Annotated in this window: 96 protein-coding genes (1 of these 96 running past the window's edge); 41 read left to right on the plus strand and 55 right to left on the minus strand. The window is 56.6% G+C overall.

The genetic code is table 11. The annotated features are described in order from the left end of the window. Positions 1 to 141: 141 nt before the first annotated feature. Positions 142 to 351, plus strand: coding sequence for a DUF5818 domain-containing protein (locus tag ACN0WW_RS13635; protein ID WP_145955434.1), 210 nt, complete (start codon positions 142 to 144; stop codon positions 349 to 351). Between the two features lies 1 nt (position 352). Here ACN0WW_RS13635 and ACN0WW_RS13640 read toward each other — a convergent pair whose 3' ends face one another. The 11 genes from ACN0WW_RS13640 to ACN0WW_RS13690 all read right to left on the minus strand — a co-directional run bounded on the left by ACN0WW_RS13640 (position 353) and on the right by ACN0WW_RS13690 (position 15819). Further along, complete coding sequence (locus tag ACN0WW_RS13640; protein ID WP_089132013.1) at positions 353 to 1552, minus strand: tyrosine-type recombinase/integrase; 1200 nt, start codon at positions 1550 to 1552, stop codon at positions 353 to 355. A 950-nt stretch (positions 1553 to 2502) separates the two neighbouring features. Then, on the minus strand, positions 2503 to 3999 hold the full coding sequence (locus ACN0WW_RS13645; protein ID WP_417613416.1) for an alpha/beta hydrolase domain-containing protein: 1497 nt from the start codon (positions 3997 to 3999) through the stop codon (positions 2503 to 2505). A 1-nt stretch (position 4000) separates the two neighbouring features. Then, the gene (locus ACN0WW_RS13650; protein ID WP_417613417.1) at positions 4001 to 4777 is read right to left on the minus strand and encodes a hypothetical protein; all 777 of its coding nucleotides are present in this window, start codon (positions 4775 to 4777) and stop codon (positions 4001 to 4003) included. Positions 4778 to 4798: 21 nt separating this feature from the next. Continuing rightward, positions 4799 to 5176 carry a DUF6152 family protein gene (locus tag ACN0WW_RS13655; protein ID WP_417613418.1) on the minus strand — a complete coding sequence of 126 codons (378 nt, stop codon included), beginning with the start codon at positions 5174 to 5176 and terminating at the stop codon, positions 4799 to 4801. Between the two features lie 30 nt (positions 5177 to 5206). Beyond that, positions 5207 to 7825 carry a TonB-dependent receptor domain-containing protein gene (locus tag ACN0WW_RS13660; RefSeq protein ID WP_417613419.1) on the minus strand — a complete coding sequence of 873 codons (2619 nt, stop codon included), beginning with the start codon at positions 7823 to 7825 and terminating at the stop codon, positions 5207 to 5209. A gap of 69 nt (positions 7826 to 7894) precedes the next feature. Beyond that, positions 7895 to 8938, minus strand: coding sequence for a FecR family protein (locus ACN0WW_RS13665; protein ID WP_417613420.1), 1044 nt, complete (start codon positions 8936 to 8938; stop codon positions 7895 to 7897). Then, on the minus strand, positions 8935 to 9450 hold the full coding sequence (locus ACN0WW_RS13670) for an RNA polymerase sigma factor (RefSeq protein WP_417613421.1): 516 nt from the start codon (positions 9448 to 9450) through the stop codon (positions 8935 to 8937). The genes ACN0WW_RS13665 and ACN0WW_RS13670 overlap by 4 nt, the downstream gene beginning before the upstream one ends. Positions 9451 to 10578: 1128 nt before the next feature. Further along, a complete protein-coding gene (locus tag ACN0WW_RS13675) occupies positions 10579 to 11355 on the minus strand; it encodes an SDR family oxidoreductase (protein ID WP_417613422.1) in 777 nt (258 codons plus the stop codon). Between the two features lie 128 nt (positions 11356 to 11483). Beyond that, positions 11484 to 12554: a phosphotransferase family protein gene (locus tag ACN0WW_RS13680; protein WP_417613423.1), complete on the minus strand. Its 1071-nt coding sequence runs from the start codon at positions 12552 to 12554 to the stop codon at positions 11484 to 11486. 84 nt (positions 12555 to 12638) lie between these two features. Then, the gene (locus ACN0WW_RS13685) at positions 12639 to 14873 is read right to left on the minus strand and encodes a TonB-dependent receptor (protein WP_417613424.1); all 2235 of its coding nucleotides are present in this window, start codon (positions 14871 to 14873) and stop codon (positions 12639 to 12641) included. Positions 14874 to 15243: 370 nt separating this feature from the next. Further along, positions 15244 to 15819 (minus strand): TetR/AcrR family transcriptional regulator, encoded by a 576-nt coding sequence (locus ACN0WW_RS13690; protein WP_417613425.1) that lies wholly within the window; start codon positions 15817 to 15819, stop codon positions 15244 to 15246. 366 nt (positions 15820 to 16185) lie between these two features. Here ACN0WW_RS13690 and ACN0WW_RS13695 point away from each other — a divergent pair, with 366 nt between their 5' ends. From ACN0WW_RS13695 to ACN0WW_RS13710, 4 genes are read left to right on the plus strand one after another with little or no spacing between them, the layout of a single operon-like run. Further along, positions 16186 to 17178, plus strand: a complete 993-nt coding sequence (locus ACN0WW_RS13695; RefSeq protein WP_417613426.1) for a hypothetical protein — start codon at positions 16186 to 16188, stop codon at positions 17176 to 17178. Between the two features lie 43 nt (positions 17179 to 17221). Continuing rightward, positions 17222 to 18958 (plus strand): N-acyl-D-amino-acid deacylase family protein, encoded by a 1737-nt coding sequence (locus ACN0WW_RS13700; protein ID WP_417613427.1) that lies wholly within the window; start codon positions 17222 to 17224, stop codon positions 18956 to 18958. A 51-nt stretch (positions 18959 to 19009) separates the two neighbouring features. Beyond that, complete coding sequence (locus ACN0WW_RS13705; protein WP_417613428.1) at positions 19010 to 20257, plus strand: cytochrome P450; 1248 nt, start codon at positions 19010 to 19012, stop codon at positions 20255 to 20257. Beyond that, entirely contained in the window at positions 20254 to 21366 is a 1113-nt protein-coding gene (locus tag ACN0WW_RS13710) for an NAD(P)-dependent alcohol dehydrogenase (protein WP_417613429.1), read from the plus strand. The genes ACN0WW_RS13705 and ACN0WW_RS13710 overlap by 4 nt, the downstream gene beginning before the upstream one ends. 111 nt (positions 21367 to 21477) lie before the next feature. Here ACN0WW_RS13710 and ACN0WW_RS13715 read toward each other — a convergent pair whose 3' ends face one another. Next, positions 21478 to 22203: an EcsC family protein gene (locus ACN0WW_RS13715; protein WP_417613430.1), complete on the minus strand. Its 726-nt coding sequence runs from the start codon at positions 22201 to 22203 to the stop codon at positions 21478 to 21480. 201 nt (positions 22204 to 22404) lie between these two features. Further along, positions 22405 to 23643, minus strand: coding sequence for a dicarboxylate/amino acid:cation symporter (locus ACN0WW_RS13720; RefSeq protein ID WP_417613431.1), 1239 nt, complete (start codon positions 23641 to 23643; stop codon positions 22405 to 22407). A 295-nt stretch (positions 23644 to 23938) separates the two neighbouring features. Between ACN0WW_RS13720 and ACN0WW_RS13725 the strand changes: the two genes are divergently transcribed. Continuing rightward, a complete protein-coding gene (locus ACN0WW_RS13725; protein ID WP_417613432.1) occupies positions 23939 to 24820 on the plus strand; it encodes a LysR family transcriptional regulator in 882 nt (293 codons plus the stop codon). Positions 24821 to 24875: 55 nt separating this feature from the next. Here ACN0WW_RS13725 and ACN0WW_RS13730 read toward each other — a convergent pair whose 3' ends face one another. The 4 genes from ACN0WW_RS13730 to dgcN form a co-directional block, all read right to left on the minus strand. Continuing rightward, positions 24876 to 27710, minus strand: coding sequence for a TonB-dependent receptor domain-containing protein (locus tag ACN0WW_RS13730; protein WP_417613433.1), 2835 nt, complete (start codon positions 27708 to 27710; stop codon positions 24876 to 24878). A 113-nt stretch (positions 27711 to 27823) separates the two neighbouring features. Next, on the minus strand, positions 27824 to 29422 hold the full coding sequence (locus ACN0WW_RS13735) for an N-acyl-D-amino-acid deacylase family protein (RefSeq protein ID WP_417613434.1): 1599 nt from the start codon (positions 29420 to 29422) through the stop codon (positions 27824 to 27826). Between the two features lie 97 nt (positions 29423 to 29519). After that, the gene (gene dgcA, locus ACN0WW_RS13740; RefSeq protein WP_417613435.1) at positions 29520 to 30503 is read right to left on the minus strand and encodes an N-acetyl-D-Glu racemase DgcA; all 984 of its coding nucleotides are present in this window, start codon (positions 30501 to 30503) and stop codon (positions 29520 to 29522) included. Then, positions 30461 to 31498 carry an N-acetyltransferase DgcN gene (dgcN, locus tag ACN0WW_RS13745; protein ID WP_417613436.1) on the minus strand — a complete coding sequence of 346 codons (1038 nt, stop codon included), beginning with the start codon at positions 31496 to 31498 and terminating at the stop codon, positions 30461 to 30463. The genes dgcA and dgcN overlap by 43 nt, the downstream gene beginning before the upstream one ends. Positions 31499 to 31767: 269 nt before the next feature. Between dgcN and ACN0WW_RS13750 the strand changes: the two genes are divergently transcribed. The 5 genes from ACN0WW_RS13750 (at position 31768) to ACN0WW_RS13770 (ending at position 40122) form a co-directional block, all read left to right on the plus strand. Next, a complete protein-coding gene (locus ACN0WW_RS13750) occupies positions 31768 to 35313 on the plus strand; it encodes a FecR domain-containing protein (RefSeq protein WP_417613437.1) in 3546 nt (1181 codons plus the stop codon). Then, positions 35314 to 37110 (plus strand): CHASE2 domain-containing protein, encoded by a 1797-nt coding sequence (locus ACN0WW_RS13755; RefSeq protein ID WP_417613438.1) that lies wholly within the window; start codon positions 35314 to 35316, stop codon positions 37108 to 37110. It abuts the gene before it with no gap. 51 nt (positions 37111 to 37161) lie between these two features. Continuing rightward, a complete protein-coding gene (locus ACN0WW_RS13760) occupies positions 37162 to 38139 on the plus strand; it encodes an NAD(P)H-binding protein (RefSeq protein ID WP_417613439.1) in 978 nt (325 codons plus the stop codon). Positions 38140 to 38212: 73 nt separating this feature from the next. After that, positions 38213 to 39493, plus strand: a complete 1281-nt coding sequence (locus ACN0WW_RS13765) for a DUF3422 family protein (protein ID WP_417613440.1) — start codon at positions 38213 to 38215, stop codon at positions 39491 to 39493. 101 nt (positions 39494 to 39594) lie between these two features. Next, on the plus strand, positions 39595 to 40122 hold the full coding sequence (locus tag ACN0WW_RS13770) for a c-type cytochrome (RefSeq protein ID WP_417613441.1): 528 nt from the start codon (positions 39595 to 39597) through the stop codon (positions 40120 to 40122). 72 nt (positions 40123 to 40194) lie between these two features. On the opposite strand, the gene hemA is transcribed toward ACN0WW_RS13770, so the two are convergent. The 14 genes from hemA to bchF are packed head-to-tail and all read right to left on the minus strand — an operon-like array spanning position 40195 to position 55462. Then, on the minus strand, positions 40195 to 41415 hold the full coding sequence (gene hemA / locus ACN0WW_RS13775) for a 5-aminolevulinate synthase (RefSeq protein ID WP_417613442.1): 1221 nt from the start codon (positions 41413 to 41415) through the stop codon (positions 40195 to 40197). A 15-nt stretch (positions 41416 to 41430) separates the two neighbouring features. After that, on the minus strand, positions 41431 to 42213 hold the full coding sequence (gene puhE, locus ACN0WW_RS13780) for a putative photosynthetic complex assembly protein PuhE (RefSeq protein ID WP_417613443.1): 783 nt from the start codon (positions 42211 to 42213) through the stop codon (positions 41431 to 41433). After that, positions 42207 to 43253, minus strand: coding sequence for a magnesium-protoporphyrin IX monomethyl ester (oxidative) cyclase (gene acsF / locus ACN0WW_RS13785; RefSeq protein WP_417613577.1), 1047 nt, complete (start codon positions 43251 to 43253; stop codon positions 42207 to 42209). The genes puhE and acsF overlap by 7 nt, the downstream gene beginning before the upstream one ends. 59 nt (positions 43254 to 43312) lie before the next feature. Beyond that, positions 43313 to 43609, minus strand: a complete 297-nt coding sequence (locus ACN0WW_RS13790; RefSeq protein WP_417613444.1) for a hypothetical protein — start codon at positions 43607 to 43609, stop codon at positions 43313 to 43315. After that, positions 43606 to 44082, minus strand: a complete 477-nt coding sequence (gene puhC, locus ACN0WW_RS13795; protein ID WP_417613445.1) for a photosynthetic complex assembly protein PuhC — start codon at positions 44080 to 44082, stop codon at positions 43606 to 43608. Before puhC ends, ACN0WW_RS13790 begins: the two co-directional genes overlap by 4 nt. Next, a complete protein-coding gene (gene puhB, locus ACN0WW_RS13800) occupies positions 44079 to 44699 on the minus strand; it encodes a photosynthetic complex putative assembly protein PuhB (protein ID WP_417613446.1) in 621 nt (206 codons plus the stop codon). Before puhB ends, puhC begins: the two co-directional genes overlap by 4 nt. Continuing rightward, positions 44696 to 45466: a photosynthetic reaction center subunit H gene (puhA, locus tag ACN0WW_RS13805; protein WP_417613447.1), complete on the minus strand. Its 771-nt coding sequence runs from the start codon at positions 45464 to 45466 to the stop codon at positions 44696 to 44698. Before puhA ends, puhB begins: the two co-directional genes overlap by 4 nt. Before the next feature lie 31 nt (positions 45467 to 45497). Next, positions 45498 to 46868: a BCD family MFS transporter gene (locus tag ACN0WW_RS13810; RefSeq protein ID WP_417613448.1), complete on the minus strand. Its 1371-nt coding sequence runs from the start codon at positions 46866 to 46868 to the stop codon at positions 45498 to 45500. Between the two features lie 50 nt (positions 46869 to 46918). Next, positions 46919 to 47602, minus strand: coding sequence for a magnesium protoporphyrin IX methyltransferase (gene bchM / locus ACN0WW_RS13815; protein ID WP_417613449.1), 684 nt, complete (start codon positions 47600 to 47602; stop codon positions 46919 to 46921). A gap of 11 nt (positions 47603 to 47613) precedes the next feature. Further along, a complete protein-coding gene (gene bchL / locus ACN0WW_RS13820; RefSeq protein ID WP_417613450.1) occupies positions 47614 to 48504 on the minus strand; it encodes a ferredoxin:protochlorophyllide reductase (ATP-dependent) iron-sulfur ATP-binding protein in 891 nt (296 codons plus the stop codon). Positions 48505 to 48520: 16 nt separating this feature from the next. Beyond that, positions 48521 to 52111: a magnesium chelatase subunit H gene (locus tag ACN0WW_RS13825; protein ID WP_417613451.1), complete on the minus strand. Its 3591-nt coding sequence runs from the start codon at positions 52109 to 52111 to the stop codon at positions 48521 to 48523. Further along, a complete protein-coding gene (gene bchB / locus ACN0WW_RS13830; protein WP_417613452.1) occupies positions 52101 to 53642 on the minus strand; it encodes a ferredoxin:protochlorophyllide reductase (ATP-dependent) subunit B in 1542 nt (513 codons plus the stop codon). Before bchB ends, ACN0WW_RS13825 begins: the two co-directional genes overlap by 11 nt. A 3-nt stretch (positions 53643 to 53645) precedes the next feature. Beyond that, complete coding sequence (locus tag ACN0WW_RS13835; protein ID WP_417613453.1) at positions 53646 to 54929, minus strand: ferredoxin:protochlorophyllide reductase (ATP-dependent) subunit N; 1284 nt, start codon at positions 54927 to 54929, stop codon at positions 53646 to 53648. Then, on the minus strand, positions 54926 to 55462 hold the full coding sequence (bchF, locus tag ACN0WW_RS13840; RefSeq protein WP_417613454.1) for a 2-vinyl bacteriochlorophyllide hydratase: 537 nt from the start codon (positions 55460 to 55462) through the stop codon (positions 54926 to 54928). Before bchF ends, ACN0WW_RS13835 begins: the two co-directional genes overlap by 4 nt. A 208-nt stretch (positions 55463 to 55670) precedes the next feature. On the opposite strand from bchF, the gene ACN0WW_RS13845 reads away from it, so the two are divergent. From ACN0WW_RS13845 to ACN0WW_RS13875, 7 genes are all read left to right on the plus strand, one after another. Further along, positions 55671 to 56621, plus strand: a complete 951-nt coding sequence (locus ACN0WW_RS13845; RefSeq protein ID WP_417613455.1) for a cobalamin B12-binding domain-containing protein — start codon at positions 55671 to 55673, stop codon at positions 56619 to 56621. Between the two features lie 16 nt (positions 56622 to 56637). After that, positions 56638 to 58062, plus strand: a complete 1425-nt coding sequence (gene ppsR / locus ACN0WW_RS13850; protein WP_417613456.1) for a transcriptional regulator PpsR — start codon at positions 56638 to 56640, stop codon at positions 58060 to 58062. Between the two features lie 94 nt (positions 58063 to 58156). Next, positions 58157 to 59059 (plus strand): chlorophyll synthase ChlG, encoded by a 903-nt coding sequence (gene chlG, locus ACN0WW_RS13855; protein ID WP_417613457.1) that lies wholly within the window; start codon positions 58157 to 58159, stop codon positions 59057 to 59059. Continuing rightward, complete coding sequence (locus ACN0WW_RS13860) at positions 59059 to 60384, plus strand: BCD family MFS transporter (RefSeq protein ID WP_417613458.1); 1326 nt, start codon at positions 59059 to 59061, stop codon at positions 60382 to 60384. Before chlG ends, ACN0WW_RS13860 begins: the two co-directional genes overlap by 1 nt. Further along, entirely contained in the window at positions 60381 to 61577 is a 1197-nt protein-coding gene (locus ACN0WW_RS13865) for a geranylgeranyl diphosphate reductase (RefSeq protein ID WP_417613459.1), read from the plus strand. The genes ACN0WW_RS13860 and ACN0WW_RS13865 overlap by 4 nt, the downstream gene beginning before the upstream one ends. Next, entirely contained in the window at positions 61574 to 62056 is a 483-nt protein-coding gene (locus tag ACN0WW_RS13870; protein WP_417613460.1) for a TspO/MBR family protein, read from the plus strand. The genes ACN0WW_RS13865 and ACN0WW_RS13870 overlap by 4 nt, the downstream gene beginning before the upstream one ends. Before the next feature lie 9 nt (positions 62057 to 62065). Then, the gene (locus ACN0WW_RS13875) at positions 62066 to 62323 is read left to right on the plus strand and encodes a hypothetical protein (protein WP_417613461.1); all 258 of its coding nucleotides are present in this window, start codon (positions 62066 to 62068) and stop codon (positions 62321 to 62323) included. A 99-nt stretch (positions 62324 to 62422) separates the two neighbouring features. On the opposite strand, the gene pufM is transcribed toward ACN0WW_RS13875, so the two are convergent. From pufM to ACN0WW_RS13920, 9 genes are all read right to left on the minus strand, one after another. Then, positions 62423 to 63352 (minus strand): photosynthetic reaction center subunit M, encoded by a 930-nt coding sequence (gene pufM, locus ACN0WW_RS13880; protein ID WP_417613462.1) that lies wholly within the window; start codon positions 63350 to 63352, stop codon positions 62423 to 62425. A gap of 16 nt (positions 63353 to 63368) precedes the next feature. Beyond that, positions 63369 to 64193, minus strand: coding sequence for a photosynthetic reaction center subunit L (gene pufL, locus ACN0WW_RS13885; protein WP_417613463.1), 825 nt, complete (start codon positions 64191 to 64193; stop codon positions 63369 to 63371). Positions 64194 to 64299: 106 nt separating this feature from the next. Next, entirely contained in the window at positions 64300 to 64485 is a 186-nt protein-coding gene (gene pufA, locus ACN0WW_RS13890) for a light-harvesting antenna LH1, alpha subunit (protein WP_207989776.1), read from the minus strand. Positions 64486 to 64497: 12 nt separating this feature from the next. Continuing rightward, a complete protein-coding gene (pufB, locus tag ACN0WW_RS13895) occupies positions 64498 to 64731 on the minus strand; it encodes a light-harvesting antenna LH1, beta subunit (protein ID WP_417613464.1) in 234 nt (77 codons plus the stop codon). 136 nt (positions 64732 to 64867) lie between these two features. After that, the gene (gene bchZ / locus ACN0WW_RS13900) at positions 64868 to 66313 is read right to left on the minus strand and encodes a chlorophyllide a reductase subunit Z (protein WP_417613465.1); all 1446 of its coding nucleotides are present in this window, start codon (positions 66311 to 66313) and stop codon (positions 64868 to 64870) included. Positions 66314 to 66428: 115 nt separating this feature from the next. Beyond that, on the minus strand, positions 66429 to 67961 hold the full coding sequence (bchY, locus tag ACN0WW_RS13905) for a chlorophyllide a reductase subunit Y (protein ID WP_417613466.1): 1533 nt from the start codon (positions 67959 to 67961) through the stop codon (positions 66429 to 66431). Positions 67962 to 67966: 5 nt separating this feature from the next. Further along, positions 67967 to 68950, minus strand: a complete 984-nt coding sequence (locus ACN0WW_RS13910) for a chlorophyllide a reductase iron protein subunit X (RefSeq protein WP_417613467.1) — start codon at positions 68948 to 68950, stop codon at positions 67967 to 67969. Next, on the minus strand, positions 68947 to 69882 hold the full coding sequence (gene bchC, locus ACN0WW_RS13915) for a chlorophyll synthesis pathway protein BchC (RefSeq protein ID WP_417613468.1): 936 nt from the start codon (positions 69880 to 69882) through the stop codon (positions 68947 to 68949). Before bchC ends, ACN0WW_RS13910 begins: the two co-directional genes overlap by 4 nt. A 103-nt stretch (positions 69883 to 69985) precedes the next feature. Next, positions 69986 to 71122: a methyltransferase gene (locus ACN0WW_RS13920; protein ID WP_417613469.1), complete on the minus strand. Its 1137-nt coding sequence runs from the start codon at positions 71120 to 71122 to the stop codon at positions 69986 to 69988. 75 nt (positions 71123 to 71197) lie between these two features. On the opposite strand from ACN0WW_RS13920, the gene crtD reads away from it, so the two are divergent. Beyond that, on the plus strand, positions 71198 to 72745 hold the full coding sequence (gene crtD, locus ACN0WW_RS13925; RefSeq protein ID WP_417613470.1) for a 1-hydroxycarotenoid 3,4-desaturase CrtD: 1548 nt from the start codon (positions 71198 to 71200) through the stop codon (positions 72743 to 72745). Between the two features lie 59 nt (positions 72746 to 72804). Then, entirely contained in the window at positions 72805 to 73635 is an 831-nt protein-coding gene (locus ACN0WW_RS13930) for a hydroxyneurosporene dehydrogenase (RefSeq protein ID WP_417613578.1), read from the plus strand. A 45-nt stretch (positions 73636 to 73680) separates the two neighbouring features. Here ACN0WW_RS13930 and ACN0WW_RS13935 read toward each other — a convergent pair whose 3' ends face one another. From ACN0WW_RS13935 to ACN0WW_RS13970, 8 genes are all read right to left on the minus strand, one after another. Then, positions 73681 to 73848: a hypothetical protein gene (locus tag ACN0WW_RS13935; RefSeq protein WP_417613471.1), complete on the minus strand. Its 168-nt coding sequence runs from the start codon at positions 73846 to 73848 to the stop codon at positions 73681 to 73683. A 24-nt stretch (positions 73849 to 73872) separates the two neighbouring features. Then, positions 73873 to 74769 (minus strand): alpha/beta fold hydrolase BchO, encoded by an 897-nt coding sequence (bchO, locus tag ACN0WW_RS13940; RefSeq protein WP_417613472.1) that lies wholly within the window; start codon positions 74767 to 74769, stop codon positions 73873 to 73875. After that, positions 74766 to 76490, minus strand: coding sequence for a magnesium chelatase subunit D (locus tag ACN0WW_RS13945; protein WP_417613473.1), 1725 nt, complete (start codon positions 76488 to 76490; stop codon positions 74766 to 74768). The genes bchO and ACN0WW_RS13945 overlap by 4 nt, the downstream gene beginning before the upstream one ends. Continuing rightward, entirely contained in the window at positions 76487 to 77488 is a 1002-nt protein-coding gene (bchI, locus tag ACN0WW_RS13950) for a magnesium chelatase ATPase subunit I (protein WP_417613474.1), read from the minus strand. The genes ACN0WW_RS13945 and bchI overlap by 4 nt, the downstream gene beginning before the upstream one ends. Before the next feature lie 560 nt (positions 77489 to 78048). Next, a complete protein-coding gene (locus tag ACN0WW_RS13955; protein WP_417613475.1) occupies positions 78049 to 78549 on the minus strand; it encodes a PAS domain-containing protein in 501 nt (166 codons plus the stop codon). 478 nt (positions 78550 to 79027) lie between these two features. Then, positions 79028 to 79963: a PilZ domain-containing protein gene (locus ACN0WW_RS13960; protein WP_417613476.1), complete on the minus strand. Its 936-nt coding sequence runs from the start codon at positions 79961 to 79963 to the stop codon at positions 79028 to 79030. Further along, positions 79964 to 80125 carry a hypothetical protein gene (locus tag ACN0WW_RS13965; RefSeq protein ID WP_417613477.1) on the minus strand — a complete coding sequence of 54 codons (162 nt, stop codon included), beginning with the start codon at positions 80123 to 80125 and terminating at the stop codon, positions 79964 to 79966. Positions 80126 to 80999: 874 nt separating this feature from the next. Beyond that, positions 81000 to 82400, minus strand: coding sequence for a Mur ligase family protein (locus ACN0WW_RS13970; protein ID WP_417613478.1), 1401 nt, complete (start codon positions 82398 to 82400; stop codon positions 81000 to 81002). Positions 82401 to 82434: 34 nt separating this feature from the next. On the opposite strand from ACN0WW_RS13970, the gene ACN0WW_RS13975 reads away from it, so the two are divergent. The 6 genes from ACN0WW_RS13975 (at position 82435) to wecC (ending at position 89682) form a co-directional block, all read left to right on the plus strand. Beyond that, complete coding sequence (locus ACN0WW_RS13975) at positions 82435 to 83292, plus strand: LD-carboxypeptidase (protein ID WP_417613579.1); 858 nt, start codon at positions 82435 to 82437, stop codon at positions 83290 to 83292. A 347-nt stretch (positions 83293 to 83639) separates the two neighbouring features. Beyond that, positions 83640 to 84947 carry a UDP-glucose dehydrogenase family protein gene (locus ACN0WW_RS13980; protein ID WP_417613479.1) on the plus strand — a complete coding sequence of 436 codons (1308 nt, stop codon included), beginning with the start codon at positions 83640 to 83642 and terminating at the stop codon, positions 84945 to 84947. Positions 84948 to 84962: 15 nt separating this feature from the next. Further along, positions 84963 to 85769 carry a class I mannose-6-phosphate isomerase gene (locus ACN0WW_RS13985; RefSeq protein ID WP_417613480.1) on the plus strand — a complete coding sequence of 269 codons (807 nt, stop codon included), beginning with the start codon at positions 84963 to 84965 and terminating at the stop codon, positions 85767 to 85769. A 4-nt stretch (positions 85770 to 85773) separates the two neighbouring features. After that, positions 85774 to 86844 (plus strand): mannose-1-phosphate guanylyltransferase/mannose-6-phosphate isomerase, encoded by a 1071-nt coding sequence (locus ACN0WW_RS13990; RefSeq protein ID WP_417613481.1) that lies wholly within the window; start codon positions 85774 to 85776, stop codon positions 86842 to 86844. A gap of 289 nt (positions 86845 to 87133) precedes the next feature. Next, positions 87134 to 88279: a non-hydrolyzing UDP-N-acetylglucosamine 2-epimerase gene (gene wecB, locus ACN0WW_RS13995; protein ID WP_417613482.1), complete on the plus strand. Its 1146-nt coding sequence runs from the start codon at positions 87134 to 87136 to the stop codon at positions 88277 to 88279. A gap of 104 nt (positions 88280 to 88383) precedes the next feature. Next, a complete protein-coding gene (wecC, locus tag ACN0WW_RS14000; protein ID WP_417613483.1) occupies positions 88384 to 89682 on the plus strand; it encodes a UDP-N-acetyl-D-mannosamine dehydrogenase in 1299 nt (432 codons plus the stop codon). A gap of 81 nt (positions 89683 to 89763) precedes the next feature. On the opposite strand, the gene ACN0WW_RS14005 is transcribed toward wecC, so the two are convergent. Continuing rightward, a complete protein-coding gene (locus ACN0WW_RS14005; protein WP_417613484.1) occupies positions 89764 to 91056 on the minus strand; it encodes an O-antigen ligase family protein in 1293 nt (430 codons plus the stop codon). Positions 91057 to 91295: 239 nt separating this feature from the next. Here ACN0WW_RS14005 and ACN0WW_RS14010 point away from each other — a divergent pair, with 239 nt between their 5' ends. The 3 genes from ACN0WW_RS14010 to ACN0WW_RS14020 all read left to right on the plus strand — a co-directional run bounded on the left by ACN0WW_RS14010 (position 91296) and on the right by ACN0WW_RS14020 (position 94909). Continuing rightward, the gene (locus tag ACN0WW_RS14010; protein ID WP_417613485.1) at positions 91296 to 92174 is read left to right on the plus strand and encodes an HpcH/HpaI aldolase/citrate lyase family protein; all 879 of its coding nucleotides are present in this window, start codon (positions 91296 to 91298) and stop codon (positions 92172 to 92174) included. Positions 92175 to 92272: 98 nt separating this feature from the next. Next, a complete protein-coding gene (locus tag ACN0WW_RS14015; protein ID WP_417613486.1) occupies positions 92273 to 93727 on the plus strand; it encodes a coniferyl aldehyde dehydrogenase in 1455 nt (484 codons plus the stop codon). 12 nt (positions 93728 to 93739) lie between these two features. Further along, a complete protein-coding gene (locus ACN0WW_RS14020) occupies positions 93740 to 94909 on the plus strand; it encodes a CaiB/BaiF CoA transferase family protein (protein WP_417613487.1) in 1170 nt (389 codons plus the stop codon). 1 nt (position 94910) lies between these two features. Here the strand turns inward: ACN0WW_RS14020 and ACN0WW_RS14025 are convergent, their stop codons facing one another. Then, positions 94911 to 96278, minus strand: coding sequence for a DEAD/DEAH box helicase (locus ACN0WW_RS14025; RefSeq protein ID WP_417613488.1), 1368 nt, complete (start codon positions 96276 to 96278; stop codon positions 94911 to 94913). Positions 96279 to 96596: 318 nt separating this feature from the next. Beyond that, positions 96597 to 100085, minus strand: coding sequence for a tetratricopeptide repeat protein (locus ACN0WW_RS14030; RefSeq protein ID WP_417613489.1), 3489 nt, complete (start codon positions 100083 to 100085; stop codon positions 96597 to 96599). Positions 100086 to 100570: 485 nt separating this feature from the next. On the opposite strand from ACN0WW_RS14030, the gene ggt reads away from it, so the two are divergent. The 12 genes from ggt (at position 100571) to ACN0WW_RS14090 (ending at position 111683) form a co-directional block, all read left to right on the plus strand. Then, the gene (gene ggt / locus ACN0WW_RS14035) at positions 100571 to 102361 is read left to right on the plus strand and encodes a gamma-glutamyltransferase (RefSeq protein ID WP_417613490.1); all 1791 of its coding nucleotides are present in this window, start codon (positions 100571 to 100573) and stop codon (positions 102359 to 102361) included. Between the two features lie 39 nt (positions 102362 to 102400). After that, positions 102401 to 102952 carry a DsrE family protein gene (locus ACN0WW_RS14040; protein ID WP_417613491.1) on the plus strand — a complete coding sequence of 184 codons (552 nt, stop codon included), beginning with the start codon at positions 102401 to 102403 and terminating at the stop codon, positions 102950 to 102952. An 18-nt stretch (positions 102953 to 102970) separates the two neighbouring features. Continuing rightward, the gene (locus ACN0WW_RS14045; RefSeq protein WP_417613492.1) at positions 102971 to 103666 is read left to right on the plus strand and encodes an endonuclease/exonuclease/phosphatase family protein; all 696 of its coding nucleotides are present in this window, start codon (positions 102971 to 102973) and stop codon (positions 103664 to 103666) included. A 99-nt stretch (positions 103667 to 103765) separates the two neighbouring features. Next, entirely contained in the window at positions 103766 to 105424 is a 1659-nt protein-coding gene (ccoN, locus tag ACN0WW_RS14050; protein ID WP_417613493.1) for a cytochrome-c oxidase, cbb3-type subunit I, read from the plus strand. A gap of 13 nt (positions 105425 to 105437) precedes the next feature. Continuing rightward, the gene (gene ccoO / locus ACN0WW_RS14055; protein ID WP_417613494.1) at positions 105438 to 106172 is read left to right on the plus strand and encodes a cytochrome-c oxidase, cbb3-type subunit II; all 735 of its coding nucleotides are present in this window, start codon (positions 105438 to 105440) and stop codon (positions 106170 to 106172) included. Further along, positions 106169 to 106330 carry a cbb3-type cytochrome c oxidase subunit 3 gene (locus ACN0WW_RS14060; RefSeq protein WP_417613495.1) on the plus strand — a complete coding sequence of 54 codons (162 nt, stop codon included), beginning with the start codon at positions 106169 to 106171 and terminating at the stop codon, positions 106328 to 106330. The genes ccoO and ACN0WW_RS14060 overlap by 4 nt, the downstream gene beginning before the upstream one ends. Continuing rightward, a complete protein-coding gene (gene ccoP, locus ACN0WW_RS14065) occupies positions 106323 to 107261 on the plus strand; it encodes a cytochrome-c oxidase, cbb3-type subunit III (protein ID WP_417613496.1) in 939 nt (312 codons plus the stop codon). The genes ACN0WW_RS14060 and ccoP overlap by 8 nt, the downstream gene beginning before the upstream one ends. After that, positions 107248 to 108705 (plus strand): cytochrome c oxidase accessory protein CcoG, encoded by a 1458-nt coding sequence (ccoG, locus tag ACN0WW_RS14070; protein ID WP_417613497.1) that lies wholly within the window; start codon positions 107248 to 107250, stop codon positions 108703 to 108705. Before ccoP ends, ccoG begins: the two co-directional genes overlap by 14 nt. Next, positions 108702 to 109175 carry a FixH family protein gene (locus ACN0WW_RS14075; protein WP_417613498.1) on the plus strand — a complete coding sequence of 158 codons (474 nt, stop codon included), beginning with the start codon at positions 108702 to 108704 and terminating at the stop codon, positions 109173 to 109175. The genes ccoG and ACN0WW_RS14075 overlap by 4 nt, the downstream gene beginning before the upstream one ends. Next, complete coding sequence (locus ACN0WW_RS14080; protein ID WP_417613499.1) at positions 109172 to 111295, plus strand: heavy metal translocating P-type ATPase; 2124 nt, start codon at positions 109172 to 109174, stop codon at positions 111293 to 111295. The genes ACN0WW_RS14075 and ACN0WW_RS14080 overlap by 4 nt, the downstream gene beginning before the upstream one ends. Then, positions 111292 to 111444 (plus strand): cbb3-type cytochrome oxidase assembly protein CcoS, encoded by a 153-nt coding sequence (gene ccoS, locus ACN0WW_RS14085; RefSeq protein WP_417613500.1) that lies wholly within the window; start codon positions 111292 to 111294, stop codon positions 111442 to 111444. Before ACN0WW_RS14080 ends, ccoS begins: the two co-directional genes overlap by 4 nt. Then, on the plus strand, positions 111441 to 111683 hold the full coding sequence (locus tag ACN0WW_RS14090) for a hypothetical protein (RefSeq protein ID WP_417613501.1): 243 nt from the start codon (positions 111441 to 111443) through the stop codon (positions 111681 to 111683). Before ccoS ends, ACN0WW_RS14090 begins: the two co-directional genes overlap by 4 nt. A 5-nt stretch (positions 111684 to 111688) precedes the next feature. On the opposite strand, the gene ACN0WW_RS14095 is transcribed toward ACN0WW_RS14090, so the two are convergent. The 4 genes from ACN0WW_RS14095 to ACN0WW_RS14110 form a co-directional block, all read right to left on the minus strand. Further along, positions 111689 to 112315 carry a response regulator transcription factor gene (locus ACN0WW_RS14095; protein ID WP_417613502.1) on the minus strand — a complete coding sequence of 209 codons (627 nt, stop codon included), beginning with the start codon at positions 112313 to 112315 and terminating at the stop codon, positions 111689 to 111691. Next, positions 112305 to 113837: a PAS domain S-box protein gene (locus ACN0WW_RS14100; RefSeq protein WP_417613503.1), complete on the minus strand. Its 1533-nt coding sequence runs from the start codon at positions 113835 to 113837 to the stop codon at positions 112305 to 112307. Before ACN0WW_RS14100 ends, ACN0WW_RS14095 begins: the two co-directional genes overlap by 11 nt. Before the next feature lie 116 nt (positions 113838 to 113953). Continuing rightward, positions 113954 to 114766, minus strand: coding sequence for a universal stress protein (locus ACN0WW_RS14105; RefSeq protein ID WP_417613504.1), 813 nt, complete (start codon positions 114764 to 114766; stop codon positions 113954 to 113956). 226 nt (positions 114767 to 114992) lie between these two features. Then, on the minus strand, positions 114993 to 115343 hold the 3' portion of the coding sequence (locus ACN0WW_RS14110; protein WP_417613505.1) for a hypothetical protein. Its footprint extends 276 nt past the window's final position; 351 of the gene's 627 nt are visible here — the last part of the coding sequence; its start codon lies off the right edge, out of view; it ends in the stop codon at positions 114993 to 114995.

The following is a 115343-nucleotide window of genomic DNA, read 5'->3' on the forward strand; positions in this document are numbered from 1 at the left end:
GACGGCGCGGTCCCTAAAGATCGCGCCGTCACCTTTGAGGATGTTGCCTGCGGGCTACGCCCGCAGGCAACATCCTCAAAGGTGAGTTCTTATCCTGATTGACGGCGCTTTTTCACCTAGATTGTCGCGCGACACTTGATCATGAACCATTCAAACTCAAACCGCCTTCGGCTGACTGGCAAACTCATCAAAGGGGACCGCCGATATGTCCTGCAATGTGATGATAAAAGCGTTTGGAAACTGGATTTTCAAGACAATGAAGTTCCCGAAGATAATCACATGGTATTGGTTGAGGGTGTGAAAACTGGAGTTGACTCCATTGCGGTTGATTGGGTTGGTGAAACAAAATAACCTATTGTCGGCTGCAGTCACAGATACGAACAAGATCATCAGACCAAAGTTGCAACGCCTCGCGTTTTTCATTCATCCAGTTATATCGTTGGTAAACTTTGACGATACCAGCCTGAGAACCGCTAACGTGATTGAGAATTGCCTCAGTCACTTCCAACCTTACTCCCAGCCGCTGCAGGTTTGTAGCAACAGTCCGCCGGATGTCATGTAATGTCCAATGCAGAACGGGACGTTGCAAGTCAGATTGAACGTCGGCCCTCAACCGTCGCAACAATTTGGATATACCTGATGCACTAGTTTTTGGATTTGTCGCAGAAGGAAACAGCTTGCTGCTACCATCAGTAACCAGGCAACCTGAAACGACACGGCAAGCTTCTTCGGAAAGTGGAATGATAACAGCGTTGTTATTTTTTGCGCTCGACGCAGGTAAGTTCCAGACTTTTTCTTCTAAATCAAACTCCGCACGTTCAGCTCCAAATACTTCGCTTCGCCGTGCAGCGGTGAACAGCATGAGTTTCAAACTATGCTGCCAAGGAAACGGCTGATTTTCAACAGCCTTCCAAAGGCTTTTCAATTCTTCATTCGACAAAACCCTATCACGAGGTTTCGGTGCTGGTGGTCTGCTTGCTGCTGTTACTGGGTTGTACGCTAGAGTTTCTACTCGTGGTAAAACCCAATTGAAAAACACTGACATTTGCGCAGCAACAAGCCGGGCCATTACCGGCGCAGAACGCTCGCCATAAGCGATGCCATCAATTAACCGAGTAACATCCGTGCGCGTTATGGCGTCCACCGGACGACCGCCAAGCTCCGGTAAAACGTACTTTTTGAATATGCGCCGTATTTCTTTTGCAGATCGCTTGTTCTCAACGCGCTGCTGATCGTAAGTACTCCACAGTGCGGAAACCGTTTTGTTCGATCGTTTATCAGGCTTCGCCAGCTTCCGGCCGCTCTCAATGTCAGCACAAGCCTGGAGCGCTTTCTGCCTAGCCTTAGCCAGACCAATCCCGGGATAGTCTCCCAGAGTGATCTTTCTGAACTTTCCAGCAACCCGTTTTCGAACAATCCAACGACATTTACCTGTCGATCCTTTTACAAATCTCAACCCAACACAATCACTATCTGCGAGCTCCACTCGTCCTCGCAATGGTGTTTTCACCGCTTTTAATTTAGCATCAGTAAGCTTTATTTGATTTGGCATTTTGGCCTCTTAAAAACGTGCTACCCGGGTAGCGTTTCGAGAGGATACTATGGGATTGGCTGGAACATATCAAGAACATTATTTTTCTATTATCTAATTATTTCAGACGTTTAGGGAATATGTGGGATATCAAAATATCGGCTTAAAAAAACTTTTAATCAGTAGGTCGCTGGTTCGAACCCAGCAGGGCTCACCATTATTTCAATGAGTTATGGATGGTGCGTAAAGCGCGAAATGCGTTGGGGTATCGGATAAAACTTTAGACTGCTAAGTACTGTCCTAAACAAATTACGTAGCGTCAGGCAATTGATCTATCCATTCATGCTCTTTTGAACGATGGCGTCGCAAGATTGAAATCATATCGCCACTATAGGGAGCACTGCGTTTGATTTTTCGAATAATCTTCTTTGCACGTTTGTCAAATTCAGGACTCCACCGTCCATCGGGCGATACCTGAGGCCATAGGTCTTTTGGCTCTTGAATTAGCTCTGACAACTCAATGGCAAATTGATGCCTACTCGTTCATGACGCTTTTGTATCGACATGATAAATTTCAATCGAAGCGTTCACACGTCTCAATGAATCATCGCTGTCATTCATAGCACAGGGCTTGGCATTCTCCGGCCTACAGCCAAGCAATTTCCAATCATTAATTCGATAAGGATTATACAATAGCCGCCAATTCTCGACTGGCCCTGGTCAGTTCGCATTTGGGCGGCGCTTTCCAAAGCGATTACGTCAACAAATGGGCCGGTTTCGGACTGTCGGCTCGTAGGCGACCCGATGGCGGACGTTTGGCGCAACCACTGCTTCCCGCGCCATTTTTAAGCCGCGAGTGATTTTAAGGAAATCATCTGCTTCCCGGTGGGAATCAATCTGGCCGATGCTGTGTGGGTCCGCATTGTAGCGATGCTCGATTAGCCGTCCCTTCATTTCATTCACGATTGGCGCTAAAAATCCTCTGGCTCGGCAACGGGGTGCAGCCGTGCGGCATCCTCCGAGAGCAGATACCCCTGGTTGACGGTCTCCGCTTTCGCGGCCTCATACTTCTTGCGGTAGTTCGCGTAGCTGCCGTAGATTTTGCGGAGCCGCTCGGCCGAATAGGGCATCTTGGTGTCGTACGCCAACCCGCAGTTCGTTTCCTCCTCGACCATATAGATGGCGGAAGGTGCCTCGATCCAGGGAAGACGCACACCACCGATTGCGTTGCCTGTTGCCGCGTCGCGCGCAATATCATTCCCGTTACGCTTGACGCGCGGCGATTTCGGCATCGGCGTCCCGTTACGCACCCATTTATCCATCCCGTCCAGCAGGGCAGAGGCAACGACTTCGACCGGCTCGTCGTAGAGCGTGTTACACCGTGGATCGTCTTGCTTGCCGACATCGGCTGGCATGGGTTCGATCTCGCCGGTACCGACATCCTCCGGGCGCAGATGCGGCGTCCCGGGTACTTCATAATAACGCAGCGGAGGGTGATCGGTATCGGGGGGCACCGGAATTGCATTGACGGCATTATATCTAAGTTCCGACTGCGTGAAGATTGTCACGAATGGCGCGTCATCGGGCATATGGCGCGGTACCCGGATCACCTCTCCTCCAACTTCGCCATAGGACATGCGGCCAGTCATGTAGGCATCAATCAACGCGCTGCCGTCCTGCATTCGCCATTGCTGGTGGCGCCCCTGGTCGAGATAGTCCATCCATACTTGCGCGGTCACCGCCCAGCTGTTCACATAGACGCGATCAACATCCAGACCGGCCATCGGGCCGTCAGCGTCATTCGACTTGAGCAGCATGGCCAGCTGCGCACCGACGCCCTGGGACTGCGGCACGAAGGGATCGACGACATCGCCGCGCTTGAAGCGTTCAGGGTCGAAATAGAAACCAAGCGGAGCATAGCGCGCATAATCGAAGTCGCGCATGAATTCGAAGTTCACGATTGGCGCATAACGCGCGATATCTTTTGGCAAGTCGGTCGGCAGGAACTTCGGATCCTGTTCCGGCTTGTTGATGTTCAGCGTGTAACCGACATAGGCATAGCCTTGGCGCACAAGATAATCCCGGGTCAGTATCCAGCCCGCGCCGCGTTCGCCGAACCACGTAAACGGCTCGATGATGACCGTCCCGTTGAAGCGGGCCGGATCCTTCGGCTTTCGCACCAGAACGCGCGTGATGTAAGGCGCGTCGAAGAGCGTTTCGCCCTTGGCGGTAATTGCAGGCGCGATACCGGAGAGATAATATTCTTCTTCCAGATATCCCGCCTTGGTTAGGTCGATATATTCCGTCCCTTCACGATCAGCCGAAGAGAGCGGAGCCTTCCCCGAAGACGGGACGGGCAGGACATTCGGTTTCGCCGGCACCTCGGCCACCGCGCTGCCGGACAAGCACAGGGCAGACACCGTAATTGCAATCGCCAGACTGCCCTGCCGTATTCCTCTTTTCGTCATCTTAATCTCCCGTTGGCCCCAGATTAAGATGCGAGCCGCCCTCTTCGTCGACTTCTATCTGGTTGTTTTCACATATATATTCGCTGATCCGATAATCCGATTTCTTATAGGTCAGAGTGAAGGAATAGGGTTCCGCGAATATCGTCGGATCATCGATCGTCACATGATCTTCGAGCGTGTCGGAGTCCGTCTTTCGAATGCGCTCGGTCAGTCGGAGGTCAGGCGTGTGGGGAATGCCGTAATAGGTGACGTCCGGTTGGATGCCTACGGTTTCGACCACCAGCGTGTCGTCTACCCACTGCCCCACCGAGTGACCGTAATAGGATGGCGAAATCTCATCGGCGGGCGGCATGCTGTCGTCCAGCCAGATACGCCGCGTCTGGGTCAGAAACTCCGCGAGCACGATAACCTGACCCTCGGTCTGCACGATCTGGATCGGATAGATTGCCTCCATGATCGTCGGCATGCCTTCCGGCAAGCAGCGCGTGCTGGCATTGGCAAGCGGGGTGCCGGCAAGATTGGCCGCAGCTTTGCGTTTCTGCAGGTCGTCATACGCCTTTGCATAGGGTTCATTCAGCTTGAACGGGCCATTGGGGGGGATCGGATTATCGGGATCGGGTCCCGCCCAATCCTCGGGGTAACGCTCCCAGGTGCCGCTGATGTCCGGCTTCGCGACCGCCTCTTCGGCTTGCACAGCGGACGTCGCCTGAACGACGCAGAGTAAAGCCAGCAATCCGCTGACCCCCCAGTTTCGACGCAATGATCGGCTTTCCTTCATGGTTCAGTCCTTTTCGATCGCCTATCCCTTGAGTACGGTTCCATCGGCGCGCACGAGCTTGACGAGCAACCCGCCCGGGCGACCATCCTTGAGGGGGTTGAACACCACGGTTACCTTGTCGCCGCTCTTGACGGCACCGACCTTCCAGCCCTCTCGCATCAGAATGTTAATGCTGGCGCTCTCGATCCGGTAATGCTTGGACTTGCCTCGCTTATCCTGCACTTTCACGTCAATCATGACATGTGGGTTTGTCCAGGCGAACTTACCGACCACCCCGGTGACGGTTCTCTCCTTGTTTCTGTTGAACATGGCAAAAGAGTGGTGGGCAAGGGCAGGTGCCGCCGCTGCGATGATCGCCAGGGCAAAGGCTGGCTTCCAGATTTTGGACAGTTTCAGCAATGAAGGTCTCCTTACATTCATGGTGGGGAGTCAAAAAGTTAGCCGATACTGGAGGCCGATCTGGCGGGGACGGCTGACGGCGCCGCGTGGCAGGCGCTGCACGCCGCCGCCCGCGGCCATTTCCGTACGTTCGAACCCATTGGCGTAGATGTCACCAAAGTTCAGACGCTTATCCAAAAGGTTCTTGCCGTAGATCAGCAATTCGGAGTTATCGAAACCCAATCCGATATTCGCGTTCACGATGTTGAACGGTTGACGAGTGAGGAAGCCGCCTTCGTTATTCGCCACTTTGACGGAGCCTGTATAGGAATAGTCCGCGGCGGCGAACAGATTGATATTTTCGCTGACCGGCGTACGATAATATGCGGAGACGGTTCCGGTGAACCGTGGTACCTGCGCGAGCCGCGAGTTCGGCGCTTGCGGCAGGAAACCCGGGTCGACCAGTTTGCCATTTGTATAGCCCAGGCCCAACTGCACTGTCAGCGGAACATCTGCCAACGGTCGACCGGACACCTCCAGCTCTCCACCGCGAATGCGTGCCTTGCCAGCATTGGTGACGAAGCCAGTACTACATTCAGGCAGGAAAACCGACTGCTGCATGCTGGACCAGTCGATCTGGAATATCGCGCCAGAGACATTGACCCGACCATCTGCCACCCGGCTCTTGGCGCCCAGCTCATAACTCCACAAACTATCGGGCTGGTAGGAGCCGATGTCCCCTCTTGTCAGGCCCAGCGCGGCCAGTTCTGGATCGCAGAAGTCATCCGTGAACGCTGGCTGGGTGCCACCTACACGAAAGCCCTTCGAGACCGATGCGTATATATTGCCTGCGTCTCCAATCTCATAGGATGCGACGAACTTGGGGACCAGACCTGACTGGCTGTTGCTCGATGCCGGAGTAAAATCACCGTCAGGGCCACTGAAAAAGCCTGTTCCCGGGAACGCGTCGGCCTTCTGCTTGATCCAGTACTGCCGTAGGCCAGCCGTGAGGATCAGCTTGGGCACGATTTCATAGTAGAGTTCGCCGAAAACGGCCGTGTTGTTCTCATGCTGCGGAAAGGTGAAATCCGCGAGATAGGAGGGATCGAAACCCTCTGCCGCGAGCTCGGGAACGTCAAGGCCGTCCATAATGAAGGTCAGGTCGTCTTCCTGGTGGAATACCCCGAATATGCCGGACAGGTTCGGAACGAGCTTTCCCTCATCGAAGGACAGCCGTGTTTCGTGAGTGAAGCGTTTATCCTTGACGACTACGTGCATGGGAAAGGCAGCATTGTTCAGATCGAGATCGAAGAAGTCGATCAGGAACCGGTTAGTGCCTTCGGTGGTGTCTTCCAGTTCATCGACGCGCCGTGAAAAATAGCTGGTCGACGATACGATAGAATAGCCCCCGCCATCGTAATCGATCACGACCGAGCCCAGACCCCAACGGTCGTTTGAATGTTCCTGAATATCACGATCGCGATCCAGAATGTAGGACTTCGGTTCGTAGCCGGGCAGCGGCACATAGGCTGCAGGGTAGCCGTTGAGCTTGCCCGATTGCCCCACCGCATTCAATGTAACTTCAAGGCTGTCGCTGAGACGAGTGCGGAGCGCAAGCGACCCGGCGAAGGTTTCGTTTCGTCCTTCATCATCCTTGGTGATGAACGCACCAGCAGTCGAAGGATCGGGGAACCGGCGCTTCAAGAATCCCGACTCGCGCGTGTAGCCAAGAGAGACATCCAGAGCCATCACATCCGGGATCAGCACAAGCCCGCCAAGGGCATTGACACCGTAATCCGTGCCGGCCGATTTGGTTTTGCCGATCTGCATCTCGGTCGTGAAGCTGTTATTGGTCAGAGAAGGCTTGCGCGTGATGAAACGCAGGTTACCGCCCATCGAGCTTGCCCCGAACAATGTGCCTTGCGGCCCTTTCAGCACCTCGATCCGGTCAAGCCCGAGCGTTTGCGGACTGACTGAGGCCGGGATCGGCGTATCGTTCAGGTAATAGGCCGTCGTATTCGCGCCGGCGACACCGCGGATCGTGGTGATTCTGCCACCACTGAAACCAGCTGCGGAAAAATCGGAGCCCTGCCCGTACTGGAACGTCACATTGGGTAACTTGGTCGCATAGTCAGCGAAACTCCGGATGTTCTGGGTTTCCAGAAATTCCGACGAGTAGGCGGTGATTGATGCTGGTACGCTCGTCAGCAACTCATCCTTGCGCCGAGCCGTGACCACGATTTCCGCGCGCGGCTCGGCGTTGCTGACAGGTGAGGTCTGTCGAGTTTGTCCAGTCTGCCCGGCGCTTCTATCGGCAGCCGACGGCTGTGCAGCCACATTGCGAGCACTAAAACCTGCCACCTTTCGCCTGACAATATACACCCCCGAGTTTCCCGGCGAAGCCTCCAGACCGGAATTGGCTAGCAGAGTGGAAATAGCATCGATCACGGTATATCTGCCGCGCAGCGCAGGGCTGGTACGCCCTCTGACGACGTTCATGTCGAAAACAATCTGCTGCCGGGTCGTCTGGGCGAATGCCCGCAAAGCGCTGTCCAGCGACTGCGAAGGAATGTCTAGTTGATAGGTCTGCGCTTGTGCGCTGGCTGCCAGCGGCGAAGCAATTGCAGCGATCGCCGTCCCTATCATGAATAAATTGCGTGCGCCTGTCATATCATCTCCCCCTTTTTGTTATCAGTCACCGAGGTGACGTTAACTAAGACGCAGGAAATGCGGCAACCCTCACTTCAAACTTAAAGTATTTTTTGTCTCGATCATCACGCGGCCGGAATCAGAGGTGATTTTCAAAGCGTAAGCCTCAGTAATTGCATCAAGAAATGCACGGCTATCGCCGGCGTTAAAAACTCCGCTAACCTTGACCTCAGATGCTCGAGCATCGCCGGTCTCGATTTTTGTCCGGCTGTAACGATTGACCTGCACCAAGGCCGATGCCAGCGGCTCGTCGATGAAGACCAACTGACCAGTTTCCCATGCTTGCGCGCCCGCAATGTCTGCTTGTTCGATTCTTGGAACGGCCGAAGGGGAAATGTTGGTGACCAGTTTCTCTCCCGGGCCGAGCGTGAAGGATTGGCGAGATGAAGGACTGCCAGCCCTGGAAACCTTCACCTGGCCTTCGAAGAGCACGACTTGCAGGTCTCTCCTGAGCAGTTCGACACTGAATGACGTTCCGGTCGCCACCGTCGTGCGTCCGCCTGCAGTTACAGAAAAAGGACGTTTCGCGTTCTTTGCTACGTCGAATTTTGCCCGCCCCTTTTGCAGCGTCAACACACGCTGGTCGTCCTCATACAGGACGGTCACCTTTGTTGCTGCATCCAGCGTCAAGCGGGAGCCGTCGGTAAGGGTGATCATCTGCTGTTCACCGACATTGGTCGCAAATACCTCTGGCTCCGCGTCGGGACTCATCGGGAAGTTTGTCCACAGGAATACGGTGAAGGCCGCCATCACAACACTCGCCGCGAGCGCCGCAGCGAGTTGCCAATTTATTCGAATCTTGTGCGTCCATCGTCTGCGATTGGCACGGCGCAATGCCTCCAGCGCATCCGCACGCTGGGCTATGATCTCGGGGCTATCTGCAATGGCCGACAATCCCCTCCAGGCGATTTGAGCCCGGTCGAATATTTCGCCATGCGCGTCGTGCGCCGATATCCATTCATCGAATTCCGCCTGTTCGGCAGGCGCCAAGTGACCGGAAGCCAAGCGGGTGCACCAGATACTGGCCTGCTCCTCTATAGTCGCCTTGTGATCTAGGGCCTGGACCAATTTCACACTTCGTCTCCTAGCGCTTTGATAAGATTTGCCATTGCGCGATGAACGTGTTTCTCCACCGCACTCACGCTGATTCCAAAACTTTCGGCAATCGTGCGCTGGTCGATCTGTTCATACCGAAACAGCATGAAGATCTGCCGCGTCCGATCCGGTAGCTCCGCCAGAGCCGATGTCAGCAACGCTAGTGATTGCCGCCCCGCAGTGATCCGATGCGGATCGAGCGGGTCTATACCGAATTCATCTGACAGGCGAAGACGCGCTGCGTAGTCTGTGCGCACCTGCGCCCGCCTGCTGCGATCTCGCAACAGGTTGGCGGCGACCTGAAATATGTAAGCGTCAGTTTGTCGCATGGCAGCATGATCTTTGCTGGCAATGCGGACAAACACTTCCTGCGCGAGATCTTCGGCTTCGGCATAGTTGCATGTGCGGCGCAGAAAAAATGCAATCAAAGCCGGCCGGTAATCCCGGTGAAAATTCACCCACTTTTCCTCATCCTTTGATAACATGGGCATGCAACCGCTTCATTGCTGACAACCATAAGACGCATGAACTTGCATGATCCACAAGCTTTTACCTTGTTTCAATCAAAAGGATGTCTCTGCGACCTGGTGACAGGACCACCTCCGGCTGACATTGGGACGCGTGGCGGCCATTCCGGTGCGCCTGAATGAACGGCAGCTTCCAGGTCGCAAAACCGCCGTTCAGCCGATATAGCTCTGCGACTCGGGCCATTTCACCTTGTGCGATCGGCGGGTTACCGGGCTGGTCATTCGACAATAGACAAATCGCGCTGTCCCAAAACCGCCGTGCCCGCTCTGTCAAAATCTTGTCTGCTTTTGAGCCGCGGAAGAAAAGTCTACAATGACCGAAATTGCGCGCAATGCTGACGCTTCCAATTACGTGATCAAGGGTCTCGAGATGTATATGACCCGCCGGTTGTTGGAACCGGAAGGCACGCTACAGTCATGCTTCAAGTGCGCCGATCCAGAATCTAGATTTTTGGGCCTCACGTATCTTAATCAATCCAAATGTGGGTCCCAGCTGGGTCCCAGAAACATGCGCTCAACTGCTTCGGAATGCGTTGGCCTGTACCGATCTGCATAGCTGTGGATCGCGGGATCCTGCGACCCATGCAACGACTTGCGCCAAATTGCTTCAGCTTGCTCAAATACTTAGACCAACTTTTAATCAGTAGGTCGCTGGTTCGAACCCAGCAGGGCTCACCACCTTTTAGTGGGTTATTTCGGTAGCGCCGTTTTGAAATAACCGTTGGAACGGTGTTCTAGAACGGTCGACTTCATTGATCGATCAACGCGGTTAAGCCCTTTCTATCGAAATAGCTTACCAGACAGCAATTCGCCTGGACTGCGCGCATCAAGTTTGACTGCGGCGCTTGATCCAACGCCTCAGCGTTACCCTCCGGTCAGCATTCAACAAACCGAAGCCGGTTATATAACATCCGATTGTTTTACGATCATCGGCGTGACCGGGGGTACGAAGATGCGGTCAAAACAGAGAAATTGCGAATCCCGTGCAGAACGCGCAGCCAAGGATGTTCAAACGAGCGCTATGCCCTCTAGCAGGGATCATTTTATTGCCGTTGAAGCCTCAGGTTTTGCATAGCGAGCAGCCGCTCCACCTCAAGGGAGGCAATTGGCGCTCGCATCGCCGAGATCATTGCCTCCATCCACATTGAGGATGGTTCCTGTCACGTAATGCGCGTCCTCGCTGGCAAGATATAGTGCCGCCTTCGCAACATCATCCTTGGTCCCATAGTCCCGCAAAGCGAGCTTGTTTTTCAGTCGTGCTTCTGCCTCGGGATCAGCCGCGAGCCGTATCATCCCCTCCGTGTCCGCAATCGGTCCGGGCGAGATTCCATTGACGCGGATGCCGGCTGGCCCCCATTCGAGGGCCAGACATTTCACAACCATATTGACCCCAGCTTTTGCGGCACACGCGTGGACTTGAAATGCCATGGGATGGACCGCCTGCCCGGCCGTGATGGCAATGAGGGCGGCGCCCGGCTTCCGCAAATGCTCAAAACTTGCGTGAAAGACATTGAATGTGCCCAGCAGATCGATGTCGACGACCGTCTTGAAAGCATTGGCGCTCATTTTGAAGGCGGGCGCAAGGAAGTTTCCTGCGGCACCGGAAACGAGCACATCGATCGGCCCGAAGCGCTTGTGCGCCTCTGCGAAGACCTCCTCGAGCCGTGCGTGGTCGCGAACGTCGCAATCATAGCCAACAACGTCCACGCCCTCGGCGCGAAGATCAGCAGCAGCAGAAGCGATTTTCTCCGCGCTCCTGCTAACAATTGAAACTCTGGCTCCCTCGAGCCCGAATTCTCGCGCAATGGCAAGATTGATACCACTCGAAGCTCCTGCGACAAAAACTGTCTTGCCATCATATCGACCCAAAATACTTCTCCCCAACCCGTTGCAAATATTTAGAAATTTTCATCGACCCTACTGCCGGACATCAGACTTAACCGATGGAACCACCTTGATGGGGCATCTCCCCGGATTAGTGTGACAATGCCAGCGCCCTATCCCGCAGTCGCAGCGCCCAGACTGCTTATACGCTCAAGTTCGTGCCAATAATCGTCGAGCATGCGGGGTGCGCTCTCCAACAGGCCGAGGCGTGGCACGAAGGCAACCATCATGACCGAAAATTTAAATGCGGCCAGATCCTGATAATATTCGAAATCCCTGATTTTCTCGCCGCCCGCGTCTTCATACATTGCGATGAGCTGTGACACATCGGGGAACCAGCCCGGATTAGGCTGGTCTGGCGGCGAGACGGAGCGCGTCACAAACAGAAGATAGGCCAGATCCATCTCGCGCGGCGCTACATTAGTCATCTCGAAATCAATGATCGCCGAAACCTTGGCGTCAGTGAACATCAAATTGTCAAATTTGAAGTCGCCATGATTGACGACGTCGACATGGCCAGCCGGCCGGCGAGACAGCAACGCTTCCGCGGCCGACGCAACGCGATGGTCTTCCAGACCGTGATATTGTGCTAGGTCGAGGGCCCAGTTAATTTCCCGTTCAATCGAATCTTCGCCGCTGGCCACTTCATACAGAAATGCAAGTTTTGGATCATCCTTGTCGAGGGCATGGATGGCCACCAACTGACGGATCGCATCCGCTAGCATTTGATCGCGGTCATCGGGGCTAGCCGTTGCGAGCGCTCCGTCGCACCATGCTTTGGCGCTTCCGGCTTCCCCGCCTGTTTGCCTCATCACATATCCGGAACAACCCAGAAAGGTGCCGTCAGCATCCAGATACAGCGGCTCCGGAACAGGCAATCCTGCATCAAACATAACCTTCTGGACCGCAAACTGCCCAGCCAGGTTGTAAATATGAAATGAGGTTACCGGAGCGTCGCCATGAAATTTCAAAAAGAGGCTTTCCGGCTCGCCGCCGTCGAACGATGCGTCGATAAACTGGGCACCGCTGGAAAATCCGCCCGAGGATGGGGCCCGCATATCCAGGACAGTGACATCGGCTGCGCCGCTGAAATGCTGCAACATTGCTGCAACCCGTTCGGCTGGCATGGCCGCCCGGTTGTCGAGGATTGTTTGTCGAAGCGAACTGACTGCATTGGCCTCCATTTTACTAAAATCTCCATCAAATTGGGTGACGCCGCACCTTTGGGCTATTGGCGCGGCGTCTAACGTTAAGTCGGAAGTCTATCGCTAAAAGCGGTACGACAGGGAAAGGCCCCATTCTCTCGGCTTCGAGTAATTGCCGAGATAGGCTTCGGGAAGCTGGCCGGCATAGGTGATGTTTTGAAGATACACCTTGTCTCCAACATTGTTGACGAAGAAGCGCAGGCTTGCTCGCTTGTCCATCATCGAGAGTGTCGCCGAAGCATTGGCGATCGTATAGGCCGACTGGGTGTCACTAGGCCGACCGAAATATCGCAGAACGACTGAGCTGCTGTGGAAAATGTCGCCACGCAGAGTCAGATCCGAGAAAAACCCATCGCCGAGCGGTATTTTATATTCTGCTGCAGCCTGCGCCGTGAAATCCGGAGCATGGGGCAATGCGCTTCCGTCCAGATCGACCGCGAGTCCGCCTCTTGCCGCATCGAAGTCCGAGAAATTCTGGAACCGGGCGTTGAGGTAGGTTACCGCCCCGCTCAGGTTCAGATTTTCCATCACGTCAACACCAAACTCGGCTTCAAGTCCGTAAACACGAGCATCGGCGTTGCGCACGGCCGTGGTTGTCGGCGGTATCAGGGTGGTCATTTGAAGACCGTTATAATCATAATAGAATGCCGCGAAGTTGGCGGTGACCCGCCGGTCGGCGAACCGGGTTTTCAACCCGGCCTCGAATGCATCAATCTGTTCCGGGCCGAATTGCGGCAAGAACTGCAGATTCTGTCCGCCGGACTTATATCCCCGCTGCCATTGCACATAGCTGTGAACATCATCGCTGAAGTCATATTGAACGCCGACTTTCGGGAGCAGCCTATCGGATTTCATCTCGCTTGGCACATTGCCCAGAGCGACCGGTCCTCCACCCAGAGCAGTGGTATCAGCAAACAGGTTGCCCTTGAAGTCCTTGCTCTCGTGGTTGTAACGCAGCCCCAAATTAAGCCTCAGGGAGTTGGTCAAAGATATCGTCGCGTCTCCGAACAGAGCGTAGGAATTGGTTCGCTCGCTCACCGCCTGGGCCAGCGGTGCTACGCCAAAAATGATGACCGGCAATGCGATCTCGAAATCTTCGTGAAAATAGTAGGCACCCGCGATCCACTCTACCGGCCCGGTTTCGCCGATCAAATTGATCTCCTGAGCGAAAGATTCGGAAGGCCGGTAAAAGCCGGGAAGATTCCTGAAATGGTCAGGCGTCGAAGCGGGCAGCGCCGCCTGCAGGGCCGGATCAAGAAACGGAGCAAGATCGACAATACTGGCGCCCGTCCCGTCCGAATCGCCGAACACGATGCTCGTATGATCAACATAGCTGGTAATGGTGCGGAGCGTGATATTGTCGGCAAATTCCCAATTAACGGTACCCGTTGCAACCAGGGTCTCAGTGCTCTGGCCGAAAGGCGAGTTGGCATAGTAGACATTGGGTTCGGTCGTCTGAATGGCTGCAGGGACCAGTGCCGTCGGCGACAGCAACTGCTGGTATCCATTGACGCCAGTGGCTTTTTCGTAGCGCACCGCAAGATCGATAGTCGCCGTGCTTGACGGTTCGAGCCGCAGCGCACCGCGAACATAATCGGTGTTTTCATTGCCGATGGCTTTGCCGCTTGGCAGAAGGCGCACATAGCCGTCTTGCTCTTCATGGCCGCCGCTGACCCGAAAATACACACCCTCGGCAATCGGGCCGGACAGGAAGCCACTGGCTGCAAAAGCGTTCCGGCTACCCGTTGAAAGATTGACTTCGCCGCTGAAATAGGTGGTCGGGGCGCTGGACACAAAGTTGATGGCGCCACCGGTCGCGTTGCGTCCGTATAACGTACCCTGCGGTCCGCGCAGCACCTCAACCCGTTCCAGATCGATAGCTTTGAGGAGGGACATGGTGGACCGTGGCATCAAAGCGCCGTCAACATAGGTCGCAACAGTGGGCTCGGTAACGCCGGAATCGACGGTCGATCCGACCCCACGAATGGTGATAAGTGTGGTCCCGATATGGTCGCCGAAGTTGAGATTGGGAACGGCGTTCGCAATATCCTCAATACTGGTAAGCCCACGCGCTTCGAGCTTATCGCCTCCTATGGACGAAATAGAGGCAGGAATCTCCTGGATGTCCTGGCTGCGCTTTGTTGCCGTCACAACGATGACAGAGTCTTCGTCGGTTAATCTGGCATCCGTATCGTTGGCAGTGGTGTCCTCGATGGTCTGCGCCATGGCCATGCCGGGCAACCCCAGGCACAGCGATGCAATGACCGTACCGGCCTTATAAGTGTGACGTAATTTCATTTTTCCTCTCCTCCCAGAGTGATCTGTTTTTTGCGAATCTATGCTCGCGTTGCTGGTCATGTCGCGACGGCGCGTTTTGCGCCCAGCGACGGTCGATCGCGGACGGTCATGATACGTTTGATGGTAATCGTCAAGACAAATTTTTTACTCGTCAGAAGCGCACGGCCTGACCGTCATGTTCTCACACCAGGGGAACGAGTGCGTTCAACCAGATGCGGAAAGCGACGCTCACAGCAATTGGGGCATCTTGCCTATCGGCAGATCTGTCGGGTGCGAGGCCAGTGCCATCGACCGACCGCAAGCGGTCGATCAAGGCGTGCAACGGAAAGAGGCGCGGCGTTCCAAAACATCCACGCCACCCCGGAACCTGCTATCGCGTCAAAAGTGACGGAAGGAGAAAGTCTTTCAGCATTTTGCGCATTCGCTCATCATTATAATCGTCACGCATGGTTGCCATTGCATGGACATTCCTGATCCATTCCACCGCCCACTCGGTCGAAATTCCCTCGCGCAAGACTCCTTCCGCTCGGGCATTGTCGATCAATGGTGCCCAAAGGTCGAGCATGACCTGCTGCAATTTGGGAGAGCCGCGAAACATAAACTTGTCCTGAGCGTGATCCGCTCTTTCCTGGATTTGCAGCAAAATCGGGTCATTTTTGGCGGCCCGCAGGGAAAGCATGGAGCCTTCAATCAGCGCTTCTTCGAACGAGTCAAAGGTAGCGAACGCATCAGCCAGCTTTTTCGCAAGCAGATCGGAACGGTCGTCCGAAATAGCTGTGAGCAAATCGCTGCGCGTATCGAACACCCGATGAATCGTCTGTCGCGATACGCCCAATTCTTTGGCGACATCGATCATCGATGTCTTCGCCACACCGAAACGGTACATGCATTTGGTTGCCGCAGCGATAACTTGCGAAGGAGTGATTGGATTTTTGTTGCTACCCAATTTTTCTACCTAAATCCAGATATGAGAATTTTGCAATGGCCATGCGAAGAGCCGACCAATTGCCCCGATTGGCCTCGTATAGACTGTATAAAGCACATCTGCCAGACCGCAAATTCGCGGAAACACATATCTTCAAGAGACCCGCCCGCTGCGGCGGATTGAACCATCGGTTGCAAATCTCCCGGCCGCATGGAGCTCTAAATTTGAATTTTACATTGACCTTTAAGTGTAACATGATCTAGAGACCTTAGAGAGGGAATCGGAAATGCGGTTCTCTTGAAATGCAAATGCTCCTGCCGTTTCGGAAAAGCCTATCAAGGGCGGACAGACGGTGAGGACACAACATGCTTGGGAGAGTTGAAGTCTATGTCTTATGAGGCGAGCTGGGATCGTATCCACCAACCGGGGCAAGACGATGATTGGCAGGAAAGCGACTGCTATTGGTTTTACGACGCCGAGGCTGGCGTTGGCGGTTACCAACGGATCGGGCAAAAGCCCAATATCGGAGCCGGTCAGGTCACATTGTTCGCCTTCGCCAGAGATGGCGGCCGTTTTACGCTTAATGATGGATTCGTAAACGACAGGCCAATCTCGGCGGATGACCGCTGGGAAGATGGGCATCAGGTCGATTCGCATCGCGCTGATTCGCTTGGTGACGGGCGTATGCGCTACCGCTGGAACGAAGGCGGTTGTACCGGTGACCTTGAATTCTACCAAAGCTTTCACACACCGCGCGGCTGGTCAAAAACCGGCCATGAAGAATCCTTCATGGAGGCGATGAACCCCGGCGGTCATCTCGAATGCTCCGGCCGTTTGCGCGGGCGAGTTGAAATCGCCGGAAAAAGCTACGACATCGATGCTCTTGCGCATCGTGACCGTTCCTGGGGCTTCCGCGATTTTTCAGGGTTCGACTATCACCGCTTCCGGATGTTCAGCGGTACGGTGGGCGAAGAACTGAGCCTGGCAACCTTTGTGTGCGACACGGCCCAGGGGCGTACGGTTGCAGGCTATGTGGTACGCAATGGCGTCGACGAGGACATCGCCGACCTGCGGGTCATGGTCACCATCGATGCGGATGGGCTGACCGCTATCGGCGGCATGACGCATGTCACGCTCGCTTCCGGAGAAATTCTCAAAATTCCGCATCGCGGAGTCCAGGGCTATGTGACGCAGTTTGCTGCCAACAACAGCTTTCTCGTCGACACGATTTCAGAAATCGAATTCGGCGGAAAAACGGGCTTTTGCGATTCCGTTCACTGCATAAATCCTGCTCGAGGATCGCGGATGCCAGAGCAGGACGACACCCCATACTTGGCGGTTGATCGCGGCGCTTCGACGTTTGTCGACTACAACCTCTGAAACAGGATCATCGAAATCAGCAAAATCGAATTGTGAGGCAAAAATGTACGATATCATTATCAAGTCAGGCACCATCATCGATGGCACCACCTTTCCCCGTTACACAGCCGATATCGGTATCAAGAACGGGATCATCACCAAAATCGGGGGGCTTGCGGACGCCGACGCCAAGCAGGTGGTTGACGCCGCCGGCCTGATTGTCGCGCCGGGTTACATCGATTGCCACACCCATTATGACGCCCAGATCCATTGGGATCCCTATTGCTCCAATTCGGGTGAAAATGGCGTCACGACGGTCGTCGCCGGTAACTGCGGCTTTGGCTTTGCGCCGTGCAAGCCCGAGGACCAACATCGGGCGATGCTCATGATGGAGAACACCGAGCAGGTTCCTTATGAGCAGATGAAGGCGGCCATGCCCTGGACCTGGGAATCCTTCCCGGAATTCATGGACCATCTCCGCACGCTGCCCAAGGGCGTCAACTTCATGATGTATGTGCCGCTCAATCCGCTCATGATTTATGTCATGGGTCTGGATGCTGCGAAAACGCGCCCCGCTACGGACACCGAACTGGCCCGGATGAAAGAATTGATCGTTGAGGGCATGGAGGCCGGCGCGGCCGGTATCGCTCTGTCCTATCTGCAGGACAATAATGGCCATACCGATTATGATGGCAGCCCGATGCCGACCGATACGATGTCGCGGGAAGACGCCGTCGAACTGGCGAGCGCGCTCAAGACCATCGACGCGGGTACCATCCAGATCCTGTCGCACGTGCCCGGAATTTTCGACGACAAGGAACTGGCCGCGGAAATGCAGGTGGCTTCAGGCCGGCCGGTGATTCTGAATGTCGCACTCAGCACTGCTGTCATTGAGAAATGCTATCAACCTCTCCTCGATTGGGCGCATGGGCAGGTGGACCAGGGACGCGAGATCTTCGTGCAGTCCTTTGTCCAGCGCTCGTGGAGCGAGTTCAACCTGATCGACTTCAATCTCAATGATGCGATCGAAGAATGGCGGGATATTTCCAAGCTGCCGACGCTGGAAGAGAAGCTGGCGAAGATCGCTGACCCAGCCCATCGCGCATTGATGAAAGAGCGCTACGACACGTCGCGTCTGATGACAGGCAGCGGGCCGGTAGAGGAATTGACTCTAACGGTGGCCAAGGATTCTGAGGAACTGGCGCCACTCGTTGGCAAGACTGTCGGAGAAATCGCCGAAATGCGCGGGCAAGATCCTCTGGACGTTATGTTCGACATCAGCCTGGAAACCGGCGGCTGGGCCGATTTTCAAACAGCTGTCAATTCCGGTGGCAACGTCGTTGAGGCGGCCGAATTGATAGCCGACCCATTGGTAATGGCCGGTAGCTCAGATGGCGGCGCGCATTCCAAATTCTATTCCGGCGGGCATTGGGCGACGGAATTGCTGGTCACGCTTGGCCGTGACGGTAAATTTATTTCGCTTGAAGATCTCCACTATCGGTTTGCGTGGCAGCCGGCCCGCGTGATGGGGCTGAGCGGGCGTGGCGCAATCATGGAAGGCTATGCAGCAGATATCGTCATCTATGACCTTGCGGCCATGGATGTGAGTGCCTCCAGCTATGAAATGCGGTTCGATCAGCCGGAAGGCGATTGGCGTCGCTATTTCCCGACCTCGGGCTATCGCTTCATCCTGGTCAACGGAGAGGTCACATTTGTTGACGGGGAGCCGACCGGCGCACTTTCAGGCCTGATTTTGCCGTCTACCGAAGTCGAAGACAAGGCGCTTCTCGCGGCCGAATGAGGGCGCTGAAGCACACGCAACGAAGCGGATAGTCGCGCAAAGGAGTGGATAATGAGCGAACTTAATGCAAGAGATGTAGGCAATCAGATCTCGGATCCTGCCTTTCATTCGTCACCGGGCGACTATCACGCGTTGTTGGCCAGGCTGCGCGCGGAAGCGCCAGTCTTTTGGGTGGAACCAGACGAATATCCGCCCTTCTGGATCGTATCACGGCATGCGGACATCATGGAGATCGAGCGACAGCCTGACGTGTTCATCAACGGCCCGCGAACGCTGTTGAGAAAAACCGCCGTCGATGACCAGATTCGCAAGGTGACAGGCGGACGTCCATTTCTGCTGAACAATCTCACCAATATGGATGGCGACGAGCATCGCAAGCACCGGAAGCTGACCCAAATGTGGTTCGCGCCTGCGCGCATCAAAGTTCTTGAGGACGAATTACGTGCCTATGCGCGGGAGTTGTTCGACAGAACCATTACCGGCCAGACTCAGGTCGATTTCATGAAGGCCGTCGCCAGCTGGTACCCGCTGCGTGTCATCATGAGGATTATAGGTGTCCCGGCGGAAGACCAGCCGATGATGCTTAAGATGACACAACAGCTGTTTGGCCCCGAAGACCCTGAAATCCGCACCGAGCAAGTTGATGTGATTTCGACCGTGCAGGGCTTCTTCGACTATTTCCGCGATCTCATGGAGAAGCGCCGCGCAGATCCGCAGGACGATCTGGCGACGCTGTTGGTCAATGCCGAAATCGGCGAACAGGAAGCCCTCTCCTATTTCATCCTGGCGGCCACGGCAGGTCATGATACGACAAGTTCGTCGATTGCCGGCGGCATGCTCGCACTTCTGCAAAACCCGGATGAATTGGCTCGTTTGCGTACAGATATGACCCTCCTCCCAACGGCGATCGACGAGATCATCCGCTGGGTATCCCCGGTCACGCACTTCTTCCGGACCCCCGTCGAAGAATATAGCCTGCGCGGGCAGACCATTCGCGAGGGCGAGGCGATGATGATGTGTTATCCTTCGGCCAATCGCGACGAAGCGGTGTTCGACGAGCCGTTCCGTTTTGACATTTCCCGCCCCCCATCGAAGCATCTGGCTTTTGGGTATGGACCACATGTTTGCCTTGGCCAACATCTTGCGCGGATGGAAATGCGCATTTTCTTTGAAGAATTGTTCAGCCGGATCGACACGATCGAGTTGGCGGGCGAACCGCGCTGGCTTGCAACCAACTTTGTTGGCGGGCTAAAGAGTCTGCCTGTCCGTTTCGAGACAAGAGACAAGGTGGATGCATGACGGTTCGGGCCGCGATACTATCTGAAGCAGGCGGCACCTTTGTCGTCGAGCCCGTCGATCTGGCTGAGATCGAAGATGACGAGGTGCTGGTACGCGTTGCCGGTGTCGGCATCTGCCATACGGACATAGCCGTTCGGGACAGGGTTATACCGGTCCCCCTGCCTGTCGTACTGGGTCACGAAGCGTCCGGTATTGTCGAAAAAACAGGCAGTTCGGTCACGGATGTTTCTCCTGGCGACAAGGTTGTCATCGGTTTCATGTCTTGCGGCGAATGTTCAGCCTGCAAGGAAACGGTTCCAGGATATTGCGAAAGTTTCGCGCAGCTGAATTTCATGGGCAGCCGTCCGGATGGCTCGACGGCCTGGACGCAGAACGGCGAATCTCTGGGCAGCCATTTTTTTGGACAGTCGTCCTTTGCAACCCATGCCGTCGCCAACGCACGCAACGTGGTGAAGGTTGACAGCGATCTTCCGCTAGAACTGCTCGGACCGCTGGGCTGCGGCTTTATGACGGGCGCTGGTGCGGTGCTCAAATCCCTCAACCTTGCGGCGGAAAATAGCTTTGCGGTGTTCGGCGCCGGCCCGGTCGGTATGGCCGCGATCATGGCGGCCAAGGCCCGCGGTTGCGCCGAAATTATCGCCATCGATCCCCTGTCAGAGCGTCGCGAAACGGCGCTGGAAATGGGTGCCACCGCGGTGTGCGATCCGGGTGCTGGGAATGATGTTGCTGATGCAATACGAGCCATCATCCCAGCGGGCGTCGACGCCGCCCTGGACACCACGGGCGTTCCCGATGTTATCGCTGCGGCGATCGCCTCGCTTGCCAAGCGCGGCACATGTGCGCTGGTCGCCGCTCCGAAAGCACCCGGCGCGACCGTGCCGGTCGGATTTGGTGCCGTGGCCGCGGGCGGCCTGCGTATCATGGGGATTATGGAAGGCGATGCCGATCCCCAATCCTTCATTCCCGAATTGCTTGAGCTCCAGCGGACCGGAAATTTCCCGTTTGAGCGTCTGATCGAGAGCTATGCTTTTGACGATATCGAGCAGGCCATTTCCGAACAGGCAAAAGGCAAGTGCGTAAAGGCCGTCCTCGTGATGGATAAGGCATAAACCGGCCCCGGCATTTGCCCCGACAAAATCGTCAGCGGCTAATACACCGCATCGGGGCGGTTATCGGGTAGATGGATCTATGCCTCAGCGGTCAATAAAATGCCGATGTGGTTATTGGCCGGATGCCCGCAACCGGCGGGCCTGAAAGGCGAACCTGGCGGCTTTTGACACGTCACCCTGGAAAGAAGTGTTGACCGCGCCGCTGACAAGAGCTCCCAGCACCGGAATGAAAGAACCTGCTTTCTTTTTGGGGATGGCAAGCGCCAAAGCGCGCGAAATACGCTCGATGGCCTGATCGACCAGGGGATCGGTGATCTCCGGGTCGGGATCGACCAAACTGCCGTCCGCTGTGATCTGGCTTTCGAGATCGGCGATCCTCTGTTGCCGGACTGTTTTGTCGTTGAGGGCTGCGATTTCCAGAATCTGCAAGCGGAACAACTGCTCCGCTGGCCCCTCACCCTCATATCCATAGGCACGGCCAGTGTCTCTGATGTTCCGCGTAGCCAGTCCAATCGTTGCAGGAATATCTGTCGTCATGGTCACAGCACCACCAAAACCCGAGACCGCACCGGTAGCCCCATTCAGCAATTTTGCAGTGTTCTCGATCTTTTTCGCAGCTTGCTGACAGGCTTCCATGTCAGACTGATCATGTTTGAACCGCGCCAGCTGTGGTTTGCTGGTTGCGGAATCAATCGCCTTCACCAGTTTTTCGATCCATTCTGGTGGCACCATTTTGGAGGCCATTCTGGTCACGGGTGAAGTGACCGCTTCAATGCCGCGCCCCAATAAAGAGGGAGAAGCGGTACGAAATTTATTTTGCTCTTGGATCAGGTCCATTTTAGCCTCCTGTGGATGGCAATGCCAATTTGCAGAAACTGTAACTGCCCAACGACAACGCGCCAGCGCGCAAATCGCTGCATCGCTCTGACATTAAGGCAAGCAGTCGCTGTCCCGGACGACGCCTGATCGACAGTCTCCGTGCACTCGGCGCCTGACAATGAGAACAGATTTTAAGCTGATAATGAGACGCTGATTAATTCAAATATCGTCGGCTGAGAGATATTCTTCTACATCAATCTCTCCAGCCATGCGGCCAACCGCGACTGCTACTGTCGCGTCGCCGGTCACGTTTGTCATGGTCCGCATCATGTCCAGCAGATGGTTGATCCCCGCAACAAAGGCGATTGTTTCGAGCGGAACGCCAATGGAGGATAATACCAGACTCATCATCACCAGTCCGGACCCCGGCACACCGGCTGCACCGATCGCGCCCAGTGTCGAGGTCAGAGCGATGATGACGTAGGATAGCCAGCTCAGCTCGATACCATAAGCCTGGGCACCGAAAAGCGCGATGACCCCGAGATACATCGCCGTGCCATTCATGTTGATCGTGGCCCCCAAGGCCACGGTAAAGCTTGCTATCGAGTTTGACACACCCAGATTGCGCTCGACGCACCGCAAGGTGACCGGCAGCGCCGCATTCGACGAGGCGGTTGAGAAGGCTATTGCCTGCGCGTCAATGATTCCGCGGTAAAAATCAATCACCGAGAGCCGCGCAATGAAACGGATGATCAGCGGGTAAACGATCAGCAGGATCAAACCACAGCCGAGATAGTTCAGCATCACCAGCTTGCCCAGCGGCAGCAAGGCTTCAAAGCCAAATGTGCCTGCAACCCAGGCGATCAGGGCGAAAACGCCGAACGGGGTCAGTTCCATCACGATCATCGTCATTCTTTGCATAACCACGGAACCGGCATCCATCGCCCTTGCCAGCGGCGCGCCTTCGCTGCCCGTCGCGAGGATCGAGATGCCGAATAGCACGGCAAAGACGATCATCGGCAAAATGCTGCCCTGAGCCATCGCCATGATCGGATTGTCGGGTACCAGATTGACGATCATGGCGATCACAGACTGATCCGGCGGAGCGGGTATCGCGCTTCCCTCCGGCAGGTTAATGACCAGGTCGGCGCCAGGCTGAACCAGTTGGGCCAAGGTCATGCCCAGCGAGACGGAGATGGCCGCCGTGCACAGGAACAGCCCGATCGCTCTTCCCCCTACCGAGCCCAGTTTGCCAATATCGCCAATCGCGGTGATGCCGGAAACGAGCGAGAAGAAAATCAGCGGTACAACCAGCATTTTGATCGAGCGGATAAACAGGTCGCCAATCCATTTCAGGGACTGGGCGTCGTCGCCCAGCAACACACCGGCCAACACGCCCAGAATTAAAGCGAGAACGACCCGTTTCCACAAAGGAGTGGCAAACCAATATTTTATCATATCGAACTTTGGTCTCCGTCAATTTTACCCAGCGTAGCAGTCGTCAAATTTCAAACCAGCGCCTTTTCCGTGCCCGTCCATAACCAAAAGCTATATCGGGACGAGATAATCTGATATCGGCGCATTTTGGCGGAAAGGCAGACTCGTGATAGCGGTGTACACATGAATAGGGTTCGCCTAGCAATGTCTTTCTATCTTCGAGGCATGAGAGAAACGATGCCCGCCTCCCCCTATCACTCGACTTCATGCGCTCTGCCGGTTCAAGCCTCCCCTTTTTTCTGCTGTAGGTAAAAATATGCGTCTGCGTCATATTGAGATATTTCATGCGGTTTATTTGCACGGCACGGTCAGCGCCGCTGCACGAGCGCTCAACATCTCCCAGCCCGCTGTGACAAAAACGCTGAAACATGCAGAGCAGCTTTTGGGTTTTCCGCTGTTCGACCGGCAGGCCGGCCGGCTGGTTCCGACCGACGATGCGCATACGCTGTTTGTCGAGGTGGCGGATGTCCAGCAACGCGTCTCCTCCCTGCGTCAGGTAACCCGCAATCTTCGCAACGGCAGCGGAACGCTGCGCGTCTCTGTCCTGCCATCGCTGGCTCTCGATATTCTGCCGCGAGCCGTTAGCCTGTTTTCCAAAAAATACCCCGATGTCTATTTGGACCTTCAGACATTGCACCATGAGGAAATCGCCCGTTCGCTGTACGAGCGGGAAGCAGATATCGTGATCGCCTATCAGACTCCGCCCGGATTACCGGTCATTTCCGACTGGCTTGGCGAAGGCGAACTGGGCCTGCTGTACCGCCGGGAAGATCTGCCGAACATCCCGGACCGGGTTGCATTGAAGGACGTCTGTGACGAACGGTTCATAAGCCTCGCGGACAGCGGCCCAATTGGCGAATTGCTGCGACGCGAATTGGGTCGAAGCGGTATAGAGCTGAACGAAATATTATCTGCCCGCACATTCTATATCGGATCCGCTCTTGTCCGCAAAGGCATCGGGATGGCGGTTCTGGACAATTTTACCGCTCAGGCAACGGTCGATGAGGATACGGTTTTCAGCCCGTTGCAACCGACCCTGGCCTTCGACGTATTCGGAATCACGCTGGAGAGCCGACCATTTTCCCATGTCGCCCAGGAATTTCTAAACATATTCCGCGCCTGTATCGACGAGGCGTAAATGAGCAGGAGTGGCCCTCGCCACCCCTGCCCTTCATCCGCATATCATTTCAAACCTAGAAACTGATCTTTGCTCCAACCCGAAACCGGCGTCCCAGCAAATCATAGAGAGACTGGTTGGTTGCGGGCGTGGCATAAGCGCTGCCCGCTGGTCCCGAAGCCACAACCGGAGGATCTTTATCCAGCAGGTTCGACACGGCGACAAACAGCGTCAGTTGATGCGAGCCGAGGCTAAAATCGTGATAGGCCGAAGCATCAAGATAAAACGCACCATCGATATGGTTATTGTTGATGGTCCGCGCCGTTGCAGTCGATGCCGGACAGGCCGAGGTGCACTCGACATAACTGTTGTCATAGGTACCGGAGCTGATACCGCGTCCGATCAGGTTCAGACGCAGAGGCCCGTTGGCGTAAGACGCCGTCAACCGGTACAGAAACTCCGGATTGCCACCGCTGCTGTTTTCTCCAACAATATCGATGGCCGGATCCAGCCCGTTGTCGATCGTGTTTTCCAGATAGAGCGTCGCGATTCCCCGCAGGGTAAGCGAGCCGGAGCCGAGCGCGGTACGATAGGACGTTTCGAAATCCAGACCCCGTGCGCGCTGGGACGCAAAATTGAACGGGCTCTCGAAAATCTGCAGGTTGGTTCCGAATTTGTTCGGTCCGCGGACGATCGCATTGCAATATTCGGTAACACCTTCGAAGCATCGATCGATGATGGTTTGCGCATCAAGCGAGTCGATAGCATCCTTGATCTTGATATCGTAATAATCGACCGAAGCAGAAAATCCTGGCACAAAATCTGGCTGGAAAATAACGCCCACACCCCACTGATCGGCCTTTTCAGGATCCAGATTGGGGTTGCCAGTCCTGGTTCCGGCAAAGGGAGCCGACTGGTTATTGTTGAATGGGTCCAGCACCGTATTCGATCGCGTGGAACCGGCCGCAAACAGTTCGGCGAGGTTCGGCGCGCGGATATCGCGTGAGCGGGTAGCGCGGAACCGAAGCCCGTCAATCGGCTCAAAGCTTGCGCCCACCTTCCAGGTGGTAACGAAACCGGAGGTCGAATAATCCGTCGCGCGAATGGTGCCGTTCAGGTCAAGACTGTCGAGAACCGGAACCAGCAGTTCCAGATATCCTTCCGTCACCGAATAATTGCCAAAGCTCGGCAGATAGTTGCCGGTAAACCAGCCGGACTGATAGCGGTCTTCGACATAGCCGGAGACCTCTTCCGTGCGGTGTTCGCCGCCGATTGCCACGGCAACGGCACCGGCTGGCAATTGCACGGTATCGAAGGACAAATTGGCCGCATAAACATTCTGCTCGAACCGCTGCAGGCGATAGAGATCGCCCAGGACCCAGTCCACCGCTGCCGGATCAGCTACATTCGTACCGAAACGGTTGAGGGGAATACAGCCATTGGAAGGGTCGGTGAGCGACGAGCGACAGACAATCGTGCCTTCGGCTACACCCAGGCTGTTGCCGGCTGGCGCGAACACGGCGTCGGTTGCCTGGCTAAGCCGCGCATTATTCGCGATACCAAGCGCGGATTCCCGCGTATTGGCGATACCCTTCTGATAATAGGCATCCCATCGGGCAACGCTTCCGAACAGATCAAACTCACCATCAGCACCAATGACATATCGCTGTACGCTGCGCTTGGTCTGGTTGGTACGGACACCGAGGTCCGCATTGGTTGTGCCAAAGCGGAATGAGGTCTGATTTGCGGCAAGCAACTGGTCGCGAATGCTCTCGGGCAGAAACGCATTGTCCGCCTGAATTGTGACATTGCCCTGGTTGCGGTGGATACCCAACTGGCCCCGGTTGACGGATCGCGAGTAGCTCGCTTGCGCAAAGACGTTGAGCCAGGGAGCGATTTCATAGCTGATCCGGCCAAATATGTTTTTGCGGTTCTCTGCCGGATCCAGCGATTGATTGTCGTTCACCTGGGTGAGGCGCCAGTCACCACCGACCAGCCACGGATCTTTCACGACGCCGAAATCCAGCTGACCGATTTTGCCGCCTTCCCCGAAATAGGTGCCACGCAATGGTCCTGCCGTGATCAGTCCGCCAGGCGTCGCAAGACTGAGGCCGGCCTTGTCGGTGATCAGCCGTTCCGGCTCGCCATTCCCCGGCGCGTAGGCAGGGTTGTTGATCTGGTACCAGCCCTTGTTGTTCCAGTCTCTCGGCACACCGTCCAGACCTTCGCGCACCGCTATTTCGCCATTCAGCAGAATATGACCGCGACCATCGGCAAAGGGCGTTCCGAATGTCGCGTCGAACTTGTGGTTTGCGGCGTCACCATATGTCGAAATCCCGACATCTGCGCTGGCCTTGAAACCCGTGAACTTTTCATTGAGGATGAAGTTTACCACCCCGGAGACTGCATCCGAGCCATAGGCGGCGGATGCACCGCCGGTCACCACTTCAACACCGGAGATGAGGGCCTGGGGGAAGGTGTTGACGTCGACCTGTCCGCCAAGCGCCGATCCGACCGAGCGCTGCCCGTTCAGAAGCACCAGCGTCCGGCTTGTGCCCAGTCCGCGAAGGTTGATCGTATTGAGACCGGACGTACCGGCACTCATGCTGAGATTCGAACTGGCCGGCGTTGCACTGCCAACCACCGACGGAATCTCGTTTACAAAGTCCGCCACATTTGCCGGTGCACTGGCGTCGATATCCTGGATGCTCAAAGCGGTCAGCGGCGTCGGTGCGCTATAGCCGTCGCGCTGAATCCGCGTTCCGGTCACCACGATCGGTGTGGTCGTATCGTCTTGTGCCTGCTGAGCATCTTCTGACAGATCACCCTGCTGAACCTGCGCCATGGCTTGTGGCGCAAAAAGCAGGCTTGCTGCCAGTGCTATGTGCGACGTAATGATTTTTCCCGACATTGTTAAAACTCCCTGTTATTGGTCAAAGTCCAGATCCGCTTCCCCATATTATCTGGGGTAAACATCTCGATTCATTGTGTATTTTTCGTTCAATCGGTAATTTCGAGTGATAGCTAACAGCCGTCGCTACCGGACTTCCGCGGCAATGGCCGACCGGCGGCCTTGCCCGTGGGCAAGCCTTTGTCGATCGCCAGCACACCGTTTACGAACACCGTCTGCACGCCGGTCGAAAAAAGCGTCGGCTCGATGAATGTCGCGCGCGGCGCGTAAGTTTCCGGATCAAAAACGACCACGTCCGCGAACGCACCCTTCGAAAGTGTTCCCCGACCCTCCAGTGAAAATAATGTGGCCGGCACCGACGTGCTCTGATCGACAAACTGCCTCAGATTGATGACCTTGCGATCCTTCACATAGGTGTCGTATTTTCGCGCGTAGCTGGCATAATAACGCGGGTGCCCGATGGATGCGTCAGAACTGGTCATGACCCAGGGCTGCGTCATGAAGGCGGCAATGTCTGCCTCATCCTGGTTGAACGAAGCCACTCTGACATCAAATCTGCGCAAGACATTGATCGCCGCCTGAACCGGATCAACGCCCGTCTCCGCCGCAATCTCTGCCAGCGTCTTGCCTTTTACGTCGTCGGAACCGCTGGTGATCAGCAGCGAATCCGGACCACCCCGCCGACGCAGGTTATCGGTCATTTCCACCTTGATCTTTGCCAGTTGCTCAGGATCATCAAACCGCTTGAGAGTGGCTTCTCGACCGCCATCCTGAGCCCAACGGGGCAGCAGCGACGCATCGAGCCCGGTTCCGGAAGCCGACCATGGATATTGATCCGCATGAACGATCTGCCCGGCCGCCTGCGCTTTCTCGACTGCAGCAATAATATCGGGCGCCTCACCATGCACATCGACACCCAGCGCTTTGATATGCGCGATATGAACGGGAATTCCGGCTTCTTTTCCGATGTCGAGCGCCTCGGCAACGGCTCCTTCCAGACCTATGGTATAGCTGGATTCATCACGAATATGGCTGTCATAGACGCCGCCATGCTTGGCCGCCACCTTGGCCAAGGTGATCACTTCCCCTTCCTTGGCATAGCTCTGCGGCGCGTAGAACAGGCCCGTCGACAGCCCAAGCGCTCCCTCGCACATGGCGGTATCAACCAGTGTCACCATCTCGTCGAGTTCCGCTGCGGTCGGAGCGCGGTCGTCGCTGCCGATCACCTTTTTCCGAAGTGCACCGAGGCCGATATAGCTCGCAAAATTGATCCCGTAGTCGAGGCCGGACCCTTCCGCGAAAACCCCAGAGATGTCCGTTGCCCCTCCCCCGTCGACGCCGATGAAAGCGGTTGTCACACCCTGGGTCAGAAAGGGCAAGACCAGGCGAGCGGCGGGTAGTTCAGAACTCAGGGCATCGCCGACATGGGTATGAGTGTCGATAAAGCCGGGCGAAACAATCATCCCCTTGGCGTCGATCGTTTTCCCGGCTGTCCCGGAATAGCGTGGGCCGGCAAAGACAATCTTGTCACCGAATATGGCGATGTCACCAACATAGGGGGCCGCACCACCCGGATAAATCATCCCGCCGGAGATCACATAGTCAGCAGATGTACCAGCGTCAGAGGCTTGCGCGGACGGACTGCTGAGCAACAGTCCTATCGCCAACGAACTTGCGACAATTCGTTTAGTTTCTGAAATCTTATTTTTCATAATAGCCCCCGAATGATTTTTTATTATCTGAAGTTTGACCCTTACCGGTGCTTAAGCCAATCATTTTTGTGCAACGCAGTATAACCATAAGATATACCTAGCCCCAGAAGCCTGCCTCTGGCGGGGCCATGGACCCGCAATTTTCGACCACGCCATTGGCAAGATCGTCCGCCAGCCAGGTTGGCCCATCAAGATCGACAAAAGCGCAACGCTGCGCGATAATCATGGCAGGCGCTATGGAGAGCGAACTGGAAACCATGCACCCGATCATCAGTCCGAGCCCCTCACGCTCTGCCGCCTCAACCATTGCGAGCGCCGTCGTCAGACCGCCGGTCTTGTCGAGCTTTATGTTCACATAATCATAGCGACGGGCGAGCTGTGCCAGGTCATCAGTGACATGGCCGGATTCATCGGCAGCGAGCGGGATGAGCGCTTCGAACCCTTCAAGATCTCCATCGCGGTCGGCTGGTAAAGGCTGTTCCAGCAGGTCAACGCGCAGCTCGACGAGCTGCTGCTGCCAGGATGCGAGTTGCTCGATCGACCAGCTTTCGTTGGGATCGACGATCATGCGGGGCCTCGGCGCGGTTTCACGAACTGCACGCACCGCCGCAACAGGGTCGGAAGCATCCACCTTCACTTTCAGCAGCGGCGCGTTTTGTAACTGGTGTGCCGCAGCCGCCATATTCTCCGGCGTGTCGAGACCGATTGTGATCGCCGTATCAACCGGCTTCAGCGGCTCCCAGCCAATCCGGTCGACGACCGATATACCGGTCCGCTTTGCTTCCAGATCCCAAAGCGCGCAGTCAATTGCGTTTCGGCCAGCGCCCGGCGGCATGATTTCCATGAGCCGCTCCCGGTCGCAGCCCGCCTCTATTTCCCCGCGAACCGACTCGATCTGGGCAAGCACGCCGTCGATGGTTTCGTTGTAGCGAGCGTACGGCACGCTTTCACCGCGCCCTTCATGCTCTCCGTCGTGAATTACCACAAAGATCGTGTCGGCGACCGACTTGGTGCCGCGCGAAATACGAAAGGGCCGTTTCAGGCGGAAAGGGACATGGACGGCCGAGAGATGGCGAAGCATTGTTCAATCCTGTCAATTATGGGGTCAGCACCTTGCGCATAAGGGTCAACGCAAGGCAGTCCGGTTGTTTCAGCTATTTCTTCGCACATTGCGCGCGCTTCGTCTTGCTCCAGCATCGAGGTATTGACCGCGACGCCGACCGCAACGACATCCGGGCTGGTCAGTCGCGCCTGCTCGAGATTGGCTTCGATCGTGCGCTCCAGCGACGGCATCGAATAATGCGGCAGGCCGCGCATATGCTGGCGCGTCGGTTCATGACAGATCACGATCGCACTCGGTTGCGCACCGTGAAGAAGTCCCATTGATACGCCGGCAAAGGACGGGTGAAAAAGTGAGCCCTGCCCTTCGATCAGATCCCATCCGTCGTCGGTTCTCTCTGGTGCGAGCTGCTCTATTGCGCCAGAGATGAAATCGGCAATGACGGCGTCAACCGGAACGCCCGCGCCCGCGATCATGATGCCCGTCTGGCCGGTGGCGCGGAAGTCCGCGACATGGCCACGCGCCTGCATCGCCCGCTCTATACAAAGGGTGGCGACCATTTTTCCGACCGAGCAATCGGTACCGACGGTCAGCAGCCGTCGGCCCGCACGCCGCACCCCGGTGCCGACCTTCAAATCCATCACCGGATCGCGCACATCAATCAACTTGCATCCGTTGCGTTCCGCGACTTCCACGAGCTTCGGAATATCGCGCAGCCGTCCGTGCAATCCTGACGCAATGTCCAGCCCGGCGTTCAGCGCCGCTTCCGCATCGGCTATCAGCTCATCGGTAAGCACGCCGCCCGCGCTCGCAACACCAAGCACCAGTGTTTTGGCGCCCGCTGCCACCGCCTGCTGAAAGCCCATGTGAGGCAGGCCAAGGGTCAGGCTGCTGCCTTCGTGCACGAATTCGCCAACGCAATCGTCCGGACGGAACATCGCGATTCCGCGAGAGGTCTTGATCGATAAGGGATCCGATGTGGATCCCAGGTAAAGTAGATAAGGAGATTGTATCATAGTGCCGACCGTTATTGGAGTTCGACCCTTGTTAGGTTATTTGGCGCGCGTGACAGTATCATATACCATGCGGACGGTATAACCTTTCGATATAGGTGGATGTGCCGGAGAGCGATGGCAGCTTTTCGGATATCGCTGAAGCGACCATTCCAGAAGCTGCGCCCCAACGACCGGCCCCTTTTCTGCCATCAGCGGACTTCGGACGTTGCAAATTGCAGGTAATATGGTCAAGTGTCGCGGACACTGGTTGGTTTGGGGGGAAACAGACCGTGAAGCTGCAAAAAATCCTGCCGTTCTTTTGGATCGCGTTAGTGGCGCAATCCGCGGTGCCGACGGCGGCCCAAGCGCAGCTTTTGAAACGACCCACCCCGCTTTCCGGAAAGATCGCTGCAGCCAAGGGCGGCGAACAGGCGACTCTGCTCCCTCGCAGGACCTGGCAAAGGGCGGTGGTCCAGCAAGATCTCAAGACTGGCGATATCTTGCGGACCAATGCTGCGGGCACGCTGGCGATCGTCTATGTCGACGGCACCCAGGTACGCCTGGGCCGCAATTCGGTAATGACGGTACGCCAGATCAGCAAGGGCGGCCGGTCAACCCTGACTCTCCAGCGCGGCCGGGCCTGGGGCCGGAGCCCGCGCAAGCGGAGCAATCTGTCGATTGAAACGCCCTCCGCAACAGCGGCGATCCGGGGCACGGAATGGGCGATCACCGCGGATGCGGACTCCAGCCAGTTGCAGGTCTTTTCCGGAACCGTTGAGCTGTCCAACGAGGCAGGATCGCTGACCGTCACGGCCGGACAAGCAGCGACCGCCCTGCGCGGTCAGGCCCCGACGCGGACCGTGTTGGTCAATCCGACCGGACGCGAGCAGATGCTCTATTTTGTCAATCTGGCCAGCGGTCTGGACGTGCTGGGCAACGAGAGCGACGCCTTTATCAAGGCCCGACAATCGGGCGCGGAAGGAGACTGGGAAACGGCTTTGCGTCAATTTGACGCCCTCGCACAAGCCGACAATCCCGCAGACCGGGCCGCCGGTGCTTATGGTCGCTATATCGCAGCGGTGCAGCTTGGCCAGACGCCAGCCCTACCGCGTCAGACCTCTACTGCGGAAAGCTATATCGCGCGAAGCCTGATTGCTGCCTATAACGGGGACTTGCAGACCGCAAAACAGATCGCGGACGAAGGGCTAGCGGCATTCCCAGACGCCGCTGCTCTCTATCAAACCAAGGCAGATGTCGAAGCATTGCTGGGCGAGACCGACGCTGCGATTGCAACCATTGAGCGAGCGCGCGACAGGTTTCCGGACAATGATATGCTCGCAATTGGCGCAGCTGATTTGCTGCGCGATTATCGCGGCAGTCCAAAGGCAGCACGCGACACCATTCAGCCGATATTGGCCCGCGATCCGGATAATTTTCTCGCCCAGAAAGCGCAGGCGAAAAACTGGATGGCCATTGGCGGCCTCATGGAAGCGGATCGGCTGGTGTCCCGAGCGCTGACGGCCCGGCCTTATGATGCGGAACTAGTCAGCATGCGAGCCGAGATATTGCTCCAGCAGAATAAATTGGCCGCTGCCAAGGTAGAGATCGACAAGGCTCTGGAAATGGATCCGGGTAATGCCCTGGCTGGCAACGCATTGGCGCAATATTGGCGGCGCAAGGATCGCCAGGATGAGGCGCTCGCCGCTTCGCTTGCCGCATCGGCCCATAATCCGGACTACGGTCTCGGCTTTCTTGGTCTGGCGCAAGTGCAGCATGAACTGGGTGAACCCGGTCTGGCAGAGCAGCAGCTCGATACCGCCGACCGGCTCGACCCGAATAACCCGGCGATTCCCCTCGCCCGCACCGGCGTCGCTCTGCATGATTTTGCCGCCGATGACGCGATCAAAAATGCCCGTGAAGCGTTGGACCGATATCGCGCGCGCGGCGGAGAATATGTGAACCTGTCCGAAAACCGGGAAACCGGCAGCCTTGTGTCCCAGGCGTTTCGCTTCCTCGATCTCGAAGGTTGGGGCCGCTATTATGCCGACCGTGTGTTCGACAGTTTCACCCCTTCCAGCTATTTTGATCAGGCGATTAACCAGACCCCTGGCCCGTTTCTGATCCGCAATCCGGATGGCAGTTACAACGCCCAGCAAGCGCAAAATTTCGACCGGCTTTCCAGCTTCCTGCAGGGGGTTGCGCTCGACCCGCTGAGCGTCGCCAGTTCCAAGCGCCGCTTGCGTTTTGACAATGGCAATTTTGTCGAGCCCAATCTTGGCGTTTCCTTGCTGGACGAGAATCTGCGCGACCAGAAGATCGTCAGCGGCGGGCTCGACACGATCATTGACGCCCCCCTGCCCACGGCAATCTGGCTACGCGGCAATTATAAAGATATCACCGATCATCGCCGTCGGCCTGATATCAGCCCGTTCTCACGCCGACACGGCGGCGATAGCTGGTTCCTGAGCAGCTATGTCGGGCTGGAGCTGACGCCATCGGACAGTCTGGTGCTGAACGGCGAACTGAACCACGACAACAGCCTGTCCGAATCCAATATCCTTAGCGGTCCCGACAATGATTTTGAATTGGAAGAAGAACGGCAGTCGGACCGAAATTTCCTGTTCGGACTATATAATCACGAATTTGGCTATCGCGATCAGCTGACCGTTGCAGCCGGCTTCGGCCGGGAGCAGCTCGATGTGGCCACCCGCAACATTTCCAGTACCATTCCCTTTACCGACCGTTTCGAAGCAGAACACAATCGCTTTACCTATCTCAGCGTCAATTATGCCAAGGGTCTTGGCGCGCTCGACCTGAGGATCGGGGCAGAATGGAGCGACGTACGGACGAATACGGTCAGCGCCAATTATGATTTTGGCCGGGGTATCATCGACCCCGGCACGACTCCGTTCACCTATCGTTACAGGACGAAGGAAGCACGGGCCTATCTTGATCTGCGGTACCATCCCGCAGAACCGCTGGTCGTGCAGGGACAGATCGAGGGCGTCGCGCGCGATTTTAGCGATTATTCGGATGAACTGCTCAACTGGCGTCTGGGCGCATCCTACGAACCGGTCGAAGGCCAGTGGCTTCGCTCAGCCTTCATCCGCCAGAGTCGGGGCCTGTTTGATTTCAGCTTTCGCCCGGTCGCGATTGTCGGCCTGCAAGCCAATTCGGCGCCCAGTTTCCGGCAGAGCCGCGGCGACAGCTTCATCGTCCGCTGGGATGCGGAATGGTCCGATCGTCTGTTTACGGCGGTGGAATATCAGGACCAGCAGCTGGAGGCCGTCGGATATACCATTCCCGATCTGCCGGTAAACATCACCGGCTTTCCGGTATCGGTCAAACGGATCAGCGCCCAGGCCAACCTGTGGCTCGGCGGCAATCTGGGGCTGCGCACCGCTTATGCCTATAGCGACAGCGCCATCGAGGGCCAGTTCATATCCGGCGACAATGTCAGCCAGGCCATCGGTCCGACCTTCGGCTGCGCCACCGCCGACTTCGGCTCCGGCTTTATCTGCACTTATGAGTTGGGGGACCAGCTGCCGTTCGTACCCGGCCATTTTGCCCGTGCTTCGTTGGTGTGGGCGGTGCCAGCGCCGGTCCGGCTGAAAGCGACGGTGTCGGGCAACTATATTGGCGGGCAGACCGATGACCTGCGTAACCCGATACAAAATGTCGCACTGTTTGATGCCAAGATCGAATGGGAACCGCTGGACCGGCGCCTCGCACTGAACCTTGCGCTGCTCAACCTGCTCGACAAGCGCTATGACTCGGCCACCAGCGTCGCGGCACCGCGACTGACCGTGGTCGCGGGGGTGAGAATGCGTTTCTGAATGGCCAGGCAATGGATCAGTTACGGCTTTTCTGCCCGGCAGCGGCGATCCGGGATTGTGCTGGTTGCAATGGTCGCATTGCTGGTTGGTTTGTTGAGTCTGACCGCTGTGATGCGTGATCTGGATGGACGCAGTTTTGACTATTTGTCGACGATTGATCCGGTGCTGCCGGAGCAGCCCGGCGTGACGCTGATCGCGATTGATGAACCGAGCATGGCCGCCATCGGACAGCAATGGCCCTGGCGGCGGTCGCAACATGCCGAACTGATAGAACAATTGCGCAGCGCCGGGGCAAAGGCGATTGCTTTTGATATCGTCTTTGCAGAGCCGACGGATCCGGAAGAGGATCAGGCTCTGGCGAACGCAATGGGACCGGACATTATTCTGGCTGCGGATGAAAGCCTGATCGAGCGCCCTTACGGCAGCACGCTTGTGCGAACCGAACCGATTCCTGCCTTGATCAAGGCGGGCGCTCGATCCGGAGTCGCCAGTCTGTCAATGGACGGTGACGGGGTGCTGCGCAATATGCCGCATTATTCAGATGGCTTCATGGCTACGCTGTTCGCCACGACAGGCGGAAAGCCGGAGCCGGAGCATGACGGCCCTCGCCGGATTCAGTATTTCGGTCCGGCGGGCAGCTATCCCACTATCTCTTACTATCAGGCGCTCGACCCCGAGAGCTATCTTCCGCCCGACTATCTGAAGGATCAGATCGTGATGGTCGGCTTCGCCCTGCAGGCCAATGCCGAGGTCGCAGCAGGCGGTATTGACGCGTTCGAGACCGCCTATACATTGCGTTCGCGCCAGCTGACTCCCGGCATCGAAGTGCAGGCAACGATTTACGACAATCTGCGCACTGGCCTGTCGATCAGCACTGCACCTGGCTGGGTCTCGCTCCTGCTGATAGCATTTTCTGCCGCGCTTGCGCTAGCGGTGTCGCGACCGAAATCACCGGCGATCAAGGCGCTCTTGCTGACAACCGCCGTGCTGGCGATGATCGGAGGGTGCTGGTTGCTGTTGCAATATGGACGGCTCTGGATCGGGCCAGTCGCACCGACCACCACGCTCGTTCTCGCAGTGGTGGCCGTCGCCACACGCGATTTTGCCAGCGAACAGCGACAGCGTCGCGCCGTGACAAATGCGTTCGGCCAGTATCTTGCACCCGAAATGGTAAAGAAAATTGCCAATGATCCGGGGCTGCTCAACCTTGGCGGAGAAAGCCGGGAACTGACGATTCTGTTTTCCGATATCCGCGGCTTCACCTCTATTGCGGAGGCAATGCAGGAGGACCCTCAAGGGTTGACGAGAGTGATCAATGCCATTCTCACACCGCTATCGAACATCATCCTGCGGCATGGCGGAACCATCGACAAATATATGGGCGATTGCGTGATGGCCTTCTGGAACGCTCCGCTGGACGACCCCGATCATGCTCTGCACGCGGTTGAAGCGGCGCAAGATATGCTGGCGGCCATGGAACAGGTCAATCTTGATGTGCAGGCGATGCTACCGGCTGGATCGGATGTCCCGCTTATCCGGATGGGAATTGGAATCAATACCGGCACCTGCGTCGTCGGCAATATGGGCTCCGATCGCCGGTTTGATTATTCTGTGCTGGGCGATGCCGTCAACCTTGCCTCGCGCCTCGAAGGTCAGTGCAAGGAACAGGCTGTTGACCTGCTGGTCGGCCAGAATACGGCCCAGGCGATAGCCTCAATCCGATTCAGGAAAGTCGCCGATATTCAGGTCAAGGGCCGAACGGCGAAAGAAGCAACTTACACGCTGAGTGAGGCATGACCGAAGAGATATGCCCGATGACTGCAGCTTCCCTCGGCAACGGGTGATCGGTTGAAACGGATCTTTCTTCTGGGCGCCACAGGGACGATCGGCAGAGCAACGCTGCGGGAACTGTCCCGGCGCGGTTACAAAACTGTCTGCTTCATGCGGCCACTGGCAGGCACATCTCGACCCGAGGATATCACCAACGGCGCGCCGGAAGTAGACTTGCGTTTTGGCGATGTGACGAGCGAAACGTCCATCCGCGAGGACGGATTGCGCGGCGAGCGGTTCGACGTGCTCCTATCATGCATGGCCTCACGGACAGGGGCACCGAAAGACGCTTGGGCGATTGATCACGATGCCCATCTAGCGGCGCTGCGCGCCGCACAATCTGCGGGCATTTCTCAATTCATCCTGCTGTCCGCCATCTGCGTCCAAAAGCCGCGCCTCACCTTCCAGCATGCGAAACTGGCTTTCGAGGAAAAACTTATCGGATCGGGGCTAACCTATTCTATCGTCAGGCCCACCGCGTTTTTCAAATCATTGTCGGGTCAGGTTGAGCGGGTGCGGAACGGCAAGTCGTTTCTGCTTTTCGGCGATGGCATGCTGACCGCCTGCAAACCGATCAGCGACGATGATCTCGCCTCTTATATGGCGGACTGCGTGGACGATCAGCATTTGCAAAACAGGATCCTTCCGATCGGCGGACCCGGCGATCCGATCACACCAATCGAACAAGGCGAGCGGCTATTTGCGTTGCTCGGCAAGGAGCCGAAATTTACGCATGTACCGATCCGTTTTCTCGACGCTATCATTGCCATCCTGGATGCCATTGGCTGGTTGATACCGGCGGCGAAGAAAAAGGCCGAACTTGCCCGGATCGGACGCTATTACGCGACGGAATCCATGCTTGTCTGGGACCCGCAAAAGGGGTGCTATGACGGCTCCGGAACGCCCTCTACCGGATCAACGACATTGTTTGATTATTACGCCGCTCTGGTGAGCGGTGAAACAAGCGCCGAGCGCGGCGATCATGCCATATTCTGATCCGCGGAGGGCCACGCCGCATATCCGTTTTCACAATGGACAGATGCCGGCAAAACATGGATAACGAACGACAATGTCCATAACCAATCATCCGCTACGGCAATGGGCCGTCGATGAAATGCATCTGCGGCGCTTTGCCCCGGTGTCGGATGATTGCCAAATCTACCAATCGGTGTTGCTGATCGGCGAAGAGCAGCGGCAATCCGAAGACCAGCATCTGATTGCCAACAAGCCCGCTTTCGATGACTGGCATCTTGCCCCGCGCAGCGCCTCGGCCCATACCAAAGACGGCATTTATTTTCTGTGGGAACGGCACACCGAAGCCAGCACGATTACGCTTATCCTGCCCTCAGACCTCTCGTCGAAGCAGACTGATGCCTATATTTACTGGCTCGAAAAATGGCCGGGATCTGTCATTCGTGCCACCCGTATCAAGACGCTGCCAAGCCAGGATCTCGTCGCAGAAAATCTTGCTGCGATGGGAATTGTCGAAGATGATCTGGTATGCTGCGAAGTCAATGATGGCATTCGGATATGGTCCGATTTTGGCATTCACAAAGATGGCTATGGCCGCCTGCTCGTGCAGGGCGGCGACAAATCTGACGCCGAACGCGGCCGGATCGTCCAGCGCGTTCAGGAGCTTGGGAATTATCGCAATCTGGCGCTGATGGGCTTTCCCACCGTCCAGCAATATGGCCCGCAAGTTGATGAACTGGAACAGCGCCTTTCTGATCATGCGGAGCGGGTGGCGAGTGCCAGCGACGAAGATAATGACGACTTGCTGTTACAGCAGCTTGCAGAAATTTCCGCGCAACTGGAGCTCATCCGATCAGCAACCGGCTTCCGTTTGAGCGCGACCACCGCTTATGCCGAAGTCGCTGCCGACCGGCTCAATGCGCTCGACGTCAAGCCGTTACCCAATATGCAAAGCCTGAAAGAATTTACCGAGCGGCGGCTAGTCCCGGCCCAGCGCACCTGCGTGGTTTTCCAGACCCGGCTGGACAGAATTGCCGAACGCGTGTCGCGCATCATGCACACCTTGGATGTGCGCATAGACACCAGGATCAAGGCGCAAAATTTGCGCCTGATGGAATCGATGGAACGATCGACGCAGCTGCAACTGCGACTGCAGACTTTGGTCGAAGGCTTGTCGGTGATCGCGGCCGCTTATTATATGGTTGGTCTCATCGCCTATATGACCAAGGGCGCGGCGGCATTTTCCTCGGGTTCGCAAACCGAATTGTTCATCGGATTGATCACGATTCCGGTAATTTTGGCGATCTACGTTCTGGTTCATCGGCTGCGCGGCAAGGTGATGAAAGAAACGGATGTAAAAAAGGACAAGATTTCATAGGGTTGCATGTCAACTGCAGAAAAGCTTCTTTCAATCGAACATTAATCAAACTATACAGTTAAGTTGTTGATATGTGTCAACATAACCCGATAGGAGAGAATATGGTCAGGATGAAAACAGTAGCTGCTGTAGTCGCTTTGTCCGCTTTGACTGCAGCCTGTTCCGGCGGCGGTTCTGAATCAAGTGAGCCAGCACCAAGCACAACCGAGGCTGAGGCAACCATGCCGGCAGCGGAACCGGAAGTGGCAGCAGCGCCGGCTGACACGGGACCCCCAGCTGCCGATGATGTCAGCACCAAGGACGGCGTCGAATATGCCAGCCTGACTGGCGATCCAGCAGCGGGCAAAATGGTCTTCGCCCAATGCCGCACCTGCCATGTCACCGATCCGGGCGTAAATAAAACGGGCCCATCGCTGGCCGGTATCGTTGGCCGGGAAGCCGGTTCCGTTCCAGGCTTCAATTATTCCGAAGCCAACAAGACCAGCGGCATCACCTGGACCGAAGAAAAACTGTTCCAGTATCTCGAGAATCCACAGCGGGTTATCCCGAAGACGAAAATGATCTTTGCCGGGCTCCCCGATGCACAGAAACGTGCGGACGTGATTGCTTATCTGAAGGATCCAAGCTGATACGACGATCAGTCTGAACAGAAAAAAGGCCGGGATTTTCCCGGCCTTTTTCTTTGGAGCGGATGGCTGCGATCAGGCAGCCATTTCTCTCCGCGCCAATTCGCACTGCGACCAGATTTCGCTGAGTGCGGTGATCAGACGGTCGATGTCTCCATCGCTATGCACCGGCGAAGGAGTGATCCGCAACCGCTCGGTGCCGCGCGGCACCGTCGGATAGTTGATCGGCTGCACATAGATGCCGTGATTATCCATCAACCAGTCGCTGATGAATTTGCATTTGTGGGCATCACCGACCATCACCGGAATAATATGGCTGGGGTTCGGCAGATGCGGGATTCCCATACGATCAAGCGCACCGCGCACCTTTTCGACGCGCTCCTTCTGCGTGTCCCGTTCAAGATTGCTTTCCTTGAGATGTCTGATGCTGGCGCAGGCACCGGCAGCAACGGCAGGCGGAATGGCGGTGGTGAAGATAAAGCCGCTGGCAAAGGTACGGACATAGTCGCACAGATCTTTGGAGGCTGCGATATAGCCGCCCATCACGCCAAAGGCCTTACCCAGCGTACCTTCGATAACCGTGATCCGGTCCATCAGACCTTCGCGTTCGGCGACACCGCCGCCGCGCGGACCATAGAGGCCCACCGCATGGACCTCGTCGATATAGCTCATCGCATTATGCTTTTCACATACGTCGAGGATTTCGGCGATCGGCGCGATATCTCCGTCCATCGAATAAACACTTTCAAACGCGACCAGCTTGGGTTGGTCGGGATCGAGTTCACTCAGCTTGCGATCCAGATCTTCCGGAGAATTATGCTCGAAGACAATGCATTTTGCACGGCTGTGCCGGATGCCTTCGATCATCGAGGCATGGTTGAGCGCATCCGATAGCACAACGCAGTTTGGGATGCGCGATGCCAGGGTACCGAGCGCTGCCCAGTTGGATACATAGCCGGACGTGAAGATCAGCGCGTCTTCCTTGTGATGAAGATCGGCCAGTTCATTTTCGAGCAGAACATGATGGTGGTTGGTACCCGAAATATTGCGCGTCCCCCCTGCCCCGGCGCCGCACTCGTCAATCACCCGGTGCATCGCGTCCGCGACCTTGGGATGCTGGCCCATGCCGAGATAATCATTCGAGCACCAGACGGTTACCTCTGTAGTGCCGTCGTCGACATAGCGGGTCGCATGGGGATAGGAACCGGCCTTGCGTTCAATCTCGGTAAACACGCGATAGCGCCCCTCTTGCCGGACCGCATCCAGTTCGCTGGCGAAAAAAGCATCATAGTCCATTCCCAAACTCCCTCTTCAAATTTCTTTTTCTGTTTTTGGTTCGCCCAGGGCCCACTGCCAAAGACGGGAATCGCGAAATGGTATCGCGAAGAAAAAATGCTCCAGTGCGGCCAACAGAGAAAGACAGCACAACAATCCAGCCTGAACGGTCCCATTAGCCGTCTCGGCCTGCACTGCCATATAGGAAAAATACAGTGCTATGCCCAAAATCGCGGCGATCGACAGCGGCAGGACCGGCCGCAAATGGCGCGGCCCGAAATAGCTCTTCAGATAATCGAGATGTGCCGGCAGCAGCTCGTCGCTCATATTGGGTACGCCCTGATAAATGTTGAGCTTCGACGATAGCCGAAAAATGGCCAATAAAGCAAAGGTATAAGCGCCAGTAGGATTGGCGGTCACCGCTGCCAGAGACAAAAGCAGCGCTGCGGTCATCGCGATGGCGATTTCGTGGTGGATCAGCGCCATCGTCGCCAGGGAAAAACGCTGCCAGCCCTTTGCATCATCCGGACACGGATCGCGATGCGTCCCGGCCACCGCGCCGGTCAGAAAACTGATTTCATGCCAGCTCCAGATCATCAGGCCGCCAACAAAAGCGACATAGACGGCCCAGACGCTGGTCGAATGGCTGGTCCACACCAGCAGTGACAATCCGCCGAATGCACAAACGCCGGCAATGATCAAAGCGCGGCCGAACGATTGCCGGAGACGATGGTTGAGCATCGCAACCAGCCCGGTACTGACGAACCAGAGTATGATCACCACCACAAAGGGTAACGCAATGGCCGCAATCCCTACCATGCGGGTGAGAGTCTGATTTGCTGCGGCAACGCGTTGGCCTTTGGTTTCATGAAATACATTTTGCCAAACATCCAGCCGGCTTTCGCCATATATTTTGCGCGCGCAATTTTGCCCACAATCCCGCCACGCGCCTTTGCCGCTTCAATACCAACCGAGGCCATCCGCAGACCCTCCATCGCTTTGCGGAAACGGGGATCATCGGTGTCCAGCTCGACCGGGAAGACCTGCTTGCTGATTTCGGTGCAGATCGAAAAGACCTTATAGCCATATTCTGCCGGATCAACGCCCAGCGCTTGGTGAAAAACCGGCCGGTTGTGATCGCGGACATACATGGTTGCATAGACCGAGAGCAGGAAGAAGCGGATCCACAGTTTGTTCATGCCCTGCAACAATTTCGGATCGGCGCGGAGCAGCAACGCAAAAGCTTCGCCATGACGGAATTCGTCGTTGCACCATTCCTCGAACCAGTCAAAAATCGGATGGAATTTATTCTCCGGATGTTTGGCCAGTTCCCGGAATATCGTAATATACCGGGCGTAACCGATTTTCTCGGAGAGATAGACCGCGTAGAAAATGAACTTCGGTTTGAAAAATGTATATTTTTTGGTCTTGGTCAGGAAGCCCAAATCGACGCCGATACCCGAACCCTTCAGGGTTTCGTTGATAAACCCGGCATGGCGGCTTTCATCCCGCGCGAGTAGCTTGAACAGGCGCTTCATATCCGGATTTTTGGTGCGCTTGGCAATTTCTGCATAGAGGATACAGCCGGAAAATTCGGACGTCAGCGAGCTGGCGAGAAAATCAATAAATTCTTTCTGGAGATCGGGCTCCAGACTTTCGATCACACCATCAAACTTGTCGGTTTTCTTGAAGTGCCGTTTATTGGGGTCGCCCTCCATTTCATCCATCAGGCCTTCCCACTCGCTGCGCACGGACGACACGTCGATATTGTCCATGGCATCAAAGTCAGTGGTGTAGAAACGCGGTGCCAACACCGTATCCTGGGTCGCAATCGCCATCGTGTCCGGCACATCGAGCATCGATGCATCCCGTTTGACCGTGGTTGATTCTGCGTCTGAAATTTTGCTGTGGGCGTTCATTAAAGCCTCCCTGGGGTAAAGCTGACTTCGTATAATTCGGCCATTTCGAAATAGCCGGAGATTTTCGTCCAGACACGACGGAGATGTCCGGCGCGCTGGACGGTTGCGGTGCGGTCGAAAGAGACCTTCTCGCCAAAGGATACCATGATTGGTTCGCCGTGAACCTGCACCCGGTCGCCGGGATAGATGGCCAGATTGTCAGCCAGTTCAACATGGGCATGAAAGTGGTCGGGGCTCTGTTCGATCTCGACGCGGCAATGGGTATCAAATTTTTCCGAGGAGAATAGTCCGGTCATGAGCGGGTATCCTTCAACATCGCCGCAAAGGTCGCGCTATGGTCGGGGCCAAAGCCGTGAATTTCGGCTTCCTTTCCGGTCTGTGGATCGCTGAGCGACAAGGCGCCGTTTTCCCACAAGGTGAGTTTGAACGGCGGCTCGGATCCAATATCGGCGGCTGCGCGAACCTTCGCCATCCGCCGCATCGTCGCGCGCACAAATCCGCCTTCGCCAAAACCGATTTCCATGACGGTTGCGCCGGTCGCAGCATCGGTCACGACCACTGCGCCGTCCTCCCGGTCGGTAAAGCGCAAGTCCCGCTCCTGGGCCGGCATGATATGTTGCGCCGCGCGCGATGCGTCAGGATCGCCCGATTGCGGGATCAGCCCCGAAGTCACCGCGCCGGTCAGTGCCATCGTGAACAAAAGCAATATCGCCGCCGCAACCAGAGCACCGCGCGGCACGGTTGGATCATGGTCATGTGCGTGGCTCATGCCGCCAATCCTTCCAGTGCGATGTCATTGCTGCGTTCCGGCCTGATCTCCTGCGAGGGAGCGATGGATTGTACTTCCTTCGTCGCCTTGAACAGCAGGGCGGCAATTCTTTGTGCTTCAGGAATAGCGCGCAACATCGGTTGTGGACGGACGAAACGCAGTGAGCGAGCATGCGGCCAGAGCATCAGATAGCCCAGCCGTGGCACACCTTTCAGCGTCAGCACAATATTGCCCATGCCGTTCGCCAGCTGCTTGAGATTGGCCGATTCAAGTTCGCCCAACGGCAGGTTGATACACTTGTTCAGCGCCACCCCGATCCGCAGCACGAAGCGCTTGTTGGTCAGCGTATAGACCGTGGTCCGCGCCACTCCCCATGCGAACAGAACAAGCATCCCGATCGTCACTGCGCCGAATGCCGTCACTGCCATCGCTGTGCCCCAGTCGCCCCGCAACGCTGCGGTGGCCGCGATCACGAAGAAATAGACGAAGGCCAGACGGATATGCAGCGCCGACATTGCCATATTCTTCCAATCTGGTGCGCCCTGCCAGATGATATGCTCATCCCCTGGCAATTCGCCGGGCAAGCCGCGGATCGGTTCATGATCATATTCGCTCATAGCAGCGGCTCCTGCCGTTCGCTGTTCGCATAGAGATAGCCGCCGCCAAAATAGGCAACGATCCGCTCTTCCTCATAGAAGGTGATCTCGTCGACCTTGGCCGGAGCCGGTGCGGCTGCGAATTGCGCGGCATTCACGGCATCAATGACAACCTGGCGCTTTCTGCCTTTGACCTTGGACATGGCCATCGGTGCCAGCACGGTTTTCCCGCCCGCATCGATTTGCAGATATCGGATGACATGTTCGGCATTGTCGATCCAGAGATCGGTAACGGTACCGGCAACTTCACCATCAGCACCGATCACCGCCATACCGCGCGGATCCGCGTCATTCTTGTGCACGCTGATATGGCCGGCCAGACCGATTGGGACAATCCGGTTCTGCCCGTGGGCATTCAGGTCGGGATGCCTGGACCGCTCTGCCCATGCTGCCGGGCCAATGCCGTCTACCAGCGGATTACCGGTCGGATAATAAGGTGCCCCTGGCGAACGGAACGTCCGCGCACCTGCTACATCCACTTTTTCCCGGCCTTTCGTCGGTGTCGTCACGGTCCCGCGACCGAACGGCATCAGAAACGTTTTTGGCGTCGCCGTCAGCATGGGACCTCCGGGCGTATCGACGCGCCCGGTGGTTTCGTCTTCCAGCGGATAGCCTTCGCGGCGATCTTCACGACGCAGATAGAAGATCAGCGTCAGGAAAAAGAGCACAAATGCAAAAAATACCAACTCGGTCACATCCAGTGTGCCTATCAGTTTTACGTCATCCATCGTCCAGTCTCCTCAAAATTCTTGTTACCAATCAGGTCGGAAATTCGCTCAACCCGAAGCCCTTGCTCTCACTCATTGTACGGCCGTTGTCGCGGCCGATCACCGGTCCGAGCACGACCATGGTCACCAGCAGCAACAGGATTTCCAGTAAGAACACGGTGCCATATCCGGTCGCCCGGTCCGCCAGTGTCGCGCCGAAGCCGTCGGCCAAAGCCAGATAGGCCATGCCGTCCCGGATCAAACCGCCCAAGGCGATTCCCAGTCCTGCACAACTGGCCTGCACCGCGCCCCAGGCACCGAGCGCCAGTCCGGCGTTATTGGGACCCGAAAGCCCCATTGCGGCAATCATTGTACCGACCGAAAACAGTCCGACGCCAAAGCCGATAATCGTCGCTCCGGCAAACAGCAGCGGCACGGACAACAGCGGCGCTGAAAATATCGTCATCAGGAAAGCCGCGATTCCGGCAACAGCGCCCAGTCCAGCCAGACGCAGCGGGTCTGCACCGGCCGCAAGCCGCTTGCCGCTATAGGCAAAGGCCACCAGCGCGCCCAATGCCCAGGTCCCGGTAAGCGCCGTGGTTGAACCGACCGACAGGCCCAGAATTTGACCGCCATAGGGCTCGAGCAGCGCGTCCTGCATTGCAAAGGCCATCGCACCCAGTCCAATCGCCAGCAGTAGCCGCTTCGTATTGGGCTGCGCCGTGAACGATGCCCAGATTTCGGAGAATTTCGGATTTGCTTCGGTCGACATCGTGATCTTGGTGTTGCGCGCTTCCTGCTTCCACAGGGCGATTATGTTCAGCACCATGGTCAGCGCGCCGGCGCCCTGCACCACCTGAACCAATTTGGTGGCGGTAAAGTCTGCCAGCAGATTGCCAATGGTGAACGCCGCCAGCATCGTGCCGGCGAGCAGCATGACATAAAGCAGGGCAACGACGCGGGGCCGCTTGTCATCCGGCGCAATATCGGTCGCCAGCGCCAGTCCGGCGGTCTGGGTGACGTGCATCCCTGCCCCGGTCAGCAGAAACGAGAGACAGGCGGCGGCGACGCCGGCAACGAAGGTGTCGGGCCGGGTGATCAGAATGAGGGCAAAGGGCATGATCGCCAGACCGCCAAATTGGGCCAATGTACCAAACCAGATATAGGGCACCCGCCGCCAGCCCAATACGGACCGATGGGTGTCGGAGCGGTAGCCGATCAACGCCCGGAACGGCGCGACCAGCAAGGGGATGGCAATCATCAGCGCTACGATCCACGTCGGCGTATCCAGTTCCACGATCAGCACGCGGTTGAGCGTTCCGTTCAGCAATACCGTTGCCAGCCCAACGCTGACCTGGAACAGGGCAAGACGCAGCAAGCGCCCGAGGGGAAGCTCGCCGCTTGCTGCGTCCGCAAAGGGCAAGAACCGCGTTCCAACGGCTTGCCAAAAAGTAACAGCGGATGGCTTCTGCTTCATGCGCGGCTAATTCCCATCGCTTGAGACTTGTAGAAGCCACTCGAAATCCGCTGGCTGAAATCGACGGTCCAGTCATTCATATCTGCCTGAATTTCCTGCTTCAGACGGTGTTCGGCAATGGGCTTGATCGCAGGCGAGCGATCATTGCGCGGAAAGGCCTTACCGGTCGCGTGCATGATTTTCAGCAATGTTGTGCTCGGCGCGAAAGTGAAGGCGATTTCATTGGCGCGGGCGGACCACGCGTGCAGCACGCCCATCACATCGTGCAGATCATAGTGGATCAGCGAGTCCATTGCGACGATATGATCGAACAGGCCGAGATCCCGATTGCGCATATCGCCCACCCGCCAGTCTATCGGCAGATCTTTCGGCGCACGTTTCTGGGCGACATCGATCAGGCCCTGCGAGACGTCGATCGCCACAACATCGGCACCGCGTTCAGCAGCAGCAATGGCGAGCGCACCCGTTCCGCAGCCCGCGTCCAGCAACCGCATGCCATGCATGTCGGTCGGCAGCGAAGACAACAGCAGGTCGCGCATCGCGTCCCGCCCTGCCCGCACCGTGGCGCGAATACCGCTCACCGGCACATCGGATGTCAGATCTTCCCACGCCTTGCGCGCGGTCTTGTCGAAATAGGTTTCCAGCCGCGTACGGCTTTCCTGATATGATGTTGATGCCAAGCTATATCCCATCATTCAAACCCCAGAAATTCAAAAATATCGCGATCTTTCATCGGTTTCGCCGCCACTGGATCGACACCGTTCCAAAGCGTCCGCGCCAGGTTCATATATTCCTGCCGCGCCTGCTCGACTTCGGGCGAATCCTCCATTTCGAACAGGGTGCATTTTTTCAGGCGCGACCGACGGATCGCGTCGAGATCCTTGAAATGGGCCAGCCGCCGCATGCCGATCGCATCGCTGAACCGGTCGATCTCGTCAGTCTCGGCCGAGCGGTTGGCGACGACGCCAGCCAGCCGGACATTATAGTTTTTGGCCTTGGCGTTGATGGCCGCAACAATCCGGTTCATCGCAAAGATGCTGTCGAAATCATTGGCGGCGACAACCACTGCGCTATCGGCATGTTGCAGCGGTGCCGCAAAGCCGCCGCAGACGACATCGCCGAGCACATCGAAAATCACCACGTCGGTATCTTCCAGCAGATGGTGCTGCTTGAGCAGCTTCACCGTCTGCCCGACAACATAGCCACCACACCCGGTGCCCGCCGGTGGTCCGCCGGCCTCGACGCACATCACGCCATTATAGCCTTCGAACATGAAGTCCTCGACGCGCAACTCTTCGCTGTGAAAATCCACGGTCTCAAGCACGTCGATCACCGTCGGCATCATTTTCTTGGTCAGCGTGAAGGTGGAATCATGCTTCGGATCGCAGCCGATCTGCAGCACCCGGTGGCCGAGTTTCGAGAAGGCCGCCGACAGGTTGGACGAGGTGGTCGACTTGCCAATGCCGCCCTTGCCATAGACCGCAAAGACCTTCGCGCCCTGGATCTTGTCATCGGGATCGAGGGCAACCTGGACACTGCCGTCGCCATCGGGCGGGGAGTCGCTTCCATCTAATAGGGTCATCTGTCTGTTGCTCCTGTCATTCTGCTGCGACCAGGCCTTCCAGCCGGTCTTCCAAGTCGTCACTGGCATCTCTGAGGGCAGCCAGCGTCGCTGCGTCGGGGGTCCACAATTGCCGCTCGCATGCCTCGAGCAGGCGGTCGGCCACACGGGCGGATGATTTCGGATTGAGCTCTGCCAGCCGCGCGCGCATCGCATCGTCGAGCACGAAAGTTTCGCTGATTTTCTGATAGACCCAGGGAGACACCGTGCCGGTCGTAGCGGACCAGCCCATCGTGTTGGTCACATGATGCTCAATTTCGCGCACGCCTTCAAAGCCGTGCTTGAGCATGCCCTCATGCCATTTCGGATTGAGCATCCGGGTGCGGGTTTCCAGATCGATCTGTTCGCCCAGGGTCCGGACCTTCGCGGTGCCGCTCTGGGTGGCATCGACAATATAGACCGGCGTCGTTGAGCCGCGGGCCTTTTCCACCGCCTTGCTCATACCGCCGAGCCCGTCGACATAATGATCGATATCGGTGATGCCGAGTTCGACCGATTCCAGATTCTGATAGGTCAGTTCAACGCCGGCCAGTTCGCTTTCCAGCAGTTCACGATGCTGCGCCGGCTCGCCGCTCCGGCCGTAGGCATAGCCCTTGTGCGTTTCGAACATATTGGCCAGCTCTTCCGGATCGCTCCACGACCCCTCGTCGATCATCATGTTGACATTGGCACCATAAGCGCCCTGCCGGTTGGAAAAGACGCGTAGGCTCGCGGTTTCCAGATCACAATGATGCTGCGCCTGATGCGCCAGACTGTGCTTGCGGACAAAATTCTGTTCGCTGGGCTCGTCTGCCATGGTCGCCAGATAAGTGGCTTCGGCAATCATCCGCGTTTGCAGCGGCAGCAGATCCCGGAAGATACCGGACAGGGTGATGACAACGTCAATCCGCGGCCGGCCCAATTCTGCCAGCGGGATCAGCTCCGCACCAGCCAACCGGCCGTAATCATCAAATCTTGGCCGCGCGCCCAATAGCGCCAGCGCCTGTGCAATCTGCGATCCTTCGCTTTTCAGATTGTCGGTGCCCCAGAGCACCATGGCAATGCTTTCGGGCAGCGCGCCGCCATCCGACAGATGCCGCTCGATCAGCTGCTCGGCCTGTGCGCTGCCCTGATTGCAGGCGAATTTACTCGGGATACGGAACGGATCAAAACCGTGGATATTGCGACCGGTCGGCAGCACATCCGGATTGTGCAGCAAATCGCCACCGGGAGCGGGCGCAATGAAGGCACCATCCAGAGCGCGCATCAGAGCACCCAGCTCGTCATTGGCGTCCAGCTTTGCTGCAATATCGGCCTGCTCAAGTTCCGGGTTGGCCTCCGCCATCGCTGACAGCAGAGCCTCGCGGTCCTCACCCGATAGTTCACCGCCAAATATATGCAGACCTTGCGGGATCAATTCGCGCTCGATTTCGTAGAGCCGGGCGGACAGGCTATCCATATCCCCCGCTTCGATATCGAGTTCTGCGCAATGGTCGCGGATCAGCGTTTCCAGTTCCTGCTGCTCTGCGCCATCGCCAGCCACCGTCCGGTAGCGCTCAAGCAAAGCCTTGAGATCGGTGAAGCCCTTATACAGACCGGCTTCCGCAAGCGGCGGCGTCAAATAGCTGACCAACGTTGCGCCCGACCGGCGCTTGGCAATAATCCCTTCGGACGGGTTGTTGGAGGCATAGAGATAGAAATTCGGCAAATCGCCCAGCATCCGCTCCGGCCAGCAGTCGCCGCTCAGACCGGCCTGCTTGCCCGGCATGAATTCAAGCGCGCCGTGGGTGCCAAAATGCAGCGCCGCATGGGCTCCAAAATCTTCGCGAATATAGCGGTAGAAAGCCGAGAAGGCATGGGTCGGAGCAAAATCGCCCTCGAACAACAGCCGCATCGGATCGCCTTCATAACCGAACGATGGCTGCACCCCGACAAATATATTGCCGAAATGCGCACCCAGAACATGGATGCTCTGGCCATCGCTTTGCTGCCGTCCGGGAGCCGGTCCCCACTGGGCTTCAATTTCCCTGAGATACGGCTCCCGGCGGACGTGGTTATCGGCGCTGATCCTGCTTGCAACATTGGCATCAGCGCCGAACTGGTCGGCATTGCCATAGAGTATGGCATTGCGAAGCTCATCAACCGTTTCCGGCACGTCCACATCATAGCCTTCGCTTTGCAGGCGATGCAGCGTGGCGTGAAGCGACTCAAACACCGCCAGATGGGCAGCGGTTCCGGTTGCCCCGGCATTGGGCGGAAAGTTAAACAGGACGATGGCGAGCTTGCGCACGGCTTTTTCGGCGCGGCGCAAGCTGATCATATTACCCACTTTGGCGGCCAATGCCTCTGCGCGTTCCGGACAGCTGTGCATCGCCCGGACATTGTCATTGGCCGGGAATTTGCAGTTGCGGCTGCAGCCGGTGCAGCCTTCAGCCGAACCGTCCGAGCGTCCGCCGAACACGCTGGGTGCCACTGCGCCATCCAGCTCTGGGATCGCCAGCATCATCGTCGTTTCGAGCGGCAGCAGCCCCATCTTGCCAGCGCCCCATTGCTCGAGCGACTGGAACTCGATTGGATGCGCCGCGATATAGGGCACATCAAGACCGGTCAGCGTTTCTACCGCAGCATCCACGTCGTTATAGGCAGGCCCGCCAACCAGTGAAAATCCAGTCAGATTGATGATCGCATCGACCTGCGGTTCGCCGTCGCGGACAAAAAATTCTTCGATCGCCGGACGGGCATCCAGACCATTGGCGAAAGCGGGGATGACGCGCAGACCGCTCGCTTCCAGCGTCCGGATCATACCGTCATAATGCCCGGTATCGCGGCCCAGCAGATAGGACCGCAGCATCAGCAACCCGACGGTGCCGGATATGTTCTGACCGACGGGAAGCTTGCTCGCATCTTCGGTCAGCCGCTCTTTCAGATCCGGATGATAGACTCCGACTTCGGGATATTCACGGGGCGGCTCGGCGGCCATCTGTCCGACCAGCGCCGCGCGGTCGCCACTGGCATAGCGGTCGATCAGCGAGCGCACCATATCGACGACATTGTCATCCGATCCGGCCAGCCAATATTGCATGGTCAGAAAATATTGGCGCACGTCCTGCGCCGCACCGGGAATGAAGCGCAATATCTTCGGCAGCCGCCGCAGCATTTTCATCTGGCCCGCGCCGGAACTCGCGCCCGGCTTTTTCGAGCCGCGGAGCTTCTTGAGCAGCGCCATCGGTCCCTTGGCCGGCTTGTCCATGCTGTAGCCGCCAAGCCGAGTCAGCTTGACGATATCGGCCGATGACATCAGCCCGACAATCGCATCGCACTGATCGCGCCGCTCGAGAAGGGCGGGACGGATCGCCTGCACATGATCTTCCAGAAACAGCATCGTCGCGATGATGATATCAGCCTTGGCGATATCGGCTTTGGCGCGATCGAGCACCGCCGGATTGCGGTCCCAGTCGGACGCCGCATAGATACCGATGCTGATATTGTCCTTGGCCAGCCGCATATTGGCGCGCTCGACGGCCCCGGCGAGATGATTGTCCAGAGTGACGATCACCACCCGGACGGCAGGGCTGACGCTACCGGGCATAATGGGCCTTGGCTTCGTACAGCGTCGCCAGTTCGATAGTGGAGACGCCCTGTTCGGAGGCGAATGTCTCGGTATTCCGCTTTGCCTTGCCGCGGACGAAGAACGGGATTTTCTTGAGCTCGCGCTGCGCATCTTCGCTCCACACGGCCTCGGTATCATTGGCCGGTGCAGCCAGGACTTCTTCTTTTACCGGAGCGGAATGGCCCGGACCCAGATGCGATGCACCCGCATGATCGTTGAATTCGAAATCGTCGCGGAACATGGTCAGCAGATGTTCCTCCAGCCCCATCACCAGCGGATGGACCCATTCGTCAAATATGACATTGGCCCCTTCAAATCCCATATGCGGCGAGTAGCGCGCGGGAAAATCCTGGACATGGACGGGCGAGGAAATCACCGCACAACCGATGCCAAAGCGCTTGGCAATATGGCGCTCCATCTGCGTGCCGAGCACGAGTTCGACCTGCGCGTCCTCAATAGCCTGTTCGACCGCGAGATGGTCATCGGTGATCAGCGGTTCTACACCATAGAGTTTCGCCGCTGCCCTGACATCGCGGGCATATTCGCGGTTGTAGCAACCCAGGCCGACGACCTTGAAGCCAAGTTCCTCGCTGGCCAGTCTTGCCGCCGCGACCGCATGCGTACCGTCGCCAAAGATAAACACCCGTTTGCCGGTGAGATAGTTGGAGTCGATCGAACGGCTCCACCAGGACAGACGGGACAGCCCTTCTTTCAGCATCGGCTCCGGATCGACGCCGGCCAGATCGGCCACTTCCCGAACAAAATCCTTCGTTGCGCCGACGCCTATAGGCACAGTCCGCACCGCTGGCTGGCCAAATTCACGCTTCAGATATTCCGCCGCCAGATCTCCGGTTTCCGGATAGAGCACGATATTGAAATCCGCCTCTCCAAGCCGGGCGATATCGGCAGCGCAAGCACCGAGCGGCGCGGTGACATTCACATCAATGCCCATCTTGCCGAGCAAGCCGCTGATCTCAACGATGTCATCGCGATGCCGAAATCCGAGCGCTGTCGGCCCCAGCAGGTTGACCAGCGGGCGCCGGCCTTCCCTGTCACTTGCCCGCCGGCTCTTGTCGCTCAGCGTACGGACAATCTGATAGAAGGTTTCAGCCGCGCCCCAATGCTCCTTGCGCTGATAGCTGGGCAGTTCGAGCGGAATGACCGGTATCGGCAAACCCATGTTCTCGATCAGTCCGGCGGGATCATCCTGGATCAGTTCGGCGGTACACGAGGCACCCACCAGCATCGCATCCGGTGCGAACCGCTCGACAACATCCAGCGCTGCGGTTTGAAAGAGCTGCGACGTATCCTTGCCCAGATCGCGCGCCTGGAACGTGGTGTAGGTTACGGGGGGACGCTTGTCCCGCCGTTCGATCATTGTGAACAGCAGGTCCGCATAGGTATCGCCCTGCGGAGAGTGCAAAAGATAGTGAATGCCTTCCATCGCCGTGGCAACCCGCATGGCTCCTACATGGGGCGGTCCTTCATAGGTCCAGACGGAAAGCTGCATCTGCTATACCCTCAACACATCGCGGCGGCGCAGTGGCCGCGCAAATAATTCGGCAAGATCACCCGCCTGGTCGAAACCGTGGATCGGCGAGAACACCAGTTCGATCGCCCATTTTGTCGAAAGACCTTCCGACTCCAGCGGGTTGGCAAGGCCAAGCCCGCAGACCGTCAAGTCCGGCTGCGCAACGCGAACCCGGTCCAGCTGCTTGTCGACATCCTGCCCTTCGCTAAGCTGCACACCGGCAGGCAATGCAGCCAGTTCCTGCGTCAGATGCGTGCGGTGCAGATAAGGCGTGCCGACCTCGGTCAGCACCATGCCCAACTCATTAGCCAGAAAACGCGCCAGCGGAATTTCCAGCTGCGAGTCCGGCATGAAGAATATTGACTTGCCCGCTAGCCGTTCACGCTGATGCGCAATCGCCTTCACGGCGCGCTGCTGATAGGGAGCGAGTACGGAATCGAAATGATCCTGATCCACGCCGAATGCATCCGCTGCCGCCTGCAGCCAGCTGGTGGTGCCCTCTATTCCAAAGGGAAAAAGGCTATCGAGTCTTTGCGCGCCGCGTTCTTTCAGACATTGCGCGGTGTCGCCCAGAAACGGCTGGGCGAGAAGGAAACGGGTGTTGGGACCAACGCCGGGCAGATCGGAAACCGCCCGCGCCGGCAGGCTTGCGACATTGTCGATACCGAGATCCGCAAACAGCCGCATGAACTGGTCTTCAACAATATCGGGCAGCGAACCGACGATGATCAGATTGGCCGGCGCATCGTCCGACAGCTCCGGCATGACTGGAACCAGCGACGCCAGACAGGCATCTTCGCCTTCGGTAAAGGTCGTTTCAATGCCGCTGCCGGAATAGTTGAGCACCCGAACCCGCGGCGCATGTTTTGCACCAAGCCGCTGCGCCGCTTTTGAAAGGTCCAGCTTGATGACTTCCGAGGGGCAGCTGCCGACAAGGAACAGGGATTTGATCTCGGGTCGCCGCGCAAGCAACTGATCGACGATCCGGTCCAGCTCTTCATTGGCATCGGCGAGACCGGCCAGATCGCGCTCTTCCATAATCGCCGTGGCAAAACGCGGCTCGGCAAAAATCATCACGCCGGCGGCGGATTGCAGCAAATGCGCACATGTCCGCGATCCGACGACAAGGAAGAATGCATCCTGCATCTTGCGGTGCAGCCAGACGATGCCGGTAAGACCACAGAATACTTCCCGCTGGCCCCGTTCCTTGAGAACCGGCGCGCAATCGCTTCCGTTGGCTTTCGCTAGAGGCAGGACAGCGTTCACGCTGCCACCGCCATATGCTGCGTACCCTGCAATCGCGCTACCCGCAGCTTCCAGAGGAACTGCCCGGCATTGATGACATAAGTAGCATAGGCCGCCAACGCGACATAGAGTTGCTGCTTGACCGAACCCCAGCCGCCAAACAGCATTACCAGATAGGCGGTGTGCAAAGCCAGCACCGCCATGCTGAACACATCTTCCCAAAAGAAAGAGCGGGCAAAAAGCCATTCGTCAAAGACGACCTTTTCCCAGATCGAACCGGTGATCATGATCAGGTACAGGACCAATGTTTTCAGCAGGACCGAGACTTCGGCGGCGGCCTCGCCTTCACCGGTGACCAAAAAACGTATCACTAGTGATAGACTGCATAAAAAAACCAGAAACTGGATGGGCGCCAATATTCCCTGAACCAGCGTCCAGATCGACTCGTCGCGACGCTTGCGCTGGTCATCCGTATATAACGAAGCGACTTGCGAAGTCGCTGCTAGACCCTTGCTTTCCGCGTTTGTCAGTTCTGGATTGTTCTGCTTCACCATGTGATGATCGACCGCTCCCAATGTTGCGATATGCAGAGTAAGTCCGATTTGGATAAAGTGTCAAGTTTTTTAGACGTCCATTTTATTTGACACTTTAGACATTGTCAGCTACCCAGAATTGACATAGCTTGCGACTCACTCAAGGACCGAAAGGGTCCGAGTGGCCGACGTTATGTCACGCCGACCAGACTTTTAGGGGAGTCTGACAATGCCTACTGATTTTGGGATATCCGAACTACGATCCAAACTCGACGATTGGCGTTCAACCTGGAAGATCATGACACCCGAGGGTGCAGACGCAGAGGAACGCTCAAGAACCAAACTTCCTGCAAAGGATAAGCCTGACAATGCTGGTTACGATTTATCTCTCTTGATCCAGAACCTCGTCATACCCCGGCTGATCGCGGATCGGCAAGAACCTGGCTACCGGCTAGAAGAACAAAACCTGTCCCCAGAAGAAACTTTGATTTCATCGCGTATGATCACCGCTGACGATGTCGAAGAATTCTCCCTGCTTTCCACCACCAGCGATGCACGCGAATTGCTCGACTTTGTCGACAAATGCCTCGCCAATGGCAGTTCCGTTGATTCCATCTACGTCGATCTGCTGGCTCCAACGGCCCGCAGGCTTGGCGAATATTGGGAGTCCGATGAACGCGATTTTGTCGATGTGACCATGGGCCTTTGGCGCATCCAGGAAATATTGCGCGAACTGACCCTGCGCATTCCGCCGCCTGCCATCGCCGGCTTCGGACAGCGGTCGGCTTTGTTTTCGACCATGCCTGGAGAACAGCATAGTTTCGGAACGTTGATGATCGCAGAATGCTTCTACCGCGCCGGCTGGGATGCGGACATTTTGATCGAGCCCAGCCAGTCGGAACTGATTGGAAAATTTGCCAATCGACACTATGATCTCGTCGGATTGACCGTGAGCCTTGATTGCCCTAAGGCGACCCTGTCTGGTTTGGTCAGCGCGATTAGGTCGGTTTCCAACAACCCCGAAACGAGAATTATGATGGGGGGGCGTGTCATCAACGATGCGCCCAACTTGATCGAAGAATGCGGTGCCGATGCGACAGCTTCTGACGCACCGGCCGCGGTAAAATTGGCTGACGCGCTTGTGCCTCTGAAAGCAGACATGTTTGAGAGTTTATTATAGAATATGACGAACGCCGATGAACATTCTGAAACCAGCTGATCACCGGATTCCCTTCGGCGATGCGGATGCTATTTTTGACGGATTTTCAAAAGACGATGTAATCGAACTCGCCTATGCATCAGGCGATTTCATGCTGGCGATTGACGACAGCGGTACGATTGTCGACGCTGCCGCAAACTCCTCCGACCATGGTTTTGTCTATCAGTGGATTGGGCAAAAATGGGCAGACACGGTTACCATCGACAGCCTGCCCAAGATCGAGCAGATGCTGGACGACGAGGAAGAATCCGGACTCGAATGGCGGCAGGTCAATCATAACCACGACGACGGCGAAGTGCCGGTTCGTTACAAATTGATCAGGCCGGCAAACAAAGGTTTCCTGTTGGCAATCGGGCGTGACCTGCGCACGATCGCGATGCTGCAGCAACGTCTGTTGAAAACGCAGCAGTCGATGGAACGCGATTATCTCAGTCTCAGGCAGACAGAAACCCGCTACCGATTGCTGTTCGACAATATTTCTTATCCCGTCCTGATCATCGAAGCGGACAGCCGGTTCATCCAGCAAGCCAATCGCGCCTGCCATGCACTGATGGGCTCTGCCCCCGGTTCGCTTGACAAAAAAGATGTGCTGGAGCTTGTCGATCCCGCCGATCATGGTGCCCTGATCGCCTATCTGGGTGCGGCTTCGGTCAATGGAGCGACCGAGCCCGTCATGATCCGTTTGACGGACCGGACCGGCACGGTGAAGGTTTCTGCTGCGCCGTTTCGGCAATCCGGAAAGCAGTTCCTGCTGCTTAACATTGACGACGGCACCCACGATGTGCCTGGCAAGACATCAGATCAATATATTCTGGATGCAGTCGAGCAGATGCCGGACGCGTTCGTCGTGACCGACGAAAAGCAGGACATCATGATTGCCAACCGGGCCTTTGCCGAACTGGTCCAGACGGGTGCCTTTGAACAATTGCTCGGCCAGTCTCTGAACCGGTTTATCGGGCGGCCGGAAGTCGATCTGGGCCTGCTTAAAAAGCAGCTGAAGGATCACCAGAATGTCCGGAATTTCAGTTCGGTCGTGAATGACCTGAGCGGCGGGTCGGAGCCGGTCGAGATATCAGCGATCATGATCGATCGGGATCACCCGATATACGGCTATTCGATCCGCAGCGTCGGTCGCCGCGAACGCGATCTGCCGAGAGGGGCCGGGGACCGACCCCGTACAGTGGATCAATTGACCGAACTGGTCGGTCGCAAGCCGCTCAAAGAAATTGTCCGCGAGAGCACCGACTTGATCGAGCGCATGTGCATCGAAGCGGCGCTTGCCCACACCTCAGACAATCGTGCGTCGGCTGCTGAAATATTGGGACTGAGCCGGCAGAGCCTCTATTCCAAATTGCACCGTCACGGTCTGGGCAATCTGTCCGGCAAAGACCGCAGCAATTAGGTCGCGTCACCGGAATTTTTCCGACAGATTTTTAGACATATTTTAATGTCCAATTAATTTGACACTTTGCCCGACAAGGCATAGCTTACTGGCTATGGCAGACTCGGTAATTTCGACACGATCCGCCCGCTTTCCCGCGGTCAGGGACGTTGTACAGCTGACCAAGCCTGTCACCTGGTTCCCCCCGATGTGGGCCTTCCTATGCGGCGTCGTGTCATCAGGCGTTTCGATCCCGGATAACTGGGTCTTTCTGATCACAGGCATAGCGCTGACCGGTCCGATCGTCTGCGGCACCAGCCAGGTCATCAACGACTGGTGCGACCGGCATGTCGACGCCATCAACGAACCCGACCGCCCAATACCCTCCGGACGCGTGCCGGGCCTGTGGCCGGTAGCGATCGCGCTGACCGGCTCGGCCCTTTCCCTCGCCGTTGCTGCGGCGCTCGGCCAATGGGTTTTCCTGGCGACCTGCGTCGCGCTCTTCTTTGGCTGGGCCTACAGCGCCCCGCCTTTTCGCTTCAAACGCAGCGGCTGGATCGGTCCGATGGTTTGCGCCCTCAGCTACGAGGGTCTGTCCTGGTTTACCGGCGCCAGCGTGATGGCAGGCGGCCTGCCCGCGACGAATATCATCGTGGTGCTTCTGCTCTACAGCCTTGGCGCTCACGGCATCATGACATTGAACGATTTCAAAGCGGTCGAAGGAGACCGCGCCACCGGCTTGCGCTCCCTGCCCGTCACCATGGGCGTAAGGCCTGCGGCCCTGTTCGCCTGCGCGGTTATGGCCGGCGCACAATTCGCGGTCATTGCGCTGCTCATTGACGAAGCGCTGCTGCTGTCGGCTGCCGTCGTCGGCCTGTTTACCGCGATTCAGCTCGGCCTGATGGTTCGGCTGGTACGCGACCCGGCAAAATTCGCGCCCTGGTATAATGCGACCGGGGTTTCGCTCTATGTATTTGGCATGCTGGCGGCAGCACTGGGTCTGGGGAATTATATCTGATGGCAAAAGGGCACCCGATAGAAGGCTTGAGCTGGTTTGGCATATTCCGGCTCGGCACGGTCCAGGCGGCAATCGGGGCGATCGTGATGCTGGCAACATCGCTACTCAACCGCGTCATGGTCGTCGAATATGCAACCGCCGCGGCAATCCCTGCCGCACTCGTCGCCTGGCATTATGCGGTGCAGCTCAGCCGGCCTTTGTGGGGCTATGGTTCCGACCGCTCGCCCAGACGAACCCCTTGGATCATCACTGGCATGGGCATATTGGCGCTGGGCGCTATCCTCGCGGTTGATGCGACGATCATGATGGCAAACCCTGGTCCGCTTGCGGCCATTCTCGGCATTGTCGCATTCACCATGATCGGTATCGGCGTCGGTGTTTCCGGAACCGCCTTGCTGGCATTGCTGGCATCGCGCGTTACCGTGGAAAGAAAACCGGCCGCAGCCGCGATCAGCTGGACGATGATGGTCGCTGGCATCGTGGTAGCCGCCGGCGTGTCGGGTTCCTATCTCGATCCCTTTTCCGAAGCCAGACTGGCCATTGTGTGCAGCCTGGTGGCGCTCGGCGCATTCAGCCTGGCGATGCTGGCGCTACGCGGACTGGAAGACCGCTTCCTCGCCGTCGAACAGGCACAGCCGGACAAGGCCGCTTATAATTTCAGATCGGTGCTGGCCGAGATCTGGCAGGAGCAGCAGGCTCGGCGATTCACCTATTTCGTATTTATCTCGATGCTGGCCTACAGCATGCAGGATCTGATCATGGAGCCATTCGCCGGCCTCATTTTTGACATGACACCGGGCCAGTCGACGCAGCTCGCAGGTCTGCAACACGGCGGCATATTGCTCGGCATGGTGATCGCGGGCGCGGGCGGCAGTGCCTATGCCAAACGCTATGGCCCCAATCTGAAACTCTGGGCCGTCACCGGATGCATCGGATCCGCGGTGATGCTGGCCGGTCTCTCGATGGCAGCAACAACCGCTGGCGCTTGGCCCTTACGCGCCAATATATTCGGTCTCGGCATCGCCAACGGGGTGTTTGCCGTCGCCGCTGTCAGCGCAATGCTCGGCCTGGCCAGCAAGGGCAAGACATCCGGCGAAGGCGCACGGATGGGCGTATGGGGCGCGTCGCAGGCAATTGCGTTTGGCCTCGGCGGCCTGATCGGCGCGGTTGTCGTCGATCAGCTCCGCCATATCATGGGTGAAGATGTCACCGCATTCCAGATTGTCTTCGCCGTCGAGGCAATCATGTTCATCGCTGCCGCATTGGTGGCGACGGGCACGACCATGACACGGCCAGCCAGCGCCAAGGAGGCACTCAAGATATGAACCAGCAAACCGATTATGACGTCGTCGTGGTTGGCGGCGGTCCGTCCGGAGCAACCGCAGCCAATGATCTCGCCAGGCGAGGCCACAAGGTCATGCTGCTCGACAAGGCTGGCCGGATCAAGCCGTGCGGCGGCGCGGTCCCTCCCCGCTTGCTCAAGGATTTTGACATTCCACAATCGTTGCTTGTCGCCCATGCGCATTCAGCGCGGATCATTGCGCCATCCAACAAAAAGGTGACCATGCCGGTTGGCGATGGTTTTGTCGGCATGGTCGACCGCGACCAGTTTGACGAATGGTTACGGGACCGCGCGGACCAGTCGGGCGCATGTCGGACCACCGGAAAATGTGAAGACGTGACGACCGATGCTGACGGCATTGCCACCGTGACATTTCGCAGCGATCGCGGTTCCGCTCTGCAAAGCGTCACGGCGCGCGCGGTGATCGGTGCCGATGGAGCACGCTCCCGCGTTGCCCAGAAATGCCTCCCCAATGCGGAACGCGTGCCGTGCGTCTTTGCCTATCATGAAGTGGTCAAAGTGCCCGAGAAAATTGATGCCGATTATGAAGCCGACCGCTGTGATGTCTATTATCAGGGCCATCTGTCGCCGGACTTCTATGCCTGGGTCTTCCCGCATGGCGAGCATATGAGCATTGGCCTGGGCAGCGCCAACAAGGGCTTTCCGTTGCGAGAGACAACCCGCCTGATGCGGGAGCAGACAGGCTTTGCCCATTGGGAAACCGTCCGCAAGGAAGGCGCACCGATACCGCTGAAGCCTCTGAAACGCTGGGACAATGGCCGCAATGTCGTCGTCGCTGGCGATGCTGCTGGCGTGGTCGCCCCCTCCTCGGGTGAAGGCATCTACTATGCGATGACCGCTGGCCGGATGAGTGCGCAGGCCGTGGATCTGTTCCTCGTGACCGGCGAAGCAGACGCGCTCAAGACGGCCCGCAAAAGCTTCATGAAAGCGCATGGCCGCGTCTTCTGGATCCTCGGGATCATGCAATATTTCTGGTACAAGAATGACAAGCGCCGCGAGCGCTTTGTCAAAATGTGCGACGACCCCGATGTCCAGCGCTTGACTTGGGAAGCCTATATGAACAAAGAACTGGTCAAGCGCGATCCGCTGGCGCATGTGAAGATATTCTTCAAGGACCTTGGTCACTTATTTGGATTGAAAGCCGTAGAGAGATGAATCGAGCCGCCATATTCCCGATTATCATCGCCGGAACGCTCGCTTTGATAACGGCAATGGTCGGGGGCTCAATTACCGTACTCAACGACTGGTATTACACGCTGCAGCAGCCTGCATGGGCGCCGCCGGGCTATATGTTCGGCATCGTCTGGACGACAATCTTTGCCCTGATCGCGCTGGCCGGTTTTCTCGGTTGGCAGAAGGCACCATCGCGGCGCACCGCAGAAATCATGCTCGGCCTGTTCGCGCTCAACGGCTTTCTCAACCTCGCCTGGAGTTTCATCTTCTTTCGGATGGAACGTCCGGATCTTGCCTTTTATGAACTCATCGCGCTTTGGCTGTCGATCCTGGCACTGATCATATTTTGCGGCCGCTTTTCCAAAAGCGCGTCGCTGTTGCTTGTCCCCTATCTGGTATGGGTAACAATTGCCGGAACGCTGAATTACCAGATCGTCGCGCTCAACGGCCCCTTTGGATAGCACCCTGCAGTGACCGAGTTTTTTGCCAGCGGGCATGCGGTCGATGTCGTGCTCGCGGTGTTACTTGCGGAGGCGTTGCTGCTCAAATTTCGCGGAACATCATGGCCCGAGATAGCGGGCGTACTGCTGCCTGCCGTGTTGATGATGATGGCGCTCCGCGCGGCCCTCACAGGCGCGTCATGGCCAATGATTGCTATCCCCCTGGCGCTGGCCTTCCCCGTACATATCTACGATCTGCGTCGCCGCAAGTTATTGCGGAAAGACTGAGCCTTCTTAGCGTCCGATACAGTCGTGCAAAGAAAAGCCCGGCGATCAGGCCGGGCTTTTCTTTGCGGGGAATATCCACTCGCCTATGAAGACATCCGATCAATATTCGGGCGCGTAGTGATGCTCAATCGCCCAGAGATACCAGTTGTCGACCACGGTGCCGGTCAGCAAGATACCGATGCCACCGGTTAGCGGGCAGAGCACGGCAAACCACCAGGCCCAGCGATGGATCGATTCCATCGTCGCGTTGAAACCCATCGTCCATCTCCAGAACAGCGCTGCGCGCTCGGACGCCGTACCGCGATCGGTAATCTGCTCCAGTTCGCGTTCGCCGCCATAACGGCCTACCGCCAGGATCGTCGCCCCGTGCATGGCAAACAGCAACGCCGAGCCATAGAGGAACACGATCGAAAGCGCGTGGAATGGATTGTAGAACAGGTTGCCATAAGTCAGGGAGAAATTGTTCGTCCATTCCAGATGCGAGAAAATGCCGAACGGCACCGCTTGCGCCCATTCGCCCATGAAGAACGGGCGAATGAAGCCGAGCACCAGATACAGCCAGATTGCGCTGAGGAAGGCCCAGGAAACATGTGTGCCCATGCCAAGCGCTCTCGCCCGGCGATAGGTACGAACCCACCAGAGCAGGATTGATGTCGTCAGGAAAAAGCCGGCCAAAATCCACCAGCCGCCATCCCACAGCGGCACGAACGGAGTGAAACCATATTCCGCCGATGGCGGGTTCAGAGTCAGCCAGAAAAATTGGCGGACAAATTCAACCGGATCCCAATTGACAGAAGCCAGCATGTTCAAACCGATAATCTCTATGGCGAAAAAGCCGAACAGCAAGGACGCAATGCCGAGCCAGCCCAGATAAATCGGTCCGATTTGTGCCTGTCCGAACTTCCCCATCCAGTAGCTGAAGGCGGTGTCCTTGGTCCGGTCATCGGCTTCGCCAGCTGACAGCGGAATTCCCATTTCGGGTGCATGAGCCAGTTGCACTTGGGTAAATATATTCTGGTATCGTGCCATCTAACTATCCTCCCCCTTAAGACCAAATCGGAATGTTGCGCCACCATTCCCACCATTCCGGCCAGCCTTCTGCATAGAGCGGTCCGGCAATGATAATGCAGACCGCACTCCAGAAACCGGCGTTCAGGGCCAGGAATAGGCCGAGCCGATGGATGCCGATCGTACCGACCGAATAGCCGATGAAATCGCGAAAAAATGTATCCTCATATTCCGGCGTCTTGACCTCCTGGCCTTTTTTCGGATTGACCGCAGACAGGATCAGCGCTCCGTGCAGCGCCAGAGCAAAGGTCGTGGTGAAGAAGAACGACACCGCGATCATATGGGCCGGATTATAGTGGAAATTGACATATTGATATCCGGTATTGGATACCCAGTCGAGATGACTGAAAATGCCGTAGGGGAAACCATATCCCCATGCGCCCAGAAGAAACGGGCGGAAAATCACCAGAGTCATATAGGCCAGAATGGCGAAGCCGAAAGCGATCGGGACATGATAGCCCATGCCCAGTTTCCGGCATATCTCTACCTCACGCAGCGCCCAGGTGATGAAGGCGCCGGTCGCGCACATGGTGATGATCTGCCAGAAGCCGCCTTCTTTAAGCGGCGCCAGACCCAATCCATATTTCACATCCGGCGGATTGATCGATATCAGCCAGGGATTCCATGTATCGCCAAGCGATGCGGCATAGAAGATCAGCGCCGTCCCCAATATTGCGAATATCGCCGACAATACCCCGAAAAATCCGATGTAGAACGGGCCTATCCAGAAATCGAACAGATCCCCGCCGATAAGCGTCCCACCCCGGACACGATATTTTCTCTCAAAGCTTAACAGCGACATAGCAAATTCCTCTGCCACCACGATCGGTGTGCAAATTTCGAGCCTAAGAAATCTCCCCTGTGGGAGGCACGACGCTTTCGCGTCGTGACCTCCAAAGGGCTTGGGTTCAGGTTAGTCGTTCAGACTGTTCCAGCGATGCCGTAGCAGCTGGACCCGCTCCTGGGCCTTCAATCCAGTTGAAGCGATCGGTGCTCAACAGGATGAAATGGATCAGAAGAGCCAGAACAAACAGGAAGATTGCCAGAGCAACCAATGTCCTGCGCGGATCAAATATTAGCCAAAGTCTCCACATGATTCTGTCTCCCTAAACCAGGAACGAGGTGATGGTCGCTTGCGCCACCTGCACACCGTCATTCAACATTGCATAACCATTGACTCCCGGGAACCAAGGCCGCCACATCCATACCAGCACGTGCGCAATGATTGCGATGATGGTAAATCCGATGAAGCTGCTCACAAAGATCTTGTGAAACTCCTTGGCCTCTTCCGGGGTCAGATAAGCTCCAGGACCGAAACGGTCGTCACTTAAATCGCTCATATTTCCTTCTCCAGTTTAGCCCCCTGAAAGCCGCGTAAAGCGCCTCCCACGGGTATTGCCTTGACGACACCCATTGCCGTTAAGGTTGCGGACACTGGACGGGGATCCAGCGAATATCTGGGGATATCCACGCAAATCATGCGTTTTCCCCTTGCAGCATGGTGGCTGCCAAACGGTCGGCGGAGACATTGTCCTCTCCCGCCAGCCGGGCGCTCCGCTCGGCGGCGTCGCGCAGTCTCTTGGCGGCGGAAATACGGACCAGGACCGGCTGCGATTCAACAATCGCATCGAGTTTTTCCTTGGCATCGAGGTCCCAGGTCATCGGCACATCCTTGCGCGATGGCGTCGCGACCCCTGCGTCCATCTGCGTCGACAGCGGCAGGATGTGGAACAGCGCATCGAACAGCGCATTGCAGACTTCCTGCACCAGATAGGTGGCGCCGGAATAGCCCATATAGGGCGTGCCCGTGTGCCGGCGGATCGCCGCGCCCGGGAAGGACGCCGGGATGAACATGCCGCGCGCACCGGTCTCGGCCATGTACATCCGCTCGTTATAGCTTCCGAACACCACGAACGGCGGGTTGTCGGCGATCGTGTCCTTGATCGTTTGGTTGTCGGTCTTGGTCCCGGCGGTGCGACTGATCGCAAAGGCGCAGGGCAAGCCCATGTCATTTTCCAGAAAATTGCTGATGCCGCGCGCATAGGTGTCGTTTGCAACAATCCCGAAATTGGCCGTGCCGAAGAAATCCTGCGTCACCGAGCGCCACAGGTCCCACAGCGGCTTGATCGTCGTGTGCTTTTCCTTCTCGATAAACGGTTCCGGATCTAGCCCGGTCATCTCGCCCAGTTGCCGCAGGAATCGGGTCGTCGATTCCAGCCCGATCGGTGCCTGCAGATAGGGCCGCTCCAGCATCTCGCACAGATTGCGACCAAATTCGCGGTACATGCAGATATTGACCGAGGCGTTGGCCAGCTGCCTGATATCGGCCAGATGGCTGCCCAGCGGAAAAACCATATTCACTTCCGCGCCGATGCCTTCAATCAGCCGCCGGATCTCGGCGACGTCGGACGGCATGTTGAACATGCCATAGGACGGCCCGATAATATTGATCTTCGGCTTCTCGCCTTCCTTGACGACCTTCGGCTTGGGCATTTTTTTCGGCCCGAATTCGGTCCACAGCCAGGACAAGGCCCGGTCCTCCGACTGCCACTGATCCTCGTCGATGGTGCGCGGCAGGAAGCGTTTGATATTGGTGCCCTCGGGCGTCACGCCGCCGCCGATCATCTCGGCAATCGAACCGGTCACCACCACAGCGGGCAGGTCCGGATCGAGCGCTTTCCAGGCCCGCTTCATCGCGCCTTCGGTACCGGTCTTGCCCAGTTCCTCTTCGCCCAGACCGGTCACGACGATCGGCAATTCATGCGGTGGCAGCCCGTCGGTATAATGCAGCACCGACGTCACCGGCAGATTTTCGCAGCCAACCGGCCCGTCGATAATCACCTGCAGCCCCTTGATCGCGGTGAACGCATAGACGGCGCCCCAATAGCCGCCCGCCCGGTCATGATCGAGAATGAGCGTCATAGCCCCCTCTCCTCTAAAAAACCCGTTCGGGCTGAGCCTGTCGAAGCCCAGCTGTCAGCGCGCAAAACACCCTTCGACAAGCTCAGGGCGAACGGCAGAATTGGCCTCAACACGCTCATGACCCAATCGCCTCCGCCGCCTTGGCCGCCGCAGCATTTTGCGCAGCATATTTCGCCTTGAACTTGGGCCGGTCGGTCGGCGTGTCTTCCCATATGCCCGACGCATGCCCCTCGCCCACGCCCTTGAAAAATTCCCGCATCCGGTCGAACCGTTCCTTGTTCGCCATCGCCGCATTGACCACCTGGGCGAGACTGCCCGCCCCTGCCGGTCCCATAAGTGGCCGCGCCGAAATCAGGTTGGTGAAATAGAGCGCCGGAATGGCTTTCGCCTTGGCATGCTGCACCACCGGCGTCGTGCCGATCGCCAGGTCCGGACCATATTCCTCGACCGCCGCGATATCCTCTTCCAGACTGGCGCGGTAATTGACGCGAACGCCTTTGGCTTCGAGCCACTCGCGGTCTGGATCCGACCATTTTGTCCGCGGACAGGCGGTGCCCACATAAGGCACATCGGCGCCGCTTTCGATCAACAGCCGCGCCACCAATAGTTCCGAGCCTTCATAGCCCGACACCGTAATCCGTCCCTTGACCGGCATTGCGGCCAGCGCGCCGGTAATAGCGGGCAGGAAGGCGTTATGCGCCTCGGCGATCTGGTTCGCACTCGCGCCCGTTGCTTGACCGATCGCCTGCAACCAGGCCGCCGTGCCGTCGCGGCCGACCGGAGCCGAACCGATGACCTTGCGCCCCGCCGCTTCAAATTCGCGCACGCTCGCCGTGTAAAAGGGATGGATCGCGGCAATCACCGCGCCATCGAGCGCAGAATAGAGCTCCCGCCATTCTCGCGTCGGCACAACCGGACCGGCAGCGAGACCAAGCGGCTCCAGCATATGACCGATACCCACCGGATCAGCCGGAAACATTTCGCCCAGCAGCGTCACCGAAGGCTTGGCAGCCACTTCATTCGGTGCCGCAACCGGCCCCTGCTCCGCTTCCTCGCGCGCATATTTCAGCATCGCGCCAGCGAGAACGTCCTTCGCCTCGGCATGGGTCGGCACGCCAAAGCCCGGCACATCGATGCCGACAATACGGACGCCATTGATCGAGTCCGGCAGCAACCGCAGCGGCACACCGCTGGCGGTCGGCACGCACAGATTGGTGACGATGATCGTGTCATATTTTTCCGGATCGGCCATCAGTTCGACCGCTTCCTTGATATCCTCGAACAGCTTGCCGGTGACGAGAGTCTCCGAACTGAACGGCACATAGCCAACGCTGCGCCGCGCACCGTAGAAATGCGAAGTGAAGGTCAGGCCATAGACGCAGCAGGCCGAACCCGAGAGGATCGTCGCCGTCCGCCGCATTCTGAGGCCCACGCGCAGCGAACCGAAGGCCGGGCACATCGACTGCGGCTGGTCATGCGGACCGACCGGATAGTCTTTTTCATAGCGATCGAGAATTTCCGACTGGCCTGCTTTTTTGGCAGCTTCGCGCATCGTGTCGGCGCCGCCGTGACAGCCGCTGCCTTCAGCAGGCGGAGCGAGATCGATCCGGTCCGGGATTCGCATTGTCGGGGTGGTGGTTTCGGACATATCGATCAAACCTCGTCGTAGATCACTTCGAGGGATGGCTTCTCTTCATAGGTGCCGCCGCGCATGTCGGCCTGGGTGGCCGGTACCAGCTCAACATTGCCGCCCGTTTCGTCGGGGGAGAACAGATCCAGCAACCCATCCTGCTCCAACGGCGTCGGCTGCCTCGGCGCGGCTTCGGCGACATTGACTGCCAGTTCCTCGAACAGGCTCGCCCATTCGCTTTCTGACGTTCCAATGATCTGATAATTGGCTGACTTCTTGCGGATGTCGTCGTTCGCAGGGATTGCGGTCAGCACCGGAATATCGACCGCCTTGGCAAAGGCCTGCGCCTCACCGGACCCGTCATCCTTGTTGATGATCATGCCGGCGACGCCAACATTGCCGCCCATCTTGCGGAAATATTCGACCGCCTTGCAGACATTGTTGGCGACATAGAGCGACTGCAGATCGTTCGATCCGACGACGATCACCTTCTGGCACATGTCCCGCGCGATCGGCAGGCCAAAGCCGCCGCAGACCACGTCGCCAAGGAAATCGAGCAAAACATAGTCGAAGCCCCAATCATGAAAACCGAGCTTTTCGAGCAGTTCAAATCCGTGAATGATGCCGCGACCACCACAGCCACGTCCGACCTCGGGGCCGCCCAGTTCCATCGCGAACACGCCATCGCGTTGGAAGCAGACATCCTCGATGGAGACTTCTTCGCCGGCCAGTTTTTTCTTCGACGAGGTTTCGATAATTGTCGGGCAGCTTTTACCGCCGAACAACAGGCTGGTTGTATCGGATTTCGGATCACAACCGATCAACAACACGCGTTTGCCTTGCTGCGCCATCATATAGCTCAGGTTGGACAGCGCAAAACTCTTGCCCGAGCCGCCCTTGCCGTAAATGGCGATGACCTGGGTTTCCTTTTTGACCTCGCCCGTGTGTACCGGATCCGGTTCAACCGAAGCTTCGTCGCGCAATATATCAACATCTAACATGGTCATTCGCAATCTCTCCAGTCGAGCACCATTTTCAGGCAGTCGGGATTTTCAAAAGCCTCGGGGTAGGCAGTTTCGGCATCGGAGGCGGGCTCGATGCTCGTGATCAATCCGGTCAGGTCGAGCGCTTCGCTCTCGATCATCATATTTATCGAAGCCAGATCACGCGGCTGCCATTCCGCTGCGATGCGCAGCCGTGCTTCGCGCTGAAAGGCGGGCGGGAAGGCAAAGCTGATCGGCTGGTTATAGAAACCGGCCAGCACCAGCTCGCCGCCTTTGGCCAAACGACCGATGAAGCTCTCAATCGAACCGGCATCGCCGCTGACATCACAGATGGTGCGGTAATCATGCCGGTCATCATCGTCGGGATGAATGACACAATAGCCTGTAGCCCCATCCTGACGCGCGCGGTTGGTATCCCAAACCGTCGGTGCCGGTACGCCAGAGGCAAGGGTCAATCGCGCAATCAAACGACCGAGCACGCCATGACCGATAATCAGTTCGGGTGCTTCACCATGGCCGATGGCATGCAGCGCGGTCGCTGCAAGCGCATATAATATGCCCTCTTCCGCCAGCTTCTCTGCAATCGGCAGAGCGCGGGCCGAAGCCACGATGACGGTTTTTGCCGATCCACCAAACAAGCCGCGGGCATCGCGATAGCAACTGGCGCCCGGGACAAATACCCATTCGCCTATCCGGCCCTTCGCGTCGGCTCCCGCGTCGACGATACGGCCCACCGACTCGTAGCCGGGAACCAGCGGATATCCCATGCCCGGAAAATCTGGCATTTGTCCGGTCCACAGAAGCTTCTCCGTGCCGGTGCTGATACCGCTAAATTGGATTTCGACCTGGACGTCGCCAGATTCCATGGGGTTCAGAGCAGTAGAGCGCATCGAAAGGTTGCCGGGAGCATCCAATATGATCGCTGAAGTTTGCAAAGCGTCCCCTTCTCACGATGTCCCTGCCGTGAATGAGAGACTCCGTTGAGTGTCAAATTACTTAAACAAACTTAAATGTCAAATATATTGGACACTTTCGGTGTCATTTGATCGCGACCAGGGCTTTCGCGATAATCGGCAGATCGGTTCCAATCTCCCTGACCGATGAAAATCCGGCTTTTCCGAGCATCTCGCGATTCTCCGCGACCGAGCGGGGACGGCCTGACCCCATCGCCCAGAGATAGAGACCAAAATAACCATCGCCCATGGGCTCCGCCCCTTTGGTCTCCGCCATCGGTTCAACGATCAGCAATCGTCCGCCTTCCGGAAGCGCCTGGTGGATATTCCGGATCAGCGCGTCGACAACCGCATCATCATGGTCGTGAAGGATGCGGATCAGAGTGATCAGATCATATCCCCCAGGCACCGGATCATGCCGGAAACTGCCTGCATGGGTCACGACCCGGCGATCCAGCGGCCTATCTGCAAAACGCGACTCCGCCAGAGGTACAACATCCGGCAAATCGAAAATCGCAAGCTCGAGTGTCGGCGCAATCTGACTCACCGCTTCTGCAAATGCACCGCTTCCGCCCCCGACATCGAGCATCCTGTGATGCCGCGAAAAGTCATATTGGGGCAAAATCTGTTGCCAGATCATCGGCTGGGTCGCTGCCATCAAGTCCGAATAGGGCTGGCTGTCTTTGGTGCCTGCCTCGCTCTTCGACGCATAGGTCCAGAATTGCGACAGGGCACTGTTCTGACCGCCTTGCCGGCTGAGCAAAGCGAACGGATCCGCCATATCCTGATAGAGCAATTGATGATGCCGGATCATCGCCATCGCCCCATCATTGGCAGAGAGCGCCGCACCGGTTTCACCCAGAGTCCACAGTCCGTGTTGCGGCGACTCGACAATATCCAGCGCGGCACCGGCCCGCAAAATTCGGTCCGTCGCCTGACTGTTCAACTCGGCAAATGCGGCAATATCCGAGTCGCTTCGCAAGCCCTCGCGCAGATAATTGATCAGACCCGATTGTACGAAGACATAGAGAATTTGGGTGTAGACGAAGCCCGCAATCAGATCGAACTGCTGTGCCGCCTTGCGCCGGGCAACCGTCCGAAAAATCGGGGTTTTTGCGGCCCATTTCTGAAAGGCAGCGCTCCCCAATATGCGGTTTCGCCGAAGGACCCACCAGGTCCTCCAGTTGCGCTGCAAAGGGATATTGTCATCTGATCTGGACATATATTATGTCTATTTGAATGGACTTCTGTTAGATTCCCGTCAAACTGAAACTGTTGCGACGTTATCGGAGCTCGGGTGGAGAAGGACCAGACTATCATTATCGGCGCTGGCATTGGCGGTCTGGTCAGTGCCGCTTTGCTATCGGCACGCGGCGTCCCGGTGACCGTTCTGGAGAAAGAAAAATCCCCCGGCGGTAAGGTCCGTCAGCTTGACGTCGACGGCGCTGCGATCGACGCCGGCCCCACGGTTTTCACGATGCGCGATGTCATCGACGACATATTTGCCGCCGCCGGCAGCAACAGCGACGACCATCTCGAACTCCAACGCGCCGATACCTTCGCGCGCCACGCCTGGAGCCGCGAGGAGACGCTCGACCTGTTTGCCGACTCCGAGAAAAGCGCCGATGCAATCGGCCAGTTTGCCGGGGCCAAAGCGGCAGCCGGCTACCGCAGTTTCTCGAAAGAGGCCGAACGCATTTACAAAATCCTCGACCGCTCGATGCTGCGCAACAGCAAGGTCAGCTGGCCGCTGCCGCTGATGTGGCGGATCGGTCTCTGGCGGATCGGCGACCTGATCGCGATCCGTCCCTATGAAAGCCTGTGGAAGGTGCTGGGCGAGCATTTCGATGATCCCCGCCTGCAACAATTATTCGGTCGCTATACCACCTATTGCGGCTCCTCTCCGTTCCAGACACCGGCAACGTTGATGCTGATCGCCCATGTCGAATCGCAAGGGGTGTGGAAGATCAAAGGTGGTATGAATGCTCTCGCCGATGCCCTTGAAACCGTTGCCAAAAAAAATGGCACCCGCTTTCGTTACGATGCGCGCGTCACCGGAATATCGGTCGCGGGAAACCGGGCCACCGGCGTCGAGCTGGCATCCGGCGAACGAATTCCGGCGGCATCGGTCATCTGCAATGCGGACCCTTCCGCACTCGGCTCCGGCCAGTTCGGGACCGAAGCCAGCCGCGCCGTCAGCGCAATCCCAGCACAAAAGCGCTCGCTGTCCGCGATGGTCTGGCTGGCCAAAGCGAAAACAAGCGGCTTCGCCCTCGACCATCACAACGTCTTTTTCTCATCCGACTATCCGGCCGAATTTGCCGACATAAAATCCGGCAAACCGCCCGAGCGACCGACGGCCTATGTCTGCAAACTGGGCGACACCGGACCAGACGGCGCCGAGCGCCTGCAGATCATCGTCAACGCGCCGGCCAATGGCGACAGCCACCACTATACATCCGAGGAGAAAGCGAAATGCACCGCCAACATGCTGCGAACCCTGACGCATTGCGGGCTGGAAATGGAGCCGGACTTCCGGCACCGGCTGGTCACGCCCAACGATTTCTCGACACTCTTCCCGGCGACCGGCGGGGCGCTTTATGGTCGGGCCTCGCACGGATGGGCGGCGTCCTTCCTCCGGCCCGGGAGCCGGACACGGATCCATGGGCTCTATTGCGCGGGTGGAGCGACCCATCCGGGCGCGGGCGTGCCGATGGCCGCCTTGTCGGGGCAACGCGCGAGCGAAGCCGTCCTGTCCGACCGCACTTCGACGTCCTGGTTCCACCGCAAGGCTACCGCTGGTGGTATGTCGATGCGCTCAGCGATGACGAACGCTACGGGCTGACCATCATCGGCTTTATCGGCAGCGTTTTCTCGCCTTATTACAAGCAATCCGGCCGCGATATCCCGCTTGATCACAGCTGCCTCAATGTCGCGCTCTATGGCAAGCGCGGCGCGCGCTGGGTGATGACCGAGCGCGGCTCGCAGGATACCAGGCAGAGCGAGGATGCGCTGACCATCGGCCCCAGTGCAATGCGCTGGGACAAGGACCGGCTGATCATCGACATCGAGGAGCGCGATATCCGTCTCGGTATTCCCTGGCGGCGGCGTGTGAAAGGGCAGATCATCCTCCATCCCGAAATGCTGAATGACAAGTCATTCAAGCTTGATCCTGCCGGCCGGCATCGCTGGCACACCATTGCTCCACGCGCACGCATCGAAGTGAAAATGGAGCAGCCCGACGTGAGCTGGTCCGGCAGCGGCTATCTTGATGGCAATCACGGCAGCGAGCCGATCGAGGCCGGTTTCAAGAGCTGGCACTGGTCCCGCGCCCATTGCGGCCAGGACGTGGCTGTGACCTATGAAGGCATCCGTCGCGACGGCAGCCATTTTGCCAGCGCCCTGCGCTTCGATGCCTCCGGCACGCCGCAGGAAGTCGAGCTGCCGCTGGTCGCTCCCCTGCCCCCGACCTGGTGGGGCATGAAAAGACAGACGCGCGCGGATCGCGGTCATGCTTCGGTGATAAAAACATGGGAAGACTCGCCCTTTTATGCACGATCGGCGCTAAAAATGAGACTTTTTGGTCAACAAGTGACCGCGATTCAGGAAAGTATTTCACTCGATCGGCTGGTCAATCCGGTGATCCAGAACATGCTGCCCTATAAGATGCCGCGTGAACCCAACCGGCTATCGAAAGCTTTTCATATTCCAACACCGATCTTTCTAAGCCGCTAGAAATAGAGCCGCTGCCGGACAGATCGATCGCATCAGCGGGCTATTTCACTCGCTGCCCGGCTTGTCCGCTTTCTCTTTATCGGCAGCTTTTTCCTTGTCTTTGGCGATCTCCCGGTTGATCGACCAGAGTTGCCAGAAACCAAAGGCCAGCGCGACCGCGCCGGAAAAGATAATCTCTATCCATCCAAAATTGTCCATTGGACTGGTCTCCATATCACCCTCCCTTTTTCGGCGACCTTATCCCTTCACGTGCTGCTTCGCAAATTGCAGGATGATCCTGGCCAGTTGTTCCGGATCTTCCTCATGCGCCAGATGGCCAAGATTGGCGACGTCCTTGACGGTGCAGTGCGCAATTAGCTCCGCCGGCCTTTCCACTGCGGATCGCGGAATTGCACTGTCTTTCTCGCCGTGGACCAACAATACGGGTGTCTCGATATCCGGCAAACGTTTTTGCAGCCCTTCCAGCCGCCAGTTGGCCATCATCCGGATCGCGCCATCGCAATGCCCGGATCGACTGAACAGCCGACCATAGTAGAGCGCCCCCGCAGCATCAATGCGCGATCCGGTAGACCGGCGCAGGAACTTCTCCGTTTCGCCGGGATAGCGGGCCCAGCGAGCGAAGATTCGGGAGACAAAAGGGTTTGTAAACAACATCTTGGCAAGCTGTGGGAACAGTTTCGCAGCCAGCCCCGGAAAGGGCATCAGCGCCGGGTTCAATCCAACAAGTGGGATTTTCCAACATTTGTCCAACATCAACTGAATGCCGATTGCCGCTCCCGCCGAATGGCCCACAATAAGCGCGGGAGATGCTTCCAATTCTTCCACCAGCACACCGATCGAGGCCGCCATTTTCGGCAACGAAACCTGCCGCGCCGTGGTCGGCCGGGTAAAACCATGACCGGGCAGATCCATCGCGATCACATCATAATCCTTGGCCAGCAGCGGCATGATATCCCGCCAGCTATGGGTTGCCGCACCGGTACCGTGCAACAGCAGGCAGACCGGCGCGCCCGGCTTCTTGGGTCCCATCCGCTGCACATGCCATTTGTAGTGATCCGCTTCGACAAACTGGCTGGCCTGATGGTTGGGCCAGTCCTGTCCCTCGATCGCCCACTCCGGATAGCGCCGGGTCATGCCGCCGTCTCCTTGCCAACGCTCTCGATCGCCGCAACCATCGCCGCGCTCTGGGCTCTCGGCAGTGGCAGATATCTGCCGCGCAATGCCGCTGCCAGCTCAGCCGCCTCCGGGCGCGGGCGCGGTGAAATATCGATAACGATGCTGTTCAGCCCCAATGCGGCAATGCCTTTGGCAACCTCTTCCATCTCGGCTTTCGCTCCTTGCCGATTGGCCGTTCCATCCAGCATCACATTGCCCTTGCCGTCCGTCAGCATGGCAATGGTCGGCGTCTGCCCGCGTTTCCGCGCGGCTTCAGCCAATTGTCTTGCCGCGACAAGTCCCGCTGCCAGCGGCGTACCGCCACCGCCCGGCAAGGCATTGAGCGCCCGTCTTGCGCGGGTTAGCGAACGGGTTGACGGCAACAGCACCTCCGCTCCCTCCTTTCGGAACGCGACCAGCGCCACCTGAGAGCGCTTGACATAGGCTTCCGCCAGCATCAGCTCCACCGCACCCTTGGCCTCTGCCAGCCGCGACAAGGCCGAGGATCCCGATGCATCGACGGCGAAGATAGTGAGACTTTCCTGCCGATCCTCATAATGATGGACCCGCAGGTCCGCTTTTCGAATATGGATTTTTCCGGGATCGGTATTGCCGCTCTCCCGGCGCCGGATAGTCTGCCACGGCGCGGCGGTGCGCAGCGTATCGATCAGGGCCAGTCTTTTGCCATTTCCGGGAACACCGGGTCGCGTGCCTTTCGGACGCCCTCTCTTCGTCGACTGCTGCTTGCTGCCGGCACGCCCGCCCTGCCCCTTGCCGGAAGGCCGGACCTTCCCCTCGATCTGGTCAAGAATATGCGGCGGGATGGAAGCAGCGGCTGCATCAAGCAGCAAATCCTCCAGCCTGACATCCTCGATATTCTGCTGATCCTCGCTTTCCTCTGATTCTTGATCGGGCGGATTCGGCTCCTGTTCCTGGGGCTGAGATGACTCTTCCTGCTGCGGAAATTGGCTTGCGCGCGGCCCCAGCACCAACCGCACCGCAATTTGCAGATCTTCATCATCAATCCGGTCACGGCCAGCCATAGCGGCATGCAGCGTTGCGCATCGCTCGGCAAACAATAGTGGCCGTACCGAATGAATACCAAAAGCCGCTGCCGTTGCCGCTAAAGACGCGCGCCTTTTCTTGGTCATCGAACGCACGTTGGTCGCGGCAGACGCCCCCAGAAAATTTTGCGTCGCCACGGCCGCCAGGTCCCGCGCACCAGTAAGGTCGCAGTGAAATGCAATGCGCTCCATCAGAACAGCAGGCGGTGCCTCGTCGCTCTCCATCCCGTCATCGAGCAGGATGATCGCAAGTTCACCTATATCCATCGCCTGCGCGATATGAGCAGCAATATTCTCGTCGATCCGTTCTGCCATCGGAACCAAGAGAAACCCCTTTTGCGCGGTCTCCAGTAAACCGGGGCGCCAAACCGATCTGCCGCCCTGCAAGGTGGCCGCAAGATCAATCCCGCCGAGCAGGCGTTCGGCATCGACATTATTCGGAACTTTGAGAACCGGCCCCAGCGGTTCGAGTGCGCTGATCAGTTTTTCAACCAGCGCATCGCGAACGGGACCAAAACCACGCAAACATATCCCGGACAAACCAAAGGGATTTTGCGCGAAGAACCGTGCCGCTAGCAGGCAATCGGCCAGAGAAGATTCGGTTGGCGCCGTTTCCTGTTCAGCGCCCGTGTTCAACCGAACGACTCCTCCAGCGCCCGCTCGATCCGCACCGTCGACCCGGTTTCATCCAGCACATCCCGGCGCAACCGATGGCGCAGCGAAAGCGGTGCCATGGCTTTCAAATGATCCAGCGTCACCGCAGCATCGCCTTGCAGAGCAGCATAGGCTCTCGCACCCCGCATCAAGGTCAATTCGCCACGGAGGCCGTCCGCCCCGACCGCCTTGCACAAGGCCGCCGTGTCGCGCAAAATCTTTGCCGGTGTTTTGACTTTCGGCAGAGCCTTTTTCGCACGATCAATCTGACGCAGAACCTTGGCGTCCTCGCTCTTCCACTTGGCGGCAAATTTTTCCGCGTCCCGTTCCTGCGCATCGCAGCGCCGCATGATCTCGACCCGCTGGTCGATATCATCCGGCGTCTTCACCTCAACCGACAGACCAAAGCGGTCCAGCAATTGCGGGCGCAGTTCGCCCTCTTCCGGATTGCCGCTGCCAATCAATACAAAGCGCGCTGGATGGCGGATGCTCAGCCCGTCGCGCTCGACCAGATTTTCACCCGATGCTGCGACATCGAGCAGCAGGTCGACGACATGATCTTCCAGCAAGTTGATCTCGTCGATATAGAGAAAGCCGCGATGCGCCTTGGCCAGCAGACCCGGCTCGAAATGCTTTTCACCATGCGCCAGCGCCTTTTCCAGATCGAGCGTGCCGACAACCCGATCCTCTGTTGAACCGAGCGGAAGATCGACAAACGGCACAGCCATTTTGCGCACCCGTTTGCTGGTGCAGGGGTCGGGACAATTATCGCGTTTTTCGGGATCGCAATGAAAGCGACAACCCTCGACCACCCTGATTTGCGGCAAGGTCGCGGCGAGTGCCCGCGCAGCTGTAGACTTGCCGGTCCCGCGATCGCCGAAGATCATCACCCCACCAATCCGGGCATCGACAGCCGCGACCAGCAACGCCAGCTTCATCTCTTCCTGACCGACGATCGCGCTAAAGGGAAAACCACTCATTGCAATACCTTATCACAAGCCTTGCAGGCTGCAAGAAGAGTTGGCGACGAAGCGCAGAGCCGTAGCGGGCGATAGTTGAGTAAAAGAAACTCTCAATGACTCCCGCCTTCATCTCAAAGCCCCAGCAGCAGCGATGTCCGGCCGGGACAGCCGATACCGCCGTATTTTCGCGCAGTTTTGCGCGCATCCCCTTGATACAAGTCAGGGAGTTAGTGAACCAGTTCTCGATCAAATACGCTGACCGGATCCCAATCGCGGATTATCCGCTGCATAGCGCTGCGGTTCGACAAGACAGGAATCATGATCTTCATCCTTCTGAGATGTCCGACCATTTGGCACCGGAACCCGCAAGCTATTTTGGAAATATCCCGTGCCATTAATGCGCGCGAACGGAATGTTCGATGAAGTACGGGACATATGCCGCGCCGCTTCCGTTTCAGTCAGGAGCGCCTCGATCTATCCATGGGAAACGAAGCCCGGCCGATCTGGAAATCAATGATCACGGCAATATTTTCCCCGCCAATCACGAACCGTTTAGCGGATGGACAGAAAACTCGCGATCACCCAAATCGTCGTTCTTCGGGGGTGCTCAAATCGACAAAGCAACCAAAAATACCCAAGACATCGCCATTCCCGTTGAACTGGCAAGTACCCCTCGACAAGACGGGCAGTTCATTGCCATTTTCAGTCAATATCCTTGCGCGAAATTCGAAATCCATCCCCTCGTCGAGCGCGCGAGAAACGGCATCCTGAACCATCGGACGATCTTCTGGATGATAATATTGGATGGCATTCTCCAGCACCGGCTGCCCTCGAGAATGGCAACGTTCGTGCATGTCGAACACATAATCTGACCATTCCACAAGATTGGTTTTTGCATCTACATGCCACGATCCAAAGCGGCCAACGTCCTCTGAAAGTTCCAGCGTCAGTTGACAACGGTCAAGCTCTCTTCTGGCTGCCTGCAAGTCGGACCGCACTGCCTGCAGTCGCAAAATCAAATATAATGTCACAACCAACAGGACAAATGCCAATATATAAGAAAGATAGCTCGATACCATGCTCGCCGTTACTTCCCTAGTTTTCTATGGAAACTTTCTGCCTGTAACATGACTATATCATATTTGGTGTAGCCAACAAAACAGGATGGTGCATTTTTTACTCATTCTAGCCGGGAAATCTTTGGCAAGTCCAAGCCCTGCGGTGTAAAATGAACTGGTTCGGAACTCTACCCGCCGGGCAACGTCTCCCGGCCAACCTTGGTCTATCCCGGATATCGGGATGGTTTCAGAAAGTTGGCTTGGGAATTCGAGGCGTTCAAGGCTAGCGGACTTGTCCCGTTTCCGTGATCCAGTGACTGGGAAGCGGAGATAACCGTTCCATAATGCGCTATATTTGTCTGGATTTAGGGCAGGAAAAGCCGAGCGACAGACGATCCTGAGAAGCGTTACAAAACGGCCGGCGGATGATTCCGATCATGGCCAATCAACCTTCTGCATCGCGCCGAGCTCCTGCCGCGATACAAAGGAGCTGCGCTGCTCAGTCTCCCTGCTGTTCTTTAGCTGCGGCGCGTTCTTCGTCAAAGGCGCGGAGTACAATCGTTCCTATGGAGAGCTCGACATTCTCCGCATTTCTTATGCTCACCCTGTAGAAAAACTTCGACGTCGCTTTGAACTGCGTCAATGCCTCGGTCGCCGAATGCAACGTGTCGATCAATATCTCTTTCCCAAGATCATCATGCCCGATGACTTGATAAGGAAGGCAATCTATCGCCGGATCGACCTTGCGAGCCATTTCGGATCCGTCGTTCAGAACCGCCAGCTCACCTGTGTCTACTTTGCCTGCACGGTAGAAAGTCGACAACCATACCATCAGATCATCAAGCGGAAGCCTCTCCGAGAATGCGATCCCAACGCGTTGGCCAGACTGCCACCGAACGACACCCTTAATTTCCAACAGCTCCGGCACCGAAAGCCTTAGGCTTTTACCGTCCTCGAAGGTGAAGTCTGTCGATATGCAGATACCGGAAGGAGATATATCGCAGATATTGGCATGGATGAGCCGAGAACCATGATACACATTTATCGGATGCTTCATCTCGATACGCGGTAAGCGCGACACCCGGCCTTGCTTGGCACTATTTGGCTTCGCCAAAACCTTGGCAATATCAATCGGGCTGCAGAACTCAATGCCAGCCAGCGCATCTTTACGCCAGCGAACCATGCCGGTGAGTTCCTGGTCTTCAGTCAAAAGCGCCGACACCTTGTCACCGAGTTCAAAGTTCGGATGTATTTCCACCATCATTCCGGTTGTCGAAAGATTCTTGATAAATCCCCAACCTTCGCCAGATTCTGCTTTGATCTTCGCAAGTCTGAGCATCGCGATATGGCGGTTTTGCTTTCTCCGATCGTGACCAGCCGTGACATTGTCCGATTCCGCAGCGGAGGGATTGTCAGATTCAATCATATCTTTCATCTACTTGACCTCCATTTGATAAGAGAAAGAAAATCGTTCTGCTTCATCGTTGGTAGCAACTTGATATCGCCTCGCTGTCTCAATTCCCTCAATGTCGGGAGCAAACAGCCAACAGCCCAAATCCGCTCCACCATCCAAAATCAGGGCCTCATATTTTTGCATGATACATCCCCGAAGATTTCTACAAAACCGAATTCTAATAAAACGTTAAGAATAGTTTGTTTCCAGGCTGGCCCACCTGTATTATCTTGGAAATCTCTCATACGCTTTTCAACGTGATCAATCGGCAAGCGTGGAACCCACCGGCGATTCGGTTTGAGGCGCTGCCAACTCGATATTCAAAAAGAGGAAAATGGTGGCATACAAATTCAGTCGAAACCGATCTGAGAGACTTCTCACCCGACGATTTTACCATATCTGACTGCATCACTCATCTCACAACTAACATACAAGCGGGGTCGCTTCAGCCTTGCTCCTCCGTTGAAACCAATAAGAAAACTATTGGCTGCAACAGCAATTGTCGGTGCGCTATCGACCAGAATATCGCACCGATCCAGCACGCCGGTGGCTTTCAATAGATCGCCACAGCCCAGAGCCGAATTACCCCGCTTGCTTCATATGTATGACGCCAGAAAGATACAAAAGGCAGTTAGACACGGCGATTGTTACAGTGTGTTACGGTAGCATCCTCATAACAAACTGTATTTAAATACTTTTTATGAAGGGCGTCGCAATGCGGACACGCGGGATTAACGGTTCATAAATCGTAGTTAATAAAATATGCGCATTTTTTTAACACGCCGAAGGCAATAGCGACGACAGGAACCACCCCCTGTCGCTGCCACGGTCGACGAAACCGTGATCTCATTATGCTATAATGCCGACTGCTTCTGGCAAAACAATAAACGAGCATCGCGCATCACCGGATCGCTAGATTTGCTTTGGTACAATATCGGACCAACGATAATCTAAACAATCGCAGGCAAACTACCAAAGCCCGCACAAACCCGACCACCGGCTACGCTCCCGTTCGATTTCAACGCCTGCAAGCGATTGCGGCCAGAACCGACTCAGCAAATTTGTGCAACGTATCATCGCGCGCACCCATGATGATGATACGATCACCAGACTGGGCCAACTCGACCATCCTGTCACCACAGGCGCTTCTCTCCGCAATATACTCAGCATTGCAGCCGGCAGATGTTATCGCCGCCACGATGGTGTCGCTGCCGGTTGATCGATCGACTGTTCCCCCGAAATAGACTGGATCACATAATATCAGAAGGTCTTCTTGGCAGAGATTTTCCTGAAAAACGGCTGCAAGTTCCGCCCCCATCTTTTTAATGGGCCCGAAACCGTGCGGCTGAAAAAAGGCGATGACCCGACCAGGAAATGCCTTCAAAGTTCGCAGTGTCGCTGCGATCTTATCCGGATTGTGGCCGAAATCATCGATTACGGTGACATTTTTTGCGGTTCCCACAATGTCAAACCGCCGGGCCAGACCGACAAAGGATTCGATCGCCGATATCGCTTTCACAATCGGCACGTCGAGCGCACAGCAGGCCGCAATCGCAGCCAGAGCATTGGCAATATTATGCCTCCCTGGCACTTGCAGCGAAATCGGATAGTCGCGGTCCTGCATTCGCAGCGTAAAACGGCTGCCCAGAGCCTTCTCTTCAACCTCCAGAGCGCGGAAATCCGCACCGTCAAGAAAACCAAAGCTGCTTGTTTGGGGCAACTTCAGCGACCCAACGAGAGCGCGCGTCTCCCTGTCATCACGATTCCAGACCACATGCTTCGATTTCGCGACAAAGTCGCCAAACAGTTTTCTTAGTTCCTCCAGACTCTTGTGATCCAGACTGACATTGTTGAGCACCGCTATTTGAGGATTGAACAGCGCAATCGAACCATCGCTCTCGTCAACTTCGCTGACCATTATTTCGCTGTTTCCGACCCGCGAGCTTGCAAATGGAGTGTCCGCATCAACAAAATTCTTCATGACCGCACCGTTCATGATCGTCGGATCACATCCTGCTTCAGTGAGGATCCATCCGATCATTCCGGTCACAGTTGATTTTCCGCTGGTTCCTCCGACGGCAATACTGTCGCGAACGGCATTGAAATGTTCTGCCAGGAGTTCAGCCCTGGTCATCCGCTTGCACCCCAATGAGGCCGCTCGCGCCACGTCGGGCACGGTGTCTTCAATAGCCGCCGAAGCGATTAATATCTGGTTGCTATCGACCAGGCCGCTGCCATCCTGCTGAAAAAGCTGGATACCCCGATCCTGTAACCACCGAAATTTTTCGGCCAAACGTCCCTGATCCAAAGCCCGGTCAGACCCAGAAACACGCGCACCTGCCGCTTTTACGATCATCGCAAGGGGCAACATTCCGGAACCGCCAATGCCGCAGAAATAATAGGATTTGTCTTTGCTCATTTTTTCGCGCTATTGCTTCTCAATCTGTTTGGCAATGGCGCAAGGGACAAAATCCATCTCCTCACCCGTCCGCATCGGTATATGTGCGCCATCGACGCCATTTGCACAAGAAGCCGCGGATCGTGTTTCCGCGCTTGCAGCCCGAACCCATCCCCTAGCCGAATTGCTTTTTGACGATCAGTGCTTCTTTGTTTCCGGCCATTTTGCAGGCACCGACGAACAACGGACCGATAGTTTTGTAGCGTTGGCCAACGATCCGAATATCGACGCCATTTGGTTTGCCCGCGGCGGATATGGAGCCGCACGCATTGCGGATGTGGCCGTCGGACGGCTGAACGAAGCAGCCAGAGCAAAAACATATGTGGGATATAGCGACGCAGGAAACCTGTTAGGCACACTATATCGTGCAGGGCTCGGCAAGGTCGTTCATGGTCCCATGCCTTCCGACATCGCGCGGCCAAACGGCGAGCTGGCAGTCTCTAGAGCGCTCGATTGGATGGTCGACGGGCAACAGAGCGTTCTGGAACCAGGAATGGCGGCCGGAGAAAAATACGCCGCGTTCAATCTCATGACGCTCGCCATGATGACCGGTACCAAACTGATGCCGGACTTGCGAGATCATATTCTCATTGTCGAAGAGATATCGGAATATCTCTACGCCTTTGATCGCGCGATGTTTCATCTGTGCAGCAATCTCGCCACGCACGGACTCAAGGGTATAAAATTGGGTGCAGTGGGCGATGTTCCAGAGAATGACCGGCCGTTTGGCGAAAGTCCGGAAGAAATCACCCAGCGCTGGTGTAAAATCAATTCAATCGCTTATCTGGGCAGAGCTGCAATCGGGCATGACGTCGACAACAGAATAGTACCGTTTGGAAGATTGGGACCTTGATCACTGATTCTATGGCGGGCTATTGGCCTTGCTGATTGTTTTCTGTCACCAAGTGGTTTTAGGCTACCGACTGGAACGCGTTGTCCGATCCCCGGAAGCAGGCGTGTAACCGCCAAGTGAATATCAACAACCATCTGAAAATAAATGATAAACCTACCCCTATCGAGAAACCTGGATGGGTTTGCTTCGATTTCCCATACTGATGAGCAATAGTCGAACCGTACAGACAATTGAATGTAAAGAATAGATCGTCTAGGTCGATCAGGTCCAAACTTGACCTTAGCCAATCAACCCGCCAAAAGCGCCGATGGCTCGCTTTTGGAAACATCTTTTTTAGAGGTAATTTAATGAAAATAGCAATGATTGGCTCCGGTTATGTGGGCTTGGTTTCTGGCGCGTGTTTCGCTGATTTTGGTCATAATGTGGTTTGCATCGATAAAGACGCCACTAAAATATCAAACCTCGACAACAATATCATGCCAATTTACGAACCGGGGCTGGCTGATTTGGTCAAACGGAACGTTGATGCAAGGCGCTTGGCTTTTTCTACGAATCTCCCTGAGTCTGTAAGGGATTGCGACGCGATCTTCATCGCTGTCGGCACTCCATCGCGAAGGGGCGATGGCCACGCTGATCTGAGCTATGTGTACGCGGCAACTGAAGAAATTGCCAATTCAATTTCTAAACCAACAGTGGTCGTCACAAAGTCGACCGTTCCCGTTGGTACAGGCGACGAAGTAGAAATAATACTCGGGAAACATCAACCTCGCGAACTCTTCTCAGTGGTTTCCAATCCTGAGTTTTTGCGTGAAGGCGCAGCAATCTCGGATTTCAAACGCCCCGACCGTATCGTTATCGGGACAGAGGACGAATGGGCGAAGAATGTGATGAGTGAAATTTATCGCCCGCTTTTCCTCAATCAATCGCCGATATTGTTTACTGGTCGGCGTACTGCAGAATTGACAAAATACGCGGCCAACGCTTTTCTTGCGACAAAAATTACTTTTATCAACGAGATAGCTGATCTTTGTGAAAAGGTTGGCGCGGACGTTCAGGAAGTATCCAGAGGGATTGGACTTGATAACCGTATCGGTTCAAAATTTCTCCACGCCGGTCCGGGGTATGGTGGCAGCTGTTTTCCAAAGGACACCCTGGCTTTAATGAAGACAGCACAAGATAACGACAGCCCGGTTCGCATCGTCGAAGCAGTTGTGCAAATTAACGATCAGCGTAAAAGAGCCATGGGGCGCAAGGTCATCCACGCTCTTGATGGAGACGCGCGGGGCAAACGAGTTGCTTTGCTCGGACTGACGTTCAAACCCAACACCGACGACATGAGAGATGCGCCTTCGATCGCCATCGCACAAACGTTAATCGACGCCGGAGCGGAAGTTACAGCCTATGATCCCGAAGGAATGGAAATCGCAAAAGAGCTTATGCCTTCGGTGCAGATGGCGGATAGCAGCTATAGCGCTGCCGACGATACAGATGCAATCGTCATCGTTACAGAATGGGATGCATTTCGCGCGCTAGATTTGGCAAAACTCGCAGAAGTCATGAAAGGCAATGTGCTGGTGGACTTGAGAAACATCTACAATCCAACGGAGGTTACGCAGGCCGGCTTAATGTATACGAGCATCGGCAGGAACCGGTGACGGCACCATAAGAACATGAAACTAAATAGAAAGTTTGTAGCAAAACCTTGGGGTCAGCCTTTATTACCCGACATTTTTGGTGATCGAACAGAAGATAAAACGGGCGAGGTATGGTTTGAAGCCCCTAAGGGGATATCGCTGCAATTGATGGTGAAATATCTGTTTACGAGTGAGCGACTCTCGGTCCAGGTTCATCCCAATGACCGTCAGGCGCGAAGACTTGGCTTCCCTCATGGTAAAGAAGAATGCTGGCTCATTTTGGACGCGGAGCCGGACGCCGTCGTAGGCCTCGGATTGAAAAAAACCGTTAGCGCTACCAAACTGAAAGCCGCCGCGATGGTGGGAGAAATAGAACAGCTTATCGACTGGAAACCGGTCAAGGCAGGTGACTTTATTTACGTACCACCGGGGACAATCCATGCCATTGGAGCCGGAATCTCGCTGGTCGAAATCCAGCAGAATGTCGATATTACGTACCGTATCTACGATTATGGACGTCCTCGTGAGCTCCATCTGGACGATGCATTAGCTGTCGCGAAACTGAAACCCTATGAAATGAAATACTGGACTGAAGTTCCTGCGGACCAGTCGGTTAGCCTGTCCACTTCCCGTCCGTTTGGACTGTTTCAGATCGTCGGTACCAATGACGAGATCCTGTCACAACAGAGCGGAAGCAAGGAATGGCAAGTCGTTCCGCTGGAAGGCGAAGTTGAAGTCCGTGGCGAAATAGTAAAGGCTGGTCAGTGCGGTATTTGTCCACGGCTGTCAGATATTGATCTCACCAAAAACGGCAAATCACTCATTGCTTGTGCGATGGCATGAAAGGTTGACCATAACGCAAACTAACCAGATCACACCCGTCATCCTTTCAGGGGGCTCCGGAACGCGATTGTGGCCGCTTTCGACGCCCGAAAAGCCCAAACAATTCCTGAACCTGATGGGACCGCTCAGCATGTTCCAACTGACACTGCAACGCTGCTCGGACAAAACTATATATAGAAATCCGGTCATTGTGGGCTCTGCAAATCATGTACAAATGATGCAGGATCAGATGGATGAAGTCGGCGCGACACCGCACACCGTGCTTTTGGAGCCCTGCGCTCGCAATACTGCTCCTGCTATTGCGCTTGCTGCGCTTGCCGCTACGAACCCTACTGATCTCTTATTGGTGATGCCAAGCGACCATATCATCAAAAATATTCCGGAATTTCAAAAAGCGGTGCTGGAATCGACTTCCGTGGCGCAGTCTGGCTGGTTGGTGACATTTGGGATCCAGCCGACCGAACCGGCAACCGGTTACGGGTATATCCAACAGGGCGAACCACTTGCTTCAAGCCCCAGAAGTCTTTCGGCCAAGCGATTTGTTGAAAAGCCGAACCAGGAAAATGCCGAAAAAATGCTCGCGGATGGTGGGTATAGCTGGAATGCTGGAATCTTTTTGTTCCGAGCCGACACCTATTTGTCTGCGATGGCGGAATTTGCCCCCGAAATGCTCGAGGCGTGTCACTCAGCAATGAACAGCCAGCGAACAGAACAAGAGCTTTGTTTTCCGGACTCCCAAGCTTTTGCCTCGGCACCTTCTGACTCGATCGATTATGCGATAATGGAAAAGGCCAAAAAAGTCGCTGTGACACCCGTCAACCCTGGATGGTCCGATGTTGGAAGCTGGGATTCTCTTTACGAAATATCCGCCAAGGATGATCAGTCCAATGCCACATTCGGCAAAACCGCGACGATCGCTTCATCCAATAACTTGATCCATAGCCTGAAGCTTGAAGTCGCGGTACTGGGGGTAGAAAATCTTATCGTCGTCACCCATGACAACAAAGTCATGATCCTGCCGCGCGGACAATCGCAAGAAGTAATAAAATTGGCGCAGAGCCTTCAGGAAGATTAGCGGTTTCGCGCGCTCCACTGGCGGGCCTGCCGAGGCCAACACAGCCGCCAAAACCCTTGGCCAGTGGTACAGTAACGAACGACGACCCAAAAGCGAAAAACTAACTGCATGCCGGCACTCCCTTAAATGTGCCGGGTGTAGCGGATTCAGGCCCGTTGACAGTTCCAGCCATTTCTTGATGGGATACCCATCCAATGCATGGCGCTTCGGCTAAAATAACGGAACGACTGGCGAGCCTGCCAGCGATATGATTATCAAAATTTTAGCCAAAACTTATTAGGCAGGCCGAATGACGAAAGAAATGACAATAAGACCAAAAGTGCTGACTATCTTTGGCACGCGGCCGGAAGCCATCAAGCTTTTTCCCGTTGTTCAGGCTCTGTCCAAGAGCAACGCTGTCGACGCGCTGAGCTGCGTGACAGCTCAGCACAGGGAAATGCTCGACCAAGTCTTGCAAATCGCCGACATCCAGCCTGATTTTGACCTGGATCTGATGAAGGCCAACCAGAATCTTGATGATCTGACCGCCCGCCTTTTGTCCGGCATCGGCAAGACGCTGGATGAAACACAACCTCAGCGTGTGGTCGTACAGGGGGATACCGCTACGGCAATGTGCGGTGCTTTGGCAGCCTATTACCGCCAGATTCCGGTCAGCCATGTGGAAGCTGGCCTCCGTAGCTATAATATTTACCACCCTTGGCCGGAGGAAGTGAACCGCAAAATTATCGGCACAATCGCAGATCAGCATTTTGCACCAACACAAACGGCGGCGGATGCGCTTAAAAAGGAAAATATCCCGGCAGACCAAATCTATATCACCGGCAATACGGTGATCGACGCCCTGCTCATCACAGCAAATAAAACAAGTGCTGCGAGCAGCGTGGACAACAATCTGGCAAATCTCTACGAGAAGTTCAGCGGTCGCAAAATCATTGGGGTTACGAGCCACAGACGCGAAAATCTTGGTAATGGACTGACCAATATCGCAAGCGCCCTTCAGACCCTGGCATCTCGGGATGACGTTGCACTGATTTTTCCTGTGCACCTCAATCCCAAAGTTAGGGCCATCATGCAGGATGCGTTGGGCGATATGGACAATGTCGCAATGATTGAACCGCTGGACTATCCCAATTTCGTAAGCTTGCTCAATCATTGCCATTTCATGATGACGGACAGCGGTGGTGTTCAGGAAGAGGCGCCGGCGCTTGGCAAACCGGTGCTTGTTATGCGGGATACGACCGAACGCCCGGAAGGCGTGGCTGCCGGAACCGCAAAACTCGTCGGCACGGATAAAAGCGTAATGCTCGCGGAAGCCAACAGACTTTTGGACGATGAAAGTCATTATCTCGAGATGGCGCGGGCCCACAATCCCTTCGGCGATGGCAAAGCAAGTGATAGAATAGCCGATATTATCGAGAAAAGCCTGATCGCCTAAATTTTGCGTACAAACTATCGCATTACCAGAATGTTTACCTTGAGCGACTAGATCAACTGCAGAGAAACCGCGCTCAAACGGCGCACTGCGGAGTAGCTTCATCCATGTTGTCAGAAGAAAAACCAAGCGTTTGCGTTATCGGGCTCGGCTATATTGGCTTGCCTACGGCCGCCGTAATTGCGCGGTCGGGCTGCGAGGTTCTCGGCATCGACGTTAACGACAAGGTCGTTGATACCATCAATTCCGGCAATATTCATATCGAGGAAGTCGACTTGGATGGGCTGGTGCAAGGGGTTGTTTCCCGTGGCACCCTTCGCGCGTCGCTCATGATCGAACCTGCAGATGTTTTCGTGATTGCGGTCCCGACGCCATTCGGGGAAAACCACATTCCCGACACAAGCTATGTCATGGAAGCGGCTACGAATATTGCCGCTGCGCTGAAAGCGGGCGACACGATCATTCTCGAATCGACTTGTCCGGTCGGCACCACCGAGAAAATGCGGGATTTAATTGCCAAACTGCGTCCCGACCTGCGGGTACCAGGACGGGTTAATGAGATTCCGGATATCGCCATAGCTTATTGTCCAGAACGCGTGCTACCCGGCAGAATTCTTGAAGAACTGGTTCAGAATGACCGCAGCATTGGCGGCATTACCCCGCGTTGCGCGCGCAAGGCGCTCGGCTTTTACCGCCGCTTTGTTCGTGGAGAGCTCGTGACAACATCTGCGCGCGCTGCAGAAATGACAAAATTGGTCGAGAACAGTTATCGCGACGTCAATATCGCGTTCGCCAACGAGCTTTCCATTATCGCCGATCATATGGAGCTCGATGTCTGGGAAGTCATCCGCCTCGCCAACCGTCACCCGCGCGTCAATATCCTGCAGCCCGGCCCAGGAGTCGGTGGGCATTGCATCGCGGTTGACCCATGGTTCATCATTCACAGCGCACCTGAACAATCGCCCCTCATTCGCATCGCCCGCGAAGTGAATGACGGGAAAACCGGGCATGTGCTGGAACAGGCTTCGCTACTCATCGATGAATTGCCCGGCGTTTCAATCGCTTGTTTTGGTCTGGCTTTCAAAGCCAATATCGACGATTTCCGCGAAAGCCCTGCCCTCAAGATCGCGACGAAACTCGCACGTCGCTATGGCGGAAGAATAAAAATCGTTGAACCCTATGCCAGCGAACTGCCAGCGGTCTTCGACGGCACAGGCGCGGAACTGATCGACATCGATCAAGCTCTGGAAACCTGTCCTATCATGATCACCCTGACCGATCACGACATGTTCAAGTCAATCCCTCTCGATGAACGCGCGGGCAAGGTGGTTTATGACACGCGGGGGATCTGGCCAGATCAGCCTGACAACCGCCAAACAGTCAGCGAAATGAGACTGGCTAGCTAGATAAGTATAGCTCGCGCCTTTATATGATTTGCGGTTTTCCCGTTCCTACCTTTGGGTCTTAACGACATTATGGGCGCCAGACTATGCCTTTCGCTCGGGAACCCCGGTCGAGATCGGTAGAGCTAGGAAAATCATCGAGACTGCGATCGGATAGGCGTAGAAGAACAAGCCATCGATCAATGAAAAAACACACATCGTAGCGAAACCCATTGCGGACAAAAGCTTCACATAGGGTGGCGACTTTGCTTTGAAAAAAGCCATGTGGATTAGCAGCGCGATCATTGCCAAAAACGCCCCCCCACCAATTATTCCCCAGTCGAACAGAAACTGTAAAATGCTTTCATGGGGATGCTTGTAAATTCCACCAGCATTGGCGCTGATAAATTGAAATTGAAGACTGCCATGACCAAGCAATGGCCGCTGCCAGATCAGATCCACAGTCTCTATCCAAAAATTCAACCGTCCGCTCGAGAAAGCGGTCGGGTCCGTGCTCCCATTCCAGAACCGCTGGAGCGCACCAAAGGCACCATGCTGCGGCAGGGGTGCCAATAGCGATAAGGCAGCTCCTGCCGTTCCGGCGACACCCGCACGGCTAACAAACCGGACGGACCGCATTGCCGGAAAGCAAATCATGCAAATCATGACTGCAGTAAGAATTCCAAAGACCGGCCCCCTCGAACCCAACCACAGCATTAGTGCCGAATTGATGGTCAAGAGTATGAGATGTGTTTTCTCCAATTCTCCCGGTTTGGCGGCCAAATGCGCCAAGCTGATCGCTATGGCTGGCGCAAATATATAACCCGTGTGCCTTATGTGAGCAAAGGCCGGTAAAAAAGAAACCCAATCCACATCGCCATCAAGCCCCTTAACATTGGCAAAGAGGTAAATGGTGAATCCAGCAGCGGCTGAGGCGAGTGGTAGCATGAAGGCAAGCTTTTCTAGACGCAGCTGCTCCAAACCAGCCTGTCTGATCAAATATACAACAGCTGCAAACGTCATCGCATGCACAAGCCAAAATCCTGCGCCCAAAATCGCGACCGGCGGATTGGCATCCGCAAGAATGGTTGCACTGAAAAGGACCGACAACCACAGACCAAGAATGATTTTGGCAGATACTGACAGCTTCCTGCAAGATTGAACCAAATTTAGCCCCATGGCCAAAGCAACGATACATATGGCGATTTCCGCATAGAGCGCAGGTAGAAAAAACAAGCGGGCTACCGTTTGCCAATCCGAGAAGTTTCCGTTCCAGGACGTCAGGAAAATCACACTGATTAAGGGAGACAGAAAAATCGCTGCGATAGACAGAAACGCCGCTCTAGAGGATATTCCATATCCAATCGGCTTCGTGGGCAACGTGTTGCTATTGATCAAGTTTCGGAACTCCCACAAAATCTGCCAGTCCTAAGAATTAGAAGGTACGTGTATCCAGTTATAGTTAACAAAACCGTACCAGTTGCCTTGCACCTGCAGAACGTTGCGGCGAACGAGGGTCCTCGAAGAATGGCGAGTGGAGTAATCGTTTGCCGCGCGCGCGATCCACATTGCGGACAAATCCTCCGATGGCGGCAAACAGCTTGCCCCTCGTGCTTCTTTGAATATAGAACCATAGCATGTCAGAAACACATTCCCGACCACGCCGATCCTGTCTGTACATGCCGGCATCCAACACCCGCGCGCTGGAAAAGGCAAAAACGCTTGCTGCGGACACGATCATCTTTGACCTGGAAGATGCTGTGGCACCGGATGCGAAGGAAGAAGCGCGGGCAAATGCCTGCGCTGCCTTGCAATCCGGCGACTATGGCAACCGGGAGCTGGTCGTTCGCATCAATGCAATGGATACGCCCTGGTTTGCCGAGGATCTCAAACAGGCCTGCCTCGCTCAAGCAAGTGCCATATTGGTGCCCAAGATATTGAATGCGAACGACCTCATCCAGATCACCGATTTCATGGAGGATCTCGATGCCAGCCTCGGTACAAAGCTCTGGGCGATGATCGAAATGCCTGAGGCCATCCTGAAGCTCGGCGAGATTGCCGCGCTTGGTCGGCAACAAAGACTGACAACCTTCGTGATGGGCTTCAACGATCTCGCAAAAGAAATGCGAGCCGATCATGATCGCTCAATTTTCCGCTCGGTGATGACTCAAACCGTCATCGCAGCGCGCGCCTATGGTGTCAATGTGATCGACAGCGTGTACAATGACTTCAGCGATCCGGACGGCCTTGTAGAAGAATGCAAGGAAGCAAAAACGCTCGGATTTGATGGCAAGACCCTGATTCATCCCGTGCAAATCGAGACTGCCAATCAAGTTTTCGCGCCGAGCACCAGCGAAATCGAGACCGCGAAATCGATCATCAAAGCTTTTGAAGATCCGGTCAATGCCGGCAAGGGCGTGATCGTTGTTGATGGGAAAATGACTGAGCTTTTGCACCTGAAGCAGGCACGGCAGCTAGTTGCAAAGGCCGACGCGATCGCTGCAATGGCTGAATAGTGGTTCGCTCTCGACAAACCGCCAAAAAACCGGTTTAAGCGGTCAATTGAAATTGACATTTGACGGGGCCTGACCGCCCTGCACGTGGGAGAGCAACAATGGAAGCCTTGGAAGCAGCCGCTGGCGAAGTCAGCAAAGACCAGATCATGAAGCTTTTTCAGGCGCAGCGCGACGCCTTTCATGCAGAATTGCCGGTCAGCTACGATGATCGGATGGATCGGATCAACCGAACAGCACAATTGGTCATCGATCATAAGGACGCACTGTGCGAGGCCGTGTCCAACGACTTCGGGCACCGCAGCGCTGTGCAGACGGTGATGACCGATCTGATGTCAGTCGTTGGTCATGCCAAGGACCACAAGAAGAATCTTAAAAAGTGGATGCGGCGTGAAAAGCGCAAGATAGATTTTCCACTGAACCTGCTCGGCGCGAGTGGCCAGGTCGAATATCAACCAAAAGGCGTGGTTGGAGTCATCGCCCCATGGAATTTCCCGATCAATCTGGCGTTTGATCCCGCTATCGGGGCTTTTGGCGCCGGTAACAGAGTGATGATCAAGTTTTCTGAATTCTGCCCTGAAACCGGCGAACTGGTCAAAAAGCTGGTTGCTGAATATTTTGCGCCTGAGGAAATGACAGTGATCACCGGCGGTCCCGAGACCGGCAAATCCTTCTCGGAAATCCCCTGGGATCACCTGATCTTCACTGGCGCCGGCGGGATTGCCAAGCATGTCATGGCTGCGGCGGCCCAAAATCTAACTCCCGTCACATTGGAACTGGGTGGCAAGTCGCCAACGATCATCGGGCCGGATGCCGATGTCCAAAAAGCAACCCAGCGCATCGCCATGGGCAAGATGATGAATGCCGGCCAGATCTGCTTGGCACCCGATTATCTGCTGGTCCCGCAGGACAAGGAAGACGCTGTCGTTTCCGGCATCAGCTCAAATGTCGCAGAACAATATCCGACCCTGATCGCCAATGATGATTATGCGTCGGTGATCAACGCTCGGCACAAGGAACGGCTGCAGGGTTTGATCGACGATGCGTTGGCAAAAGGTGCAAAACAGACGATCGTCAATCCGGGCGATGACGACTTTTCCAATACCAACAGCAACAAGATGCCTCTGACGGTGTTGCAAGATGTCAATGACGATATGCGAGTGATGCAGGAAGAAATCTTCGGCCCAATTCTGCCAGTCAAGACATATCGGAATCTCGACGAGGTGGTCGACTATGTGAACGATCACGACCGCCCGCTCGGCCTATATTATTTCGGCGAGACCGAAAGCGACAAACGCAAGATACTCGACAAGACAATATCGGGCGGCGTGACAGTGAATGATGTGATTTTTCATATTGCGCAGCATGACCTTCCCTTTGGCGGAATTGGACCGTCCGGCATGGGTGCTTACACCGGACATGCCGGGTTCAAGGAGTTCAGCCACGCAAAGGCGGTATACCGGCAACCCAAGATCAACATTGCTAAAATTGCTGGTTTCCTGCCGCCCTATGGCAAGGTTACCGAGAAGACAATGAAGCAGCAAATGAAACTCTAGCGTCAGGTATATATGGCAGAATTTCCGTTAGCGGGGCTGAAGGTCCTTGATTTTTCGCGTGTCGTGGCCGGGCCCTACGCTACCCGCATGCTGTCCGACCTTGGCGCTGATGTCCTCAAGGTCGAACCGCCGGAAGGAGATGTCACGCGCAAGCTCGCCAAGCGGGAAAGCGGGGTCAGCGGCAATTATCTGCAGCTCAATATCGGTAAGCGGAACATCTGCGTCGACCTGAAAGCGGATGGTGCCCAAAAGCTGATCCACCGATTGGCGGCAGAAGCCGATATAGTCGTCGAGAATTTCCGTCCTGGTGTCATGGACAAATTTGGCGTCGGCTGGGCTGACCTGTCACAAGTAAATCCGCGGCTGGTGATGCTCTCGATATCGGGCTACGGGCAAAATGGTCCGGAGCGCGCTCGAGCCGCCTACGCGCCAGTGCTGCACGCAGAAAGCGGACTGATTGCCCGGCAAGCCGAAATGAGCGGCGGACAACCGACCGATATACAGTTTGCCATGGCGGACAGTTACAGCTCGCTGCACGGCGTCATCGCGATCTTGTCGGCGCTGCGAACGCTCGACCAGACCGGAAAGGGCCAGCATATCGACCTGGCGATGCTGAATGTTCTCCACTCGGCCGATGACTATGCACATTTCGCGCTCGACGATATCTGGCCGAAAGCGCCGGAAACGCTGGTCTGGGAAGCGCCGGAAAATCGCCAGATACTGATCACCGGCGACATGAAATGGTTGTGGATCATGTTTTCGACCAAAGACGGTCTGCAAGACCCGACGCCAGAGAGTGCCGACATACCGACAAAAGTCCGCTTGCGAAAAGAGGCGATGGAGCAGCACATCGTGGCCCATGAAAGTTTCGATGCGCTTACCGCGACGCTGGACCGGCTCAACCTCGCCTGGGGCGAGGTCCATCCGTTCGGCCCGGATATTTACGAACAGACCAGTGTCAAGGCACTGGGAACGATTGTCGATGTCACCGATGATGACGGCAATGCCCGACGGACCGTGCAATCCCCCTATCGCTTCTCTCAATCGAAAAGCGGCATCGACAGCAAAGCCAAAACCGCGAAGCGCGGCGAACATAATGTCGCCGCGCTCCAGGATTGGTTGAGCATGGGGGATAGCGAAATCAACGCTCTTGTTCAGAACAAGACGCTGATTTCAGACTAGCCTAGGCGTCAGCTTTGCGCGCCTGACGCCGTTTGAACGATTTCGCACCATTGTTCCAATGCTTCGGCCCATCGCTTTTACCAGCGGAACCAGGGCCGCCGCGTCCGGAACCGCCAGGACGACCTTTCCGGGCGCTGTGCTTGTTCTTTGACGGTCCGCTACGGGTTGGTTTCGCACCATATTTCTTCGGCTTTTGACCATAGATGCGAGGAGCAACTTCCTCGCGAGGCGGCTCGTCATAACCTTCTGGCAGGGCAATAACTTCGGGCTTCACGCCGGTCAGCTTGACCACATCGCGCAGAAACTGGCGCTCGTCAGGAGCGACCATCGAATAGGAAATGCCGCTAGCCCCCGCCCGTGCTGTCCGGCCGATCCGGTGGACATATTGCTCGGACACATTTGGCATGTCGAAATTGATCACATGGGTAATGCCGTCGACGTCAATACCCCGCGCAGCGATATCGGTAGCGACAAGAATGTTGATCTTGCCCTTCTTGAAATCGCCCAGTGCGCGCTCGCGCTGCGGCTGGCTCTTGTTGCCGTGGATCGCAGCGGAATGGATACCGACAGCCATCAGGTTTTTCACTACCTTGTCCGCGGCATGTTTGGTCTGAGTGAATACCAGCATATGGTCCGGATTTTCGTTGTTGATGAAATCCTTCAGCAGACGCTGTTTGTCATCCTGATTGATGTAGGTTACGCGCTGATCAACGCGCTCAGCGGTCGTCGACTGCGGCGCAACCGAAACCTGTACCGGATTGGTCAGGAACTGGTCCGCGAGCTGCGAAATCGTCTTCGGCATGGTCGCGGAGAAGAACAGGCTCTGCCGCTGTTTTGGCAGCAAGGGCACGATTTTCTTCAGCGGCACGATAAAGCCCAGATCCAACATCTGGTCGGCTTCGTCGAGCACGAGGATCTCAACCTTGCTCAGGTTCAGATAGCGTTGATCGACCAGATCAAGCAGGCGACCGGGTGTTGCCACCAGCACGTCGACGCCGCGTTCGAGAATACGTTTTTGCCGGTTGATCGGCACGCCGCCAAAGGCCGAGGTCACATACATGCCCAGCCCCTTGGAATAGCCGGTCATGCTGTCGGCAATCTGCCGAGCCAATTCGCGAGTTGGTGCGAGAACCAGCATCCGGCATTCAAAACGACCGGCGCGTTTCTTGCTGTTCAGCAGATGATGGATGGAGGGCAATGAGAATGCAGCGGTCTTGCCGGTACCGGTCTGCGCGATACCCAGAATGTCCTTGCCTTCCAGCGCTGGCGGGATTGCCTGCTGCTGGATAGGGGTTGGCGATGTGTAACCGCCTTGGGCAATAGCCTTCTGGATAGGTTCCGCGAGCGCGAAATCAGAAAATTTAGTCAAAAATAATACCTTAGAATAAGCAGCCAGTGGACGCAGTACGAGATAGACTCGTGCGCGCGTTCGCCGTCGGTTAAGACGACCCGCGTGATCAGGCTGCCGGAAAGAAAGAAGCAATGAAGGCGATAGGTTCGAGATGATCTTGTCATCTCTCACGCAGAACTTTCGCCAGACGGTCAATATATTGCCGCCTTTGCTGCGATGCAACATAGGTGGTATTGCGCTTTTGTCAAGCGTTGTGATGGTCCGGAAACATAATAAGCAGTGCTTCTGAAACGCGGGAGCCAAGAACGGCTCCTGGGCTTTTTCTAATATTGCACCCTAACGATCACCAACGAAAACAAATGGTGCCCATGCATTGGGATGCGCCCATGTGTCGTTTTCGCTGTCGGCTGACGAATCGTTGCGGATCTCGCGCATGGCTTGCTGAAAGGCCTGCGCGCGAGTCAGTGCTGGATTGGTCCGGGCGATTTCAACCGTCCGCACCGTCAGCCGCGCCGCGACATCGTCGCGCACCGGCCAATAGGAGGCCAGAAGATTGCGGGCGCCTGCGTAGAAAAAGGCGCGCGCCAGCCCCGAAAGGCCCGAGGCCCCTTCGCTGCCATCACCCGCCGCAGTGTTGCAGGCGGACAGGATCACCCAATCCGCATCCATTTTCAGTCCGGCGATCTCCGACATCGAGAGATAGCCGTCATTATCGGCGCTCGCACGCTCGGGGGGAGTCAACACCAGGCCGGGTTCGGCGGTTCCGCCGATTTCTCCTGCCAGGATACCATGCGTGGCAAAGGCAATGACTTCAGCATCAAGATCGACCGAGCGCACCGCAGACTCGCTTGCTCGCTTGGCCAGATACAGAGCATCATCAGGCTTGCCAAATGCTTCCCAGATCTCGGTCAGTTCGACGGCTGTACCGGGCAAGCTGGCCAACGCATTCAGTTGGGATATATCCGCGATTCCCTTGCCACCACGTGTTTGCTCGGGGCCAAACAGGGTACGGAATCCGGCCTGTACTTTGCCGCCACTACGCCTGCCCCGCGCACCCCGCATGTCGGTGGCCGCGCCTAACACGGGATCGCCAAAGCCGAGAAACGGGAGATGCTTTGCATCGGCAGGTCCTGCGCGAAAATCGCGGAGGAAGCGGATCGATTGCAGGCTGGGGACCTGCAACAACGCAAAGCGATCGGCCAGCCAGTCCGCGCTGCGCAAAGTCGACGGATCACCGCTGGCCCCCTCGGGTATATTGCTGACCAGCAGGCCAAGCGGCAGAGCGGACAGCGAGCCGGAGGCCATCACGAAGACATGGCTCTTGCCTACCAGTGCCGCTTCCTGCGGTTCCAGAAGTTCGCGGTACAGCGCCGCAGCGGTGCTGAAATCGTAAGGATAGGCGCCTTCGCCCTCCTCGGCCCAGTTGGCGGCTTTGGCAAAGTCAACATCGACATTGGCACCGACATCCCAAAGCAAGCGCGTAACCGCATCTTTCACCCTGTCATCCGTCCATGCACTGCGATGCCAGGTCACACCCTGGGCAGTGATCGCCATGACATGAGTGCCAAAGCGAGTCGGAACGAGCATCACCGCAGCTTCATCCGGCCGCATCAATGCGCGGGCCGACGACTCGTCGAGGCTCTGCGGGCGGATTAGCGCGAAATAGTCTGGCGCCTGTGTGCGCAATTGGCTGTCGATTTCTGCCGTGCGAGCTTCTATCGCCTGCAATTGCGCTTGCAAATTACCGCGCTTCGCCTCTGCCGCTGGACCGCTTTCCGCAAAACTGACAGTCAGTTGCCGTTCGACAGCGAGCCATTGGTCTGCGAGATCCTGACGCTCGCGGGCCAGTTCGCCCAGCCCGCCGGCCTGCTCCGCTGCCCGGCGCGCCGCGCTTTGCGCAATGGCCCGACTGGCTGATCCTGCGAGCACGTCCTGCAGCGCGGCGAAGGCGTTTGCGCGCGAGCTGTCAGTGTCATTAGCCCCGGCCTGTGCGGCAGACCATGACGCATCGGCCAGCAGCTGGAAATTATAGGTCCGGCTGTTCCGGTCGCGAGCCAGCTGGGCATCGCCTTGCGGGGTCCCGCCCAGCGCTTCGTCACGAGCCCGGGTGCCCGCCGCCACAAGCTCGGCCGACGCCAGCGCCTTCTCGGGCGTATCGGTGCTGGTGAGATAGAGGCTGGCAAGATTGGCGGCGTGATTGAGTGTCGCCGGATGCCGGTCACCCTGCAGCTTGCGGCGCAGATTCAGCGAATCGAGCATGTAACCTTCCGCCTTTTCCGGCTGGCCGATCTGTTCCAGCAATTCAGCATAGGCAACAAAACTGTCGAGCGTGTCGGGATGCATGTCGCCGAAAACCTTTCGCCGGCCCTGCAATGCGTCGATGTACAGCTGAGCGGCTGCCGGATATTCACCGATATCCTCCAGCGCAAAGGCAAGATTGCTCATCAGCCGCAGCGTGTCGGGATGGAGATCTCCCTGCACTTCGCGCGATATCGGGAGCGCCTTGCGATATATATCAAAAGCTTCCCGCGGGTGATCCGTCGCACGCAATAGGCCAGCATAATTATTGGCCTGCAGCAAAGTCGATGGATGCCGCTCGCCCAGGACATCGCGTGCCAAAGAATAGGCTTCCAGTAGAAAGGGTTTCGCCTCAGCAAGGCGACCTTGCGAAACAAGCTGCTGCCCGTAATTGTTGATCGCATTGATTGTTTCCGGATGCCGATCACCCTGCACTTCGCGGCGGAGCCGCAGGACAAGTTCATATTGGTCGGTGGACTCTTCCTGTTTGTCCAGCGCGCTCAGTACCGAAGCGTAATTGTTGATCAGCCGCAGCGTATCCGGGTGCTTCTCTCCATTGACGCGGCGACTGATTGTTATCGCCTTCGCCAGCACCGGTTCGGCTTTGGAAGCAAGACCCAGCGCAGACATCAGCGTCGCATAATTATTGACCGAGACGAGAGTGAACGGGTCTTCTCGTCCAAGCAGCTCGGTCGATAATTCCAGCACCTGACCCGCAACGGCAAAGGCTTCCTGCACCTTGCCATTCTGCCGCAGCACGTCGCCCAGCGTTCCCATCACCTTCAATGTCTGGACATGGCGCGGGCCGAAACGGGTGCGGCTGGCCTCGACCGCTTCGACCAGCAGCGGTTCGGCTTCCTTCGGGCGTCCAAGCAGCGACAGGATATAGGCATAATTATTGAGAACCAGCAGCGTGTCCGCATGGTTCGATCCATGAACATCGCGGTGCAGCTGCAACGCCTTAGCCATCAGTGGTTCTGCTTCGGCATAGCGCCCGCGCGTCATCAGGATCAGCGCATAGTTGTTGAGGCTCAGAATGGTGGCAGGATCACGCTCGCCCAGCACTTCTATCCGCCCGTTATATGCCTCGCGGTAGAGCGGCTCGGCCTCCGCATGGCGGCCCATTTTCTCCAGCACCAGTGCATGGTCATTAAGCGCTTGCAGCGTTCCCGGGTCCTTGTCCCCCATGACCGCACGGCTGCGCTTTTCCACCTCGGCATAAAGCGGTTCAGCCTCGGCAAAGCGGTTCAGGCTGAGCAGCATGAAGGCATGGTTGCTGGTGGCCAATATTGCATCCGGATCGTCCGGTCCCAGCAGGCGGCGGGCCTCCTGCGCCAATGCGCGGAACAGCGGCTCGGCAGCCTCGGTCCCCTGATCATTATAGACCGCCATCGCCTGATCGGAGAGCGCGGCGAGCGGATCGGGGTCCTGCTGCGAGAACGGACTGTCTTGTGCCGCCAGGTTGGCGGGGAGCGCCATCGCAATTGCCGTGGCGATCAGATAGCCGAGAGTTTGTTTGCCCCGCATGCGATCAGTTCATTCTTTCTTCCACGACCCAAGCATATCGCAAATGCCGTCGCCGTCCAGTTGCCACGTCGAAACCTGGGAAAAAAGCGAAGTGGATGACGCGCCGGTTTTCCCGATATAAATGAACCGGGTTCGCTAGAGAGCGAACCTGTCAGTTTTCTGAGCGCGAGGCAAGCGTGGATGTTGTTCCAGAGTAGCGCATTTGATCTCGCCCCACCCGGTCTGCCAATTGAATTTTCTCGACCATGTCACGTCGCCAAAACGGCCGATATCGAGATCAAGAGTCTATCGGTGTTTGATACAGAAAATCGCGTTTTGGTAACATCTGGGTGCCGGCGACAGATGGCCTCCAACGCTCAAAATGGAAAACGTAACCAACATACGCACCATCCTTCCCACTTGATGCAGGCAGCAGAGTGTCTAGAGTGCCTGCATCGACAGCTTCGCAAATTGCGACGGCCCATTCCTGCAGGACAGATGATATCATGCGCACCTTATTCCTTTCGACCATCGCCTTGACCGCCCTCACCCTGTCCCCTGCCCATGCGCAGGAAAAAGCCGCATCGGACAAACCCGTGCTGGACATCGGCGCCGGTGGGCGCCCGGTTGGCGAGGCATGGTCGCGCAGTCCGGTCCACGCCCAGCACGGCATGGCGGCGACTGCGCATCCGCTAGCCAGCCAGGTTGCCATCGATATCCTGAAAAAAGGCGGCACGGCAGTTGATGCCGCAATCGCAGCCAACGCGGCGCTTGGCCTGATGGAGCCGACCGGCAACGGCATCGGCGGCGATCTGTTCGCGATCATCTGGGATCCGAAGACCCAGAAGCTCTATGGCCTGAACGGGTCCGGCAAAAGCGCGATGGGGACCAGCTACAAACAATTTATCAAGCAGCTCAAGGGCAGCAAGACCATCCCGCCCTTTGGCCCGATGCCGGTGACCGTTCCCGGCACAGTCGATGCCTGGTATGAAATGCATGACCGGTTCGGCAAGCTGAGCATGGCCGATATTCTCGCGCCGACGATCGCTTACGCGAGGGAAGGCCATCCGATCGCACCGGTGATCGGCTATTATTTGCAGAGCAACCTCAACCGTTTCGAGCAGAGCCTGGATATGATTGGTGACTTTGACAACGCTCGGGCCACCTATTTCAAGAACGGCGCGCCGAAGGCCGGAGAGATTTTCAAAAATCCGGACCTCGCCAATACATTAAGCAAAATTGCCGAGGGCGGTCGCGACGCCTTTTACAAGGGCGATATTGCGCGCACGATCGATGCCTATTTCAAGCGGATCGGTGGCAATCTGCGCTACGAGGATTTCGCTGCGCACGACAGCAAGTGGGTCGAGCCGGGCTGCGTTGATTATCGCAAAGGCTATGAGCTTTGCGAACTGCCGCCCAACTCTCAGGGTTTCGCCGCTCTGCAGATGGCCAATATCCTGAAAAATGTCGATCTTGCCCAATGGCCGCGCGGCAGCGCCGAGGTGCTGCATTACATCACCGAAGCCAAAAGGCTGGCCTTCGAGGATGTCGCCCGCTTCTACGCCGACCCCGATGCGTCCCCTGCCCCGCTCGAATGGCTGCTTTCCGATGACTATGGCAAAGAACGCTTTGCCCTGATCGATCCGGTCAAAGCATCCCCCGAATTTGGCCCCGGCGAGCCGAAGCTGGAAGGCGAAGGCGACACCACTTATCTCACCGTCGCCGACAAGGACGGCATGATGGTATCGCTGATCCAGTCCAACTATCGCGGTATGGGTAGCGGGTTGGTCGCCGACGGCCTCGGCTTCATGTTTCAGGATCGCGGAGAGCTTTACTCGCTCGATGCCGACCACCCCAACGCCTATGCGCCCGGAAAGCGGCCGTTTCAGACCATCATCCCAGCCTTCATGAAAAAGGACGGAAAGCCGTTCATGTCCTTCGGCCTGATGGGCGGCGGCATGCAGCCGCAGGGCCATGTCCAGGTGATGGTCAATCTGGTCGACTATGGCATGAACCTGCAGGAAGCCGGCGACGCCGCTCGGCTGAACCACGATGGCGGCCGCCAGCCGACCGATGATCTGGCGGGAACCGGAGCCGATCTTCTGGGTACACTCAATGTCGAGCCGGGCATCCCCGCCGAGACGGTGGAACGTCTCAAGGCGATGGGCCATAAGGTCGAGGTCATCAGCAATGGTGCCATGTTTGGCGGCTATCAGGCGATCACGCGCGACCCGGAAACCGGCGTCTACACGGGTGCCACCGAAATGCGTAAAGATGGTGAGGCAATCGGCTATTAAGCCGCCCTATAATCGACTCCAATATCAAACGGAACTGGAATGAAAATGCGAAAATCCTGTCTCTTGGCACTGCTCCCCCTGTTGGCGCTCGGTCAACCCGCTGCGGCCCAGATGGAAAATTTCAAAGCCGGCCCGGTATTTGAAGAGTTCGGCGCAATCGCTCCGGTTGAGACGGATCAGCCGCTGGCCCAGGATACTGTGTTCAGCATTGCTTTTGACGTATCCACCGCAGCCGCTCCGGACAAAATCAACCGCACGATCGAAAGCGCGGCGCGCTTCATCAATATGCATGTCGCCGCTGGCGTGCCGGAAGAGAATATCCATCTCGCCGTCGTGGTGCACGGCGGAGCGGCGTTCGACCTGACCAATCCGGAATTTTTCGCAGCGCACAAGGATGGCAGGAAAAACGCCAGCGCCACCGCGATTGCCCAGTTGCAAAAACACGGAGTGGATTTTTACCTGTGCGGCCAGAGCGCCGCCGCCCACGGCATTTCCAAAGCTGACCTACTGCCGGGCGTAAAAATGGCTCTCTCCGCAATGACCGCCCACGCCTTGCTGCAGCAGCAGGGCTATACCATCAATCCCTTCTGATCGGACAAGCATAGCCTGATGTTGAAGGTTGCCAGTTACAATATCCACAAAGCCGTAGGTACGGATCGACGGCGCAACCCCGCGCGGATCGTGGACGTCCTCAATGAAATTGATGCCGATATCATAGCCCTGCAGGAAGCGGATCGCCGGTTCGGCGCGAGAGCTGCGGCAATCCCCGAAAAACTCCTGGAAATGAACAGCGACTATCGGGCGATTCCGCTGGACGTGCAGACCGACTCGATGGGCTGGCACGGCAACGCTTTGCTGGTCCGAAAATCAGCCGAAGTGCTCGAGCATGACATCATGCACATCCCTTATTTGGAACCGCGCGGAGCCGTAATGGCGCGCTTTGAAATCAACGGAAAGCAGCTCGCCGTTTTCGGTATGCATCTCGATCTGTCCGGCCTTTGGCGGAGACGGCAGGCCGCAGCGATTGTCAAAATAGCTCAACAACAGGAACAAAATGTCCCGGTTGTGCTAATGGGCGACCTCAACGAATGGAGCGCAGCCAGCGGCTGCCTGAAGGATTTTTCCCGCGCCTTCCAGATTGTCGATTGCGGTCGCAGCTTCCATTCGCGCAGCCCCATCGCCACGCTCGACCGGATCATGCATTCTCATACGATCCAATCGCTGGCCGGCGGCGTTCATGACAGTTCCGCCGCCCGCAAAGCATCTGACCATCTTCCGGTATGGGCGGAAATCGCCGTCGATTAGGCCCATTTTTGCCGCCAATCTTCCATCTACGTACTAACCCGTATATAGCCGAGCCGACTGGGCTGGTAGCGGCTCATCTACACAACGGGGAAGGACGTTATGGACAATCTACTGGTGAAAACCGGCGGCTGGTTGCTGCTCGTATTTCTGACATTTTTGGCAATGGTTATGGCCGCAGACGGCGGCTTTGCCGTGCACATGGGCATTATCATGGTGGCTTGCCTGATCGCGCTATGGGTGACGATCAGCAAGGCGGATTACGCCGCTATCGGTCGCGGGATATTGAAAGCACCCGTCGATCCCGGAAAATATGATGACGATCCCGTCCGCTGGGGCGTGATCGCGACGCTTTTCTGGGGCATGGCAGGACTCGCTGCGGGCTTGTTCATCGCCCTGCAGCTGGCCTTTCCGGTGCTCAACCTCGGTCTGGAATATACCACCTTCGGACGGTTGCGTCCCCTCCACACATCTGCCGTTATTTTCGCATTTGGTGGCAACGCGCTGATCGCGACGAGTTTCTATATCGTCCAGCGCACTTGCAGGGCGAGGTTGGCCTTCCCCGGCCTCGCCCGCTTTGTTTTCTGGGGCTACCAGCTGTTTATCGTGCTGGCCGCTACCGGCTACCTGCTGGGTGTCACGCAGTCGAAGGAATATGCCGAGCCCGAATGGTATGTCGATATCTGGCTTACCATTGTCTGGGTCAGCTATGCCGCTGTCTTCATCGGCACGATCGTCAAACGGTCGGAACCCCATATCTATGTCGCCAACTGGTTTTTCCTGGCCTTCATCCTGACCATTGCGATGCTGCATCTGGTCAACAACCTGTCAATGCCGGTCAGCCTGCTTGGCGCGAAAAGCTACAGCGCTTTCGCCGGTGTACAGGATGCGCTGACCCAGTGGTGGTATGGCCATAATGCGGTTGGCTTTTTCCTGACGGCCGGTTTCCTTGGCATGATGTATTATTTCGTGCCGAAGCAGGCCGAGCGCCCGGTCTACAGCTATCGGCTGTCGATCATTCACTTCTGGTCGCTGATCTTCCTCTATATCTGGGCCGGTCCGCACCATCTCCACTATACCGCCCTGCCGGACTGGGCGCAGACGCTTGGCATGGTCTTCTCGATCATGCTCTGGATGCCAAGCTGGGGCGGCATGATCAACGGCCTGATGACGCTGAACGGCGCTTGGGACAAGATCCGCACCGATCCGATCATCCGGATGATGGTGCTGGCCCTAGCCTTCTACGGCATGAGCACGTTCGAAGGTCCGATGATGTCGATCAAGGCCGTCAACAGCCTGTCGCACTACACCGACTGGACCATCGGCCACGTCCACAGTGGCGCGCTCGGCTGGAACGGAATGATCACCTTCGCTGCGCTTTACTACATGGTGCCGCGCCTCTGGAGCCGCCCCAGACTGTACAGCCTGCGCATGGTGAACTGGCACTTCTGGCTCGCAACCATCGGTATCGTTCTCTATGCAGCCTCAATGTGGGTCGCCGGGATCATGCAGGGCCTGATGTGGCGCGAATATGGCGACGATGGCTATCTGGTCTACGCCTTCAGCGAAGTCGTCTCGGCAATGTTCCCGATGTACCTGATCCGCGCAACCGGAGGCCTGCTCTATCTCTCCGGCGCCATTGTCATGGTTTACAACGTCTGGATGACCCTGGCGGGCAATATACGGGACGAAAAACCGATGACGGAAACACCTCATGACGAGGCTGCTGACAAACCGCTGGTCGCGGTTCCGGCAGAGTGAGGGAAAAGGGATCATGACTACATTCACGCAAAAACATAAGAAGATTGAACGCAACATCACCCTCTTGGCGGTGATTGCTCTGGTCACAGTTGCGATCGGCGGAATTGTCGAGATTGCACCGCTCTTCTGGATCGACAACACAGTCGAGAAGGTTGAAGGCGTGCGACCCTATACGCCTCTGGAACTGGCTGGACGCAATATCTACGTGCGCGAAGGCTGCTATACCTGCCACAGCCAGATGATCCGGCCGTTCCGCGATGAAGTCGAACGCTATGGTCATTACAGCCTGGCTGCGGAATCCATGTACGACCACCCGTTTCAATGGGGATCCAAGCGTACCGGCCCGGATCTGGCCCGTGTAGGCGGTCGCTATTCGGATGACTGGCATGTCCAGCATCTGACGGATCCTCGTCAGGTAGTGCCGGAATCGATTATGCCGCCTTATGCGTTCCTAGCAAAAAAAGAGCTTAACGCAGGCGACATGTCGGGACATCTCCGCGCACTTCAGCGGGTCGGCGTCCCCTACACCGAGGAAGCCATCGAAAAAGCCAATGAAGACTTGATGGCTCAGGTCGACCCGATGGCCGGTTCGGCAGAACTCGAGAAACGGTACCCCAAAGTGCAAATTCGTGACTTCGACGGCAATCCAGACAAACTCACCGAAATGGACGCCCTCATCGCCTATTTGCAGATGATTGGCACATTGGTCGATTTCGAAGCGGGAGAAGCACAGGAGCAAGCTCGATGAGTTATGAAGCTTTGCGCCATTTCGCCGATAGCTGGGGCTTGGTCTTCATGGGCCTGATCTTTCTGACATGTGTCGGGTGGACCTTCCGTCCCGGCGCCGGAAACAGGCATAACCAAGCAGCTCATATGATTTTTGACGAGGACAAAAACGATGTCTGAGAAAAAACGCGTTGATCAACCAACCGGTACCGAAACCGTTGGACATGAATGGGATGGGATCGAGGAACTCGACACCCCAATGCCAAAATGGTGGGTCTGGACCTTTTATGCCACGATCATCTGGGCGATTGGCTATGTCATTCTCTATCCCGCCATCCCGTTGCTCAATTCAGCGACAGAAGGCGTGTTCGGCTGGAGCAGCCGGGGACAATATGAAAAGGAGGTTGCTGCCCGGCAAAAAGAGCTGGAACCGATCCGCCAGGCGCTGGTGTCTACCGACATTCGCAAGCTGAACGGCAGTCCCGAGCTGATGCAACAGGCAATCGAGGGGGGCCGTTCTGCCTTCAAGGTGCACTGCGTCCAGTGTCATGGTTCCGGTGCTGCCGGTTCCAAAGGCTATCCCAATCTGAACGATGATGACTGGCTCTGGGGCGGCGATCTCGAAGCGATCGAATATACGATCACTCATGGCGTCCGCAATCCCGACCATGACCAGACCCGCTTTTCGCAAATGCCCGCTTTCGGCAGAGACGGAATATTGCAGGCGAATCAAATTCAGGATCTCGTTTCCTATGTCAGAACCTTGTCTGGCCAAGAGAAACAGAGCGCTGCCGCTCGCCGCGGTGCTGCTCTTTTCGAGGCCAATTGCACGGTCTGCCATGGCCCCGATGCCAAGGGCAATCGCGAACTTGGCGCACCGAATTTGACCGATGCAATCAGCCTTTACGGCCTGGATCGCGCGGCGTTGACCGAGACGATCACCAATGCCCGATATGGCGTGATGCCGCGTTGGGGACAACGGCTCGATCCGGCTACGATCCGGATGCTGACAGCCTATGTACATTCGCTGGGCGGCGGCGAGACGCTCCCCGCTCTTGACGATGTGCAGCAGGAAACGCTCGAACAGGTCGCCAGCGATGACCAACCCTAAAGAGATTCTCGACCCCCAGCTGAAACTCTATGAAGCGCGTAAAAACGTCTACCCAAAGGCGGTTGACGGGAAGTTCCGGCGGCTGAAATGGGTGATCATGGCGATCACCCTCGCCATCTATTATATCACGCCATGGATCCGCTGGGATCGCGGACCTTATGCACCTAACCAGGCGGTGCTGGTCGATCTTGCGCATCGGCGCTTCTACATGTTCGGCATCGAAATCTGGCCGCATGAATTTTACTATGTCGCGGGGATGCTGGTGATGGCCGGGATCGGCCTGTTTCTGGTCACCTCCGCCGTTGGCCGCGCCTGGTGCGGCTATTCCTGCCCGCAGACTGTCTGGACCGATCTGTTCCAGCATGTTGAGCGCTATATCGATGGCGACCGCAACGCCCAGTTCCGGCTGCAGGCCGCTCCCTGGGGGGCGAAGAAAATCGGCAAGCGCTTGCTGAAATGGTCGGTTTGGCTGTTCATTGCCTTCTGGACCGGCGGCGCATGGATCATGTATTTTGCCGATGCGCCGACACTGGTAGCCGACTTCTGGAGCGGTAACGCCGCCTTTGTCGCCTATGCGACAGTCGGCGTATTGACCCTGACAACTTTCATCTTCGGCGGCTTCATGCGCGAGCAAGTGTGCATCTATATGTGCCCATGGCCACGCATACAGACGGCAATGATGGATGAAAAATCGCTGACCGTGACCTACAAGGACTGGCGCGGGGAACCGCGTGGCAGTGTCAAAAAGGCAGAAGCCCATCCGGGCAGTTTCGGCGACTGCATCGACTGCAACCAGTGCGTAGCGGTTTGCCCGACCGGCATCGACATCCGCCAAGGTCCGCAAATCGGTTGCATCACCTGCGCGCTCTGCATCGATGCCTGCGACCATGTGATGGAACAGGTTGGCCGGCCGCGCGGGCTGATCGATTATGCGACGCTTGAAGATGCCGAGCTGGAGAAGGCCGGAAAACCGCATAATCCGATCCTCAAGACTTTGTTCCGCCCTCGAACCATTGTTTATACTTCAATTTGGGCCGCGATCGGTCTCGCAATGCTGTTTGCGCTCGGCAACAGGACCCGGATCGACATCAGCGCCAGCCATGATCGCAACCCTGTTTATGTCCAGCTTGCCGACGGTCATGTGCGCAACAGTTACACGATCAATCTGCGCAATATGGAAAACCGTCCGCGGGAGATGATCATTGGCATGACCGCTCTCGATGGGGGCGTGATGTGGTCCAACCAGGGGTCTCGTGACGGCGCAGGCAAAACCCTTAAAACCAGAGTGCCCGCAGACAGCGTGGCCAGGTTAAGGCTCTATGTTGCAGCTCCCGGCACGGGACCGGCACGGGAAGATTTCGCCCTGACGGTAACTGCTGCCGATGACCCAGAGGCAACGGATAAGGGTGATGTATTCTTTGAACGGCCGGGGACGGACAGATGACCAAACAGAAAGCCGCCGGTAAATTCACTGGCTATCACGCCACCATGATCATTGTCGCCTTTTTCGTGGTGGTCGTGGCGGTCAACATGGTCATGGCCCGGTTCGCTCTGTCGACCTTTGGCGGCACGGTGGTCGACAACAGCTATGTGGCTAGCCAGAAATATAACCAGTGGCTGGAACAGGCCCGTGACCAGCAGGCCCATGGCTGGACCGTATCGCCGGTAGTGCGCTCGGGAGATCGAGCCGTGGTGAGCGTGACCGGCGCGGACGGTGATGCTCTGCAGGGCGCGAAGATCACGATTTTAGCGGAGCATCCCGTCGGACGGACCGACCCGTTTGAAATCACCTTCACCGAAAACGCGCCGGGCGAATATCGGAGCGTCGAGACAATACCGGCAGGCCGCTGGAAACTGAAACTGCTTGTCACGCAATCGGACAAGTCCCTGCGCGTGCTTCAGGATATCCAGTGAACGCCCTTTCGCCTGTCAGCGCCGGGCAGACGCAATCGGTGGTGTCCCGCTTTGCAGTGCCAGCGATCCGCTGCGCAGGCTGCATATCGAAAATCGAAAATGGCCTCAACGGAAAGCCTGGCATCCTGTCATCGCGCGTGAATTTTTCGACCAAGCAGGTGGCCATAACTCATCTGCCGGAACTCGGCGACGACCAGTTGAAGCACAAGATTGAGGCGCTGGGCTTCGAAGCACAGATACTCGCTGACAACCCGCTATCGGAAGAGAAGGGCAGCACGGACAAGCTGATCCGGGCGCTTGCGGTCGCCGGATTTGGCATGATGAACATCATGCTGTTGTCGGTCAGCGTATGGTCCGGCGCAACCGGCGTCACCAGAGATCTGTTTCACTGGCTCTCGGCGCTCATTGCGGTTCCGGTAATCGCCTATGCAGGCCGTCCGTTCTTTGCCTCGGCAGCGATGGCGCTGCGCTATGGCCGGACCAACATGGATGTGCCGATTTCGATCGGCATCTTGCTGGCGACCGGACTGAGCCTTTACGAGACCGCAACCGGCGGCGCCCATGCCTATTTTGACGGCGCAGTAATGCTCTTGTTCTTCCTGCTGGCGGGGCGGGTGCTCGATGGAATGATGCGGGATCGCGCCCGCGAGGGCATCGGCGCCTTGCTGAAGCAGACCGCGCCTGGTGCGATGGTTCTGGGAGAGGATGAAAAAACCCGCTGGGTCGTCACCAAGGACCTCGTTCCCGGGATGCGGATGTTGGTGGCTGCGGGGGAAAGTCTGGCAGCGGACGGATATATTGAGAGCGGATCGAGCAGTTTCGACTGCTCATTGATGACTGGCGAAAGCGAACCGCAGCCAAAAGGCAAAGGCGATATGGCCCTGGCCGGAACGCTCAATCTATCCTCGCCCGTGATCGTCCAGGTCACCGCGACCGGAGAAGATACCAGCATCTCGGATATTGCCCGGCTGATGGACGATGCCGGTCAGCGCCGCTCCTTCTATGTACGGGTCGCAGATCGGGCTGCGCGCTTCTATGCGCCAGTGGTTCACAGCCTTGCGCTTCTGGCCTTCATTTTCTGGATGTTTGCCGGTGCCGGCTGGCATCAGTCGCTGCTGATTGCGGTCGCGGTGCTGATCATCACCTGCCCCTGCGCACTGGGTCTGGCAGTACCGGCCGCACAGGTCGTGGCCTCGGGTGCGTTGCTGCGCAAGGGTGTGATGGTCAAGGATGGCAGCGCTCTGGAACGTCTGGCAGAGGTCGATTATGCGCTGTTGGACAAGACCGGCACCCTGACCCTTGGTCACGCGATTCCGAACAATCTCGATGACCTGAGCCTCACCCAAAAGCAGGTCACTCTGGCATTGGCGCAAGCCAGTCGCCATCCAGTGAGCAAGGGCATCCGCACGGCATTGCTGGCGCAAGATATCGAACCGGCCGCACTGGACGACATTCGCGAGATCCCCGGTGAAGGCATGACCGCGAACTGGAGTGGTGTGAAGGTCTCGCTCGGGAAGCCGGAAAAGTCGGCAGACCATCTGTCCAGTCAGCTAACGGTCGGCACCGATACTGTCATCCTTCAACTTCAGGACGAAATCCGCCCCGACGCTTCGGAAGCGATTGCCCGATTGAAGGCGCTGGGTTTACCGGCCTCTATCATATCCGGCGACACTATCCGGTCGGTGGCCCGGGTTTCCCGTGCTCTTGGTCTTACCGCCCAGGCCGGCGCCACACCGCAGGACAAGGTCGAAACCATCACCCGCCTGACCGGTAGCGGTCACAAGGTACTGATGGTCGGTGATGGCCTGAACGATGGCCCTGCCCTTGCAGCCGCCCATGTCTCGATCGCGCCGGGTTCCGCCAGCGATGTCGGCCAGCAAGCCGCCGATGCCGTCTTCACCAGCGCCTCGCTGATGCCCGTAGCGCTTTCGATCACCGTAGCCCGCCGCACGATGCAGATCGTCCACCAGAATTTTGGTCTCGCCATTGTCTATAATATTTGCGCCGTGCCACTCGCGCTCACCGGGATGGTCACACCGTTGATCGCCGCGATTGCCATGTCGCTGTCATCACTGGTCGTTGTCGGCAACGCCCTGCGGCTCAATAGTGCCGCCAGATGAGCGGCCTGGCGATCCTGATCCCGGTAGCCCTGCTGATGGGCCTGTGCGGGCTAGCCTTTTTTTTCTGGGCGATGCGCAACGAACAGTTCGATGATCTCGACGGCGCAGCCCAGCGGATATTGATCGACGAGGAAGATGAGACGCCATGAACATTCGGATCAGACATTCGCGGCTCAGCCAGTGGGTCATCCTCGCCGTCGCCCTGCCACTCGCCTCTATGCCGCTGGCCGCCAATTCAGGCGGGATGCAGATCCAGCTCTGCACTGCCGATGGCGCAGTGCGAACGCTGACGATTCCCGTCGATGGTGAGAATGATGACAACCACTGCGCCAAGCCCTGTCATGCTTGCCTGAACCGCAAAAAGACTGCCAAAAGCTGCTCGTTATAGGCCGGTCAGTCCTTCGAGCCGTTATCGCCTTCCGCAGCAAAGCCGATCCGCAAAGCATCGGCGAGACTGCGTACGCCCAGTTTTTCCATCATATTGGCGCGATAAATTTCGACCGTCCGCGGCGAAATTCCTAAATCATAAGCGATCGTCTTGTTCGGATATCCGGCCATCAGGCCTTCCAGGACATCCTGCTCTCTTCCGGTGAGGGCCGCCAGCCGGACTTTCGCCTCGGAAGCGGCCATTTCCTTGAGATCGTTATTTTCAAGGCGACCGAATCCCTCTTCAATGGCGCTGATAAGCGCCTCTTTCTCATAGGGTTTTTCAAGAAAGTTGATGACTCCGGCGCGCATTGCCTGGACCGCGATTTCGACGTCACCATGACCCGTCAGGATTACCACCGGCATATTAATGCCGTCCTTGTTCATCTGCTGCTGGACCTGCAACCCGTCCATGTCGGGCATGCGCACATCGAGCAGAACGCAGCCGCGCTCCGCGCCCTTCGCGAGCTTCAGAAACGCGACGCCGGACTCTACCGGTTCGACTTTAAATCCGGCATGCCGCAACATGAATGCCGCCGATCGCCGGACGGAATCATCATCGTCAACGATATAGACCAGACGTTCATTCGCCATCCTCTTGCTCCTGCTCTGCCTTTTCCAACGTTATCCGGAATATTGTCCCGCCACCGATATGGGGTTCGGCACGGATCGTTCCACCATGCGATTCTATGATCGTCCGGCAGATTGAAAGACCAAGCCCCATGCCCTCTCCCTTGGTGCTAGCGAAAGGATCGAAAATCCTGTCTCCCAGTTCCTGATCGATCCCGGAGCCGGTGTCCGATACGGCAATTTCTACCAACTGATCATCAAGTGACGTCACAGCAATATGAAGCTTTTTCTCGGCGCTATCTGCCATTGACTCAATCGCGTTGCGCATCAGGTTGACCATCACCTGCTGAATCTGAACGCGATCAACAAATACATGATTGGTATCCGGCGCGATCTCGATCGAAAATTCTATACCTTTTTCCTGCACCCCGATCGTACCCAGAACCGTTGCATCCTCGACGACCTGCGCGATTGAGATAACCTGCCTGTTGATTTCCCCGCGCGAAACAAATTCCCGCAGCCGCCGGACGATGGTCCCTGCCCGCAAGCTTTCGACGACGCTTTCTTGCAGCGCCTCCAGGAAATACTCCCGGTTTTCGGCCAGGTCTCCCTCCATCATGTCGCGGGCAGCCGACAGATAATTGGCGATGGCGGTCAGCGGTTGGTTGATCTCATGGGCCAGCGAAGAGGCCAATGTCCCGACCGCGCTCAGGCGAGAAGCATGCGCAAGATCCTCCTGTAGCGACTGTAGCTCGGCTTCCCTCTGCTTTTTTTCGGTCAGATCAATGATAAAGCCGGTAAAATAGACTTGGTCGCCAATCTTTGCCTGACCGACTTCCAGCTGAATCGGAAAAGTGGTCCCGTCCTTTTTGACCGCAACAACCGTTCTGCCGATACCGATAATCCGTTTTTCGCCGGTTTCCAGATATCGTTGCATATAGCCGTCATGCGCGCTTCGATAGGGCTCTGGCATCAAGATTTCGACATTTTTGCCGATAATTTCTCTCTGATCATATCCAAACATTTTTTCGGCCGTTGCGCTGAAAGAACTGATCAACCCCTCTTCATCAATAACCACCATAGCGTCGGGTATGGTCTTCAGAATCGATTTCAGTATCGAGTTGGCCTGATGGAGTTTGCTTTCGGCATTGTTAAACGCCGAAAGGTCCTGGAACGATATCAATACCGTTTCTATTTCGCCGTCGGGATTGACCAGCGGAGCCAGATTGCACTCTGCAAACATCGAGCGGCCGTCGGGCAGTTCCAGTTGCACCTCGATTGGCAGGGCATGTTTGGCGGCTTCAATATCAAATGCGCGCAGCATGGCCCGGTGAAATATACCGCGATGAGCAGGTGCAATGACGCTTTCAGGCGCGCCCTCGGGAAGTTCAGCGACACTGGATACGCCGAGGATATCCAGGCCAGTCATACTGCAATTGATCGTCTGCAGATTGCGATCAACAATCATGACACAATTCGGCAGGCTGGACAGGACAGACTCCAGATAGGGTTGCCGATCCGCATCAAAAGCGTTGCTGTCACGCACTTGTGATATCTATCCTTTGGCTGCCCGGTCGATCCTTGCGAAGGCGACGACCCTACACATATTACGGGCTTTGCCATAAGAAAATATAACCTTTCTTGGACGCGCTGAACGTTCATTCAGCGCGATACAACAAGCGGGATATGACAGTTTTTGAACAGATTGCGCGTGACGCCACCGAATATGAATTCTCTCGCCCTGCTGTGACCATAGGCACCCATGACAATATATTCGGCGTTCAGGTTTTTCGCTTCCGCCGCAAGAATCGTATCAACAGGCTTTTTCCCTGCGGGCAGGCTGCGGACGGTTGATTTGATCCCGTGATAGGCCAGATATTCCGAAGCGGCGAGCTGTGGAAGATCGTGACCTTTATCCTCTGCCACCGTCAAAATATGCACATCGCTTGACATTTTTAGCAGAGGTACGGCGGCACGAAGGGCATTTCCTGCCTCAAAGCTGCCATTCCAGGCCACCAATGCCGGTCCGCAGGCGTCAAATTTCTTCACGGCGTCGGGCTGGACCACGACCGGAACCGACGCATTGTACAGCACGTCCCCCAACAAACCCAGCGGCATGGCATTGTCGGAGTCGCCACTGGCGGAACTCAGGACTATCAAGTCCATCAGGGCAGAATTTTTTGACAGGCCGCGGGAAGGATTATCGTTTTCTTCGCGATAGTCCCATGAAACATCTTCATCGGCCAAACGCTTTTCGACTTCGGCCCGCAGTTTTTCGTCGACTTCGCGCGACATTTTGCTGATATCATACATGACCGACATGCCGGTCACACCATCGAACGCCATTTGCGGGTCATAGGGGTTGGCCCGAAGACAATGAAGATGGCCGTTCAGCGAACGGGTCAGATCAAGCGCCGCCTGAAGGCGGGCCTCGAAGCCCGTATCATCGGCAATATATAGCATTACGGATTTCATAAATCTCTCCTGTCTCGACGTCGCCATTGATGAAATAAAGGCGTTGGCAGGAGACTAGCGGCACAAAAACCGCACCTGTATAAGGGTTAATACGGATCTGCCGCGACTGCGGCGCGCATAGTCTAGCCTATGGATAGCCTGACGCCCGTCGAGATAGACGGAAAGTGCAGTACCATCGAACCGGCAAGCTTGGCTCCGGGCATTCCAGCCCACGAACCAACGCCTATTAAGGAGCGGGTTTTTCTGGGGTTGGCGTCTGCCACTGAAAGGCAGTGATCAATTCCATGATGGCCTCTTGTGCCGGGGCATCGATTTCCTGCGGATAGGAAGCGATGAGACGCGCATCCCAATAACCATAATCCAGCGTTGTCACGCTGAAATGCCAGGGCACACCATCCTTGTCCCCATCAAAGACACCCTGGTAGGCCGCTATGTCCGGTCGCCCGGAAACGAAATAATCGCCCTCGGCAATGACCGCCGGATTGGAATAGTGAAAAAGCAGATCGGGCTTGACGATTTTATAATGATCTTCGGCATTTAGTTCAACCAGATGGACGATCGCAATTTTGATTTCAAT

Origin of the sequence: Parasphingorhabdus sp. (assembly GCF_048269865.1) — a bacterium.
Taxonomy (GTDB): domain Bacteria; phylum Pseudomonadota; class Alphaproteobacteria; order Sphingomonadales; family Sphingomonadaceae; genus Parasphingorhabdus.

Excerpts from the sequence above, each read along its gene's own strand:
- ACN0WW_RS13635 (WP_145955434.1), top strand. The coding sequence starts at position 142 with ATGAACCATTCAAACTCAAACCGCCTTCGGCTGACTGGCAAACTCATC.
- ACN0WW_RS13640 (WP_089132013.1), bottom strand. The coding sequence starts at position 1,552 with ATGCCAAATCAAATAAAGCTTACTGATGCTAAATTAAAAGCGGTGAAA.
- ACN0WW_RS13645 (WP_417613416.1), bottom strand. The coding sequence starts at position 3,999 with ATGACGAAAAGAGGAATACGGCAGGGCAGTCTGGCGATTGCAATTACG.
- ACN0WW_RS13650 (WP_417613417.1), bottom strand. The coding sequence starts at position 4,777 with ATGAAGGAAAGCCGATCATTGCGTCGAAACTGGGGGGTCAGCGGATTG.
- ACN0WW_RS13660 (WP_417613419.1), bottom strand. The coding sequence starts at position 7,825 with ATGACAGGCGCACGCAATTTATTCATGATAGGGACGGCGATCGCTGCA.
- ACN0WW_RS13670 (WP_417613421.1), bottom strand. The coding sequence starts at position 9,450 with ATGCCCATGTTATCAAAGGATGAGGAAAAGTGGGTGAATTTTCACCGG.
- ACN0WW_RS13680 (WP_417613423.1), bottom strand. The coding sequence starts at position 12,554 with ATGGAGGCCAATGCAGTCAGTTCGCTTCGACAAACAATCCTCGACAAC.
- ACN0WW_RS13685 (WP_417613424.1), bottom strand. The coding sequence starts at position 14,873 with ATGAAATTACGTCACACTTATAAGGCCGGTACGGTCATTGCATCGCTG.
- ACN0WW_RS13695 (WP_417613426.1), top strand. The coding sequence starts at position 16,186 with ATGTCTTATGAGGCGAGCTGGGATCGTATCCACCAACCGGGGCAAGAC.
- ACN0WW_RS13700 (WP_417613427.1), top strand. The coding sequence starts at position 17,222 with ATGTACGATATCATTATCAAGTCAGGCACCATCATCGATGGCACCACC.
- ACN0WW_RS13705 (WP_417613428.1), top strand. The coding sequence starts at position 19,010 with ATGAGCGAACTTAATGCAAGAGATGTAGGCAATCAGATCTCGGATCCT.
- ACN0WW_RS13710 (WP_417613429.1), top strand. The coding sequence starts at position 20,254 with ATGACGGTTCGGGCCGCGATACTATCTGAAGCAGGCGGCACCTTTGTC.
- ACN0WW_RS13715 (WP_417613430.1), bottom strand. The coding sequence starts at position 22,203 with ATGGACCTGATCCAAGAGCAAAATAAATTTCGTACCGCTTCTCCCTCT.
- ACN0WW_RS13720 (WP_417613431.1), bottom strand. The coding sequence starts at position 23,643 with ATGATAAAATATTGGTTTGCCACTCCTTTGTGGAAACGGGTCGTTCTC.
- ACN0WW_RS13725 (WP_417613432.1), top strand. The coding sequence starts at position 23,939 with ATGCGTCTGCGTCATATTGAGATATTTCATGCGGTTTATTTGCACGGC.
- ACN0WW_RS13730 (WP_417613433.1), bottom strand. The coding sequence starts at position 27,710 with ATGTCGGGAAAAATCATTACGTCGCACATAGCACTGGCAGCAAGCCTG.
- ACN0WW_RS13735 (WP_417613434.1), bottom strand. The coding sequence starts at position 29,422 with ATGAAAAATAAGATTTCAGAAACTAAACGAATTGTCGCAAGTTCGTTG.
- dgcA (WP_417613435.1), bottom strand. The coding sequence starts at position 30,503 with ATGCTTCGCCATCTCTCGGCCGTCCATGTCCCTTTCCGCCTGAAACGG.
- dgcN (WP_417613436.1), bottom strand. The coding sequence starts at position 31,498 with ATGATACAATCTCCTTATCTACTTTACCTGGGATCCACATCGGATCCC.
- ACN0WW_RS13755 (WP_417613438.1), top strand. The coding sequence starts at position 35,314 with ATGGCCAGGCAATGGATCAGTTACGGCTTTTCTGCCCGGCAGCGGCGA.
- ACN0WW_RS13765 (WP_417613440.1), top strand. The coding sequence starts at position 38,213 with ATGTCCATAACCAATCATCCGCTACGGCAATGGGCCGTCGATGAAATG.
- ACN0WW_RS13770 (WP_417613441.1), top strand. The coding sequence starts at position 39,595 with ATGGTCAGGATGAAAACAGTAGCTGCTGTAGTCGCTTTGTCCGCTTTG.
- hemA (WP_417613442.1), bottom strand. The coding sequence starts at position 41,415 with ATGGACTATGATGCTTTTTTCGCCAGCGAACTGGATGCGGTCCGGCAA.
- puhE (WP_417613443.1), bottom strand. The coding sequence starts at position 42,213 with ATGGTAGGGATTGCGGCCATTGCGTTACCCTTTGTGGTGGTGATCATA.
- acsF (WP_417613577.1), bottom strand. The coding sequence starts at position 43,253 with ATGCTCGATGTGCCGGACACGATGGCGATTGCGACCCAGGATACGGTG.
- ACN0WW_RS13790 (WP_417613444.1), bottom strand. The coding sequence starts at position 43,609 with ATGACCGGACTATTCTCCTCGGAAAAATTTGATACCCATTGCCGCGTC.
- puhC (WP_417613445.1), bottom strand. The coding sequence starts at position 44,082 with ATGAGCCACGCACATGACCATGATCCAACCGTGCCGCGCGGTGCTCTG.
- puhB (WP_417613446.1), bottom strand. The coding sequence starts at position 44,699 with ATGAGCGAATATGATCATGAACCGATCCGCGGCTTGCCCGGCGAATTG.
- puhA (WP_417613447.1), bottom strand. The coding sequence starts at position 45,466 with ATGGATGACGTAAAACTGATAGGCACACTGGATGTGACCGAGTTGGTA.
- bchL (WP_417613450.1), bottom strand. The coding sequence starts at position 48,504 with ATGACCCTATTAGATGGAAGCGACTCCCCGCCCGATGGCGACGGCAGT.
- ACN0WW_RS13825 (WP_417613451.1), bottom strand. The coding sequence starts at position 52,111 with ATGCCCGGTAGCGTCAGCCCTGCCGTCCGGGTGGTGATCGTCACTCTG.
- bchB (WP_417613452.1), bottom strand. The coding sequence starts at position 53,642 with ATGCAGCTTTCCGTCTGGACCTATGAAGGACCGCCCCATGTAGGAGCC.
- bchF (WP_417613454.1), bottom strand. The coding sequence starts at position 55,462 with ATGGTGAAGCAGAACAATCCAGAACTGACAAACGCGGAAAGCAAGGGT.
- ACN0WW_RS13845 (WP_417613455.1), top strand. The coding sequence starts at position 55,671 with ATGCCTACTGATTTTGGGATATCCGAACTACGATCCAAACTCGACGAT.
- ppsR (WP_417613456.1), top strand. The coding sequence starts at position 56,638 with ATGAACATTCTGAAACCAGCTGATCACCGGATTCCCTTCGGCGATGCG.
- chlG (WP_417613457.1), top strand. The coding sequence starts at position 58,157 with ATGGCAGACTCGGTAATTTCGACACGATCCGCCCGCTTTCCCGCGGTC.
- ACN0WW_RS13860 (WP_417613458.1), top strand. The coding sequence starts at position 59,059 with ATGGCAAAAGGGCACCCGATAGAAGGCTTGAGCTGGTTTGGCATATTC.
- ACN0WW_RS13865 (WP_417613459.1), top strand. The coding sequence starts at position 60,381 with ATGAACCAGCAAACCGATTATGACGTCGTCGTGGTTGGCGGCGGTCCG.
- ACN0WW_RS13870 (WP_417613460.1), top strand. The coding sequence starts at position 61,574 with ATGAATCGAGCCGCCATATTCCCGATTATCATCGCCGGAACGCTCGCT.
- pufM (WP_417613462.1), bottom strand. The coding sequence starts at position 63,352 with ATGGCACGATACCAGAATATATTTACCCAAGTGCAACTGGCTCATGCA.
- pufL (WP_417613463.1), bottom strand. The coding sequence starts at position 64,193 with ATGTCGCTGTTAAGCTTTGAGAGAAAATATCGTGTCCGGGGTGGGACG.
- pufA (WP_207989776.1), bottom strand. The coding sequence starts at position 64,485 with ATGTGGAGACTTTGGCTAATATTTGATCCGCGCAGGACATTGGTTGCT.
- pufB (WP_417613464.1), bottom strand. The coding sequence starts at position 64,731 with ATGAGCGATTTAAGTGACGACCGTTTCGGTCCTGGAGCTTATCTGACC.
- bchZ (WP_417613465.1), bottom strand. The coding sequence starts at position 66,313 with ATGACGCTCATTCTCGATCATGACCGGGCGGGCGGCTATTGGGGCGCC.
- bchY (WP_417613466.1), bottom strand. The coding sequence starts at position 67,961 with ATGTCCGAAACCACCACCCCGACAATGCGAATCCCGGACCGGATCGAT.
- ACN0WW_RS13910 (WP_417613467.1), bottom strand. The coding sequence starts at position 68,950 with ATGACCATGTTAGATGTTGATATATTGCGCGACGAAGCTTCGGTTGAA.
- ACN0WW_RS13920 (WP_417613469.1), bottom strand. The coding sequence starts at position 71,122 with ATGTCCAGATCAGATGACAATATCCCTTTGCAGCGCAACTGGAGGACC.
- ACN0WW_RS13935 (WP_417613471.1), bottom strand. The coding sequence starts at position 73,848 with ATGGAGACCAGTCCAATGGACAATTTTGGATGGATAGAGATTATCTTT.
- bchO (WP_417613472.1), bottom strand. The coding sequence starts at position 74,769 with ATGACCCGGCGCTATCCGGAGTGGGCGATCGAGGGACAGGACTGGCCC.
- bchI (WP_417613474.1), bottom strand. The coding sequence starts at position 77,488 with ATGAGTGGTTTTCCCTTTAGCGCGATCGTCGGTCAGGAAGAGATGAAG.
- ACN0WW_RS13955 (WP_417613475.1), bottom strand. The coding sequence starts at position 78,549 with ATGGTATCGAGCTATCTTTCTTATATATTGGCATTTGTCCTGTTGGTT.
- ACN0WW_RS13960 (WP_417613476.1), bottom strand. The coding sequence starts at position 79,963 with ATGAAAGATATGATTGAATCTGACAATCCCTCCGCTGCGGAATCGGAC.
- ACN0WW_RS13965 (WP_417613477.1), bottom strand. The coding sequence starts at position 80,125 with ATGCAAAAATATGAGGCCCTGATTTTGGATGGTGGAGCGGATTTGGGC.
- ACN0WW_RS13970 (WP_417613478.1), bottom strand. The coding sequence starts at position 82,400 with ATGAGCAAAGACAAATCCTATTATTTCTGCGGCATTGGCGGTTCCGGA.
- ACN0WW_RS13975 (WP_417613579.1), top strand. The coding sequence starts at position 82,435 with ATGGCGCAAGGGACAAAATCCATCTCCTCACCCGTCCGCATCGGTATA.
- ACN0WW_RS13980 (WP_417613479.1), top strand. The coding sequence starts at position 83,640 with ATGAAAATAGCAATGATTGGCTCCGGTTATGTGGGCTTGGTTTCTGGC.
- ACN0WW_RS13985 (WP_417613480.1), top strand. The coding sequence starts at position 84,963 with ATGAAACTAAATAGAAAGTTTGTAGCAAAACCTTGGGGTCAGCCTTTA.
- wecB (WP_417613482.1), top strand. The coding sequence starts at position 87,134 with ATGACGAAAGAAATGACAATAAGACCAAAAGTGCTGACTATCTTTGGC.
- wecC (WP_417613483.1), top strand. The coding sequence starts at position 88,384 with ATGTTGTCAGAAGAAAAACCAAGCGTTTGCGTTATCGGGCTCGGCTAT.
- ACN0WW_RS14010 (WP_417613485.1), top strand. The coding sequence starts at position 91,296 with ATGTCAGAAACACATTCCCGACCACGCCGATCCTGTCTGTACATGCCG.
- ACN0WW_RS14015 (WP_417613486.1), top strand. The coding sequence starts at position 92,273 with ATGGAAGCCTTGGAAGCAGCCGCTGGCGAAGTCAGCAAAGACCAGATC.
- ACN0WW_RS14020 (WP_417613487.1), top strand. The coding sequence starts at position 93,740 with ATGGCAGAATTTCCGTTAGCGGGGCTGAAGGTCCTTGATTTTTCGCGT.
- ACN0WW_RS14030 (WP_417613489.1), bottom strand. The coding sequence starts at position 100,085 with ATGCGGGGCAAACAAACTCTCGGCTATCTGATCGCCACGGCAATTGCG.
- ggt (WP_417613490.1), top strand. The coding sequence starts at position 100,571 with ATGCGCACCTTATTCCTTTCGACCATCGCCTTGACCGCCCTCACCCTG.
- ACN0WW_RS14040 (WP_417613491.1), top strand. The coding sequence starts at position 102,401 with ATGAAAATGCGAAAATCCTGTCTCTTGGCACTGCTCCCCCTGTTGGCG.
- ACN0WW_RS14045 (WP_417613492.1), top strand. The coding sequence starts at position 102,971 with ATGTTGAAGGTTGCCAGTTACAATATCCACAAAGCCGTAGGTACGGAT.
- ccoN (WP_417613493.1), top strand. The coding sequence starts at position 103,766 with ATGGACAATCTACTGGTGAAAACCGGCGGCTGGTTGCTGCTCGTATTT.
- ccoO (WP_417613494.1), top strand. The coding sequence starts at position 105,438 with ATGACTACATTCACGCAAAAACATAAGAAGATTGAACGCAACATCACC.
- ACN0WW_RS14060 (WP_417613495.1), top strand. The coding sequence starts at position 106,169 with ATGAGTTATGAAGCTTTGCGCCATTTCGCCGATAGCTGGGGCTTGGTC.
- ccoP (WP_417613496.1), top strand. The coding sequence starts at position 106,323 with ATGTCTGAGAAAAAACGCGTTGATCAACCAACCGGTACCGAAACCGTT.
- ccoG (WP_417613497.1), top strand. The coding sequence starts at position 107,248 with ATGACCAACCCTAAAGAGATTCTCGACCCCCAGCTGAAACTCTATGAA.
- ACN0WW_RS14075 (WP_417613498.1), top strand. The coding sequence starts at position 108,702 with ATGACCAAACAGAAAGCCGCCGGTAAATTCACTGGCTATCACGCCACC.
- ccoS (WP_417613500.1), top strand. The coding sequence starts at position 111,292 with ATGAGCGGCCTGGCGATCCTGATCCCGGTAGCCCTGCTGATGGGCCTG.
- ACN0WW_RS14090 (WP_417613501.1), top strand. The coding sequence starts at position 111,441 with ATGAACATTCGGATCAGACATTCGCGGCTCAGCCAGTGGGTCATCCTC.
- ACN0WW_RS14095 (WP_417613502.1), bottom strand. The coding sequence starts at position 112,315 with ATGGCGAATGAACGTCTGGTCTATATCGTTGACGATGATGATTCCGTC.
- ACN0WW_RS14105 (WP_417613504.1), bottom strand. The coding sequence starts at position 114,766 with ATGAAATCCGTAATGCTATATATTGCCGATGATACGGGCTTCGAGGCC.